112 protein-coding genes and 1 other RNA gene (1 of these 113 only partly in view) are annotated in these 115,343 nt (G+C 36.3%); 45 read left to right on the top strand and 68 right to left on the bottom strand.

The genetic code is table 11. The features are described from left to right. Nucleotides 1-213: 213 nt before the first annotated feature. Together GWK10_RS00795 and GWK10_RS00790 are read right to left on the bottom strand one after the other, a co-directional pair. Nucleotides 214-1,020: a PspA/IM30 family protein gene (locus GWK10_RS00795; protein WP_164028997.1), complete on the bottom strand. Its 807-nt coding sequence runs from the start codon at nucleotides 1,018-1,020 to the stop codon at nucleotides 214-216. A gap of 92 nt (nucleotides 1,021-1,112) precedes the next feature. Next, on the bottom strand, nucleotides 1,113-1,586 hold the full coding sequence (locus tag GWK10_RS00790; RefSeq protein ID WP_239540653.1) for a hypothetical protein: 474 nt from the start codon (nucleotides 1,584-1,586) through the stop codon (nucleotides 1,113-1,115). A gap of 225 nt (nucleotides 1,587-1,811) precedes the next feature. On the opposite strand from GWK10_RS00790, the gene trxB reads away from it, so the two are divergent. Next, nucleotides 1,812-2,774, top strand: a complete 963-nt coding sequence (gene trxB, locus GWK10_RS00785; protein WP_164028996.1) for a thioredoxin-disulfide reductase — start codon at nucleotides 1,812-1,814, stop codon at nucleotides 2,772-2,774. A 37-nt stretch (nucleotides 2,775-2,811) separates the two neighbouring features. Here trxB and GWK10_RS00780 read toward each other — a convergent pair whose 3' ends face one another. The 9 genes from GWK10_RS00780 to GWK10_RS00740 all read right to left on the bottom strand — a co-directional run bounded on the left by GWK10_RS00780 (nucleotide 2,812) and on the right by GWK10_RS00740 (nucleotide 10,909). Then, nucleotides 2,812-3,849, bottom strand: coding sequence for an aminotransferase class I/II-fold pyridoxal phosphate-dependent enzyme (locus GWK10_RS00780; protein ID WP_164028995.1), 1,038 nt, complete (start codon nucleotides 3,847-3,849; stop codon nucleotides 2,812-2,814). Beyond that, nucleotides 3,846-4,856, bottom strand: a complete 1,011-nt coding sequence (locus tag GWK10_RS00775; RefSeq protein ID WP_164028994.1) for a dipeptide epimerase — start codon at nucleotides 4,854-4,856, stop codon at nucleotides 3,846-3,848. Before GWK10_RS00775 ends, GWK10_RS00780 begins: the two co-directional genes overlap by 4 nt. 46 nt (nucleotides 4,857-4,902) lie before the next feature. Further along, on the bottom strand, nucleotides 4,903-6,003 hold the full coding sequence (locus tag GWK10_RS00770; RefSeq protein ID WP_239540651.1) for a hypothetical protein: 1,101 nt from the start codon (nucleotides 6,001-6,003) through the stop codon (nucleotides 4,903-4,905). A gap of 96 nt (nucleotides 6,004-6,099) precedes the next feature. Continuing rightward, nucleotides 6,100-6,639, bottom strand: coding sequence for a hypothetical protein (locus GWK10_RS00765; RefSeq protein ID WP_164028993.1), 540 nt, complete (start codon nucleotides 6,637-6,639; stop codon nucleotides 6,100-6,102). Between the two features lie 19 nt (nucleotides 6,640-6,658). Further along, a complete protein-coding gene (locus GWK10_RS00760) occupies nucleotides 6,659-7,384 on the bottom strand; it encodes a head GIN domain-containing protein (RefSeq protein WP_164028992.1) in 726 nt (241 codons plus the stop codon). 238 nt (nucleotides 7,385-7,622) lie between these two features. Beyond that, nucleotides 7,623-9,395 (bottom strand): PspC domain-containing protein, encoded by a 1,773-nt coding sequence (locus GWK10_RS00755; protein WP_164028991.1) that lies wholly within the window; start codon nucleotides 9,393-9,395, stop codon nucleotides 7,623-7,625. Further along, the gene (locus GWK10_RS00750; protein WP_164028990.1) at nucleotides 9,388-9,732 is read right to left on the bottom strand and encodes a PadR family transcriptional regulator; all 345 of its coding nucleotides are present in this window, start codon (nucleotides 9,730-9,732) and stop codon (nucleotides 9,388-9,390) included. Before GWK10_RS00750 ends, GWK10_RS00755 begins: the two co-directional genes overlap by 8 nt. 198 nt (nucleotides 9,733-9,930) lie before the next feature. Further along, entirely contained in the window at nucleotides 9,931-10,437 is a 507-nt protein-coding gene (locus GWK10_RS00745; protein WP_164028989.1) for a nuclear transport factor 2 family protein, read from the bottom strand. A gap of 7 nt (nucleotides 10,438-10,444) precedes the next feature. Next, entirely contained in the window at nucleotides 10,445-10,909 is a 465-nt protein-coding gene (locus GWK10_RS00740; protein ID WP_164028988.1) for a DUF4870 domain-containing protein, read from the bottom strand. A 194-nt stretch (nucleotides 10,910-11,103) separates the two neighbouring features. Between GWK10_RS00740 and GWK10_RS00735 the strand changes: the two genes are divergently transcribed. Beyond that, nucleotides 11,104-11,556, top strand: a complete 453-nt coding sequence (locus GWK10_RS00735) for a DUF4442 domain-containing protein (RefSeq protein WP_164028987.1) — start codon at nucleotides 11,104-11,106, stop codon at nucleotides 11,554-11,556. A 158-nt stretch (nucleotides 11,557-11,714) separates the two neighbouring features. On the opposite strand, the gene GWK10_RS00730 is transcribed toward GWK10_RS00735, so the two are convergent. Beyond that, on the bottom strand, nucleotides 11,715-12,209 hold the full coding sequence (locus tag GWK10_RS00730) for a hypothetical protein (protein ID WP_164028986.1): 495 nt from the start codon (nucleotides 12,207-12,209) through the stop codon (nucleotides 11,715-11,717). Nucleotides 12,210-12,362: 153 nt separating this feature from the next. On the opposite strand from GWK10_RS00730, the gene GWK10_RS00725 reads away from it, so the two are divergent. Together GWK10_RS00725 and GWK10_RS00720 are read left to right on the top strand one after the other, a co-directional pair. Further along, on the top strand, nucleotides 12,363-13,160 hold the full coding sequence (locus GWK10_RS00725; RefSeq protein ID WP_164029534.1) for a TIGR00266 family protein: 798 nt from the start codon (nucleotides 12,363-12,365) through the stop codon (nucleotides 13,158-13,160). A gap of 86 nt (nucleotides 13,161-13,246) precedes the next feature. Beyond that, nucleotides 13,247-14,443 (top strand): hypothetical protein, encoded by a 1,197-nt coding sequence (locus GWK10_RS00720; RefSeq protein WP_164028985.1) that lies wholly within the window; start codon nucleotides 13,247-13,249, stop codon nucleotides 14,441-14,443. A gap of 35 nt (nucleotides 14,444-14,478) precedes the next feature. Here GWK10_RS00720 and GWK10_RS00715 read toward each other — a convergent pair whose 3' ends face one another. The 4 genes from GWK10_RS00715 to GWK10_RS00700 are packed head-to-tail and all read right to left on the bottom strand — an operon-like array spanning nucleotide 14,479 to nucleotide 20,574. Continuing rightward, complete coding sequence (locus GWK10_RS00715; RefSeq protein ID WP_164028984.1) at nucleotides 14,479-15,714, bottom strand: acyloxyacyl hydrolase; 1,236 nt, start codon at nucleotides 15,712-15,714, stop codon at nucleotides 14,479-14,481. A gap of 29 nt (nucleotides 15,715-15,743) precedes the next feature. Continuing rightward, nucleotides 15,744-16,406 carry a hypothetical protein gene (locus GWK10_RS00710; RefSeq protein ID WP_164028983.1) on the bottom strand — a complete coding sequence of 221 codons (663 nt, stop codon included), beginning with the start codon at nucleotides 16,404-16,406 and terminating at the stop codon, nucleotides 15,744-15,746. A 2-nt stretch (nucleotides 16,407-16,408) separates the two neighbouring features. Next, nucleotides 16,409-18,862 carry a TonB-dependent receptor gene (locus GWK10_RS00705; RefSeq protein WP_164028982.1) on the bottom strand — a complete coding sequence of 818 codons (2,454 nt, stop codon included), beginning with the start codon at nucleotides 18,860-18,862 and terminating at the stop codon, nucleotides 16,409-16,411. Between the two features lie 8 nt (nucleotides 18,863-18,870). Continuing rightward, nucleotides 18,871-20,574 carry a M23 family metallopeptidase gene (locus tag GWK10_RS00700; RefSeq protein ID WP_164028981.1) on the bottom strand — a complete coding sequence of 568 codons (1,704 nt, stop codon included), beginning with the start codon at nucleotides 20,572-20,574 and terminating at the stop codon, nucleotides 18,871-18,873. 238 nt (nucleotides 20,575-20,812) lie between these two features. Here GWK10_RS00700 and GWK10_RS00695 point away from each other — a divergent pair, with 238 nt between their 5' ends. The 4 genes from GWK10_RS00695 (at nucleotide 20,813) to rny (ending at nucleotide 23,305) form a co-directional block, all read left to right on the top strand. Beyond that, nucleotides 20,813-21,103 (top strand): hypothetical protein, encoded by a 291-nt coding sequence (locus GWK10_RS00695; RefSeq protein ID WP_164028980.1) that lies wholly within the window; start codon nucleotides 20,813-20,815, stop codon nucleotides 21,101-21,103. Between the two features lie 9 nt (nucleotides 21,104-21,112). Further along, the gene (locus GWK10_RS00690; RefSeq protein ID WP_164028979.1) at nucleotides 21,113-21,403 is read left to right on the top strand and encodes a cell division protein ZapA; all 291 of its coding nucleotides are present in this window, start codon (nucleotides 21,113-21,115) and stop codon (nucleotides 21,401-21,403) included. A 58-nt stretch (nucleotides 21,404-21,461) separates the two neighbouring features. Beyond that, nucleotides 21,462-21,575, top strand: a non-coding RNA gene (gene ssrS / locus GWK10_RS00685) — 6S RNA. Nucleotides 21,576-21,736: 161 nt separating this feature from the next. Continuing rightward, on the top strand, nucleotides 21,737-23,305 hold the full coding sequence (rny, locus tag GWK10_RS00680; protein WP_164028978.1) for a ribonuclease Y: 1,569 nt from the start codon (nucleotides 21,737-21,739) through the stop codon (nucleotides 23,303-23,305). A gap of 114 nt (nucleotides 23,306-23,419) precedes the next feature. On the opposite strand, the gene GWK10_RS00675 is transcribed toward rny, so the two are convergent. From GWK10_RS00675 to xerD, 4 genes are all read right to left on the bottom strand, one after another. Beyond that, complete coding sequence (locus tag GWK10_RS00675; protein ID WP_164028977.1) at nucleotides 23,420-23,821, bottom strand: PAS domain-containing protein; 402 nt, start codon at nucleotides 23,819-23,821, stop codon at nucleotides 23,420-23,422. A 281-nt stretch (nucleotides 23,822-24,102) separates the two neighbouring features. After that, nucleotides 24,103-25,326, bottom strand: coding sequence for a DUF418 domain-containing protein (locus GWK10_RS00670; protein WP_164028976.1), 1,224 nt, complete (start codon nucleotides 25,324-25,326; stop codon nucleotides 24,103-24,105). Between the two features lie 2 nt (nucleotides 25,327-25,328). Beyond that, a complete protein-coding gene (locus GWK10_RS00665) occupies nucleotides 25,329-27,023 on the bottom strand; it encodes a glycoside hydrolase family 13 protein (protein ID WP_164028975.1) in 1,695 nt (564 codons plus the stop codon). An 86-nt stretch (nucleotides 27,024-27,109) separates the two neighbouring features. Then, nucleotides 27,110-28,024 (bottom strand): site-specific tyrosine recombinase XerD, encoded by a 915-nt coding sequence (gene xerD, locus GWK10_RS00660; protein ID WP_164028974.1) that lies wholly within the window; start codon nucleotides 28,022-28,024, stop codon nucleotides 27,110-27,112. 145 nt (nucleotides 28,025-28,169) lie between these two features. On the opposite strand from xerD, the gene GWK10_RS00655 reads away from it, so the two are divergent. The 6 genes from GWK10_RS00655 (at nucleotide 28,170) to GWK10_RS00630 (ending at nucleotide 32,356) form a co-directional block, all read left to right on the top strand. After that, entirely contained in the window at nucleotides 28,170-28,703 is a 534-nt protein-coding gene (locus GWK10_RS00655; protein ID WP_164028973.1) for a DUF3575 domain-containing protein, read from the top strand. A gap of 169 nt (nucleotides 28,704-28,872) precedes the next feature. Next, nucleotides 28,873-29,397: a hypothetical protein gene (locus GWK10_RS00650; RefSeq protein WP_164028972.1), complete on the top strand. Its 525-nt coding sequence runs from the start codon at nucleotides 28,873-28,875 to the stop codon at nucleotides 29,395-29,397. Nucleotides 29,398-29,520: 123 nt separating this feature from the next. After that, entirely contained in the window at nucleotides 29,521-30,045 is a 525-nt protein-coding gene (locus GWK10_RS00645) for an outer membrane beta-barrel protein (protein WP_164028971.1), read from the top strand. Between the two features lie 24 nt (nucleotides 30,046-30,069). Beyond that, nucleotides 30,070-30,603 carry a porin family protein gene (locus tag GWK10_RS00640; RefSeq protein WP_164028970.1) on the top strand — a complete coding sequence of 178 codons (534 nt, stop codon included), beginning with the start codon at nucleotides 30,070-30,072 and terminating at the stop codon, nucleotides 30,601-30,603. A gap of 92 nt (nucleotides 30,604-30,695) precedes the next feature. Further along, nucleotides 30,696-31,112 (top strand): type II 3-dehydroquinate dehydratase, encoded by a 417-nt coding sequence (gene aroQ, locus GWK10_RS00635; protein WP_164028969.1) that lies wholly within the window; start codon nucleotides 30,696-30,698, stop codon nucleotides 31,110-31,112. 59 nt (nucleotides 31,113-31,171) lie between these two features. Beyond that, complete coding sequence (locus GWK10_RS00630) at nucleotides 31,172-32,356, top strand: PQQ-dependent sugar dehydrogenase (protein WP_164028968.1); 1,185 nt, start codon at nucleotides 31,172-31,174, stop codon at nucleotides 32,354-32,356. A gap of 66 nt (nucleotides 32,357-32,422) precedes the next feature. On the opposite strand, the gene GWK10_RS00625 is transcribed toward GWK10_RS00630, so the two are convergent. From GWK10_RS00625 to GWK10_RS00615, 3 genes are all read right to left on the bottom strand, one after another. Further along, nucleotides 32,423-32,704, bottom strand: a complete 282-nt coding sequence (locus GWK10_RS00625; RefSeq protein WP_164028967.1) for a DUF3817 domain-containing protein — start codon at nucleotides 32,702-32,704, stop codon at nucleotides 32,423-32,425. 9 nt (nucleotides 32,705-32,713) lie between these two features. Further along, on the bottom strand, nucleotides 32,714-34,105 hold the full coding sequence (gene lpdA, locus GWK10_RS00620; protein ID WP_164028966.1) for a dihydrolipoyl dehydrogenase: 1,392 nt from the start codon (nucleotides 34,103-34,105) through the stop codon (nucleotides 32,714-32,716). A gap of 107 nt (nucleotides 34,106-34,212) precedes the next feature. Beyond that, on the bottom strand, nucleotides 34,213-35,403 hold the full coding sequence (locus tag GWK10_RS00615; protein ID WP_164028965.1) for an LETM1-related biofilm-associated protein: 1,191 nt from the start codon (nucleotides 35,401-35,403) through the stop codon (nucleotides 34,213-34,215). Nucleotides 35,404-35,577: 174 nt separating this feature from the next. Here GWK10_RS00615 and GWK10_RS00610 point away from each other — a divergent pair, with 174 nt between their 5' ends. Genes GWK10_RS00610 through GWK10_RS00600 form a run of 3 tightly spaced genes read left to right on the top strand, consistent with a single transcriptional unit; the run spans nucleotide 35,578 to nucleotide 38,170 of the window. Next, nucleotides 35,578-36,264: a DUF4331 family protein gene (locus GWK10_RS00610; RefSeq protein WP_164028964.1), complete on the top strand. Its 687-nt coding sequence runs from the start codon at nucleotides 35,578-35,580 to the stop codon at nucleotides 36,262-36,264. Between the two features lie 24 nt (nucleotides 36,265-36,288). After that, nucleotides 36,289-36,879 (top strand): DUF4331 family protein, encoded by a 591-nt coding sequence (locus GWK10_RS00605; RefSeq protein ID WP_164028963.1) that lies wholly within the window; start codon nucleotides 36,289-36,291, stop codon nucleotides 36,877-36,879. A 10-nt stretch (nucleotides 36,880-36,889) separates the two neighbouring features. Beyond that, nucleotides 36,890-38,170: a tetratricopeptide repeat protein gene (locus tag GWK10_RS00600; RefSeq protein ID WP_164028962.1), complete on the top strand. Its 1,281-nt coding sequence runs from the start codon at nucleotides 36,890-36,892 to the stop codon at nucleotides 38,168-38,170. Between the two features lie 80 nt (nucleotides 38,171-38,250). Here the strand turns inward: GWK10_RS00600 and GWK10_RS00595 are convergent, their stop codons facing one another. Further along, nucleotides 38,251-39,051 carry an anti-sigma factor gene (locus tag GWK10_RS00595; RefSeq protein ID WP_164028961.1) on the bottom strand — a complete coding sequence of 267 codons (801 nt, stop codon included), beginning with the start codon at nucleotides 39,049-39,051 and terminating at the stop codon, nucleotides 38,251-38,253. Beyond that, nucleotides 39,048-39,596: an RNA polymerase sigma factor gene (locus GWK10_RS00590; protein WP_317164658.1), complete on the bottom strand. Its 549-nt coding sequence runs from the start codon at nucleotides 39,594-39,596 to the stop codon at nucleotides 39,048-39,050. Before GWK10_RS00590 ends, GWK10_RS00595 begins: the two co-directional genes overlap by 4 nt. A gap of 79 nt (nucleotides 39,597-39,675) precedes the next feature. Here GWK10_RS00590 and GWK10_RS00585 point away from each other — a divergent pair, with 79 nt between their 5' ends. Next, entirely contained in the window at nucleotides 39,676-40,440 is a 765-nt protein-coding gene (locus GWK10_RS00585) for a hypothetical protein (RefSeq protein ID WP_164028960.1), read from the top strand. A gap of 61 nt (nucleotides 40,441-40,501) precedes the next feature. Here the strand turns inward: GWK10_RS00585 and GWK10_RS00580 are convergent, their stop codons facing one another. Together GWK10_RS00580 and GWK10_RS00575 are read right to left on the bottom strand one after the other, a co-directional pair. Further along, entirely contained in the window at nucleotides 40,502-41,086 is a 585-nt protein-coding gene (locus GWK10_RS00580) for a superoxide dismutase family protein (protein ID WP_164028959.1), read from the bottom strand. A 68-nt stretch (nucleotides 41,087-41,154) separates the two neighbouring features. Further along, nucleotides 41,155-41,652, bottom strand: coding sequence for a YdeI/OmpD-associated family protein (locus tag GWK10_RS00575; RefSeq protein WP_239540649.1), 498 nt, complete (start codon nucleotides 41,650-41,652; stop codon nucleotides 41,155-41,157). Between the two features lie 160 nt (nucleotides 41,653-41,812). Between GWK10_RS00575 and GWK10_RS00570 the strand changes: the two genes are divergently transcribed. The 5 genes from GWK10_RS00570 to GWK10_RS00550 all read left to right on the top strand — a co-directional run bounded on the left by GWK10_RS00570 (nucleotide 41,813) and on the right by GWK10_RS00550 (nucleotide 46,646). Further along, the gene (locus GWK10_RS00570) at nucleotides 41,813-42,097 is read left to right on the top strand and encodes a riboflavin synthase subunit beta (protein ID WP_164028958.1); all 285 of its coding nucleotides are present in this window, start codon (nucleotides 41,813-41,815) and stop codon (nucleotides 42,095-42,097) included. A gap of 8 nt (nucleotides 42,098-42,105) precedes the next feature. Further along, nucleotides 42,106-43,959, top strand: a complete 1,854-nt coding sequence (gene mutL / locus GWK10_RS00565; protein WP_164028957.1) for a DNA mismatch repair endonuclease MutL — start codon at nucleotides 42,106-42,108, stop codon at nucleotides 43,957-43,959. After that, nucleotides 43,960-44,703 carry a rhomboid family intramembrane serine protease gene (locus GWK10_RS00560; RefSeq protein ID WP_164028956.1) on the top strand — a complete coding sequence of 248 codons (744 nt, stop codon included), beginning with the start codon at nucleotides 43,960-43,962 and terminating at the stop codon, nucleotides 44,701-44,703. Next, nucleotides 44,703-45,578, top strand: coding sequence for a rhomboid family intramembrane serine protease (locus tag GWK10_RS00555; RefSeq protein ID WP_164028955.1), 876 nt, complete (start codon nucleotides 44,703-44,705; stop codon nucleotides 45,576-45,578). Before GWK10_RS00560 ends, GWK10_RS00555 begins: the two co-directional genes overlap by 1 nt. 120 nt (nucleotides 45,579-45,698) lie before the next feature. After that, on the top strand, nucleotides 45,699-46,646 hold the full coding sequence (locus GWK10_RS00550) for an endonuclease/exonuclease/phosphatase family protein (RefSeq protein ID WP_239540683.1): 948 nt from the start codon (nucleotides 45,699-45,701) through the stop codon (nucleotides 46,644-46,646). A gap of 118 nt (nucleotides 46,647-46,764) precedes the next feature. Here GWK10_RS00550 and GWK10_RS00545 read toward each other — a convergent pair whose 3' ends face one another. The 14 genes from GWK10_RS00545 to nagB form a co-directional block, all read right to left on the bottom strand. Then, a complete protein-coding gene (locus GWK10_RS00545) occupies nucleotides 46,765-47,073 on the bottom strand; it encodes a DUF6122 family protein (RefSeq protein WP_164028953.1) in 309 nt (102 codons plus the stop codon). After that, complete coding sequence (locus GWK10_RS00540) at nucleotides 47,070-47,690, bottom strand: WbqC family protein (RefSeq protein WP_164028952.1); 621 nt, start codon at nucleotides 47,688-47,690, stop codon at nucleotides 47,070-47,072. Before GWK10_RS00540 ends, GWK10_RS00545 begins: the two co-directional genes overlap by 4 nt. Before the next feature lie 40 nt (nucleotides 47,691-47,730). Then, nucleotides 47,731-49,275, bottom strand: coding sequence for a signal peptidase I (gene lepB / locus GWK10_RS00535; RefSeq protein WP_164028951.1), 1,545 nt, complete (start codon nucleotides 49,273-49,275; stop codon nucleotides 47,731-47,733). A gap of 56 nt (nucleotides 49,276-49,331) precedes the next feature. After that, nucleotides 49,332-50,033: a 4-hydroxy-tetrahydrodipicolinate reductase gene (gene dapB / locus GWK10_RS00530; RefSeq protein WP_164028950.1), complete on the bottom strand. Its 702-nt coding sequence runs from the start codon at nucleotides 50,031-50,033 to the stop codon at nucleotides 49,332-49,334. Between the two features lie 4 nt (nucleotides 50,034-50,037). Further along, nucleotides 50,038-50,550: a DUF5683 domain-containing protein gene (locus tag GWK10_RS00525; RefSeq protein WP_204263065.1), complete on the bottom strand. Its 513-nt coding sequence runs from the start codon at nucleotides 50,548-50,550 to the stop codon at nucleotides 50,038-50,040. A 79-nt stretch (nucleotides 50,551-50,629) separates the two neighbouring features. Beyond that, entirely contained in the window at nucleotides 50,630-51,532 is a 903-nt protein-coding gene (locus GWK10_RS00520) for a ParB/RepB/Spo0J family partition protein (protein ID WP_164028949.1), read from the bottom strand. A 4-nt stretch (nucleotides 51,533-51,536) separates the two neighbouring features. Continuing rightward, nucleotides 51,537-52,301 carry a ParA family protein gene (locus GWK10_RS00515; RefSeq protein ID WP_164028948.1) on the bottom strand — a complete coding sequence of 255 codons (765 nt, stop codon included), beginning with the start codon at nucleotides 52,299-52,301 and terminating at the stop codon, nucleotides 51,537-51,539. A gap of 134 nt (nucleotides 52,302-52,435) precedes the next feature. Further along, on the bottom strand, nucleotides 52,436-55,267 hold the full coding sequence (locus tag GWK10_RS00510; RefSeq protein ID WP_164028947.1) for a M16 family metallopeptidase: 2,832 nt from the start codon (nucleotides 55,265-55,267) through the stop codon (nucleotides 52,436-52,438). Nucleotides 55,268-55,518: 251 nt separating this feature from the next. Then, complete coding sequence (gene scpA / locus GWK10_RS00505) at nucleotides 55,519-57,639, bottom strand: methylmalonyl-CoA mutase (protein WP_164028946.1); 2,121 nt, start codon at nucleotides 57,637-57,639, stop codon at nucleotides 55,519-55,521. Nucleotide 57,640: 1 nt separating this feature from the next. Continuing rightward, nucleotides 57,641-59,023 (bottom strand): methylmalonyl-CoA mutase subunit beta, encoded by a 1,383-nt coding sequence (locus GWK10_RS00500; RefSeq protein WP_164028945.1) that lies wholly within the window; start codon nucleotides 59,021-59,023, stop codon nucleotides 57,641-57,643. 10 nt (nucleotides 59,024-59,033) lie between these two features. Next, complete coding sequence (locus GWK10_RS00495) at nucleotides 59,034-59,351, bottom strand: FtsB family cell division protein (protein WP_164028944.1); 318 nt, start codon at nucleotides 59,349-59,351, stop codon at nucleotides 59,034-59,036. Beyond that, nucleotides 59,348-59,956, bottom strand: a complete 609-nt coding sequence (udk, locus tag GWK10_RS00490) for a uridine kinase (protein WP_164028943.1) — start codon at nucleotides 59,954-59,956, stop codon at nucleotides 59,348-59,350. The genes GWK10_RS00495 and udk overlap by 4 nt, the downstream gene beginning before the upstream one ends. A 103-nt stretch (nucleotides 59,957-60,059) precedes the next feature. Beyond that, on the bottom strand, nucleotides 60,060-61,136 hold the full coding sequence (locus GWK10_RS00485; RefSeq protein WP_164028942.1) for an anhydro-N-acetylmuramic acid kinase: 1,077 nt from the start codon (nucleotides 61,134-61,136) through the stop codon (nucleotides 60,060-60,062). Between the two features lie 41 nt (nucleotides 61,137-61,177). Continuing rightward, nucleotides 61,178-63,124: a glucosamine-6-phosphate deaminase gene (gene nagB, locus GWK10_RS00480; RefSeq protein WP_164028941.1), complete on the bottom strand. Its 1,947-nt coding sequence runs from the start codon at nucleotides 63,122-63,124 to the stop codon at nucleotides 61,178-61,180. Nucleotides 63,125-63,292: 168 nt separating this feature from the next. Here nagB and GWK10_RS00475 point away from each other — a divergent pair, with 168 nt between their 5' ends. Beyond that, complete coding sequence (locus GWK10_RS00475) at nucleotides 63,293-64,042, top strand: DeoR/GlpR family DNA-binding transcription regulator (RefSeq protein ID WP_164028940.1); 750 nt, start codon at nucleotides 63,293-63,295, stop codon at nucleotides 64,040-64,042. Nucleotides 64,043-64,183: 141 nt separating this feature from the next. Here the strand turns inward: GWK10_RS00475 and GWK10_RS00470 are convergent, their stop codons facing one another. From GWK10_RS00470 to dnaA, 4 genes are all read right to left on the bottom strand, one after another. Next, the gene (locus GWK10_RS00470; protein WP_164028939.1) at nucleotides 64,184-65,338 is read right to left on the bottom strand and encodes a PQQ-dependent sugar dehydrogenase; all 1,155 of its coding nucleotides are present in this window, start codon (nucleotides 65,336-65,338) and stop codon (nucleotides 64,184-64,186) included. Nucleotides 65,339-65,448: 110 nt separating this feature from the next. Further along, nucleotides 65,449-66,156, bottom strand: coding sequence for an SAM-dependent methyltransferase (locus tag GWK10_RS00465; protein WP_164028938.1), 708 nt, complete (start codon nucleotides 66,154-66,156; stop codon nucleotides 65,449-65,451). Between the two features lie 2 nt (nucleotides 66,157-66,158). Beyond that, nucleotides 66,159-66,614 carry a low molecular weight protein-tyrosine-phosphatase gene (locus GWK10_RS00460; RefSeq protein WP_164028937.1) on the bottom strand — a complete coding sequence of 152 codons (456 nt, stop codon included), beginning with the start codon at nucleotides 66,612-66,614 and terminating at the stop codon, nucleotides 66,159-66,161. A gap of 92 nt (nucleotides 66,615-66,706) precedes the next feature. Further along, nucleotides 66,707-68,134: a chromosomal replication initiator protein DnaA gene (gene dnaA, locus GWK10_RS00455; protein WP_164028936.1), complete on the bottom strand. Its 1,428-nt coding sequence runs from the start codon at nucleotides 68,132-68,134 to the stop codon at nucleotides 66,707-66,709. A 202-nt stretch (nucleotides 68,135-68,336) separates the two neighbouring features. Between dnaA and GWK10_RS00450 the strand changes: the two genes are divergently transcribed. Further along, on the top strand, nucleotides 68,337-68,741 hold the full coding sequence (locus GWK10_RS00450; protein ID WP_164028935.1) for an acyl-CoA thioesterase: 405 nt from the start codon (nucleotides 68,337-68,339) through the stop codon (nucleotides 68,739-68,741). Here the strand turns inward: GWK10_RS00450 and GWK10_RS00445 are convergent. From GWK10_RS00445 to GWK10_RS00425, 5 genes are read right to left on the bottom strand one after another with little or no spacing between them, the layout of a single operon-like run. Next, complete coding sequence (locus GWK10_RS00445; protein ID WP_164028934.1) at nucleotides 68,734-69,342, bottom strand: IMPACT family protein; 609 nt, start codon at nucleotides 69,340-69,342, stop codon at nucleotides 68,734-68,736. The two genes, GWK10_RS00450 and GWK10_RS00445, sit on opposite strands and share 8 nt — an antisense overlap. Nucleotides 69,343-69,346: 4 nt before the next feature. Further along, the gene (locus GWK10_RS00440; protein WP_164028933.1) at nucleotides 69,347-70,210 is read right to left on the bottom strand and encodes an EamA family transporter; all 864 of its coding nucleotides are present in this window, start codon (nucleotides 70,208-70,210) and stop codon (nucleotides 69,347-69,349) included. Next, complete coding sequence (locus GWK10_RS00435) at nucleotides 70,207-70,821, bottom strand: HAD family hydrolase (RefSeq protein WP_164028932.1); 615 nt, start codon at nucleotides 70,819-70,821, stop codon at nucleotides 70,207-70,209. The genes GWK10_RS00440 and GWK10_RS00435 overlap by 4 nt, the downstream gene beginning before the upstream one ends. Continuing rightward, nucleotides 70,818-71,843 (bottom strand): bifunctional diaminohydroxyphosphoribosylaminopyrimidine deaminase/5-amino-6-(5-phosphoribosylamino)uracil reductase RibD, encoded by a 1,026-nt coding sequence (ribD, locus tag GWK10_RS00430; RefSeq protein ID WP_394351616.1) that lies wholly within the window; start codon nucleotides 71,841-71,843, stop codon nucleotides 70,818-70,820. Before ribD ends, GWK10_RS00435 begins: the two co-directional genes overlap by 4 nt. Before the next feature lie 13 nt (nucleotides 71,844-71,856). Beyond that, complete coding sequence (locus GWK10_RS00425) at nucleotides 71,857-72,321, bottom strand: hypothetical protein (protein WP_164028930.1); 465 nt, start codon at nucleotides 72,319-72,321, stop codon at nucleotides 71,857-71,859. Between the two features lie 44 nt (nucleotides 72,322-72,365). Here GWK10_RS00425 and GWK10_RS00420 point away from each other — a divergent pair, with 44 nt between their 5' ends. Further along, nucleotides 72,366-72,851 carry a GNAT family N-acetyltransferase gene (locus tag GWK10_RS00420; RefSeq protein WP_164028929.1) on the top strand — a complete coding sequence of 162 codons (486 nt, stop codon included), beginning with the start codon at nucleotides 72,366-72,368 and terminating at the stop codon, nucleotides 72,849-72,851. A gap of 37 nt (nucleotides 72,852-72,888) precedes the next feature. Here the strand turns inward: GWK10_RS00420 and GWK10_RS00415 are convergent, their stop codons facing one another. Further along, nucleotides 72,889-73,590, bottom strand: a complete 702-nt coding sequence (locus tag GWK10_RS00415; protein WP_164028928.1) for an RluA family pseudouridine synthase — start codon at nucleotides 73,588-73,590, stop codon at nucleotides 72,889-72,891. Next, nucleotides 73,587-74,405, bottom strand: coding sequence for a 3-methyl-2-oxobutanoate hydroxymethyltransferase (panB, locus tag GWK10_RS00410; protein ID WP_164028927.1), 819 nt, complete (start codon nucleotides 74,403-74,405; stop codon nucleotides 73,587-73,589). The genes GWK10_RS00415 and panB overlap by 4 nt, the downstream gene beginning before the upstream one ends. A gap of 187 nt (nucleotides 74,406-74,592) precedes the next feature. Between panB and GWK10_RS00405 the strand changes: the two genes are divergently transcribed. From GWK10_RS00405 to GWK10_RS00395, 3 genes are read left to right on the top strand one after another with little or no spacing between them, the layout of a single operon-like run. Continuing rightward, nucleotides 74,593-75,054, top strand: coding sequence for a nuclear transport factor 2 family protein (locus GWK10_RS00405; protein ID WP_164028926.1), 462 nt, complete (start codon nucleotides 74,593-74,595; stop codon nucleotides 75,052-75,054). Further along, nucleotides 75,055-75,501 carry a hypothetical protein gene (locus GWK10_RS00400; RefSeq protein ID WP_164028925.1) on the top strand — a complete coding sequence of 149 codons (447 nt, stop codon included), beginning with the start codon at nucleotides 75,055-75,057 and terminating at the stop codon, nucleotides 75,499-75,501. Between the two features lie 39 nt (nucleotides 75,502-75,540). Next, nucleotides 75,541-76,626, top strand: coding sequence for a 3-oxoacyl-ACP synthase III family protein (locus tag GWK10_RS00395; protein WP_164028924.1), 1,086 nt, complete (start codon nucleotides 75,541-75,543; stop codon nucleotides 76,624-76,626). A gap of 52 nt (nucleotides 76,627-76,678) precedes the next feature. On the opposite strand, the gene GWK10_RS00390 is transcribed toward GWK10_RS00395, so the two are convergent. Continuing rightward, nucleotides 76,679-78,103, bottom strand: a complete 1,425-nt coding sequence (locus tag GWK10_RS00390; RefSeq protein ID WP_164028923.1) for an L-serine ammonia-lyase — start codon at nucleotides 78,101-78,103, stop codon at nucleotides 76,679-76,681. A gap of 169 nt (nucleotides 78,104-78,272) precedes the next feature. Between GWK10_RS00390 and GWK10_RS00385 the strand changes: the two genes are divergently transcribed. Further along, the gene (locus tag GWK10_RS00385; protein WP_164028922.1) at nucleotides 78,273-78,839 is read left to right on the top strand and encodes a hypothetical protein; all 567 of its coding nucleotides are present in this window, start codon (nucleotides 78,273-78,275) and stop codon (nucleotides 78,837-78,839) included. Nucleotides 78,840-79,021: 182 nt separating this feature from the next. Next, complete coding sequence (gene dnaK / locus GWK10_RS00380; RefSeq protein ID WP_164028921.1) at nucleotides 79,022-80,923, top strand: molecular chaperone DnaK; 1,902 nt, start codon at nucleotides 79,022-79,024, stop codon at nucleotides 80,921-80,923. 129 nt (nucleotides 80,924-81,052) lie between these two features. On the opposite strand, the gene GWK10_RS00375 is transcribed toward dnaK, so the two are convergent. The 5 genes from GWK10_RS00375 to GWK10_RS00355 all read right to left on the bottom strand — a co-directional run bounded on the left by GWK10_RS00375 (nucleotide 81,053) and on the right by GWK10_RS00355 (nucleotide 87,959). Further along, nucleotides 81,053-83,071: a mucoidy inhibitor MuiA family protein gene (locus tag GWK10_RS00375; RefSeq protein WP_164028920.1), complete on the bottom strand. Its 2,019-nt coding sequence runs from the start codon at nucleotides 83,069-83,071 to the stop codon at nucleotides 81,053-81,055. 233 nt (nucleotides 83,072-83,304) lie between these two features. Then, nucleotides 83,305-83,721, bottom strand: a complete 417-nt coding sequence (locus GWK10_RS00370; RefSeq protein ID WP_164028919.1) for a thiol-disulfide oxidoreductase DCC family protein — start codon at nucleotides 83,719-83,721, stop codon at nucleotides 83,305-83,307. A gap of 124 nt (nucleotides 83,722-83,845) precedes the next feature. Beyond that, nucleotides 83,846-85,597: a tetratricopeptide repeat protein gene (locus GWK10_RS00365; protein ID WP_164028918.1), complete on the bottom strand. Its 1,752-nt coding sequence runs from the start codon at nucleotides 85,595-85,597 to the stop codon at nucleotides 83,846-83,848. A gap of 207 nt (nucleotides 85,598-85,804) precedes the next feature. After that, nucleotides 85,805-87,679 (bottom strand): tetratricopeptide repeat protein, encoded by a 1,875-nt coding sequence (locus tag GWK10_RS00360; RefSeq protein WP_164028917.1) that lies wholly within the window; start codon nucleotides 87,677-87,679, stop codon nucleotides 85,805-85,807. Between the two features lie 16 nt (nucleotides 87,680-87,695). Continuing rightward, nucleotides 87,696-87,959, bottom strand: coding sequence for a hypothetical protein (locus tag GWK10_RS00355; protein ID WP_164028916.1), 264 nt, complete (start codon nucleotides 87,957-87,959; stop codon nucleotides 87,696-87,698). Nucleotides 87,960-88,062: 103 nt separating this feature from the next. Here GWK10_RS00355 and GWK10_RS00350 point away from each other — a divergent pair, with 103 nt between their 5' ends. Then, complete coding sequence (locus GWK10_RS00350) at nucleotides 88,063-89,658, top strand: thiol-activated cytolysin family protein (RefSeq protein ID WP_164028915.1); 1,596 nt, start codon at nucleotides 88,063-88,065, stop codon at nucleotides 89,656-89,658. Nucleotides 89,659-89,706: 48 nt separating this feature from the next. On the opposite strand, the gene GWK10_RS00345 is transcribed toward GWK10_RS00350, so the two are convergent. Further along, complete coding sequence (locus GWK10_RS00345) at nucleotides 89,707-91,881, bottom strand: endonuclease MutS2 (RefSeq protein ID WP_164028914.1); 2,175 nt, start codon at nucleotides 91,879-91,881, stop codon at nucleotides 89,707-89,709. A 78-nt stretch (nucleotides 91,882-91,959) separates the two neighbouring features. Between GWK10_RS00345 and GWK10_RS00340 the strand changes: the two genes are divergently transcribed. Beyond that, nucleotides 91,960-92,625: a uracil-DNA glycosylase gene (locus GWK10_RS00340; protein ID WP_164028913.1), complete on the top strand. Its 666-nt coding sequence runs from the start codon at nucleotides 91,960-91,962 to the stop codon at nucleotides 92,623-92,625. A gap of 289 nt (nucleotides 92,626-92,914) precedes the next feature. Here GWK10_RS00340 and GWK10_RS00335 read toward each other — a convergent pair whose 3' ends face one another. From GWK10_RS00335 to GWK10_RS00315, 5 genes are all read right to left on the bottom strand, one after another. Beyond that, nucleotides 92,915-93,766 (bottom strand): substrate-binding domain-containing protein, encoded by an 852-nt coding sequence (locus GWK10_RS00335; protein ID WP_164028912.1) that lies wholly within the window; start codon nucleotides 93,764-93,766, stop codon nucleotides 92,915-92,917. Then, nucleotides 93,763-94,638: a nucleoside phosphorylase gene (locus GWK10_RS00330; RefSeq protein WP_164028911.1), complete on the bottom strand. Its 876-nt coding sequence runs from the start codon at nucleotides 94,636-94,638 to the stop codon at nucleotides 93,763-93,765. Before GWK10_RS00330 ends, GWK10_RS00335 begins: the two co-directional genes overlap by 4 nt. 1 nt (nucleotide 94,639) lies before the next feature. After that, nucleotides 94,640-95,494, bottom strand: coding sequence for a DUF1835 domain-containing protein (locus GWK10_RS00325; protein WP_164028910.1), 855 nt, complete (start codon nucleotides 95,492-95,494; stop codon nucleotides 94,640-94,642). Between the two features lie 118 nt (nucleotides 95,495-95,612). After that, nucleotides 95,613-95,939, bottom strand: coding sequence for a translation initiation factor (locus tag GWK10_RS00320; RefSeq protein WP_164028909.1), 327 nt, complete (start codon nucleotides 95,937-95,939; stop codon nucleotides 95,613-95,615). A 75-nt stretch (nucleotides 95,940-96,014) separates the two neighbouring features. After that, complete coding sequence (locus GWK10_RS00315; protein WP_164028908.1) at nucleotides 96,015-96,965, bottom strand: isopenicillin N synthase family dioxygenase; 951 nt, start codon at nucleotides 96,963-96,965, stop codon at nucleotides 96,015-96,017. 147 nt (nucleotides 96,966-97,112) lie between these two features. Here GWK10_RS00315 and GWK10_RS00310 point away from each other — a divergent pair, with 147 nt between their 5' ends. Next, nucleotides 97,113-99,119, top strand: a complete 2,007-nt coding sequence (locus tag GWK10_RS00310) for an alpha-ketoacid dehydrogenase subunit alpha/beta (RefSeq protein WP_164028907.1) — start codon at nucleotides 97,113-97,115, stop codon at nucleotides 99,117-99,119. Here the strand turns inward: GWK10_RS00310 and GWK10_RS00305 are convergent. Beyond that, entirely contained in the window at nucleotides 99,116-99,667 is a 552-nt protein-coding gene (locus GWK10_RS00305) for an ExbD/TolR family protein (protein WP_164028906.1), read from the bottom strand. The two genes, GWK10_RS00310 and GWK10_RS00305, sit on opposite strands and share 4 nt — an antisense overlap. Before the next feature lie 173 nt (nucleotides 99,668-99,840). Between GWK10_RS00305 and GWK10_RS00300 the strand changes: the two genes are divergently transcribed. From GWK10_RS00300 to GWK10_RS00250, 11 genes are all read left to right on the top strand, one after another. Continuing rightward, complete coding sequence (locus tag GWK10_RS00300) at nucleotides 99,841-100,308, top strand: lipocalin family protein (protein ID WP_164028905.1); 468 nt, start codon at nucleotides 99,841-99,843, stop codon at nucleotides 100,306-100,308. Nucleotides 100,309-100,314: 6 nt separating this feature from the next. Continuing rightward, nucleotides 100,315-101,007, top strand: a complete 693-nt coding sequence (locus GWK10_RS00295; protein WP_164028904.1) for an OmpA family protein — start codon at nucleotides 100,315-100,317, stop codon at nucleotides 101,005-101,007. Between the two features lie 125 nt (nucleotides 101,008-101,132). Further along, on the top strand, nucleotides 101,133-102,269 hold the full coding sequence (locus tag GWK10_RS00290; RefSeq protein ID WP_164028903.1) for an NAD(P)/FAD-dependent oxidoreductase: 1,137 nt from the start codon (nucleotides 101,133-101,135) through the stop codon (nucleotides 102,267-102,269). Then, nucleotides 102,266-102,988, top strand: coding sequence for a methyltransferase domain-containing protein (locus tag GWK10_RS00285; protein WP_164028902.1), 723 nt, complete (start codon nucleotides 102,266-102,268; stop codon nucleotides 102,986-102,988). Before GWK10_RS00290 ends, GWK10_RS00285 begins: the two co-directional genes overlap by 4 nt. Next, nucleotides 102,985-104,037: a type III polyketide synthase gene (locus GWK10_RS00280; RefSeq protein WP_164028901.1), complete on the top strand. Its 1,053-nt coding sequence runs from the start codon at nucleotides 102,985-102,987 to the stop codon at nucleotides 104,035-104,037. Before GWK10_RS00285 ends, GWK10_RS00280 begins: the two co-directional genes overlap by 4 nt. 185 nt (nucleotides 104,038-104,222) lie before the next feature. Further along, complete coding sequence (locus tag GWK10_RS00275) at nucleotides 104,223-105,020, top strand: enoyl-ACP reductase FabI (protein ID WP_164028900.1); 798 nt, start codon at nucleotides 104,223-104,225, stop codon at nucleotides 105,018-105,020. A gap of 1 nt (nucleotide 105,021) precedes the next feature. Beyond that, nucleotides 105,022-105,453, top strand: coding sequence for a 3-hydroxyacyl-ACP dehydratase FabZ family protein (locus GWK10_RS00270; protein WP_164028899.1), 432 nt, complete (start codon nucleotides 105,022-105,024; stop codon nucleotides 105,451-105,453). 2 nt (nucleotides 105,454-105,455) lie between these two features. Next, entirely contained in the window at nucleotides 105,456-106,730 is a 1,275-nt protein-coding gene (locus GWK10_RS00265; RefSeq protein ID WP_164028898.1) for a beta-ketoacyl-[acyl-carrier-protein] synthase family protein, read from the top strand. Beyond that, nucleotides 106,730-106,984, top strand: a complete 255-nt coding sequence (locus GWK10_RS00260; protein WP_164028897.1) for an acyl carrier protein — start codon at nucleotides 106,730-106,732, stop codon at nucleotides 106,982-106,984. Before GWK10_RS00265 ends, GWK10_RS00260 begins: the two co-directional genes overlap by 1 nt. Continuing rightward, complete coding sequence (locus GWK10_RS00255) at nucleotides 106,981-107,577, top strand: 4'-phosphopantetheinyl transferase family protein (protein ID WP_164028896.1); 597 nt, start codon at nucleotides 106,981-106,983, stop codon at nucleotides 107,575-107,577. The genes GWK10_RS00260 and GWK10_RS00255 overlap by 4 nt, the downstream gene beginning before the upstream one ends. A gap of 154 nt (nucleotides 107,578-107,731) precedes the next feature. After that, nucleotides 107,732-113,830 (top strand): endonuclease, encoded by a 6,099-nt coding sequence (locus GWK10_RS00250; RefSeq protein ID WP_164028895.1) that lies wholly within the window; start codon nucleotides 107,732-107,734, stop codon nucleotides 113,828-113,830. 152 nt (nucleotides 113,831-113,982) lie between these two features. On the opposite strand, the gene GWK10_RS00245 is transcribed toward GWK10_RS00250, so the two are convergent. The 3 genes from GWK10_RS00245 to GWK10_RS00235 all read right to left on the bottom strand — a co-directional run. Beyond that, nucleotides 113,983-114,345 (bottom strand): endonuclease domain-containing protein, encoded by a 363-nt coding sequence (locus tag GWK10_RS00245; RefSeq protein ID WP_164028894.1) that lies wholly within the window; start codon nucleotides 114,343-114,345, stop codon nucleotides 113,983-113,985. 134 nt (nucleotides 114,346-114,479) lie between these two features. Then, nucleotides 114,480-115,001: a YceI family protein gene (locus GWK10_RS00240; RefSeq protein ID WP_164028893.1), complete on the bottom strand. Its 522-nt coding sequence runs from the start codon at nucleotides 114,999-115,001 to the stop codon at nucleotides 114,480-114,482. Nucleotides 115,002-115,258: 257 nt separating this feature from the next. After that, on the bottom strand, nucleotides 115,259-115,343 hold the end of the coding sequence (locus GWK10_RS00235; protein WP_164028892.1) for a hypothetical protein. 260 nt of this gene lie beyond the right edge of the window; the window shows 85 of its 345 coding nt (coding positions 261-345); its start codon lies off the right edge, out of view; its stop codon occupies nucleotides 115,259-115,261.

Here is a 115,343-nt window from a genome sequence, read left to right as displayed (position 1 = left end):
TTTGCAGTGAGGTGCCAGCTGGTGCGCTGGATTCTCAAAGTCGCCAAGAGTAGCGTTTAACTCCTGAAATTTTCAGCGACAGGGCCAGCCGATGCGATGGCCTTTGAATCGCTATACTTATTAATTGATGAATAACTTTAATTTAAGAAGCTATCCGAGCTAATTTTTCGGCTGCAAATATAGGATTTAATATTTATTTGCCCTTTACAAATTTTAATTTTTTATAAAGGATTTTACTTCTTCATAAAATCTCCTGAGCGCAGGTTGTAAGGAAATCTTCGTAACCATCGGAGCATCAATATTCATACTTTCACTTTCGAAAGACTTTAGCCCAGAAACGGCTAACTTATTTTTATTTTCTAATCTATTTCCAAGATAAGAAGCTTTTCGAATGCTTTCCATCCAGTTCTTCCCTCTTGTTAATGAATCTGATACTTCTAACTGACTTTCTATTGAAATGTCAACATTATTTATTTCATTTTGAAGTACAACTGCAATGCTTTCGACAGTGCTATCTGCAGTTGGTTTAATACCTTTTTCATCAAAAAGAAAATCATTGTTAAAAGTGACAACCACATTCCCGTTTCCTGAAGTAACTGCAGCATTAGATCCTTGTACATTTTGTAGTGCCTTATTTAGCTTTGTTACCAAAACCAATACTACAGAGTCACGTGAATAAAGTGATTTATTAATAGCCTCTAACTGCATGTCTTTTTCTTTCATGCTCTCAAGAGACTGCTCTAAATTGGATGACTTCTGATTTGAAAGCGCAGTAAAACTTTCAATATTAGTTAGTAAAGTGGCATTGGTGTTTTTAAGGTCTTCAACTTGTGCCTTAAATGAATCCGCTTTTACCTCTGCCGTGCTTACTTTTCGCTTTACCGCGTAGAGTTCGTTGGTTACACTATCTAATTGCGCTTTTAGCTCCTCTTTTTGCCGTATCAACTCCTTTTTATTCTGAGCGAAGGAAACTGTAGTGATCAACAATAAAATGATACTTAATGTAAAAGTCTTTTTCATACGTATTTGCTATAAAATCGCTGCTAAATTAACCATCCAAATGAATAATTCAATAGCCACCTTTATTTAATGTGAACAAGACAATTAACAACTTACTCTAGTCGCCTATAATTTTCTGAGGAAATTCGGACTCCCTCTTCGCCCACAGTAATCTGGGTAAATGTATCTTTATCTATCTGCAGCTCAAAACTAAACACCCTCATAGTATCAATTATTTTTAGCATTGATGCTGAACCGTAGTCTAGAGTTTCGACCAACTCATCTTCGGAATTTGTGTAGGTACCATAGCCATACCATTCAATTGAATCCATAGGTACTTTACGAGACCACATTACTTTATTACCACTATAAATTTTGATCTGACGATAGCCTTGTGACATCGGTACTGTATCAGTAACATTCTCTCCGTCGTAGCTATAGTAGTTAACAAGTTCCCATGCACCTTCCATCGATGGGGTAGTACTTATGTTAACATCTGTTTCTGTCAAGGAGACTTTCTCTTCTTTTTTCTGGTTGCATGAAACCAATAGAAAAAGGAAAGTAGTGAAAATTGCAAGTGCTTTCATGGTTTAAGGCGTTTATGGGTTAATGATCTAAATAGTAGCCTTATACAAGATACAAAATAATTAACTAAGCCGTTCTAGGTCCTTATAGTGGAGAAGCTAATTTTGACTATATCCAATGTTTTTTAGTCTATAGTTAAACGAAATAATACAATTATGAATGTTGATAAATTGAATGTAAGTTTTTGATCAAAAAACCTACTTTTGTCTTATAAAGAAGAAACTATTATGTCTGATACAGTAGAAAGAATAAAATGCTTAATTATAGGAAGTGGTCCTGCAGGTTATACAGCCGCAATTTATGCTGCTCGTGCTGATATGAAACCGATCATGTATACTGGTATGGAGCCTGGTGGCCAATTGACCACCACAACTGAAGTCGATAATTTTCCGGGATATCCTGAAGGTATTGATGGACCTACTATGATGGTGCAGTTACAACAACAGGCTGAGCGTTTCGGAACTGAGGTTCGTATTGGCATGGTGACTGAGGTTGATTTTAGCGACGAAGAAGGCGGAATTCACAAAATTATCGTCGATGGTAATAAGCAAATAGAAGCAGAGACAGTTATTATTTCAACTGGTGCAACAGCTAAATATCTAGGATTAGAAAGTGAGCAACGTCTTCGTGGAGGTGGAGTATCAGCTTGTGCTGTTTGTGACGGATTCTTTTATAAAGGTCAAGATGTTGCCATAGTTGGTGGTGGTGATACAGCTGCAGAAGAAGCTACTTATTTATCTAAAATTTGTAATAAAGTAACCATGTTAGTTCGTAAAGATCACATGCGTGCTAGTAAAGCGATGCAACATCGTGTTACAGCAACCCCAAATATTGATTTACGATACAATACTGAAATCGATGAGGTTTTAGGTGAGCAAGTAGTAGAGGGCCTACGCATGGTTAATAATCAAACTGGAGCAAAAGAAGAAATCGAGATTACTGGATTATTTATCGCTATTGGTCACAAACCAAATACTGATATTTTTAAAGGCCAGTTAGATATGGATGATACCGGATATGTTATAACCGAAGGTAAGACCACAAAAACGAACAAACCGGGTGTATTTGCATCTGGCGATGTTCAAGATAAGGACTATCGTCAAGCGGTTACAGCTGCAGGAACAGGATGTATGGCGGCCTTAGATGCAGAACGCTACCTTTCTAAAGTAGAAAGTGCTGTAGAAGCTTAGATTTATTTTACAAAATATTACTGTTATTGACAGTTGACTAACCGTAATAATCATTGATTATTGCGGTTATTTTTTTGATATCATCTGAGCTATGGTATGCACTCATAACAATTCGATGTACTTCAGGAGAATGTTCGTTCGGATAAGGAAAATTAGTAATGATAATGTCGTTCCTAAAAAGATGATTGACTAGACGCTTGTCTTGGAAACTATAAGTAGGGTAGTGGGGCATATAGCGAAAATGGGATAAGTACTTTAATTCATTATTAAAAAGTTGAATAGTACTTTTTAATTTTTGAAGTCTTTCTTGATAAATATGTTGCGCATTGCTATAGGTCGCCATAAAAGCCGGACTCGCTGGACTAGACGCTGCGAACCAAGGCGATTTTTTGATTTGATTTATTGTTTTTTCTTTTCCTAATATCACACCAGCCTGTATTCCGAATCCTTTACCCATAGATGCGCAAACCAACAATTCTTTTACTTTTAAATGAGATAAATGATTGTAAATGCCTTCGCCATAGTTTCCTACAAGTCCAATTCCATGTGAATCATCTACAACTAGAATAATGTTGGCTAAATCGATGTTTTTTAGCCAGTTAAAGTCAGGGTAGTTCGCCCCGTAAAAATCGATGGCATCGCAAAAAATCACAACTTGTTTTTTGCTTTTAGAAACTTGATCTATCAATTCATCAAAAGATGTGCTTATTTTGGTATTACTGCCTAATAGTGCTTCATGTGTTTTAGGTGCAAAAAAACAGTCATAGGTGTCATCATCGAAATAATTGGAGACTAACTGTCCTGCTAAAAAACCAGAGCTTAGTGTAATTGCTTTTTCCGCTTTGCAGGTGTTTGCAAGTAGTTCCTCAGCGTCCTCATAAATACTGAATTGTAAATTGGCTTTTCGAGAGGCTCCGTGATTAGAGCCATATTGTTTAATGGACTCAATTAAAATGTCTTGAAATTCAGCGAGCGTCTGTAAGCCTAGATACGAAGTGCCTCCAAAATAAAGGAACTCTTTTCCTTTAATAGAAATGGTTCTATCAGGTGCGTTATCGACGTTAAAACTGCTCATAATAAGTGAATACCACTACCTCCAGTTTTAGGAAAAATTAAACTACCATCGGCATTAATTTGTATTCCGGAGGCAATATCTTCTTTTAGTAATAAAGCTCCGTCCATATCAACATAATCTAGTTGAGGTGTTAGCTGTGCTATGGCAGAAATGCCAACACTGGATTCCGTCATACAGCCGACCATTACTTTTAGATCCAATGATCTTGCTTCAGTGATCATTTTTCTTGCTGGTGTAAGTCCACCACACTTCGTTAGTTTGATGTTGATTCCCGTGAAATGGCCATGGCATTTTGAAACATCTTCAGGTAGAATACAGCTTTCATCTGCAATAATGGGTAATTGAGATGCATTGATGACCGATCGCATGCCTTCCCAATTAGAAGCCTTTAGCGGCTGCTCGATAAATTCAACTCCTAAGTCTTTTAAAGCGGAACTGTTTTGAATAGTTTCTTCTGCTGACCAAGCACAATTAGCATCAACGCGAAAAATAGCATCCGTATGTTTTCGAAGTTCGGTTACAAGCGCAACGTCATCTGCGGTACCCAGTTTAATTTTATAAATAGGCCAAGGTTGTTCTTTCATTTTTGCAACCATGGTATCTACATCAGCAATACCAATTGTAAAGTTGGTAATAGGGTACTTATAACTAGATGTTCCCCAAATTTTATAAAGAGGTTTACCTAATAACTTTCCGTAAAGGTCATTTGCAGCAAGATCTAAAGCGCACTTGGCAAAGTTGGTCAACTCTAATGAATTTAATAGCTCATAAAAATTATCGGGGTTGGTAAATTCATGTTTTTCAATCTCATTTCTAACTGTATTTATCTCATTTTCTAGCGAGCCTTGCGTAATATTATAGTATGGATTTGAAGTAGATTCACCATAACCAGTAACACTATCTTCAGAAAGACCAACCACTATCGAATCTTGAAAATCATGGGATTCGCGAGATATGGTAAATGTGTGTTTAAGTTGAAGTCTATACTTTTTTAGTTGAAGCTGCATGCATGATGATATTCTTTAATAAAAATACACCATTTTTTCATGAAAATTATTTGATAGTACTTTGATTCTCATACAGGAAACGAGCTGCTGCATCTCCCATTTTTCGATGATCATGGCCAGAATTTGGCACTACATTTATAGACCAGTTAAATGGAGTGTTCATGTTTTTAGAGAGTTCTTCGGCAAATTCATAGAAGTGTTTTCCTCTCGAAAGCCGCCCTAATCCTTGTTTATCGACAGTTGCAGAGCGTAACAATGTGCCTCCCGTTTCATTTTCATCATCTTGAGCGCCTAAATAAACAACGAGTTTGTTTTTAAATGAGACTTTCAAATTTTCTTCATTTAGATGAGTGTCTTTAATACCAAATGGCAATGCTGTAGATGTATCTGGCATCGTATAAAAACCCGAATTTGCAGCGATGATATGGTTGGCTTTGTTTTCTGGATAGAATAAAACGAAACGATGTAATATCTGCCCACCAGCTGAGTGCCCAAAAATATCATAGGTCGTTTGATTAGAATTTGTGGCTTCTACCACTAACTCAAATATTCGATCGAAATCATCAAAAAGCAATGTTTTCGCATCGGTATTGATTTCGAAGCTAAATTTATCTTCATCTAATGTGACATTGTTCGAGTTGTTTGCATAGGTGATACTTTCCCTCATATTGGGATTGCTAATCAATCCACCGAGATGATAGTCTTTAAAAGCGTAATAATTTTCGGGATACTTGGGCGAAATCACCAAAACCCCATACTTTTCTGATTCCTCTATCCAAGCATCTCGATAGCTATCACCATTTCTACCAGCCCCTGGAACTACAATTAAAATTTTAGATTCTGTAGTGAAGTTTTTTGGTTTATGATAAAAAATCTGGATTGCTCTTCGTTCTGCTTTTTTAGTATCTTCTATAGTAAAGCTACCCGAGCCCGTATTAAGCTCAATATTCTTAGTAATTAAATCATCGAAACTTGGGGTTTTACTTTTAGCGATTAAATCCATCTTACAATGAGGGCAGGATCCAGATTCTGTAAAAGTTAGGAGATCACATTCTTGATCACAAGGCTGACAAACGTATTCACCTTTTTTGGTATTGCAGCTGGCTATTAACAATAAAATTAGAACTAAGCTTAATCTGATTTTCATTTTTAAATTACTTAAAAATCCCCTTACCATCTTTTAGAAAAAGACCATAAGGGGAACACTAACTAACTACATTGGTTGGTTGTTATTGCTATTTTATTAAATTTTTTCAGGCTTTCGCACCAGCCAAGTCATACCTTTTCGGATGACTAGATAGCACAGCGCGAATAAAGCAGCATATACAATACCTATAATAATTGGTAATACTGCTCCGAAAGTGAAGACCATGCCAATTATAAAGCCGACTAAAAACTCTGACTTATACAAGGGTATAAAGAGAGAGGCTACTATTAGCGACAATGCGAAATAATGCAGATACGCCCAATCTTGATTAAACCCTATTGAAAAACTAACTGCCACTATTAACCCTAAAATGAAAAGTAACCTACTTTCATAAGGCACTAGCTGCCAGTTATTTTTATGTATTCTTTGGCGGCTCCTATAAATTAGGAAAAAGCTCACTAAAGGAACCGTAAGCAGTCCCCACCAGTTTGAAAAACTTGGTAAATTAGGATCGTGCAAAAGGTAGTGCCTTGGTATACCATCGTGATGGTAATCCCATGCTAGTTGACAGCTAAATAAAATAAGTACAACTAATGGTAGTATATACTGAAGCTTATCTAATGTTTTGGTTTTCATGATTAGTTACAGTATTGGTTTACTGCTTACTTACACTGCCAGAAGCCGACTTGTTTTTAGAAATGCTTTTTGGTTCACCTCTATAACGAATATCACCACCACTACTAGCATCGGCAATTAATTTACCACTAACACTTACTAAGATATCCGACCCACTACTAGCACTTGCATTGCAGTCCTCTACATTAAAATCAGATGCTTTAATATCACTACCACTACTGGCTTCAGCAATTAACTTTTTTGCTTCACCAGATAGTCTAATGTCTGCTCCGCTGCTAGAATCAGCATCTACTTCGTTAGCACTTACTTTTACGATTAAATCAGCACCACTACTACTCTTTAGTCTAATAGTTTCTGTTTTGATGATGTTTTTAGTAATTAAGTCTGCGCCGCTAGATGCTTCTAAGGCTTCGATAACAGGCAGGGTTACGTAAACTTTTTTAGTAGCACGGCCTATGTTTTTATCAGCGTGAATTCGCAATCTTCCGTTGTCTATATCTGTTCTGATAAGTTCCATGATATTCTCATCAGCTTCTACTTGAATGGAAGCTGTTTCTCCTTGAGTAACGTATACATCAAGTCCTTCTTGAGCACTTATTCGAGTGAATGATTCTGACGCATTTCGATCTTCAGAAATTACATTACCGTTGCCTCGTTCCCCTTCGCCTAGATTAATATCGAAAGCACAAGAGCTTACCAAAAGCGAAAGTATAATACCTAAAATGAATTTTGTTAATTGTGTCATGACTGTTGTTTTTTTGATTGATTATAATTGATGTTAGTGTTTTAAAATTATTCTTCAATGTCTGTTCGAGCGCAGTCGAGAACTATCTATTACTGCTTATATGTGAAAGGTTTCGACTGCGCTCAACCGGACATTGTTTTGATTTGATTATTTTGATTGATGTGTTAAAAGTATATATGGTTTAAACAATTAAATAGTAATATTGACTGAATTGTCATTTTATGCCGACCGATTGTAATTAAGAATCAGTTTTGATCTGAGCACCATCTTCATCGATTTTTAGTTTGGAATCTTTTGTTTCCATTCGAAGCCCGTCTTCATCGATTTCAAGGTCAAAATTGTCTTTTTTGATTTTTACTCCATCTTCATCGATCTTGATGCCTTCTTGGTCTTGATCCCAATCATTGTCTTTGTATTCCCAATCTTCATTTTTAATTTCTTCAGGACAATCCTGACAGTCGAAAGTATCTTTCTCAACTTTTAAAAGATAGTCGGCATAGTCGCGCTTGTACTCGATACCACGATAACTCTGACTAAAGCGATTAAACCTTCGGTCGAATGTTATATGAGTGCCTTCAGGCAAATACAATACAATATCGACTTCTTGATCTCTAAATTTCTCCTCATAAGCTGCGGTCAAATATGTATTTAAAATCAGTTTATTATTTTCAACTGCATAGCCATAGTTAATTACTTCGGCATGTGTTCTTGCATTTCGACGGCTACTTCCGTGTGCACTCTTGGTTATTCTAATGCTTGCATTTGGTTCGTCAGTTGATCTAACAACAACCCGCACATCATTAGAGTAAATTACTTTATTATCGTTATCATCATATTCGACGCTAAAGTCGTTATAATGATATTCACTATAAACGTCATTAAACTTTTGGTTCATTTGAACATAAAGCGTATCCCTTGCAGTAAAATTAAGCTCCTCTGTTTTTGAGATATCGCCTTGATACGCACGCTCAGTACCCTGGCGAACTCCTAATACCGCTAGAATAATAACTGCTACAAACCAAAGACCAAGTAAGATTAACTTTGCTGGAGTACCTATTGATTTCAAATTGCTTATTAGGAGTTTTAATCCTAGTAACAAGATGAAGAAAAATGGGATACCAACAGCAAAGATCGTTAGCAGGCTTACTACCCATAAAGGAGCACCGATGTTTGCTAGTTCTACATAGTCCATCCAAGGAGCATCCATAAATCTAAAAGTACCAACACCAAAGAAGGCGACAATTAAACTAATTAGCATGGCAGCACCTACGATAAGCAGAATAATACCTACAAACTTACCTACTACCTTAAATCCGAATTTAAAAATTGAAGCAAGGGCATCAAAAAATGTTTGGCTACTACTTTTCACCTTATTACCATATGATTGGTAATCGACACTTTTTACTTTTTCAGAAACATCATCAAAACCCTCTTTGATCTTTCGTTCTATATTTGAGATGTTAACTGGCTTTCCCCGCATACTCAGCTTCTCGCTGGTCGTCGCTGCTTCGGGCACAATTGCCCAAAATAAGATGTATATTAAGATAATTCCACCACCAGTGCTTGCGGCTAGTATGACCCATAAAATACGAACCCATATAGCATCAATACCTAAATAGTGTCCTAGTCCTGCAGATACACCACTTATATATTGCTTATCTGTATCTCGGTACAGTTTTTTTGATGGCCCAGATTCTGAACGATAGCTCGAAGATTTTTGCTGAGGTCCGTCTTCAAAAATATCATCATCAACCAGATAATCTTCTGGCTGGCCCATGATCTCGATCACATCATCGACATGCTTAGAACTAATTACCGTTTTATCGTTTTGCATTTTCTCAGTGAAAAGCTCGGCTATTCTAGCTTCGATATCACGAACGATCTCATCTCTACCTTGAGAATCTGTAAACGACCGTTTTATCGACTCTAAATATCTTGATAACCTTAAATAGGCGTCTTCGTCAATGTGGAAGAAGGTACCTGCAAGATTTATGTTGACTGTTTTATTCATTGCTTGTTGTTTTTTGGCTTGTTACGATAGTGACTGCATTGTGTAATTCTTGCCATGTGTGGTTTAACTCGGCCAGAAATTTTTGTCCGATCTCGGTTAATTGATAATACTTTCTTGGTGGCCCTGAAGTTGATTCTTCCCATCGGTAATTTAATAAACCAGCATTTTTAAGCCGGGTTAATAATGGGTAGATCGTTCCTTCAACCACCAGCATTTTTGCGTCCTTAAGTGTACCGAGTATTTCTGATGCGTACTTATCTTCATCTTGAATGATCGATAAGATGCAATACTCTAACACTCCTTTGCGCATTTGTGCTTTTGTGTTTTCTATTTTCATCTGTTCTTTTCTGTTTTATAAACTACCAATTACTTGATGAGGGTAATACTGGCTGTTTATGTAATTCGGTTTTAATACCGAATAGGTTAAACTGTTTTGCTCTTGCCTTGATCCCTTCTCCGAAAAAGGAGAAGGAAGCAAGAGGTCTTTTGATTGATTAAAGTTGTACCTTAAATATGGTTGATGAGGCCAGGTACTTTATTGTTGTAATTGATGATCATAACTTAATTCTCGTTTTAATTTCCATTTTTTGTTTTCTAATATCCAGACATGTGTGAATTTTGCAATGTCACCCGGTACGTAGACCCCATCATTATTTAGTGACGAAAAGCTGTGTTCTCCGTGTTGGATAGCGCCATACAGCACCCCGTTTTTCCTTAAAGGAAATACCTTTAAACTTCCTGGTATTAATATTCTTCTGGCTGGCTGAGGTTTATTCATATCGCGTTGTACACAACTTTCTTTTACCGGCTTCAAAAATGTATCTCTACCCTTTGTAATTCCACCTTTGTCGTGGTAAAACTCAAAGTCTTCTACAAAAAGATTTTCTAGATATGCAGTATCACAAGTACTAAAAGCCGCATTGAATAATAAACTGTCTTGCACACGCAAAGTTTTATATAAATCTGACTTTTCATGCATTTGCGCATTACCAAATCCGGTAATACTTAGCAGAAATATTAGTACGTACTGTTGCTTTTTCATGTTTTGTTTATTTAATAAAATTAATTGCAAAACGATAGTTATACACTTCTCCTTTGTTGGCTTTAATAGTGGCCATAACCGTTGAAAAAATATCTAAAAGAAATAACCCTAAACTAAAAAGTAAGATTACTAGTATTAGTAAAAAATTCCCTCTAACATCTCTCCAATTATCGATCTTGAATTCATGAGTATTGTGCTCAGCAAGATCAAAAACATTAAAAATGTCCATAGAGAAATGAAAAAATAGGGGTACGCTAATAATTCCAAGAGCAATACTATATAACAACAAACTAATTTGAAAGTTGATAGCATTTTTTCCATTTGCATCAACAAAAGCGGAATCCTTTTTATTAGACGACCATAATACCAAGGGTAAAATGAAATTGCCAAATGGGATAAAATACTTTGAAAAAGTACTTAAGTGAATGATTGCACTTAAATTTTGTTGATGTTGATTAACGGATGATTCCATGATTAACGGTTCGTTTTGTTTATTCGAATAATACTATTCGTTTTGATTGATGATGAGTGCTATATAGTACTCGCTTATGCAAATATATGTCTAAAAAAAGGTATTATGCAATACATAGTACTAAAAATTAAGAATAATTTAACATTTTAAACTATCTATATATTACCTATTTTAGACGCTTAAAACTCGGCTAAATGAAGATGACCCCTAGAAATATCAATATATTCAGCGCATTTAAATTACCATCAGGCTGGTTGTGTGGTGTGCGAGTAAAAAGTATTGATGCTAAAACCTGTGTTGTAAGTATTAAACACCGTTGGATTAATCAAAATCCGTTTAATAGCATGTTTTGGGCAGTGCAAGGTATGGCTGCGGAAATGGCAACGGGAGCGATGGTAACCGCAGCAATTAGAAATAGCGGACGCAAAATTTCCATGTTAGTACAAAATAATAATGCTAATTTTTCTAAAAAAGCTACTGGCCGAATAACCTTTACTTGTAATGATGGCCATTTAATTGATGAAGCTATTTCTAAAACTATCGAAACTGGAGAGGGACAAACTGTTTGGATGAAGTCGGTTGGCGTTAATCAAGATGGAATAGTGGTTTCTACCTTTAATTTTGAATGGACTGTTAAGTTGAAATAATCTTTTAAATAATCTACTGCGTATTCGAAAAAGGCAAATTGTAAAAAATAAGCCTGAAAGTTTGAGGAGATCAGCTAAAATGCTGGCATAACAAAAAAGGAGCGATACTTTTTTTAGTACCACTCCTTGCAATTTATAATAGTTAGGAATTATTAGATTTAGTTTCCTTCACTTAAGGAAAAACTACCATCTCCATTAAAGTTAGTCACTACTATAGTAACAGTCCATATTCCAGAAACTCCTTGACTTGTTACACCGCTAAAAGAATCAGGCTCAGCTCCTCCTTGGATTGTTCTATCTAAAACAATAGTTTCTTCAGCATCTCTTACAATCATCTGAAAATTTCCATCAGAAGTAGCTGTGATATCTGCATTGTAATCAGCGGTAACAAGGTTGTTGTTCCAGCTAAATACTCGTGTTGCAGAGCCTCCATTACCAGTAAAACTAGCATCGACGTCACCATTAAAATCTGAGGTGTCTCCAACTGTAAAATCAGATGGGCTTGCTGTTAACAATGTTCCGTTTACTGTAACATCTGCAAATACATTATCATCATCACTATTACAGCTTGTCATTAAAACCAATGCAAAAGCAATTGAAAACAATTGTATTGTTTTGGTAGTTATTGAAAAATTTAATTTAGAAAAATTCATGTTAAAATTTATTATGGGTTCTACATAAATAACAACTCAAACGAGAAAACTCCTACCATATTTTTAAAAATAATTGATAAATGCTGTAACAGAAAAAGCCAAATCAGCACCAATAGTTATCAATATCAACTATTTACAATATGTATTATGAGTATAAGAAGTCATGAAATCGATTACCATATTTATGGTGAAGAAATGCAATATGTAGAGATCGAACTCGATCCACAAGAAGCTGTAGTTGCCGAAGCTGGAAGTTTTATGATGATGGAAAGTGGGATAGAAATGGATACCATTTTCGGAGACGGCTCCAATCAAGAAAAAGGGATATTAGGAAAGATATTTTCGGCAGGAAAGAGAGTGCTAACTGGAGAAAGTCTGTTTATGACCGCTTATTTGAATCAAGATGGCGGTAAACGTAAAGTTAGTTTTGCATCGCCTTATCCTGGGAAAATCATCCCAATTGACTTAACTGAATTTGGCGGAAAGTTTATTTGCCAAAAAGATGCGTTTTTGTGTGCTGCTAAAGGCGTAAATGTCGGTATCGAGTTTTCGAAAAAGCTAGGAAGAGGTTTATTTGGTGGCGAAGGTTTTATAATGCAAAAGCTAGAAGGAGATGGTATGGCTTTTGTTCACGCCGGTGGTACCACTGCTAAAAAAGAACTGCTAGCTGGTGAGGTTTTAAAGATTGATACTGGCTGCCTTATTGGCTTTACTAAAGATGTAGACTACGATATAGAATACATTAAGGGTATAAAGAATAAGATTTTTGGAGGTGAAGGTGTTTTTTATGCTAGGCTCGAAGGGCCTGGTACAGCCTATATTCAATCATTACCGTTTAGCAGATTAGCAGGCCGTATTTTATCCTCATTACCTAAAGGAGGCAATAGTAAAGGCGAAGGCAGTATTCTTGGAGGATTGGGTGATTTACTGGATGGGGATAATAGATTCTAGTTCTGGTTTAGTGTTTTGATTTTCACGTTTTCAGTTCAATGAATTGAAAAGAAGTCATTCTTAATAATTAACGATGTTTAATGTCTATGAGAAAAAAGTTTTCTTACAGAATGCCATTTTCTATATCCAATATTGGGAAGAGACAATTTCGGATGGGGGTTTTTGCGGGTCTTATTGCTACTATCGCATTGGCTTTTGGGTTTTCTTACACGAGAGAGACATTAAGAGTTGTGATTACCTCAATGGGCGACTTGTTAATTGATGAACCTTTTGTAGAGAGGTTTTATGAGTATTTTTTTGCTTGTTTATCGATCTTACTCGGTTTTTTAATTGCTATATGGATATGGCTTTTAGATACTAACCAAAACCGATGCAATAGGCGAAGAAAGCGATATTTCAAAACGATCGGCTACTTTATTTTTTGGATGACTATATGGGGAGTTTTTAGAATGGGGACTAATGTTTTTATTTACTTTTCTTCGGGTCATGGATTTTTTCATGATAGCCTTAAGGTGGGCAATCACGGTCCGTTACTTTATTATCTAATCGTACTATTTCTTTTTCTTTTCAACTTTAGTCTTTTAAATTCAGTTTATAAATCGCGAAATTTCCTTTTAGTTTATATTCCTCTTTTGCTAATTGGTACGCCTTTATTGGCAAAAGCTATTCATATAGATAAATCGACTGTACATAGCATACATTATGCAGATAATAAAAGGAATTTTGATTTTATAAAATTGACACTAGACGAGGCAGAACAAGATCATAAAATAACATATAATCGTCTTACGGAACGGTTGCTACATCAAAAATACCATGATGGTTTGGTTCCTTTAATTGATGAGGTAATAGAATCTTTTAATAGTAAAAAGGAAGTTTCATTAGATACGATTATTCTGGCAAAAATAATTGTACATAATAGGTATAGACATCTAAGAGGTTCCGATTTTTTTAAGCATTACCAAACCAGATGGTGGTCGCCACATCCATACGCTGTCAGATATCAATTATATAATTATGGAGCATCGAGTAAAAAAAAGGAGGAATTATTCAAACTATTTTCTCAATTTATAACGGTTGCAAACGAGTGTAATGTTTATGTGAAAAATGAAGAGTTACTTTACTATAGAACAGAACCTTATAGAGCCTTTTGGATATCTGAGAATCAATACCAATTCATTACGGAAATAAGAGAAGAATTATTAAGCGAGGAAAAGTTTGAAGAATATCACTATTTGCTGCCTGAATTGAAGGAGTTAAAACTATACTCAAGACCGCATTAGAACTTATTCTATTGCTCTTCTGTTTTTTTGAAAGTTTAATCCAACCGCTTCACATATCCCAAGCTCAACTCGCTAAAATCGGCTTGTCCTAGGTTGGCATTTAAATGTGCTGATAAATAAACATTGTGTTTCGGATTCTTTTTTGTGTTGATTAAATAAGCCGTAAGCCCCATACGACTCATTACCGTTCTTTTAATTTCGTAATACCAATCTAATTCACCGAGTCGATGAAAAGAGCTTTGGTAGATTCCTTCACCTTCATTAATCAACCAATCTACCTGGTAAAAAGGTTTATGAATGTTTAATCCCAATTGAAGATCAGCTCCTATATGGCCTAAAAGTAAGCCAGCACCAGCAAAAAGACCATAATTTGAAGCATTTAAGCCTGGCTTTTCTTTGAAGAAGGCAAATCGTTCAGCAACTAGTTCATCATCACTTTTAATAAAGTCATGGTATTGTTTATAAAAGCGATAGTAAGCGCCAAACTCGAATTTAAACGTATTGTTTTTTACAAATCCATAACTCGCTGCAAATGCATATACCGGTTTTTGGTCATTGGCAACGAGCGTGCTAAATGTATTGATGCCCAACCCTGTTCTAACCGATATAAATTGATATTTTGAAGAGAGTGGAGTTGGTGTGTCTTGCTGAATATCTTGCTGCTTCGAATTTCCATAAAAATCGGATGTAACACTGACTAAAAATGAATTCAATCCTTGATTAGGAAGTCGCGTATGCCCATTAGAGTGATGAAAATATCCAATGGCAGTTTTTAGATGCATATTGTTGGTCCGATATAATTGGTAGGACAAGGATGTCCGGTATGCCCAATTGATATTGGTGGAGATTGCCTTATTGAAAAAATTAGTATCAGTATCAAATTTCTTATTGATATATGAAAATCCGAATCCGGCGTTTAGCCAAAGCTTTTTGTTTTCCCGCCCTTTGTTGAAAATCGGAATTTCGAAGTAAGGCATAAGTGCAAATGCACTTCCTATTAGCTCATTGTTGCCTAAATTTTGATATGAGAGGGAGAGCCCGCTAGAAGCACCACCAAGCCAATATGACCACTCAGCTCGATTTAGCCCTTGATAGGTGCCAATAGAAAGAGACCCGCCAATTTGAAGATTTCTATCAGGAAATCCTTCATTGGCCTCGGATGTAAAACCTGAGAAAAGCTCAACGGTAAATTTATTTTTAGTTGAATTATCCTGTTGTCCAAGTACTAGTTGAAATGAAAATAGAAATAGAACGACAAGTGTTTTTGACATAAAGTGCAGGTAACAGCGTATAAAGTGGTTTATTTGTTTCTTTTCCGAATACGCTCTTTGTCATAAGGAAACTTACGTGTTGCTTTGCGCATCATTTTTTCCATAATGGCAGTAGTGTTTTTTCCGCTTTTTCTGGTAATTGTTTGTTCGTAGCGCCATATGAGTCTTCCAGTATCTCCATCGCTCGTTTTGATGATGATTTTACCGAAATCAGATTTTCCTGATAAAAAGGCCAATAGGTCAAACGACTCATCAATACCTTCTGAAATGAGGGCGCTTAAAATAAGTCTGCCACTTACAATGCCATCGACATCTAATATTTTGCAAAGCTCTTTCGGGCTATAGATATCCAGATTCTTATAATCCACACCATTTTTTGATAGCGTTCTATTCGTCTCCTTCACATCTTGAAAGTCAACAACAAAGGCTTTACGTCTATTATTTCTACTTAAAAAGTAAGCTTCTAATGCATTTTGAGCTTCATAACCTTCTTGCTCTTCTAATTTTTCTAGTTGATCGGCATTAATATCTTCATCTAAATTCAATGAAGTCAAAAAAGGAATGATTGCAATTTTTTGATGATTTTCAGTAAGTTCATCAAAATCGGGGCTCTCATAAGAGTTTTTTCCCTGACCAACGCTAACCGAAGACCAAAGAATAAAACAACAAACCATGCTTAAAAGTCTATTCATAACTAAAATTGCATTCCGATTTTGACATTAAAGACACGTTGGGTCATAAAATTTGGTATTGCAAATTGCTGACGTGTAAACGAATTTCGAACCCAAGTGTTGGTAATTGAATTTGTTACATCAAAAATATTGAATATTTCGAAGCCAACATTCAATTCTTTAAAGGCATGTAGCCAATGTCCTTTATTAAACTGTTTATTTGCATCGGCCAATACATAGCTTACCCCTAAATCTGCACGTTTATAATCACGCAGACGATTCTGAAATAAGTACGGGTCGGCATAACTGGGGCTCCCACCCGGTAATCCCGTATTATATACCATATTCAAATACATTTTTAAGTCGGGTAATCGCGGTACGTAATCCTGAAAAAGCACGGCAAACTTTAAACGCTGATCAGTCGGTCGCGAAATGAATCCGCGATCATCGATGTTTTCTTCTGTTTTAAGATACCCAAAACTAACCCAGCTTTCGGTACCAGGAACGAATTCACCATTTAACCGCAAATCAAGTCCGTAAGCAAATGCCTCTGCATTATTCCTCGCGCGATAACGAATGCGCACATTTTCTAAAGTGTACGGATTCACATCGGTTAAATGTTTGTAGTATGCTTCTGAAGTCAATTTAAAATTGCGATCCCAGATTTTAAAACTATAATCGTTTCCTAGTACAAGATGAATAGATTGTTGTGCTTTCACATCTGGTTGAACGGCACCCAGCGAATCTCTAAGTTCTCGATAAAAAGGCGGTTGATGGTAGACGCCAGCCGCAAAACGAAACAACATATCTTTTTCCCAATTTGGCTTGATGGCGATCTGCCCGCGTGGACTAACAACTTGTTGAGAAGTACTTTCGATACCATCTCCTGAAATGTTCCAGAAATGTGTACGTACACCTACATTCCACCACAGGTCATTTTTGCCTAGCGTTGTTTGTCTACTGAATTGAGTATAAGCTGAAAATCGATTTGTACGAACATTGTTACGTGCCTGTACATTCTGAAATGGCTCAAGAGGTCCTGTAAAGGGTGTATAAGGCTCATCATTACCAAAACCCGGTAGGGGAGGACGGATAGAAAAGCCAGCAGAGTCGATAACTTCCCATTCAATAACATTATCTCGAATATCTTCTAAGGTGTGTTTTACGCCCCAATCCAGTCGATTTTTTCCTTTTTCCCAACTGCCTTTGTGCTCTGTATTAATTATTAAAGCATCGAGATCGTTTCGGGCATGATTTAACTGTGAACCGATTGCTTCAGCACCAGTTATATCACCAAAATCTTCCGATCCGATATCGGTATTAGGCTGACCTACACTATAACGTGCAAAAATGTCAAAATACTCTTGTTCTGTTGTATGATAAACTGAACTGATAAGCTTTAAAGTAATCTCATCGTTTAAAAAGTAGTTGGCTTTAATTGCGCCAAATGCTGTTTGATAGCGGTCTTGTTCATTGCCTTGATAATTAACTCTTACGGCGATGGGTTCATTAATGGTTCCGAAATTAACACGTCGAGTTAAAGGTTCATAGTTATAATCATTAATGGAAATGTTCCCCAAGAAATTTAAATGAAACTTATTGGTAAACTTATAAGTGAAATAGCCTTGAAAATCAGCAAAAGCCGGTTTAAAATTACTTTCGGTCTGTGTACTATTTACTAAAAGACTATTATCTCGATATCGAATTCCGGCAATAGCAGCGAACCGATTGTTTGGAGATACTGTTTGAATAGCCGCACTACCACCTAGCAAACTCGCATTAATTCTAGCAGAAAAGTCAACCGGCACTTGATAGGTAATGTCTAAAACCGAAGACAATTTATCGCCGTATTTTGACTGAAATCCCCCTGCGGAGAAATTGACGTTTTGCACCAAATCACTATTGACAAAACTGAGCCCTTCCTGTTGACCCGATCGAATCAAGAATGGTCGATATACTTCAATTTCATTTACATAGACTAGGTTCTCATCGTAGTTGCCACCTCGAACCGAGAATTGTGTGCTGAGTTCGTTATTGGAATTAACCCCTGGTAAGGATTTTAATATATTTTCAACTCCAGGATTAGCTCCTGGTATTTTTCTAATTTCTTTAGGACTTATAGTGGTTATCCCACTTATATTATCTCGAGTCTTAGCAGTAATGACGACCTCGCTTATCTGTTCCACTTTAGTAAGCATAACAATATTTAGCTCGATTTCTTCACCTGTTTTTAGGTTGATGATGGTCTCTACATCCTTTTGACCAATATGGGTAAAACGAACAACTATATCTTTATTAGATGGGATTTTAAAAGTATAAAAACCATTTTCATTAGTTGTTTCACCGCCAGATTCAAAACTAATATTGACATTAGCTAAAGGGGCGTTTTCTTCATTTAAGACTAGACCGCGAACGGTGGCTGTTTGCGCAGAAGCAACACAGCAGAAAAGAAAAAGAAACAGCCGGAATAAATGCAATGTAGGATTTATTTTTTACGATAAAACGTGCTCTCAAATGTAGTGTTATTTCCGACATTGTCTGTTACTACGATCTTTAATTTGTGTTTTGCTTTTTTGGTAGTAGCTAATGTTATATCATTAAAGTTAAAACTTAGCATTGACTTTTTTGGTTCGTACTCAAACAACACCCATTGTCCGTCGATGGTACCTTTGTAACTTTTAATACCACTAACATCATCGCCTATTTTTACTTTTAAGTATTTAAAATTGGTTAGCCATTGCTCATCTTTAAAATTATCGGCCAAAATGGTCGGTGGTACAGTATCTTTTGCCAAAAAGTACTTACCAAGTGTTTTTGTGCGTGTTCTAAAGGTATTTTCTTCTTTTACAGTGCCGTGATAAATAGGAATTCCACTTTTACTTAAGCTCGCAATAAAAAGTTGTTCTCTTTCTTCCTTTGGAATATCTTTTACATCAAATAATACACTGAAATTTTTGTGTACAGCCTCTATTGGCGTATGTAAAGTAGTGGTGTCATTTTCCGATTTAAAATCAAGATAGAAATCCTTATAAAAGGTGTTTTTAGAAAAATTGATTGTTACCGAACTATCCTTAAAAATATTTCGCTCGTTAGCTTTAATTCGATACGGTGTTTTTCGAATGGTATCTGCAATTAAAATCGGCTGTTTTCTTCCGGTAACAGGAATGTAAATGGTAGTGGTATTGTCTTTAATATCCTTGATCTTGATTTTAATATTGTAGGTAGAACTATCTTTTACATTAATGATACCATTGTCGATGGCTTTGTTATAAATACTCAATTCATTTGCCGGAGTTTTAAACAAGCGTTGAATACGTTCTTTATGCAATTTATAGCGCGTATAATCTATCAGGGTGTTAATAAATCGAGTTTCGCCAAATGAAAATGTTTCAAAATCGTAATTAAAATAAGGGATCCCGTTTACTAAGGTTTCAACTTTGTAGATTCCATTATTGTTATATGCTAGATTTTGTCGATCGACCGTATTTACACCAAATCCAATTTTACCATGGGCAAAAATGCGTTCTGCTACAAAAGTCCCCTCGCTACTTTCTCTTAAATTAAGTTGAATGGGTTTATTTGACTGATTTACTTGAGAAGTCTCATTTAACGAATAGGCAAATACACTTTTAACAACAGGACGTTTATCATCTTCAACATCAATCCCAAAGAATAATGGATTAATAGGATTAGAATTTCCTGTTTTCCTTATTTCAAAATGAAGATGAGGGCCTGAACTACCACCCGTATTTCCGCTATATGCTATAATATCACCTTTTTTCAAGTTCAATGCTCCTTTTTCAGGATATGTCTGGATAGTGTAGCTTTTTTTAGCGTATTGTTTCTTTTTAATATAAGCTTCGATTTCAGGAGAGAACTTTTGAAGATGTGCATAGACAGAGGTATAACCATTAGGATGTGTCACATACAATGCCTTACCAAACCCCCAATGCGATATTTTAATTCGCGAAATATAACCCGGCCCAATAGATTTTACAGCTAGACCTTCGCGCTGCTGAGTTTTAATATCGACTCCGGAATGGAAATGATCCGAACGTAATTCGCCAAAGGTTCCTGCGAGTACGGTAGGAATATCAAGAGGAGCTCTAAAAACATCCTTAGGATATTTTTTTTGACCAAAAGCCGCAGCAGAAAATAAAAGTATGAGCAAGTATAATGTAAATCGCATATAAATAAGTTGGCCAAATGGCTTTAAAATATTCGTACTATTTAAAGGTTAGGTTGGAGTTAGGCTAAAATATCATTTTGAATGCGGTTGGTAAAGTTTTTGAAATCAAAAACTAAGCCACTTTTTAACCAAGAAATTAACAATGAATATTAAAGACGTCAAACTTTTTCACCAAAACAGTTGGTCGTATTCGCCTAGTATGTTAACTTTGTTTAAGTAGCATAGACTATTATAGCCAATGAATGACATATCGCAAATTGTTGATTCTTTAGAAAATAGAATTAGTAAACTACTTCATAAATATGAGGTTTTAAAGAAGGCTAATGCTAAGTTGACAAAGGATTTAATCGTTTCGGAAAATAAAACATCTGAATTGCAATTGGCGATTGATGATTGGGAAGAGAAGTACCAATCTTTGAAAATGGCAAATTCTATGCTCGGCGGTGAGACCGAAAAAAGAGAAGCTAAGCTGAAAATAAATACGCTAATTCGGGAAATTGACGAATGCATTGTTCAACTTTCTGAATAATTAAAATTAATGAGCAATAAGCTTAAGATCAAATTGTCAATTGCTGATAGGGTATATCCTTTAACGATAGATCCCAACCAAGAAGAGGGCTTGCGTAAAGCGGCCAAAAGCATTGAAGCAATGATCAAACGCTTTGAAGAAAGCTATGCAGTTCGCGATAAGCAGGATGTATTGGCCATGGCGGCCTTACAATTTGCATCGCAAGTAGAGCAAAAATCAATTACCACTGAAACTGAGAATACAGAGGTAAATGAACGTTTAAAAGCTCTCAATACATTATTGCAACAGCATCTTAGCTAGATACGTTCTTTACATATGATATTAGGTTACCGCCTACACTGATACTATTTTTTGGTAAACTCAACGTTATAACTTTTGAAAAGGGTGAGTTTAAGTTGTAAAAGCGCGCCGTTCCCTAGGGATTACGGATTCTTGAGCAACTTGTTAGCCCTAAACTTGTTTTTAGGAGTTTATTCAAAACGCATGTCAGTGTAGGCTTTTTTGTACCCTTTTTTTGGGTATGTATAAAAGTTTTAAGTCGGCTTATAGTCGATAGGTGAGTGTTGATACACATAGGTGTAGCACAAATTAAATAGCGATCGTAAAGGGTTGCTTGATAAATATAATGTGGATATGGATAATACGATATTACTTGCAATAGTTGCCGCAGTAGTTGGGTTAATAATAGGGTTTGTAATTGCAAAAAGCCTTGAAAAAGGAAAGGGATCAAAAATGATCAGCAATGCAAAAAAAGAAGCGTCGACTATCTTAAAGGCTGCTAAAGTCGAAGGAGATGGAATTAAAAAAGACAAAATACTTCAAGCCAAAGAAAAGTTTATTGAGTTAAAGGCCGAGCATGAAAAGGTTATTGTTTCTCGTGATAAGAAAATGGCCGAAGCTGAAAAACGCATTCGTGATAAGGAATCTCAAATTTCAAATGAGCTTTCAAAAGGGAAAAAATTAAATTCTTCCTTAGAAGAAAAGAAGAAAGACTACGACTATCGAATAGATTATCTTCAAAAGAAGCAATCAGAGGTTGATAAGCTTCATAAAAGTCAGGTAAATCAGCTTGAAGTTATTTCTAGCCTGTCTGCTGAAGAGGCAAAGGAGCAATTAATTGAGGCAGTAAAAGCGGAGGCCAAAAGTGATGCGATGGCGTACATTCAAGATCGACTCGAAGAGGCAAAGCTTACTGCGCAACAAGAAGCTAAGAAAGTAATTATAAACAGTATTCAACGAATTGGAACAGAAGAAGCAATTGAGAATTGTGTATCTGTTTTTAATTTGGAATCTGATGAGGTAAAAGGTCGAATTATCGGTCGAGAAGGTCGAAATATTCGTGCTATCGAAAGCGCCACTGGTGTGGAAATAATTGTTGACGATACACCTGAAGCGATTATTCTTTCATGCTTTGATTCGGTTAGAAGAGAAATTGCACGTTTGTCATTGCATAAATTAGTGACCGACGGTAGAATTCATCCGGCACGTGTAGAAGAAGTTGTTCGTAAGACTACCAAGCAAATTGAGGAAGAAATTATTGAAGTAGGTAAGCGTACAGTTATCGATCTTGGTATTCATGGTTTGCACCCTGAATTAATTAAAGCAGTAGGTCGAATGAAATATCGTTCGTCTTACGGTCAAAACTTATTACAACACTCGCGTGAGGTTGCTAAATTATCTGGTGTGATGGCAGCGGAGTTAGGATTGAACCCTAAGTTGGCAAAAAGAGCTGGACTATTACATGATATAGGGAAGGTACCAGAAACGGAAACAGAATTACCACATGCAATTTTAGGGATGCAGTTGGCAGAGAAACACGGCGAAAAACCAGATGTGTGTAATGCAATTGGTGCTCACCATGATGAAATAGAAATGACTAGCTTGATATCACCTATTGTACAGGTCTGTGATGCTATTTCAGGCGCACGTCCCGGTGCAAGACGTCAGGTATTAGACAGCTACATTCAACGTCTTAAAGACTTAGAGGATGTCGCTTTCGGTTTTACAGGTGTTAAAAAAGCCTATGCTATTCAAGCGGGTAGAGAACTTCGTGTTATTGTTGAAAGTGAAAAAGTTAATGACGATCAGGCTTCCGAATTATCGTTCAATATATCTCAAAAAATACAGACCGATATGACCTATCCTGGTCAGGTAAAAGTTACGGTAATTCGCGAAACAAGAGCTGTAAACATTGCGAAATAATCAGAGATAAAAATAAAATAGAAAGTCCGCATTTTGCGGACTTTCTTCGTTTTAGGGGGAGCTGTTACTAATAGGGCAGTAACAATCGATTAATATTGTTTAGTTGTCTTGCAGCTAACTAAAATTGTATTTTTCTATTTCGTTGGTTAGATCACTCATGTAGCCGAACCAAATTCCACAATTAGGATTATATGATTCCGGAATGGCACTGATTTTTAGCCAAATTGTTTTTTTAGTTGTTGAGCTTACCACTCGAAAAGTGTGTGTAAATGTTTTTCCGCTTTTATAACAATCAAATACATTATACATTAAGGCCTGATAATCTTCAGGATGAATTCTGGATAGTGCCAAGCTAGCATTTTCTTTGAAGTTATCTGCTGGTACTTCGAATATGTCATCAAAACCCTTACTAACAAATGGGAACCTTGTTATTCCGGAGTTACATATTTCAAATTGGAATACCACTCCAGGAATTTTCTCAACGATTTTTTCTAAAGAAATCTTTTCATCAATCATAGGACATTTTTTTAAATTTTTGACAATTCAGTGATTGTACTCATGTTAAAAAATGCCCCTTTTGAATCTGAAATACCGTTTAAATACTTAAATACACGACAAAGGTACTATAATATTATGCGTGCACAATAATTGAAGTGCTTTGTACTATTTTTTTGAAGAATAATACCGAGATAGCACATTTTTGGCTAAATCTTGTAGGAAATTTATGCATTTAATAGCCTGTTTTTCAGTATGCTGAATGTGACTCCTGATTAGTAGAGATAGTTATATATGCTTAACTACGACTTTTTAAAAGGGACTTTTTTGAAATAGGTAAGACTTCTCCATAACCATTCTAACGGTCCGTATTGAAAATGCTTTAGCCAGAAATTGCTAAATGCTATTTGGATTGCGATAATCCCCAGTCCAATCAAAAAGGTATATATATTTCTCAATTCGCCGAGATAGCCAAGACCCCATCCGTATAAAATGAAGGTGCCTATAACACTTTGAAGAAAGTAATTAGATAGTGCCATCCGTCCATAGGATGTGAAGATTGAAAAGAATCGTTGCCCCTTGGTCTTTAGGAAAAGTAAGCAGAAGGCAGACAGCAGAATTAAAGTAAGTAGGATATTAAAAATATCGAATACCGTTAAGCCAGCCATAGCTGCCCAAGATTCCATATCCGGCTGTTGTTGCTGTTCGCTTGGTGAGGAGTAAAATACCACCACAATTACGGCAACTATTGCGATTATTGATACCAGCCCAATACTAAGTCTTATTAAAAATCGTCTTAATTGTTTTTTAAATGCTGCCAGATCATTAAATAAGCCAATTTTACCAGCTAATAAGCCAAGAAGGAAAAACCCAAAAGTTAGATAACCTCGCCCGAAAATCCCGAGTTGAAAATCCATTTTCATTAATTGACCTTCGGTTGCATTAGATTTAAAGACATCTAATATGCTGCCATTTTTTAAGGTTTGAAAGTAAGTGGCTGCAGCAGGATTATCAGGACTTAAGTCAAAATCGCTAAAAAGACTGTCAGAGCCAAAAAGACCATATATGATAAATCTAAAAAAACCTGCAAATATGATTAGTGAAATAATCAAAATCCACTTATTAGCTAATTTGTAAAATGGTATAAGTAAAACTCCAAACAGTGCATAAATAGTAAGAATATCGCCGCGATAAAAAAGGTGATGAGCGTATCCTATTATAAATAAAACGACTAGTCGCCATAAAAAGCGACCGCTAAAACTGCTATTCTTTTTAGCAGCATTATCCATTTGTATGAAAAAACTAAGCCCAAATAGAAATGAGAACAGAGCAAAGAACTTTCCTATGAAAAAGAAACCTAAAATACCGGATACTACCTGATCAATAGCACCTTGATTTGTTCCTTCCATACTTTCAGGAGGTACTAATCCACCGACATAGTTTTCTACCATATGAACCAAAACAATTCCTGCAAGAGCAAAGCCTCTTAATGCATCTATCGATTGTATTCTTTTGGTAGTGGTCATATTTACAGCAATTTATAAACTATTGCTTGATATGGCAATAATAAAAACTCTTTGTAGGTCTTATCATCTTTAATCCGATCATTTGAGACAATTAATTTTGCAGCGTTGTAGTTAATGTCCGATGGTAGTGTATAAATTACACTGTCAGTAGAAAAATTCAAGAGTATTAAAAAGCAATCATCTTCTAATGAGCGGGTGTACGCATATACTTGCTCGTTTGTTTCATCAATAAGTTTGTATTCGCCATAAATAAGAGCTTCGTTTGATTTTCTTATCGCGCACATTTTTCTAAAATAATTCAGCACAGAATACTTATCATCTTCTTGTGCTTTGACCGTAACCCCACTTTTGTAATTTTGATTAACGCTTATCCATGGTTTGGTAGTCGAAAAGCCTGCAAACGTAGATTCATCCCATTGCATTGGTGTACGAGCATTATCTCGTGCGGCATCCTTTTCATTTTCTATAAAGGCATCAAAATCCTTTCCTTGATTTTGTAGTTGTTTATATTTATTAATAGTATTTATATCACGATATTCTTCAATACTATTAAAGCGAATGTTCGTCATTCCTATTTCGTCACCATAATAAAAATATGGGGTGCCTCGCATGGTTAAAAGAAAAGTCTGGAGTAGCGTAGCGCTATTTCTCCAAAATTCCGGATCGTCATTCCCCCAGCGACTTACACTTCTAGGAAAATCGTGATTGCTTAAGAACATGCTTCCCCAGCCTTTATTAGCAAATGCTTTATCCCATTTTGTATGAATTTTTTTGAATTCGGATAACTTCCAGCCATCCTTATTCATAGTAAATAATTCGTCTGGATCACGATCTAAGGTCATTAGGTCGAAATGAAAGAACATATTAAGCTCTTTCCTATCTTCATCAACGAAATCTAGAGCGTGATCAACTGCAATTCCAGGTGCTTCACCAACAGTCATTACATCATATTGTGATAGTACCCTATCGTTCATTTCCCTTAAATAGTTATGCAACTTAGGACCGTTTGCATAAAATGCAACGAAATCTTCCGGTTGGGCATCGGCTGGCAATTCTGGATAGCTCGTGTCTTTTGATATAAATGGAATAACATCCATTCTAAAACCGTCAATACCCTTTTCAAACCAAAAAGCCATCATTTTATAAATCTCACTTCTGAGTTTAGGGTTTTCCCATTTTAGATCGGGTTGTTTTTGTGAAAAGTAATGTAAATAGTAAGAATCGGTTTGTTCATCATATTTCCAGGCATCACTGTTTACATCAAAATAACTCCATCGTTTAGGTGGTGTTCCTTTTTCAGCAGGCCACCAATGATAATAATCTCGGTACTCATTGTCTCGAGACGACTTTGATTGTTGGAACCACTCGTGCTCATCACTACTATGGTTTACAACAAGGTCCATAATCAGTTTTAAACCACGATTATGCATACCATAAAGCAGTTCATCAAAATCGGCCATTGTACCAAATTCGGACATGATATTTTGATAATCGCTTATATCATAACCATTATCATCATTAGGTGATTTGTATATGGGGTTTAACCAAATAATATCAACCCCTATACTTTTTATATAGTCTAGTTTTTCAATAATACCGCGTAAATCGCCAATGCCATTTCCACTGGTGTCGTTAAAACTTCTGGGGTATATTTGATAAACGATCCCTTCTTTCCACCATTTTTTTTCGGCAGCCATACGTTAATGCAATGATTTGTATTAAAAATACAATAAGCTTTAGTATAGATTATTTGGAAGCTTAAAAAACGATAGTATTTAAGTACTTAAACGTTTTCGTTCCGGTTATTTCTAGGATGATATTGCGCTATAACCTTAGTAAGATGACTCCGGTCTACATGCATGTAGATTTCGGTTGTGGTAATACTTTCGTGACCAAGCATTAATTGTATGGCTCTTAGGTCTGCGCCACCTTCCAGTAAATGGGTAGCAAATGAATGGCGAAGGGTATGAGGGCTTATATTTTTTGTAATCCCGCTTTTTACGGCGAGCTGTTTTATGATGGTGAAAATCATGGCACGCGTTAGTTGAGCGCCGCGACGATTAAGAAACAAGAAATCTTCATGCCCGGGTTTAATAGCCAGATGATTACGGACTTCGTTTTTATAAATATCGATATACTTTTGAGTATACGTGGCAATAGGAACGAAGCGCTGTTTATCTCCTTTCCCAGTGACCTTAATAAAACCCTCTTCAAAAAACAAATCAGATAGTTTTAGGTTAATTAACTCTGATACACGTAGTCCACAACCATATAATGCTTCTATAATTGCATAATTCCGTGTTCCTTCAGGTTTACTCAGGTCTATTGCATCAACTAGGGAGTTCACTTCTTCTTTTGCGAGAGTATCTGGAAGTTTTCTTCCTGTTTTTGGGCTCTCAATTAATTCTAAAGGGTTGTCATTTCTATAATCTTCAAAAATGAGATAGTTAAAAAAACTTTTAAGTCCAGATATAATGCGCGCTTGACTTTTTGGTTGCACTACTTTCGCAACTTCGTAAACAAATTGTTGAACAGTAGTTTCATCAATGGTTAATGGAGTGGTTTTAATCCCATGAACTTCTAGATAGTTGATCAACTTTTTTATATCCAGTTCATAATTAGTAATGGAATTATCGGAAAGCCCTCGTTCTATTTTTAAGTAAGATACGTAGTCTTTTAGGGCTTGGTTCCATTTCATTTGATAAAAATAATAAATCACATGTGTTTAGTTACTGATACTATGGATTTTATAATTTATAATCTATATAAATAGATTATTTGTAAAATAAAGTCTACTAAATAGCGTTTTTTTCCATTGAAACTAAATCTTTAAACAAATTAAAATGAGAAAAAATTTATTATTGGTATTAATTGCCTTACTGGGATGCTTTAGCGCATCAGGTCAGCAAAATGTGGTAAAAGTAAATCCACTTGGTTTAGCGTTTGGCGCGGCTCAATTCAGTTATGAACGAGCTATATCGGATAAAGGAGCTTTTGAAGTTTCTTTAGCCTACACGCGCATAAATGCATCTTTTGGAGTGGATGAAGCAAAAGCTACAGGTTTTGGAGCGGAAGGAAAATATAAGTTTTACTTTTCTTCTTCTAAAGAGGCTCCAAGAGGTTGGTATGCGGCACCTGTAGTAAGCTATTCAAGTGCATCTGCCGAATCTGGTAGTAGTAGTGGCGATGTTTCTGCCTTTAGCGGAGGTGCAGTAGCTGGTTACCAATGGGTTTTTGGCGGAGGAAGCACTGGTTTTGCTCTCGATTTAAACCTAGGTGCTCAATACGTTTCTGCTTCTACTAGCGGAGATGTAAGTGGTGTTGATATCGATGGGATTTTACCACGTTTAGGTGTATCTATTGGTTATGCCTGGTAGTAATACAAATGATATAGTAAAATTAGAGAGGCTTCGGCCTCTTTTTTATTGAAAAAATGAATTAATAGATTGGTAGTTAGTGTGTTAAATGAGTTAATGTTATCTTAAATAGTTGTTTACAACAAATATTACAATGATTTTCGAGTAACTAAATTTTAAACATTATATCATGAAAAAATTATTTTTATCAATTATTGCTGTAGTAGGGTTATCTGCTTATGCGACAGCTCAAGACGATGCTAGCGGTCAAACAGCAAAAGGTAAATGGGTAGTCGAAGCCAATACTGGTTTTGGGGCAGGAAATTCTGCGAACACTAGTTTTAGCTTTAGTTCACAAGATAATCTAACACAATGGGCCATAGGGGGTGAAGCAGGACATTTTATAGCTGATGATTTGGCTATTAAATTAGGACTAGGTTATTTTGATCGCGACGTATTTGGAAGCGGTTTTACCTATAAAGTTGGTGCTAAGTACTATGTTAATAGTATAATTCCTATTCAAGTGGATTTTACAGGTGCAAGTATCAAGGATGCAGATGATAATCCATCATGGGTTGGGATTCAAGGTGGCTACGCTATTTTCTTAGGAGATATGGTAAGTATAGAACCGGGATTACGTTATAACCTGACGCTTGATGATGCAATAGCGGATAGTGTTTTGCAAATTAACGTTGGATTTGCTCTCCATTTTTAAAATTCAACTATTTATTATTTTAAAAAGAGGCTTCGGCCTCTTTTTTATGACTTTATCTTAGTTTTGTACTAAATACATTAATCAATCGTTATCCAAACCAATAACTCAAACCAAATCTTAAAAATGAAAAAACTACTTATTCTAGTCTGTTTGTGCCTAGGATTTAATGCAACTGCTCAAAAGGCTCTTAAAAAAATCCAATTCGGAATTAGCTCTGGTGTGTTGAATGTGAATACAAAAACAGATGGGATTTTTGGTCCCGATATCACGTCCTCAGATAACTTCACGGGTTTCTATTTAGGGCCAATGGTGCAATTATCGCTAACCAAAAAAGTTGGATTACAAGGGGAAGTACTATATGGTAATGCAAATAGTGAGGGATACATAATAGTCCCTCTACAAGCTAAGATCGGAATTTTACCTAAACTTTCTCTTTTATTGGGACCTCAAGCTAATTATGCTGTTGATAGTGATTTTGGAAACACATCTGCACTTGCTTTGGATGGTGTAGCTGGTGTGGCATTGAACATTACGAGAAAGTTTGCTATTCAAGCTCGTTATGCCATACAAATAAATGAACGAGCTCAAATAGAAGATAGATCAGTAAAAAGCAATACCCTTAATATAGGTATTGGATATAATTTCTAATCCAAATCAAAAACACTTTATATTATGAAAAAACTATTTCTAGTTGCAGTAGCATTAATAGGATTTAATGCGGCAACCCATGCACAAGGTGCTCATTTAGGTTTTAAAGCAGGATTGAATTTTGCGGACTTCAATGGCGGAGATTTAAATGCAGACAGTCGAACAGGTTTTCATGTTGGTTTAGTTGCAGAATTGAGATTGTCTGACAATTTTGCAATCCAACCAGAAGCCATATATTCATCGCAGGGAGTTGAGTTAACCTCTGATGATTTAAAGATCGATTATTTAAATATTCCAGTGTTAGCGGATATTAAACTTTTCAAAGCTGTTAGCTTACAGGCAGGGCCTCAATTTGGATTCAAGGTAAATGAGGATCAAGTTCAAAACATCGGCGATGTAAAAGACCTTGACGTAGGTGGAGCTGTTGGTTTAGAAGTTAAAATTCTTAAGTTTTTTGCCCAGGCAAGATATAACTTCGGACTTACAGATGTTTTAGAATCGGCAAATTCTCCAAAAAATGCGGTATTTCAATTGTCGGCTGGATTTAACTTCTTTTAAAAAAATATAAGAATATATAGATATAATAGATATAAAGGTGGAGGCATTGCTTTCACCTTTTTTAGTACTTTCGTTTTAAACTTTTTATTTCGATGAAAATCTGCATTATTAACGGACCAAATTTGAATCTTTTAGGAAAACGTGAACCTGAGATTTATGGTAGTCAAACGTTCAAGGATTATCTGAAAAAACTTCAAGGAAAATATGCCAATATTGAAGTATCCTACTTTCAATCGAATATAGAAGGTGAATTGATAGATAGGTTACACGAAGTCGGATTTTCATACGACGGTATTATTTTAAATGCGGGTGCTTATACGCACACATCAATTGGTCTGGGTGATGCCGTTAAGGGAATTAAAACGCCAGTGGTAGAAGTGCATGTATCGAATATTATGGCACGCGAGGATTTTAGACATATATCCTATATTTCACCCAACGCCAAAGGCTGTATTTTCGGCTTTGGCTTGGAGGGTTACGATCTAGCCATAGAAAGTTTATTGAAGTAATTGACTTTCTGATAATCTGACTAGAACAAAAACTTCGTACATATTGAAAACCAAAAGCTATGAAGATATTACGATTTTTATTGGTAATTACTCTATTTACTGCTGCTTGTGCCTCGGATGATACTCCGCCAGTAATTGATGGCGATGAGATGGGAGAAGACGGAGATAACTCTGATGTAAATTTTGAACTATTCAACGCTTTTCCTGAACTGACGTTCGATCAACCAGTGGATCTACAATCACCCAATGATGGTACAAATCGTATTTTTGTAGTTGAAAAAACTGGAAGAATTCAAGTATTTAACAATAATGTAGCTTCTTTCAGAAAAACTACATTCTTAGATTTAACATCTAGAATTTCGACCACAAGCGAACAAGGACTTTTGGGTTTGGCATTCCATCCAGATTTTACCACCAATGGCTTTTTCTATGTGAATTATAATCCAACCGCTACACAGACTGTAATAGCACGTTTTAAAGTATCTGATGCCGATGCAGATGTTGCGGATGCGTCCAGCGAAACGGTATTAATGACAATTCCGCAACCCTTTACTAATCACAATGGAGGGCAAGTTGCTTTTGGCCCGGATGGGCTTTTATATATTGCTTCTGGTGATGGAGGTAGTGGAGGAGATCCTGATAATAATGGTCAAGATCGATCGACTTGGCTAGGCAATATCCTTAGGATTGATGTAAATAATCAAGCTGCTGGGTTAAATTATGCGATTCCAGCTGATAATCCCTTCGTAGGTGAAGAGCGTGTAAAAGAAGAAATCTATGCCTATGGCTTACGAAATCCTTGGCGTATGAGTTTTGATACGATGACCGGAGAGTTGTGGACAGGAGATGTAGGTCAAGGCGAATTAGAAGAGATTGACAAAATTATTTCTGGAGGTAACTATGGTTGGAAATTATTTGAAGGCACATCTTGTTTTTCAGGAAATTGTGACAGCTCAAATCTAATAGCTCCTGTTCATGTTTACGGAAGATCGCAGGGTGACAGATCGATAACGGGTGGTTATGTGTATAGAGGTGCTACAAATACCGAATTGTTAGGTAAATATGTGTATGGCGATTTCGCAAGCGGACGTATTTGGGCAATTGGTAATGATGGAACAGACAATAACCTATTAATAGAATCCGGCCTACCAATAGCTTCTTTCGGCACAGATAGTGCCCAAGAATTATATGTATGTGCTTTTAGTGGTACGATTTACGGAATACGAAAATCGGCTTCCAATTAATAACGAGATGTCAGTTCGAGCGATTCCGATAGCCATCGAGATTGTATCGAGGAATATTGGTGATTTTTAAACTTCTTTCCTTAAATACTTCTTATCAATATAGAATGTGCCAAATGGTAATAATGCAGCGATAAAAAAGATGATAAATCTCTTCAATCCCCATTTTCGTTCATAGCATACTATTGCCGCAAGTGCTACAAATACCATAAACAAAAATCCATGAATATATCCTACTATAATATTGGGTTCAGGCATAGTTGCTAGATACTTTAAGGGCATTGTAATTCCAAAAAGTAATAGATAGGAGATCCCTTCTAAAATGGCTGTAATTCGAAATGTTTTAAGCAAGAAATGAGTTTATAGGTGAATTACTTCATCATAAGCATCAGCAACAGCTTCCATTACGGCTTCACTCATCGTTGGGTGCGGATGAATTGCTTTCAATACTTCATGACCGGTAGTTTCTAGCTTACGACCTAAAACCGCTTCCGCAATCATATCGGTTACACCAGCGCCAATCATATGACAGCCAAGCCACTCACCGTATTTTGCATCGAATATCACTTTTACAAACCCATCAGGAGTACCGGCAGCTTTTGCTTTACCAGATGCCGAAAACGGGAATTTTCCCACTTTCAACTCATATCCTTTTTCTCTAGCTGCTTTTTCAGTCATACCCACACTTGCAATTTCTGGAGTCGAATACGTACAACCAGGAATGTTTCCGTAATCAATAGGTTCAACATCCATACCCGCTATTTTTTCAACACAAGTAATTCCTTCTGCTGAAGCGACATGGGCTAAAGCTGGACCTGGAGTGACATCACCTATGGCGTAATATCCAGGAATATTTGTTTGGTAAAAATCATTTACAATAATTCGATCTCTATCAACGGTTATTCCAAGGTCTTCTAATCCGATACTTTCAATATTTGTTTTAATACCTACAGCTGACAATAAGATATCTGCTTCGAGTACCTGTTCACCTTTTTTAGTTTTTACAGTAGCCTTTACACCTTTTCCTGAAGTGTCAACCGACAAGACTTCAGAATTAGTCATTACTTTAATGCCAGCTTTCTTGAAAGAACGCTCAAATTGTTTCGACACGTCTTCATCTTCTACGGGAACTAAGTGTGGTAAGTACTCTACAATAGTCACTTCGGTACCCATTGCATTATAAAAATGTCCAAATTCAACACCAATTGCACCAGAACCTACAATGATCATTTTCTTTGGTTGTTTTTCCAAAGACATTGCTTTGCGATACTCAATTACTTTTTTACCATCTATAGGTAAACTAGGAAGTTCTCGAGCTCTTGCTCCAGTGGCAATAATAATATGGTCAGCGCTATAGTCAGTTTTATCTCCCTTATCATCGGTCACTTCAACCTTTTTCCCAACCTTTACTTTACCAAAACCTGAGATAACGTCAATTTTGTTCTTCTTCATTAAAAACTGAACGCCCTTACTCATACCATCGGCAACACCTCGACTACGATTAACGACTGCATTAAAGTCTTTATCGGCATCTTTTACGGTAAGACCATAATCTTCAGCATGCTTTAAATAATCAAACACCTGAGCACTTTTTAATAAAGCTTTAGTTGGGATACAACCCCAATTAAGGCAGATACCACCGAGGCTTTCTTTTTCAACAACAGCGGTTTTAAATCCTAGTTGAGAGGCTCTAATAGCAGTTACATATCCTCCCGGACCACTACCTAAAACAATAATATCGTATTTGCTCATAATGCAGATTCTTTGATCAGATTTTTAAAACAACGAAATTACGAAATAGAATAGGAATTATAAACTGAAAATTCACCGATATAACCACTAAAAAGTGATATACTTCACTATCGTTCTACTCGGTTTTCGTCGAACGCACTTGGCAATAGCTTGGGAATAAACTTGATAAGAATCGGAAGCAATACCGCACCGCCGGGAAGTGCAAAAATCGCTAGTGATGGAATCGTTTTACAGATATCGAGTAGCTGTTCTTTTACTTTTTGTTTTTCTTCTTCAGTCAGCGTTTTTCCAGCAGATTTACCTAGTAATGCAAGCAGCTCTTGGCTTTGTTTTAATTCCTTAACCAGTCGACGTCTATTTCGCAAAATTAGGACACTTACAGTTTTAGAAGACTGATCATAAAAGTGCTTAACCGGATTAGAATGATTGAAAAAAGAGATTTTATCCTTATTATTTTCAATAAATTGAATGGCACTGGTCACTGCTATAGCAGCTTCTCCTTCTGATAAACTCAGCTCGTCACGAAGTTTCCAAATGTAATGTTCTTCCTTAGCGTCTAACTTTTTATCATCCCAAACTGCCATACAGGCAAGGTCAAAAATATAGGTTCGTTCGCATAAGGTAGTATATCCTTTAAGCAAGTGTACGTAGTTGGTATTTGAAGTATCAGTTGCTCGCTCATGAAACCGAAGTGACGATTCAACAAGTTTTACTAGTAATTCATCATAATCAGTTTTTTGATCCTTAGAGTTTAATGCGTCTAAAACCACATTGGTTATTACTTGCTCTAAGCGCTCGGCATATAATGAGACGTCTAAATGACCATCTAAATACTGTTTATAGGTCAACACATCTATAAACAATAATGCGTTGGTTATGATATTGCTAAAGTTTTTGGTGAAAATATTTTTATTCGCCTGAATACGATTATGCAATATTTTTTCAAGTTGAGAACTAGGTTGTTTGCCAACAAGTACCTTATCTAAAAATGAGAATTTTCGCGCACCGAGCGTGTCAAAGTAATTGAGAATAGAACGAATACCATCTTCCTTATTGCCTTTGTCTATCGATTGAAAATACTGATATAGTAAAGCAAGTAGCAAGTTGATCTTGGTGATCTCTTCTTCGGTATGATCAATGTCACTTTCAAATTGAAAAACATCAGAAGCATTTGTTCCATAAATAAACCCAGAAGTTCTGAGCGCACCATAGTAGTCCTGTTCAGAGGTATTTGCAAACTCGTCAAGATTGATTAGTTGCAGTAGTTTATCGATCCAACCGGAGGCTGAAGGGTTCATTAGTTTTTTGATTGGTTGTTGCTAAAATACAATTTAATGGAGCAATCCAAAAAGCTTATAAAAAAATCATTTGAATATGACTTTAACATCTTTTAACATATTAAAATAAAACCCTCTTTAAGCATCTTCCGTAAGTGTTGGAAAATCAGAAATATTAAATAAAATCAATTATTCATGAAAAATTTTAAGTTTAAATTATTAACAGCAGGTATCGCTCTAAGTGGACTTGTTGTATTGATCGCTGCAGATCATTTGGAAGCTCCAGCCGTTGGCGCTACCACTGCGGACATTACGGACCTTTATGCATTTGAAGGAGCAAATCCTGATAATACCGTATTTGTAGTAAGTGTACAGAGCTCTTTGGCGCCAGCGGGTAACAACATCAGTTTTGATGAAGATGTCATGATCGAAATTAACATCGACAATGATGGTGACCTAATAGAGGATCGCGTTATTCAGGCAGTACCAAGAGGTGATAATATGTATTTTTTTGGTCCAGGTACTCCAAGCAATACTGGATTAAACAGTACTGTTTTAGATCCTGACTCAAGAACATCTGTTCAGATTAGCGGAATAGGTGACGAATTCACTACAACTGATAATAGTGGTATATCCTACTTCGCAGGACTAAGAGACGATCCATTCTTTTTTGACTTTAGCCAATTCAATCAGGTTGTTCAAGGCCCGACGGTGGCTCCTAATGGATTTAATAACCCAGGAACCAACGATTTTGCGAATCAAAATGTACTGTCTGTGGTTGTTGAAGTGCCGAATTCATTATTAGGCGGCACGTTTGCGCATCCAGCTGGTACTGGGGTACAGGTATTTAATGTATGGGCTGAAGCAAAGAGAAAACAATAAAAATTCAACTTTAAAAATTAGAAAATGAAATCAACAAGTATAAAAATGATAGCGCTTGCAATGGGATTATTCCTTTTACAAAGCTGTAATAAAGATGATGATAACAATCCTTTGCCACCACAACCTGAACAATTAGATTTTTCAGGAACTTTCGTACAACAAGATCAAATGGGTAGGCCAGGTATTGCTACAGTGTTTCCAACGACTGCAGAAGAAGAAAATATGTTTAATGTGACGATACCATCCGAAATGGGTGCTAATTTTCAGTCGCTTTTTGAGGCGAAACTAAATGGATTACATGCCGCTTTTGGTGTAGAGTATGAAAACAACCTTCTAGGGCTAGATGCTGCTACACTAACTACTGTTTTGGCTTCGGACGTATTACAGGTAGCACCTGATGGACCAACAATTTATTATGGAGGACCAGATGCGATTTTAACGGGTAGAGGTTTGACCGATGATGTTATAGATATATCGCTAATTCTGCTTTTTGGTGGTGCCGACGGTGCACGATTTAATGGCGAAAATGGCACTCCGGAATTAGTTAGTGACAATGTGGATGCTAGTGGCGAAAACCCACAGACTAATTTTCCTTATGTAGAAAGACCAAATTAAACAAGACATTATGAGATCATTATTAGTTATGATTGTTATGGTGATTTTTACCGCTTGCTCAAATAAAGAGCAAGTGGTTGTTTCACCATCCGATTATGAACAGTTTCTTACTGAAACAGTATCAGATAAAGAATCTAAGCTTAGAGAGACCGTTGATTTTTGGAACACAAAAATTAAAAGCGATAGTATTCAACTAACAGCATTATCTAGTGCTGCTCAAGTATACAGTCAGATTTTTAAACATACTAACAACATTAAGTATTTAAAGAATGCTGAAAAATGTTTGCTAAAAGCCTTTGATGTTTCTGCGATTAAAAAAGAGTCTTTTGCGATGGCTTTAGCTCAAAATTATATCACGCAACACCGATTTAAAGAAGCGAAAAAAGTCCTATTGCCATATGAAACTATGACCTCAGTAAATGCACTTCAGTATATACTGTTTGACATAAATATGGAGTTGGGAAATTATGTAGAAGCCGAAATGAATTTGAATAATTTTAAGAATCCATCTGATTTTAATTACCTCATTCGCGTTGCGAAATACAGTGATTACAAAGGCAATTTAGCCGCTACTATCCGATATATGGAGAAGGCGCTTAAAAAGGCAGAATCTGCAAATAATCAATCACTTTTGGTTTGGGCTTACACCAATTTGGGCGATTACTACGGTCATGATGGTCGTATTAAGGATTCGTACGATTCTTATGTGAAAACATTAGAAATAGCTCCAGATAATGTATACGCAAAAAAAGGAGTTGCATGGATATTATATTCGTATGAAAAGAAGCCTGCTGAAGCCTTAGCTCTCTTAGAAAGTGCTACTAACGGACGCAGAGCACCAGATCATTATTTGTTGATGGGTGAAATTGCAAAAAGCTTGCATGATGATGAGCAATCCAAGAAGTATATGACAGCATATGAGAACTTGATTGCTAATACTGATTACGGTGTTATGTATGACCATCACAATGCATTCGTATTAATAGATGATTACAATAATCCCAAAATAGGTAAAGAACTGGCTGAAAAAGAAGTGATCAACAGGCCAACTCCAGGATCCTATGCGCTTTTAGCATACGCCACATTAAAAGCTGGGGATGAAGAAAAAGCACTCGAAATAGTTAATGAATTTGTAGTTGATAAAACCTACGAACCTGCTGCACAGTTAATTGCGGCCAAAATATACAAGGCTAATTACTTAAATGAAAAAGCCAGCACACTAAAAAAGGAATTAATTGACGCGACCTTTGAATTAGGCCCCAGCTATGAAAAAGAAATACAAAAGTTGTAGCGTTTAGTTTTTTGAGTTTTGGTTGGTTAGAAAACCCTGGTTGTAATGACTAGGGTTTTTGTTTGTTCTAAATGAAGTAGTTATGGGCTTACTGCTCCTAGTACATATAACTGCTCTAAATTAGGACTTTCGCTGCCCCCTTCTGGTTCGAGGGTAATACCAAATGCTTCAGAATTATTGGCATTCGCTAACTCAAATACTTGATCTTCATTACGATCAAAATCATCCAGTAAACCGATGCTTGTTGGAGTCAATGGATCGAGTTTTAAAGACCATACCTGATATACTTTTCCAGGTGGTGGCTCTGGTAAGCCCATGGCATCAATGTACACAATAAGTTCATCTTTTTTCCAGTATGCTTTGGCATAGGAATCTGGATCTGCGACCTGGCCAGCTAAAGTCACCTGAGAGACACTTGGGTCTCTTGTCAATTCTAACAATAACTGCATTGATTCAATGTCCGCAATTCGGTCATTCAATTGATTTTCTTGAACTTGTTTTTCTTTAGAGACTGTTTCGAAGTCTGTTTCTAGCTGCTGCTTTTGTATATATGTATAACCTAATCCGGCAGCTAATATAACCGAAGCTGCCCATCCACTAATTGCTAACCAATTGGTCTTTTTCGATTCTTTTGGTAATGGTATTACAGCTGGTTCTTTTGGTTGAATTGCCGTTTTGAGTTTATCTAAAACTGTATCAGAAAGGGGAGGAGCACTATATTTGGTTAATGCCAAAATCCCATTTTCTATCCGTTCAATTTCTTGAATTAATTCGGGATGTTCCTCCATAGCCTCATGCAGTTGGTTCACTTCATCTTGTGAGAGTGCACCGGCTACATATAGCTCTAGTTTTCCTGACGATATGTATTCTTCTACCTTCATTCTTTTACCAATTCACGTAAATCGCTCAAACATTTACGAAGTCGTGTTTTTACAGTTCCCACCGGTATCTCAATTACTTCTGCGGCTTCTTTTTGTGTGTAGCCTTTAAAGTAAAGAAGGTCGATGAGCTTGATACATTTCTTTTTAAGTTTATGTACAAACTTTTCGATACCTATGGCATCTGTTTTTCTGTTAAGGTCTTCGTTGGAAATTATAATATCTACGAAATTATCGGCACTAAGGTTTTGTTTCTTGTTATTATATGACTTCGATCTATATGCATCAATGGCTGTATTTCTAGCAATGTTCAATATCCATGTAAAAAAGCGTCCCTTTTTAGAGGTATAAGTATTCGCGTTATTCCAAATTTTTAAGAAGGTGTCTTGCAAGAGTTCTTCGGCCAAAACACCATCTTTAACAATGGTATAAATGACCCCATATAGACTTTGTGAGTACATTTCGTACAACTCCTCAAAAGCGGAAGAGTCTTGATCTTTCAATTTCTTAATTAAATGGTCTGGTTGCATCATTCTTCTTACCCTCAAAAATACGATTTAAGTTTAAGTACTACCAATGCATATTTTAGTTACATTATATTTCAAATCTTTAAAAGTTTTAGTGATTATGAGAGTAAGATTAGGCCGGTATAGTATTAAAAGGAAGACTTATTCATACACAGATCTTGGCCTAAACGAGGCATATAAAAATATGTTATTCAAGTTTTATGTGCAGGTTTTTCATCTGTGGTATATTCCTATTTTACCGGTTGGTAAATTCTGGGTAGTTGTTGATAGAGATACTAAAAAAGAAGTTGTTCTCAATCCCGAAGTGAGAACAATATTAAACTTAAAGGAGCTTAAAAGTCGATACCCTTTTTGGAGTTATATCGGCGCTTTCATTATCTCATTGCCTGTACTATTTTTAATAGGATTGCTAGTATTGCAAATAATAAATTATAGTGATAAGCAATTGGACAAGCAGTTAACGGTTAGTAATAGAATTGAACAAGTTGAAGAGGGGCTTGAAAATATTGAATTAGATGATGAATTATCTTTTAAAACATTTGAATTAAAAATCATTAAAGATAAGTATGGGGCGGTGCTAAGAAAAGAAAAACAGTATTACACCCCAACCTATAAATATGTTGTCACAATGATAACAAATGATAGTATTCAAATTGAACGAAAATTTAGAAGTAGCAGGCCATATCGGTATACGATATATAAGAAGAAAACATTATCTAAGCAACAGCTTCAAGGAATGATATCTAAAACTTTTGCTTCTGGTCAAAATCAATTGCGAAAAGATGTCGAAAACGAGAAGGACTTTATGGTGTTATTCAGTTTATATGAGATCAATAAACCAAATACTGATAATTCTATAAATTAAAAAACGAGTTGAAAAAAGTAGTTTTTCAACTCGTTTTATAAGGGTTTTCTGTATTCTATGACTATTCAATAATGCCTCCGCAACTTACTCTTGCTCCAGCAGCGCCACTTGGTTGAGAAGTGAAATCGTCTACTCCCTGATGAACAATAACCGCTTTACCAACAATATTTTTAGTGTCATCGTCGCAGCCAATACACCACTCGTCGGTTTCGAAAGTAACCACAGCAGTACCATCTTCTTTCGCTGTGAAGTTTCCTATATCACCTTTATGATATCCTTCTGCCATGCCCCACTTACCATGTTGTGTATGAGTTGGATTCCAGTGCCCACCAGAAGATTTCCCGTCATCGGAAGTACAATCTGCTTTTTCATGAATATGGATAGCATGCTCACCAGGCGTTAATCCGGATAAAACAGCTCGCATCATTACGGTACCATCTTCTTGAGCAAATTCTACCTCGCCAGTAGCAGTACTTTCACTTTTAGAATTCATGGCGAATTTGATAGTTTCTACCTTGATTTCTTCTTTCATTTCGGAAGTAGTTTCCTCGACTTCCTCAACAACTTTTTCTGCTTCTTTTTTAGCGTTTTTACAACTAAAAATAAACGCAGGTATTAACAACAATACAAGGATTTGTTTTTTCATTTTCTTGAAGTATTTTGTTCGGTTTGAAACGAAGTTACACAGATTATATAGCAATTACAACCTATTTGTTAAAATGGTTTGAGTAACTCACGTAGGTCGCGAATACCTCTTTTTAAGTTTTCAGTAAGTAATAGGGCTTTATCTATTTTTATTTGGCTGGTTTTAAATCTTAGAATCATATAAATAATACTCCGCTTTTTGCCCATTGTCAACGATTCAAAAATTTGAAAGGCATCATAGTCACTTAACAATACCGCTTCAAGTTCTTCTGGCATTTCAACTCCGTATTTAGAACTGTCTTCAATCAATTGTATTTTAAAGGAATCCTGCTTCTCGATCCCAAGTTCTTTCTGGTTCTTTTTACCAAACATGACAAAAAATTGAGATTGTCTTTTATTAAGCGCTGCATGAATTTTTAACTCGTTTTGATTATGTTGAGCGACGAGTTGAATTCGTTTATGTCCACCTTCATAAAATGGCATTGCAATCGCTGCGGGGATTTCAATTAGATAACCACGATGCAATTGAACAATAAAAAAATCAGTAGATAATGTAGCCTTAGACATGTATTGTTTTTCTCTTAAAATTTGCAAATAGAAGGCTATGCACGCCTGTGTTTAGCTAATAATTATTAAAAGTAACGTAATTGTTGATTGAATTAACAAATTTTCAGAAACTAGACTCGGCATTGTTTTTGTTTTTGGTTAATTTTGAAATACGAACATTATGGGAAGATTTAACAACCTTAGAAAGAACAAAAAGTACAACTACGAACCACGTTATTACGAAAATGATAGTGAGGATCGCCCTTTTAAAATGGATGGTCGTCTTACTAAGTATAGTAAGTTATACAACACTAAAGATCATTCGTTAAAAGCAAAAATTGGCCGAGCAGTTCATGATTTAAATCAATCAGATCCGTCTGTAAATAGAAGGCTCTTGATTATTATTGCAATTCTACTTTTGATCTTCCTGTATATTATTGATTTCGATTTATCTATTTTCAGTTAACCTAACTAATGGCAGATATCATTCAGCTTTTACCCGATCATGTTGCTAACCAAATAGCAGCAGGAGAGGTAGTACAACGTCCCGCATCTGTGGTAAAGGAGTTGATGGAAAATGCCATTGATGCCGAAGCGACTTTAGTAAAATTGATTATTAAAGAAGCTGGTAAAACACTTATTCAAGTAGTTGATAACGGTGTTGGCATGAGTGAGACTGATGCTCGATTAAGTTTTGAACGTCATGCGACTTCTAAAATCAGGCAGGCAGAAGATCTTTTTAGTTTGAATACCAAAGGTTTTCGTGGCGAGGCATTGGCTTCTATTGCGGCGATTGCTCATGTAGAAATGACCACAAGACCAGAAAACAGAGATGTAGCTACTCAAATTAAGATAGAAGGAAGTAAAGTTAATTCTCAAGAAATAGTAGCAGCGCCTAAAGGGACAGCCATTGCTGTTAAAAACCTCTTTTATAATATTCCGGCGCGCAGAAATTTTTTAAAATCGAATCAGGTAGAACTTCGCCATATAATTGACGAGTTTCAAAGAGTGGCTTTAGCACACCCCAATATCGCATTCAATATGTATCATAATGGGGCGGAGTTGTTCAACTTACCTGTATCAAATCATCGGCAGCGTATAGTTGGGATATTCGGACCCAAGACCAATGAAAAATTAGTTCCTGTAGACGAGGAAACCGATTTGGTAACGATCACGGGTTTCGTAGGAAAACCTGATTTTGCCAAAAAGAGTAGAGGAGAGCAGTTTTTCTTTGTAAACGATCGTTTTATAAAAAGTCCGTATCTCAATCACGCTATTAATAATGCGTTTGACGGATTGCTAAAAGATAAAGTACACCCTAGTTACTTTTTGTATTTGTCGGTGAATCCTAAGAGCATTGATATCAATATTCATCCTACCAAAACAGAAATTAAGTTTGATGATGAACATGCTTTGTATGCCATTTTGAGATCGGCCGTAAAACATAGTCTCGGGCAATTTAATGTAGCACCTGTGCTCGATTTTGATCGGGATGCTACCATGGATACTCCATATTCGTATCAAGAAAAAAAACCGAGTAACCCTAGTATTTCAGTCGATGCTAATTTTAATCCCTTTGCTGAGACTGTGGAGAAGAATCCATCTGTAAAAAAGCATACTTACAGAAAGGCGGATACTGCTTCATGGGAAAGTCTGTATGTTGGCGTAGAATCTAAATCTGTTGGAATACCAATTGATTTTAACGAGATCGAGTTAGAATCGGATGAAGTTACCGGATCTTTATTCGAGCAAAAAACGAAAGAAGACCAAAGTACTACCTATCAATTACACAATAAATATCTGGTAAGTAAGATAAAATCAGGAATGCTTATTATTGATCAGAATAGAGCGCACCAGCGTGTTTTGTATGAGAAACTACTAGAACAAATGACATTAAAAGGAGGTATTAGTCAGCAACTACTCTTTCCTTTATCTTTAGATTTCTCTACCGCTGATGTAGCCTTGATTGCATCGGTAAAAGAAAACTTAGAAAATACGGGATTTATCTTTTCTAAGATGGAAGGTGATACCGTTGAAATTACGGGAATCCCTTTTAATATAACAGAAAGCCAGGTGCGTTTGATTATTGATCAACTGCTATCTGATTTTCAAAATGAAGTACCGGATGCTATTTTTAGTCAAGTTGATTTAATGGCGAAATCAATAGCGAAGAGTACAGCGATTAAAACAGGAATGAGTTTAAGTGTGACAGAACAAGAGTCATTAGTAAATGACCTTTTTGCCTGTAAAGAGCCTACATTGGCTCCGGACAATAGGCCCGCTTTTATAACGATTAGTATGGACGAATTAGAAAGAAAGTTTTTGTAGATGTTTAGAATTACTGACACCGTAAAACATTTATTGATCATTAATGTGATTGTGTTTATTGCATTGCAAACACCATTACTTAATAGTCAGATTTATGACTCGTTGGTGCTACATTTTCCATTAAACGAACGCTTTCGAGCATGGCAAATTTTCACTCATATGTTCATGCATCTTGATCTTAATCATTTGTTCTTTAATATGTTAATACTATTTTTTGTAGGTTCGAGTGTTGAACAAGTTCTTGGAAGAAGGCAATTTATTTTCTTATACATATCAGCTGGCTTGGGATCAGCTTTGTTATCTGTCTTGACGTTATATGTTTCTTACATAATAGGAGTAAATAATTTGACTGAGTTTGGTATGGATCAAGAATCTCTCTCAATTTTTCTAAACGAAGGACGGTATAATTCAATTTTGTATAATGAATTTAGCCAGGCAGAGCTGGGAAGGATTTTTCAGAATTATAATTCAAGTTCTTTGGGAGCTTCGGGTGCTTTATTTGGCATTTTGGTTGCCTTTGCTATTATGTTTCCGAATGCAGAGTTTTTTCCCATTCCTATCAAAGCAAAGTATATGATACCATCTTTGGTTATTGCCGATTTCTTATCAGGATTGATTTCGGAGATTTCCTTTGTTTCAATGGGGAATACAGGGTATTTTGGGCACGTGGGAGGTGCTATAACAGGATTAATTATGATGTGGTATTGGAAAAAAAATCAATTCAATAAAAACCGTTGGAATTAATGAGTTTGATGCAAGACATACGTTATAAAATGACTCGGTTAAATTTTGCCGAGAAGTTGATAGTTGTTAATGTAATAATTTTTGTTGCCCCATTATTATTGAGAAGTATTTTGTTTCTTTTCAAAATAGCTCTACCGGATTATTTTTCATGGTTTGAGGTTGATTCTAATCTCAAAGAGTTCATTACTAAACCTTGGACCCTGGTAACCTATAGTTTTTTCCATCTTACATTTGGGCATATTTTTTGGAATATGGTTATTCTTTATTTGTTTACGAACTCCTTTTTTAACTTATTTGACTCACGACGTTTTATTAATGTTTTTTTTCTAGGAGTAATAGCAGGTGGGCTTCTATTTATTAGCTTTTATAATATTTTTCCTGTTTTTGAAAATCATGCTGAAATGATTGGCGCATCGGCAGGGGTGAATGCCGTATGCATATTTATGTGTACATATTCGCCAAATAGTGAGTTCCGATTTTTTAGTTTTCGAATTAAATTCTGGTGGATTGGTGTGTTTGTTCTTTTGAAAGACTTTATTGGGATTGCTGGTGATAACTCTGGTGGCGCTATAGCTCACCTCGGCGGTGCCGCAATCGGATTTTTTCTAGCCAGAGGTTTACTCAACGGAAAAGATTATGGCGAATGGTTCTCTAAATTGATAGATGGCTTTAGTTCTATGTTTCAACCTGAAAAACGATCGCCATTAAAAACAGTACATAAACAGAAAACAAAGAAAACGACAGCGAAGAAGCAGACAAAAACTGTCGATCAGCAAAAAATAGATACAATTTTAGATAAGATTAGTAAGTCCGGCTATGAAAGCTTGACCAAGCAGGAAAAGGATTTTCTCTTTCAGGCTGGAAAAGATAATTAGTCAGCTTATTCGTCGTTTTAATCAATCAAATACGTTATTGCAGTAAGCAATTTGAAAAACCTAGGGCTATTACATAAATTATTGTTTATCATCAACTCAATCTGCGCATTGTTGTTGCTAATGTCCTATGCGCTGCCATATGTGTTTCCCAAATCGTTTCCATCCATTGCCGTTTTAAGTCTTACGGTGCCAATTCTAATTGTTGTTAACCTCCTCTTTCTTATTTACTGGACGTTTCGATTAAGAAAACAACTCATAGTATCCTTATTGGTTTTGGTACTCGGATTTACCCATGTGACCTCCTTATATCGCTTTGGTGGCAATGCTAATTTTGCAGAAAGTGACTTCACTGTAATGAGTTACAATGTTCGATTGTTCAATAATTTCGAGCAAATTAAGTCAGATAGCATAGGGGATAAGTTAGTGCAATTCATTGCGGATAATGACCCTAGTGTCCTGTGTATGCAGGAGTTTCACAAACGGAAGGATGTTATAGGCTATCGGTATAAATACAAAAAATTAAAAAGCAACAAACGATCTTCGGGCCTGGCTATTTACTCTAAATTTCCAATTATAGATGCTGGCTCGGTCAATTTTCCAGATACGCATAATAATGCCATTTTTGTCGATGTGGTTAGGCAACAGGATACCATACGAATTTACAATGTACACTTACAATCGCTTAAAGTAATTCCTGAACTCGAAAAAATAGCCGAAGAAGATTCTAAAAAACTATACGGACGCATTGGCAACACCTTTGCAATGCAACAAACACAAATTGAGTTATTTAATAAACATCGAAAGAAATCCCCTTATAAAACGATAATTTGTACCGATTTGAATAACACTCAATATTCTAACGTTTATAATCAATTATCAGAAGGCGTAAACGATTCTTTTATCGAACAAGGTTCTGGGTTTGGACGTACCTTTAACTTTCGATTTTTCCCAGTGCGTATTGACTTCATCATGGCAGACGCCAATTTCGAGATCAATGCATTTAATAGTTTTAGCGTTCCTTTCTCTGATCATTATCCCGTAATGGCCGGATTTTCTATTAAAGAATAACTTCAAGATTAGAAATGTCAGTTCGAGTGATCCCGATAGCTATCGGAATTGTAGCGAGAACGCTTTGGAAGCAAGAGCAAACAACAAAGATTAAGAGCGCATAAAGGAATTACTTCCTTTACATCATCTGACAGTCAATAAAATCCACCGCCAAATGCCATAGCAAAGCCAATGCTATGATACGTGTTTTTTTGAAAATAAGTAGAGCAACATAAACGGCCAAAGCCCAGTAGGAGTGGAGTGGGTGAAAACCAATACTACAACGACTCGGGTCAAATACAGGGGTTGCTAAAAGATGATCTAAATCGATAAGCATGGCCAGTAGAAAGATAAAATATACCTTCCAGAATTGCTTTGGAAAAAAGATATAAGCAAGTAAGAACGGAAAGACTAAGTGAAGCGAATAATGAACTAAAAGCTGTATCATTCGCTCTTTATTTGGCAATTCTCGAGGTACGAAACGGCATTAGGACCTTCATTAAAAAGCAGATCTAAAACCGATAAATTCGGAATAAAACCATGTTTGTTAGCAAATACTTGAGTATAGATAGGCTGATTAGGAGTAAAGTCTTTTTTTGCACTCACTAGATGACGATAGTCTTCTTCGTTTTGATCTATTTCGAAATGATCACTTTCTAAAGCAGTAGTTTCTAGTGGTAAATTATCAACTAAAAATTGATGGCACTTTAAGTTGAAGTTCAATAATTTTTCTTCTTTTACCTCATACAATAGCTGTAGTTCATCTTCATAAAACTCAAAGAAAGGCGAAGTGCGGTAGGCTGATTCTAAGGATTTCCAATGTTCTTTTTGCCAATTTTCAGCATAAGAAATTAAAACATCAGCGTATTTTACTTTAATACCACTTTGGTGTTGTATAGGAATATTTAACAGTTGTTTTCCGTTGGCACCATAAATGTACATCCGGTTTCGATAAGTCTGCTTTTGATAATTGTCATGAATTTCGAAAGTAATTTTTTCATACTGACTCACTATCGCATATTGCGAAACGGAACCAAAATAGCATGGATGAATTAGTGGAATCACATCTTTTAATTCTGAATTCAGAATTCTGAATTGTTAGTAATTATCCGTTCTTTTTTTTCTTTCGGAAAAAATCAATACCAAACCACAATGCTAGTGCAATCAGGAAATACTTCAAATACGAAACACGCTCACCGTTACCGCCAACGGTCGTAAAGAAACGATCCCAGCGAGGTGAAACACCTTCGACAGTATCATAGCTCATCCAAATGAATACAGGTTTTCCTAAAACGTGGTCAAACGGAACATACCCCCAACTTCTTGCATCCAGTGAGTTATTTCGATTATCACCCATCATCCAGTAATAATCTTGACCAAAGGTATAATTTGTCGAAACCTCACCATCAATAGTTATCTGATTTCCATTTACGGCCAAAGTATGACCTTCATATTCCGTAATAATTCGTTTGTAAAGAGGAAGCACTTCTACATTCAGGTCAATTGTTTTTCCTTTTTCTGGAATATATATAGGACCGAAAAAGTCTGTATTCCATGAGTAGTTTCCTTCTTCAGGAAAAACTTGAGCTTCAGATTGCCCTTTTGGTGTAGTTGCACGTTCTACGCTTACAACATTTGGGTGGTTTTTTAATTGATTAGCGACATCAACAGTTAATGAGGTAAATACATATTGATTTGCTGAAATCTGTCCATAGTAATCGGGATCAAGATCGTAACGCTGATGCATATACGATGGATTAAACTGTCCGCCTTTTGTCGTTACGAGATATTTGAACTGAGGTTCAGCTCTATCAGGCAATTCATTCTTTTTGCCATTGATATAGACCCAACCTTCTCTTACTTCAAGTGAATCGCCTGGGATACCAACACAACGTTTTACATAGTTTGATTTTTTGTCAATTGGCTTTGTCATAAAACCTTTTTCAGGTTTACCATATTCAACCCAATTATCCGTTGGCCAACTAAACACAACAATATCATTGCGTTTAATTTTTTGGAATGCAGGAAGACGTAAATAAGGAAGTTGTAGCTTATCTGTATAAGATCTCATTCCTGTAAACGGAATTGCATCATGAATCATTGGCAAAGCGATCGGAGTCATTGGAACACGAACCCCGTAATGAAATTTACTTACCAACAAGAATTCTCCGACTCGTAATGTTTTATCTAATGAAGGTGTTGGTATCACATATGGTTGCATAAAATAGGTATGCACCATCGTCGCCGCAACTACTGCGAATAGAACAGCACTTGTCCAAGTAGAAACATTTTTGATGATTACTTCGTCATCCCGACCTACGTATTTTGTGTCTGCTTTATAATTAATATAAATGAGATAGATATAGCATGTAATAACAGATAAAAGGGTGTAGCGTTTTTTTCTATACCCAAAAACATGCAGCCATTCATAAATAATAACAATAAGAATAATATTGCCAATAACCGGAAGGATGATTAAAAAGATCCACCACCACGGGCGTTCAATAATTTTAAGCTGTACTATAATATTATAGAAGGGTATAAATGCTTCCCAAGCTTTTCTACCGGCTTTAACGAAGCCTTTCCAGTAAACTACACCATTTAAAAGCCCAAAGAAAAGGGTGGCATATATAAAAAGGTCTAATGACATACAGTTGTTTTAGTTTTGTGCAAGAAACAAAAATTTATTTATTGGTTTGAAGCCCGTTAGGCAATATTTAACACGTCTTTCATACTAAATACACCCTTTTTCCCAATAATCCATTCAGCAGCAATAATAGCGCCCAAAGCAAACCCCTGTCGGTTATGGGCTGTGTGCTTTATATCAATAGTATCAACATGCGAAGTATAACTCACGGTGTGCGTGCCTGGAACATCAGGAGTTCGAACTGCCTTAATTGGAATTTTTTCATCTTCTTCTGCATCTAAAACCCAATCAGTATAATTACTATTTTCAATGATACCTTCCGCTAAACTTATGGCGGTGCCGCTGGGCGCATCCAGTTTTTGGGTGTGATGAATTTCTTCCATACTCACATTATACTGCGAAAGTTGCTTCATCATTTTTGCTAACTGCGTATTTAATTCAAAGAAAATATTAACGCCCAGGCTAAAGTTTGAAGCATAAATAAAAGCACCATCTTTTTGATTACACAAATCAACCATCTCATCATAATGTTCTAGCCAGCCTGTCGTCCCAGATATAACAGGAACATTATTTCTTAAACAAGTGATAATATTGTTTACTGCGGCATCAGGAATGCTAAAATCAATCGCAACATCCGCTTTGCTAATATCAAAGTCGTTTTGACCTTTGTCAACGGTTAATATGATCTGATGACCTCGTTCTATAGCAAGTTTTTCGATGGTTTTACCCATTTTTCCATATCCTAAAAGGGCGATTTGCATAAACTTAAAAATTATAGGTAATCGAAAGTGTCACGCTCGTACTAAAATTAAGCGGATCTTGAAATATTTTGGGAGTAAATGTTAATTGCTCGTTTACGTTGTATTGCTGTAAATGTGCATCGACATTTGCATCGATGATGTTTAATGCGTACAATCCTACCGATATTAATAATGCCAAGTCGCGATTACGCTGAAATAGTTCTTGAGCTTCTATTAAGGCTTGATTGGTCAAATTGCTAAACTCACCAGTTTCTGGAGGTCCGTCGAGTCCCAAATCAAGACGGCGCTTAAATTCATCTCTAAATCTATTGTACTCATTGTTATTATTAATGTACAAGTACATACTAGTACCGAGTGCTCCATAAACAATAGGAATTTTCCAATATTTGCTGTTGTAGGCTTGGCCTAGTCCAGGAAGTACCGCTGAATAGAATGCGGCTTTCGCGGGCGCATTTGGGTCGAGATTTACTCTTCGAGCTTTCTTGAATTTTGCTTTAACTGTATCAACTTTAACCAATAGGCTGTCATTATCCGATTTTTTTTGAGACCAGAGATCATTCGAAAAAAAGCATAAAAAAAAGAAGAGGAATATTAACCTAATCGTCACCCTTAATTAATTTTTTAAGACGTGTAAATTCTTGTTCAGAGCCAAAAGGAATCATTATTTTTCCCTTGCCGCTCTTAGCAAATTTAACGTCGACAGCAGTCATAAAGTAGTCAGAAAAGTCTTTTAACCCTTTTTTAATATATTTTGGGACTTCGTTAGTAGCAGCGTGGGTATTTATTTCTTTGTCACTATGGTAATTACGAACTAGACGCTCGGTATCACGTACGCTTAGATTTTTCGTGATTACTTCTTCATAAATATCTAATTGATCGCCTTTGTTTTCAATATTAATTAAAGCACGACCGTGACCCATACTTAAAAAACCGTCACGAATTCCCGTTTGTATAATTGGGTCTAATTTCAGAAGACGTAGATAGTTCGCAATAGTAGATCGCTTTTTACCAACACGTTCACTCATTTCTTCTTGAGTAAGCTTTACATCGTCGATTAAACGTTGATAGGATAGTGCTATTTCAATAGGATCTAGATCTTGACGTTGAATATTTTCAACTAAAGCCATTTCTAACGACTCTTGGTCGTTCGCAATGCGAATGTATGCGGGAATGGTTTCAAGACCTAATAGTTTCGAGGCTCTAAAACGTCGCTCACCTGATATTAGCTGATATTTATTAAAACCTAATTTTCTTACTGTTATTGGTTGAATGACACCAAGTTCGCGGATTGAAGAAGCAAGTTCTCTAAGGACATCTTCATTGAAATTGGTTCTTGGTTGATGCGGATTTACATCGATACTAGAAAGATCTAATTCAACAATATTGCCTACAACCTTATCTGCATTTTTGTCCGATGCAGATTGTATGTCATTCTCTGGATCTTTTAATAATGCTGATAATCCTCTTCCTAACGCTTGTTTTTTAGTAGCCTTTGCCATACTATTATGCGTTTTTATTGATCACTTCGTGGGCCAAATTTAGGTAATTTGCGGCACCCTTACTACCCGCATCGTAGTTTATAATGCTTTCTCCATAACTAGGAGCTTCACTTAAACGAACATTTCGTTGAATGATGGTTTTAAAAACCATGTCGCTAAAATGCTTTTGTACTTCTTCTACTACTTGGTTAGATAATCGAAGTCGACTATCGTACATTGTTAATAACAAGCCTTCAATATCTAAATTACTGTTATGTATTTTTTGAACACTTTTAATAGTGTTTAATAATTTCCCTAATCCTTCTAATGCGAAATATTCGCATTGTATCGGAATAATAACCGAGTCTGCCGCAGTTAATGCATTTAAAGTTAACAAGCCCAAAGAAGGTGCACAGTCAATCAAAATATAGTCGTATTTAGACTTTAAATGATCAATTGCTTTTTTTAGCATATACTCACGTTCTTCTTTATCAACCAATTCAATTTCGATCGCTACAAGGTCAATATGCGCAGGAATAAGATCAACATTTGGGGAATCGCAAGACACAATAGCATCTTCGGGTTTTTTGGTGTGTTCTAGCAACTGGTAGGTGCCTATGTCAACACCTTCAACATCAATACCAAGACCAGAAGTCGCATTTGCTTGGGGGTCAGCATCAATAAGAAGAACTTTTTTTTCTAAAACTCCTAATGAAGCTGCAAGATTTACGGAAGTAGTGGTTTTACCAACTCCGCCTTTTTGGTTAGCAATAGCAATGATTTTGCCCATGAAAAATGTAAGATTGTTAGTGGTAAAAATACGATTATTTGCGAGTATTAAAAATGAATTTTGTTAACAGTATTTAAATGGAAAAGGCTGCAATTTGCAGCCTTTTCTTAATCATGGTTTTATCCAAAAATATCTTATTGATCTTCTGGCATTAAGAGTGCCAAGAAGTAATTTTCGTCTAGATATTTATTCGCTACTTTTTGAATGTCTTTTTGAGTCATTGCTTTTACATTCTTTTCGTAGTCATTCATTTTATTAATATCGCGACCTTCTTGATCTGCACGAACTAAATTGGACATCCAGAACCGGTTTTGTTTTAGACTTTCTTTTCTGTTCAATAAGTATGTTTCTTTTACCTTATTCAAGTCTTTTTCGGTCGGTCCTTCTTTCTTTATTTTTTCAACTTCTGCTAAAGCTGCTGCAACCAATTTGTCTACATTTTCAGGCCCGCAAGGGAAAGAAATGCTAAAAGTAACATTGCTAAATGAGATTTTACTCATGCTGCCTCTTGCCCCAACACCGTATACTCCGCCTTCTTCTTCACGAAGCTTTTCTACTAATTTAATTGTGAGCACTTCACCCAATGCGGCAATGTAACTAGCTTCATCACCATCGTATTTCACATCAGCTTCTTCCCAAGTAATTTGTACTCGACTCTTAGGATCTTTTCCTCTTTTTATAACTTCTTTATGATAAGCATCTTTTCTTCTGAACTTCGTGGCAACGTATTTCTCATTGCTACCCTTACCTGGAAGGGAAGCTAGGTACTTTGTACTCAATTCTTTAATCTTGGCTTCGTCTACATTACCAACAAAATAGAAATGGAAATCTCCGGCATCGGCAAAACGCTCCTGATACTTTTTGTAAGCTAAATCATAATCAGCTTTCTCCATGGCCTCTGGAGTTGGGAAGCCAACATAACGGCTATTGCCTTTGTTTCTAACTTTTCCTATCTCATTGGAGAAGAAGAATTGAGGATTGGCCATTAAGTTTCCTAAGAAACTTTTTTGCTTGGTGATATATGATTGAAACGCCTCGTCATTTTTATTCAATGAAGTGAAATACAAGTGCACCATTTCAAATAGAGTCTGAATATCCTTCGGTGCAGCACTTCCTCTAAAATTCTCACTAAAACCACCTATAGATGGATTAACGCGCACAATTTTACCACTCATATACTTATTCATATCATTAAGTGATAAACCAGCGATTCCAGCTTGAGATAATCCACCATTAGCGAAGGTGGTTGCCTTAAACTCTTCATCGGAATATAAACTTGTTCCTCCTGGACTATATGCTTGGAATAAGATCTCATCATTTTTAAAATCAGTTTTCTTATATGTTACCGTAGCACCATTGCTTAATGTTAGTTTGGTAAATCCAAGTTTGGCATTAGTTTCCTCATTAGTGATAGTTCCCGCAGCTGGAAGTGTTTCAATTAAAGCACTTGCAACCTCTTCGTCTTCGTAGGGCTGAATATTCGCAGCTTCAACTTCCTTAATTAAATCAAGAACTTCTTTTTCTGTAACCTTTTTAAGCCCTTCCTTTTCAGGTCCAGTAATTACAATAACACGGTTATCATCGTGAATAAACCCTTTAATTAGATCATTTATCTCTGCCAATTCAATAGTTGGCATTACTTTCTTGTTGAAGTCATAAGACCACTCAATGCCGGGAATTGGAGACTCCTCTAAGTAGTTATACACATATTGATTTACAATACGACCACTTTCTTGTTTGTCACGATCTTTGAAAGACTTTTCTAAACGAGCTAAAATCTCTTTTTTAGCACGCTCAAATTCACCCGTATTAAATCCGTGTCTGCGAACACGCTCATTTTCAGTTAGCATCGCACGAAGTCCGTTTAACTGACCTTCCGGACTCGTTGTTGCTGACGATTGATATGCATTTTTATTTCTAGCAAATGTTCCACCATAATAAGAAAAACCGAATACAAAAGGAGGGTTCGGACTATTGCGCAGTTCATTCAATCGATTATTCAACATTGTTGAAAACAAACCTCTTACTATTTGAGTTCTGTAGTCTAGAACTGTTTTTGTTGGAGTTGAATTCTCACGATCCTTGTACATTACTTGTACTCTTGAAAAGGCTGCTTCTTTATCACTGGCAATCGCAACAAAAGTTTCTTCGTGATTAGGAAGATCAAATACTTCGCGCTTACGTGGATTTTTTACTTTTTTGATCTTTCCAAAGTGCTCTTTGATCATTTTTTCAGTAGTCGCAGGATCCAAATCACCAACAGCAACTACTGCCATTAGGTCTGGGCGGTACCAATCCTTGAAGTAATTTCTAACAGATTTGTATTTGAAATTTTCTAATACGTCTTTTTTACCAATAGGAAGACGCTCGGCATATTTAGATCCGTACATCATTTTAGGAAGATATTCCTGCATCATTCGCTTATCGGGACCAAGTCCTAAACGATATTCTTCTAAAACCACTCCGCGTTCACCATCGATCGCTTCATCAGTCAAAGTAGCACCGTGTGCCCAATCTTCAAGAATTTGGAATCCCTTTTCTAATTTTTCAGGATCATCACTAGGTATTGGAAGAATGTAAACAGTTTCGTCAAAGCTCGTATAGGCATTCAAATCGGCACCAAATTGCACGCCTATGCTTTGAAGATAATCAACTAATTCATTCTTTTTAAAATTCTTAGTGCCATTAAAGTTCATATGCTCCATAAAATGAGCAAGGCCTAGTTGATCTTTGTCTTCTAGAATAGAACCCGCGTTAATAGCTAAACGAAGTTCCAATTTATCTTCTGGCTTTCCATTATTACGAATGTAATACGTTAGACCATTATCTAATTTTCCAATTTTGACATTAGGATCAGTTGGAATAGCACTCGAAGGTTCGAGTGATTTTTTCATTCCTTCTTGGGCATTTCCTATTTGAAACGCTAGAAAGAACGACAATAATGTAGTTAGTGTTAATTTTTGCATGGGTGATTATTTTGTTCGTAAACGAATGTAAGGTTATTCTACTATTGTAGAAAATAAATTCTAAAATTTTAACTAAATTTTTAGTTGATAAATGAGGCGTTCTGAAGACACCAGCGTTTAATCAAGAGAGTGGGATAGTTATTGAACATGATTCTCGATAATTTTGATTGCACTATCGTTTAGTCAAAACATTAGAGTAGATTTTAGTTTCGCCCTTGGAATTGGGATTCTAAAATTCAATTTTAGAATTATTAATCATCCAACAAAATCTCTAAAATCTCAATGGCAGCTTCGCTAATTTTTGTGCCGGGCCCGAAGATAGCTGTAGCACCAGCATCAAATAAAAATTTATAGTCCTGATGAGGGATTACGCCACCAACAATAACCATGATATCATCACGACCGTATTTTTCTAATTCTGCAATCACTTGCGGGACCAAGGTTTTATGTCCAGCAGCCAACGAAGAAACCCCTAGAATATGAACATCATTTTCCACGGCTTGCTTTGCTGCTTCCGCTGGAGTTTGAAATAATGGGCCTATATCAACATCAAAACCAACGTCAGCATAGCCTGTTGCGACAACTTTCGCACCTCGGTCATGACCATCTTGTCCCATTTTTGCAATCATAATCCGGGGACGACGCCCTTCTTGTTCTGCAACCTTATCAGCTAATTTTTTTGCTTTTTCAAAGCTCTCGTCGTTTCTAATTTCTTTACTATACACTCCGCTAAATGATTTTATTTGGGCCTTGTATCTGCCATAAATTTTCTCAAGAGCATCTGATATTTCGCCTAATGTTGCCCGTTCTCTTGCTGCATCTTTGGCTAAAGCTAGTAAATTATCCGTTTTGTTCTTGGCAGCATCTGTCAATTTTGCAAGCGCTGCTTCAACTTTTATGGCATTGCGTTCTCTTTTAATCTTGTCTAGAGCAGCAATTTGTTGGCGACGCACTGTTTGATTATCAACTTCTAAAATATGAAGTGGGTCTTCTTGATCCAATCGATATTTGTTTACCCCGACAATGACATCCTGGCCACTATCAATACGCGCCTGCTTTCTAGCTGCAGCTTCTTCAATTCTCATTTTAGGAATACCGGCTTCAATGGCTTTCGTCATTCCACCGAGCTCTTCAACTTCCTGAATTAGCTTCCACGCTTTTTCAGCAATATCATTAGTAAGAGATTCTACGTAGTAGCTTCCCGCCCAAGGATCGACTGTTTTGGTGATATGTGTTTCTTGTTGTAGGTATAATTGTGTATTTCGTGCTATTCTTGCTGAAAAATCAGTGGGTAGTGCGATTGCTTCATCCAATGCATTGGTATGCAAACTTTGAGTACCTCCAAATGCAGCTGCAGCGGCTTCGATACAGGTTCGTGCAACATTATTAAAAGGATCCTGTTCTGTCAAACTCCAACCACTTGTTTGGCAATGAGTTCGTAAAGCAAGGGATTTTGGGTTTTTCGGATTGAATTGTTTGACCAATTTAGCCCAAAGCATTCTAGCGGCGCGCATTTTTGCGATCTCCATAAAATGGTTCATCCCAATTGCCCAAAAGAAAGATAGACGTGGTGCGAAGGTGTCAATTTCCATTCCGGCATCTAATCCTTTCCGTATATATTCTAATCCGTCAGCAAGCGTATATGCTAATTCAATATCACAAGTTGCACCGGCTTCTTGCATGTGGTAACCCGATATGCTTATTGAGTTGAACTTAGGCATATTTTTCGATGTATATTCAAAAATATCGGAGATGATTTTCATGGAAGGTGTAGGAGGGTAGATGTAGGTATTACGTACCATAAACTCCTTTAGAATATCATTCTGAATTGTGCCTGAAAGTAATTCAGCTTTTACACCTTGTTCTTCTGCCGCAACAATATAAAATGCCATAATGGGTAAAACAGCTCCATTCATGGTCATAGAAACCGACATTTGATCAAGAGGAATTTGATCAAAAAGCACTTTCATGTCTTCAACACTATCAATGGCAACACCTGCTTTACCTACATCTCCAACTACACGTTCATGATCGCTATCATAACCACGATGTGTTGGTAGATCGAAAGCAACAGAAAGTCCTTTTTGTCCAGCTTCAAGATTCCGTCTGTAGAATGCATTACTTTCCTCAGCCGTCGAAAAACCAGCATATTGTCTAATCGTCCATGGGCGTCTAACGTACATGGTGGAATACGGACCGCGTAAATTTGGCGCGATTCCAGCAACAAAATTTAAATGCTCGAATGTATCAATGTCTTTTGGTTTGTAATTCGATTTTACAGGAATGTTTTCAGCAGTCATAAATGAATCTGCTGACTTTGATTCTGTCTTTTTATCGAAGTCTAAACTTAAATGTTGAAGGTTCTTCCGCATTTTACTGTTCGTTAGCTAAGCGTTCTTGTTCTATCTTTTCGGCCAACCGTCTTTCAATAATTGGCTCGATTACTGTTTTACGAGGCTTGTTTTTTACGAATGGATGTAGTTCCAAATCGTTTTTCATACGATCCTCTTTGTTAGGATATGTATTAGTGCCAATCAAAACCTCTTTTTCTGTATCAAACAGCTCCTGTTGTTTTGTTGCGGACTCTCTTATTTTTCGCTGAATAACACCTTCTTGTAGCTGTTGTAAAAAACCGCCTGCACTTTCAATTTTCTTGAAAACATCCAATGCTTTCTCTGCTAGTTGTTGTGAGATTGATTCAATAAAATAAGCTCCATCAGCCGGATTTTCAACCTTATCAAAATAGCTTTCACTTTTTAGAATAAGCAATTGATTTCTTGCAATACGGTCGCCAAACTCGTTATTTTTATGATATAGTGTATCGTATGGAAGGTTAGAAACTGCATCTGCACCACCTAAAACGGCACTCATACATTCTGTTGTAGTACGCAACATATTCACATTGTAGTCGTACAAAGTTTTATTGCGTTTTCCTGGTGTACTTATTATATGACAAGATATATCTATGTCATATGCACCAGAAAGTTGATCGAATAAAAACCGCAATGCTCTTAGTTTTGCCAGCTCAAAAAAGTAGTTATTCCCAATAGCGGTATTAATGGTAACGCAAAGATTTTTTAGACTAGCTCGGCTATGCTGTTCCAAATAATTGAAATACTCATTTAAATGAGCCAATGTATATGCTAATTGCCGTACGATGGACGCACCAGCATTATGGTATAAATCAGAATTTATCGCAAGGACACTTTTGAGATTTCCATGCGATTCGATACAACTAGTAAGTTTTTCTAAATCTACAGTTGAATTTTCAAACCATTTACCTCCTTTTGCCACGTTTCCTATGGGGTCGATTTGAAGATATATTTTAGAGGTTGGGCTGGCAAGTTGATTGATTGATTTTATAACATCAGTATCAATGAATTGAAGCTTAAAATAGATAGTAGTATTACTAGTGTCGATACCCTTTAGTAAAGCAGAAAAATCTATTTTGGATTGCGTTAATTCAAAAATGATTGCTTCTGCACCGCGCTCAATAACATCTACAGCGTTTTTATTAGAGCGCTTTTCGTTTACAACAAAAATATGTTGAGTAACATTCCAACCTTTTGTTGTTTTAAGATTAGGAATTGTTTTGGTCAATTCATCCTTATGATATACCGGTTTTACATCAATACCTTCAGTAGTATTCCAAATTAGGGTGTCGTTATAGTCTAAACCTTTAAGGTCAAATTGTATTTTCTGTTTCCATTGTTTTAAAGAAACTTCATCAAATTCTTTAAATAAAAAATCGCTCATATGCTGCTTTCTATTCTTCGATCTCTACCAAATAAATATCTTCATTCTTCTTTTTCATCCAATACTCCTCTCTAGCAAATTTTTCCATTTTTCGAGGGTCTTTTAAATCCTCAACCATTTTTTTATCGGCGGAAATTTCCTTTTGATAATATTCTTTGTTCTGATTTAATTCGCGCATTTCACGGTTAATCTTTCTGTGGGTAAGGAGCGAATTGGCATCCAAAAAAAGCATCCAGACGCTGAAAAGAATAAGTACTAATATATATCGATTACTAAAAAACTTAAAGTATTTGTTTCGTTTTAGTTGATTGATTTTTTCACCTATCATGACAATCGTTCATTTATAATAGTTCGTACAATATCAACCGCTACGGTGTTGTATTTATTGTTAGGTATAATAATGTCAGCAAATTCTTTGGTCGGTTCAATAAACTGCTGATGCATTGGTTTTAAGGTGCTTTGATATCGATCTAGTACTTCATCAATATCGCGACCGCGCTCTGCAATATCTCTTTTTACACGTCTTATCAAGCGTTCATCACTATCGGCATGAACGAATATTTTAATGTCAAACATATCGCGTAGATCAGGATTTGTTAAGATCAAAATTCCCTCAACAATCATCACTTTTCTTGGGTGGGTTAGTTGTGTGTCCTTTGTTCGGTTATGCTCTACAAAAGAGTAGACGGGTTGATCTATGGTATTTCCTCCTCTAAGGTCTTTTAAATGTGATATCAACAAATCAAAATCTATTGCTCTAGGGTGATCAAAATTAATCTTTACACGTTCGTCATAAGCCATATGAGATGTGTCCTTATAATAAGAGTCTTGAGAGATAACTCCAACCTCTTCAGGAGGAAGTTGATTTATTATTTGTCTAACTACAGTGGTTTTGCCGCAACCAGTGCCACCGCCAATTCCTATTATGAGCATTTATCAATCTGTTTATACAAAAATAAGCTATGAATTGCATCGTCAACAACGCAGTTTAGGTAGTTATTAACAAGGATTTCCAATTATTAGTGAATGAAGTCAACTAATTTGGATTGAATATAATACCACCCGAAACATTTGCCTTGGCTCCTGTCACACTTGCAAGGCAGTTTGGCTGATTTTCTAAGCGAAGAGCGCCCATTAAAGCAAAGACTAAAGCTTCTTTGAACTCAATAAGTTGCTTGTTGGAAATCTCAATTTGGAAACTGTTCCCCAAATTTTCTGAAAGTATTTGCATTAAAAACCCATTAAAAGCGCCACCTCCTGTAATTAAAATAGTATTATCTGGTTTGTTGGAAAGTTCTTTAATGTCATGGGAAACAGTTTGAGTAATATGATGAACGGCAGTACAAAGTAAGTTCGCTGTGCTGTCGTTTGACCTATTTAGAATGGGAATTACATCTGATAAAAACCACTCATATCCGGTAGATTTTGGTTTAGATTGTTTGTAATAATCTAAGTTATTCAGCGAATCTAAAAGTTGTCGATTTATAACCCCTGATGATGCAACAGATCCATTATCATCATATTGCTTTCCCGTTTTTTGAATGATATAATTCAATATCATGTTTGCAATGCCAATGTCATATGCCAGCCTTTTTCCATCTTTTTTATAGGAGACGTTGCTAATACCTCCAAGATTCAAACAAAAATCATATTCGCCAAAAAAAAGCTCGTCACCTATTGGAACTAGGGGAGCACCTTGACCATTTGCTGCGATATCAGCCGATCTAAAATCTGAAATTGTTCTAATACCGCAAGCGCTGGCTAGATCTTGTCCGTACCCAATTTGAAAGGTAAACTTATTATGAGGTTGATGATGAATCGTATGACCATGACTTGCTACATAATCGGGTTTGATTTTATTTTCTTTGGCAAAAACATCGACTTGTTCTCCTAACCACTTTCCATATTTATGATGCAGTTTTAAAAGATCAGTTGCTGAAAAGTTTATAGCATTTTTTAGCTGCTTTCTGCGGGAGTCGTCATATGAAATGCTTTTAGTGTGATGTATGACATAATTCCATTTAGACTTGTTTTCAGTCAAGGTGCAATGCACAATATCCAGTCCATCTAAAGAGGTGCCTGACATTAAACCGATAGCTGAATACGTTTTCATTTTGTTAAAACTAAGACAAAATATTAAATAAACTTACGCATTTATTCCTTCTTAAAATGATATCGCACGAAGCCTTCTATCGCTTCATATTCTGGCAAGCCTAACTGATCGTATTTGGTGGCTGTTTCTTTATTTCGTTGTTCGGCACGTTGCCAAAATTCGCGTGCGTCGCTGCCTGGAAACATCGCACTGTCTTTTTGTGATTGGTGTTTAAAAATGGCATTTCTTTTTCTATCAAGATCTTTTGGTCCGATAGGTACAGCCATTTCCATATCGGCAATATCCCATTCTTGCCAAGCTCCGCGATACAGCCATAGATAACAATCCTTAACCCAGCTTTGATCTCTTAATCGTTTCAGCGAATCAAATATTAGCTGTAAACAAACACGATGCGTACCATGAGGGTCAGAAAGGTCACCAGCGGCAAAAATTTGATGGGGTTGTATTTTGTTGAGAAGATCGCAGGTGATTTGTATATCTCTCTCGGTAGGGAGTTTCTTTTTTACAGTGCCCGTTTCGTAGAAGGGGAGGTTCAAAAAATGAGCATTTTCTTCTTTAACACCGCAGTAGCGACAGGCAGAAAGCGCTTCTCCTTTTCTGATAAGGCCTTTAAATTTTTGTATTTCTGGTGTGTCAACATCGCCAGGATGCTTTTGTTTTAAGAAGGTTCGTACTTCTTGCATTAATTGCGAAAGCTCGTTTGTTGCCTCTGGGCCATGAACGGTATCCTGCGCAAAGTCTAAAAACCGAATTACTTCATCATCAAAAACTGCAATATTCCCTGAGGTTTGATAGGCTATATGTACCTCATGTCCTTGGTCTACCAATCGTAGTAAAGTGCCACCCATTGATATGACATCGTCATCAGGGTGAGGGCTAAATATTAGGGAACGTTTCGGAAAAGGATCCGCGCGTTCTGGTCGTTCGGAATCATCAAAATTGGGCTTCCCTCCAGGCCAACCCGTTATTGTACGTTGGAGTTGATTAAATACTTTGAGATTAATGTCTTCAGCGGTGCCAATTTCAGCCACTAAATTTCCCATTCCGTATTCATTGTAATCCTCATTGGTAATCTTTAAAATGGCCTTATTTACTTTTGCTGAAAGCCAGATAACTGCTTTTTTAATGAGGTTGTCTGTCCAATTACAATCTTCGACTAGCCACGGAGTTTTTATTCTTGTCAATTCTGATGCGGCAGCTGTATCTAAAACAAAAGTACAGTTATCATGATGTTGAAGGAATGTGGCTGGAATTGATTCCAGGATTGGACCCTCTAAGGCCTCTTTTACAATAGGGGCTTTCCCTTCCCCCCAAGCCATTAAGAATATTTTGTCGGCAGCTAGAATGCTTCCAACTCCCATTGTAATAGCTCTATCCGGAACATTTTCTTCACCGAAAAAGTCACTTGCCGCATCTAATCTGGTAATCTTATCTAACCTAATGAGTCTTGTTAGACTGTTTACAGAAGATCCTGGTTCATTAAAGCCAACGTGACCAGTTCTACCAATCCCTAGTAATTGCAAATCTATACCACCACTTTTCTTGATGTTTTTTTCATAATCAGCGCAGTATTGTGAAAGATCTTTTTCTTCAATTGTTCCATCTGGAATATGAATATTCTCCTTTTTGATATCGATATGATCAAATAAATGCTCATTCATAAAACGCACGTAGCTTTGAATGGCATCTGGGCGCTGTGGGTAGTATTCATCTAAATTAAAGGTGATTACGTTTTTAAAACTTAAGCCTTCATTTTGATGAAATTGAATTAGGTACTCGTAAACTTTAGTGGGACTTGATCCTGTTGCTAGGCCTAAAACAACATTTTTTCCTTTTGCAGCTTTTTGTTTTATCAAGTCGGCTATTTCTCGAGCGACAAAAAGCGATGCGTCTTTAGAGTTTTTGTAGACTACAGAATTTGCTTTTTCAAATTTCTTAATGGGAATATTTGGTGTAGCGTTAGGGTAAGTAATTGTTGTGCTGGTCATTTTAAATGATTTTATATGAAATAATCTAGGTGTAAAATCTTATTTAAAAGAGCTGTAAAGATACTCAATTTTTATAATATTGCAATATTATGCTGTTTTTTTAGTATTATTTTACTATAATTTTCTTATTATTGAATAATAAATGCAGTATTATGCTGTTTTTATATTATGTTAAAAGAAGAACGACAACAATTTATTTTAAATGAAACCAGAATTCACAACAAGGTTTTATTAGGTGATCTTGCGGAGCAATTAAATGTTTCAATAGACACCGTACGAAGAGATGTAAAAGAACTGGATCAGCTTAAAAAGTTAAAGAAGGTACATGGAGGGGCCATCTCTAACGGATTTAATATTTACACCTATACTGAGACGGACATTTTTTCACATGAAGAGAAAGCCTTTATTGCGAAGAAGTCGGTTTCATTAATTCCGAATAATGGGATTGTTTTAATTAGTGGTGGTACTACTAATTTGGAAATTGCTAGACATCTGCCGGTAAATTTGAAAGCTACTTTTTTCACTCCAAGCCTACCAGTAGCGATGCAATTAATGACACATGAACATATAGAAGTACTATTCATCGGAGGGCGTTTGCTGAAAGATTCTCAACTTGCAGTTGGCCCTAGTACTATTCGTTTTATTCAGGAGATTAGGGCTGATGTATGTTTTATGACTACCAACTCCATTGATGAGGCTAACGGAATGACCGATTCGGATTGGGATATTGTACAAATGAAAAAGGCAATGCTCAAGTCTTCAAAAAAGATAGTAGCTCCCGTGATATCAGAAAAGCTGGGTTCTAGTCAGCGTTATCAGACATGTACTATTAATGAAGTAGATGTACTTGTCACTGAGCTTGATCCATTTTCCTCAAAACTAGAAGGGTATCGCCGTCAGAATATAGAGATTATTTAGTGTCGTTGTACTTAAATCCGCTAACGATAATCTAATTAGAAACGTCAAATTCGACGGCATAAATATCTTTTTCAATATCACCAAAACTGCATGATAAAGTGGACATATTTGCGATAAGTAGCCCTTTATTAATGATTAAGTTTAGCTTGATTTTGGGGCAATTTTTAGAATACCTTTTCCTTCAACAGCGACATAGATAAATCCGTCAGGTCCTTGCCTTACATTGCGCACACGTCCAATATTTTCAAGCAATTTTTCACGCCTTGATACTTTTCCTTTATCAAATTCAACTAGTTCTAAATATTGAAATACTAGAGAGCCGACAAGTAGGTCTCCTCTCCAATCTGGATAATTGCTACTAGTGACAAAAGTCATTCCACTAGGAGCAATCGAAGGTATCCAATAGTATAGGGGTTGCTCCATTCCAGGTAATGATTTGTTTTTGGTTATTGTTGTACCGCTATAGTTTATTCCGTAAGTAATTTTTGGCCAGCCGAAGTTCGCACCTTTTTTTACAATGTTGATCTCATCGCCACCACGAGGACCATGTTCATGAACCCATATTTCTCCGGTTAAGGGGTGTTTCACCATTCCTTGCGGATTTCGATGACCATAAGAAAAAATCGCTTTTTTAGCGCCGGTCTTGTTTACAAAAGGATTGTCTTCGGGAATTGAGCCATCATCTTTTAAACGATATATTTTGCCGCCATCTCTATTGACATCCTGGGGATTTACGTTTCGGTTTCCTCTGTCACCAATTGAGAAATATAGAAAACCTTGATTGTCAAACTCAATTCGAGAACCGAAATGCTGCCCTTTTCTGGTATTAGGCCCAGCTTTATATAATGTTTCAATATTTGTAAGGCTGTTATTTGATAATTTAGCTCTAATGAGTTTAGTATTGGCTCCTGATTCTTCACCTTCACTTGAGGAGTAGGTTAGATAAATCCAACCGTTTTTTTCATAATTTGGGTGGAGTTCAATATCCAATAGTCCGCCTTGCCCTTGTACTTTCAGGTCGGATGGGACGCCAGAAATCATTGTCTTCTTACCTTTTTTTGAATGGATTAATTTGCCCGACTTATCGGTAATAAGCATGCTTCCATCGGGTAGAAATACCATTCCCCATGGGATGTCAATATCTGCTACAACCACTTGGGTAGTATAATTAATATCTTCTGGAGTTGGAATTTGAATGGTCTTGTCTTTTGTTTGCGCTTGAATGCTAATTAGTCCAAACGAGGACAGTATAAGAAATTGAAGGGTATGTTGAAGTGATCGACTTACTATTTTCATTAAAGTAACTATTTCAGTTTGAAAGCTAAAGATACTAAGAAACGCACAATCATTTTTTAGGATCGTTGTGATATAGCCTATAAAAAAATGTTAAATAGATTTTGATGCGACTAAGCTTGGATAATAAAAATTGTAGGACGTTTGTGAAGGTCGATTTGCTCCTGTTTCCATTTCGATACTGGGTAGGTTTTGATATATTCAGTTGGTAGTGTAATATCGGTAGCCACACATAATTTAGTATGCGGACTCAGTGCGTTTAGAAGTGCGCTAAATAACTTTGTATTTCTATATGGAGTTTCGATAAAAGCCTGGGATTGTTTAAAGTCTTTTGATCGCCTTTCTAGCTGTTTTATTGCTTGATGTCTTTCTGCCTTATCAATTGGTAAATAGCCATTAAAGGCAAAACTTTGCCCATTCATACCAGACGACATTAGTGCCATTAGAATAGAGGAGGGGCCCACCAGTGGAATCACCCTAATATGTTGTTCATGCGCAATAGCAACAATATCCGCGCCTGGGTCAGCAATAGCCGGAGCTCCAGCTTCTGATAGCAGTCCAATATCAATTCCTTGGTGTGCTGGAGCTAGAAAACCATGTAAGTCCTCTGGATTTGTGAACTTGTTTAATATGCTGATTTTTAAAGCTGCTTGGGACTTTGATGGACTTACTTTTTTAATAAACCTTCTTGCGGTTTTTTCATTTTCTACAATATAATAATCAACCTGTTCAAGAATACGCTTAATAGACATGGGTAATACCTCTAAAGGCGGATTGTCTCCCAAGCGAGTGGGAATTAAATAAAGATTTCCTTTTTTCATACTCAGAGTTTTTCTGCTATAAAATTACAGGCATTATCTAATAAGTTATATACGTGATCGAAGCCATTAACACCACCGTAGTATGGATCGGGAACCTCCTTGTTCTTTCCAGGAAAACTTTCATTTAAAATTAATTGCACCTTTTTTATATCACCTTCGTTACGGGCTAATTTGATAATATTATCATAGTTACTTTGATCCATTACATATATATAGGTAAAAGCATCAAAATCATCTATATTGAATTTTCGACATCGCTGATGGGTAATATCTAGCCCATTTTTAAGAGCTACATCTATTGATCTTTGATCTGGAAGATGCCCTACATGATATCCTCCGGTACCTGCACTATCAACAAAAACTTTGGCAGGATCTACTTTAGATTGTAAGATTCCTTCTGCTAATGGAGAACGACAAATATTGCCAAGACAGACCATTAAAACTTTTATTCTAGACATAGGGCACTTCTGTAAAAACGCTGGCTTCTAGTGCTAAAAATACTATAAAAGTGTTGATTTACAATGTTGAAATCGGTATTGATACTGATTTCTTAAAGCGATAACTTCTTGCTTAAGTCTTCGACATATTTTCTGAATTGCTTATCAGTCGCTGTTAAATTATCCACAGTCTTACAAGCATGTAATACGGTAGCATGATCCCGTTTTCCTATTTGAGAACCAATACTTGCTAAAGAGGCCTTTGTAAACTTTTTAGCAAAAAACATGGCCAATTGTCTTGCTTGAACGATATGTCTTTTTCTGGTTTTGGACTGCAGTGTTGCAACATCCATTTGGAAATAATCTGAAACCACTTTTTGAATGTAGTCGATAGAAACTTCTCTTTTGGTGTTTTTTACAAACTTCTCAACGATTTGTTTAGCAAGATCAAGTGTTACCTCTTTTTTATTGAAGGAAGATTGTGCAATTAAAGAAATGATAGCACCTTCTAGCTCACGAACATTTGTTTTGATGTTCTTTGCAACATAATCTACAATATCATCAGGCATCTCAACACCATCACGATATAGCATATTGCGTAAGATAGAAACACGAGTCTCGAAATCTGGCTTTTGTAATTCTGCTGATAGTCCCCACTTAAAACGAGAAAGTAGGCGCTGCTCTATATCCTGCATATCTACAGGAGCTTTGTCAGAAGTTAAAATAACTTGCTTTCCGTTTTGGTGTAAATGATTGAATATATGGAAGAATACATCTTGAGTCCCAGTCTTGCCAGATAAAAACTGAACGTCGTCAATAATTAAGACGTCAACTATTTGATAAAAATGAATGAAATCATTTCTATTATTCTTTTTAACCGACTCTATATATTGTTGAGTGAATTTTTCAGCTGATATATAAAGGACAGTCTTTTCTGGGTACTTATCTTTAATTTCAACACCAATAGCATGTGCAAGATGTGTTTTTCCTAAACCGACACCACCAAAAATCAATAGTGGGTTAAATGAAGTGCCTCCTGGTTTATTTGCAACAGCTAATCCGGCTGAACGTGCTAAACGGTTTGCATCACCCTCTAAAAAGTTCTCGAAATTATAACTTGGATTGAGCTGAGATTCGATCTTTACATTTCGAATTCCAGGAATGACAAAAGGGTTTTTAAGTTCCGGGCTTTTGTTTTTTAAAGGGACATCGACTTCTTGAGCTTTTACATTTCCACGATTAGAACTTGGTATTTTCTCAGTAAATGGCTGCTTATTACCATAAGTGTTTTCCATTTTAATAATGTACACTAATCTGGCATTTTCACCTAATTCTTTAGTAAGGGCAACCTTAAGTACCTTTACATAATGTTCTTCAAGCCACTCGTAAAAAAATTTACTAGGTACTTGAATGCTTAATGCGTTATCAGTAAGTTTTACAGCTTTGATTGGTTCAAACCATGTTTTGTACGCTTGAGGCTGAATATTGTCCTGAATAAAAGACAGGCAATCGCTCCAAACTGATTCCGCAGTTTTTGTCATTATTAATACTAGTTAAATAGTTAGGTTTATCAAAATCAGGAGATTATTTTAGCCCTAAATGACCTCCTTGATAAGGTGAACAAATATGTGAACAAATTATCTAAAAAAAAAATGAAATTGGGGTTGAATTTCTAGAATTTTTTGTGCATGTTTCGTTCCGATAAATTTACATTAAATTAACGCGTAAAAATAATTTATTTTAGTGAAATTCGATGAAATACAAATAAAGGTGAGGTATGGCGAAACCGATAAAATGGGAGTCGTATATCATGGAAATTACGCACAATACCTAGAGTTGGGGCGCATTGAGTGGTTAGATAAGCTCGGTTTTTCCTATAAAGAAATGGAGGATAGTGGTGTAATGCTACCTGTTTTTTCTTTGGAGTTAAATTATAAAAAATCTGCCCGTTTTGGAGATGTGTTAACGTTAAAAACCATCTTGAAAAAAACACCTACAGTAAAGATAGAATTCGACTACGAAATCTATAATCAGTATGGAGAATTACTAACTTTGGCGAACACGGTTTTAGCATTTTTAGACATGGAAACTAACAAACCGATACGCGCACCAGAATATTTAATAAAAAAGTTAAACAGCTTTATGTAAGTAGGTTAGTTATTTTTACCTCAAAGATAGCTTCAAAGAGGTTTTTTATCATTTCTGATTCACTTTTTCTTACAGAAATTATCAATTGACAATTTATTTCAAGTTGTTGCGAAATGATATTTACATTTTTTTCTTTGACTATTCGCATTACCTTATTCATGTTTTTATAATCAAAAACTAGCTTAAATTGAGAATCAATTGTCTTTTCTACAATCGTACTTTCCTCTAGTGAAAGTTTCGCTGCAGTTCGATATGCATTGATCAATCCACCAACTCCTAATTTAACCCCACCAAAATATCGTACAACAACAATCAATATATTGGTTACATCAAAGGATTGAATTTGTCCATAAATGGGTTGTCCTGCAGAATTGGCAGGCTCTCCATCATCATTTACTCTATACTTTAGAGTATCGGCACCTAATTGATATGCATAGCACCAATGTCTTGCTGCATGATGTTTCTTTTTTAATAATGTGATTTGCTGTTTTACATCTTCTTCGGTAGAAACCGGAAAGGCAAAACCAAAAAACTTACTGTTTCTGTCTTTAAACAAAGTTTCTTTAGAAGGTTTTGTAATGGTTTTGTAAGTATCCTTCATCTTGTTAAGCAAAACTGATAATTATGATAGAAACGATTGCTAGTACAATGCCATACCAATTTTTTGGAATAAGTTTTTCCTTAAAAAGTAACAAGCCACACAAAGTAGTGAGCATAACGATGCCTACATTATTAATAGTAAATAAGGTGGAACTTTCTAGTCCTTCAGTATTCAAAGCCTTCAATAAAAAGTAAATAGAGTAATAATTAGGTATACCTAAACAAATGCCAGCAACAACATTTTTAAGATTGATTTGTAGTTTGCCTCGTATACCTTTAATTGTAAGAATACTTATTCCAATTATTGCGGCAAATGCGAATATAGTTGCGGAGAAAATAGGAATGCCACCTTCCGGTAGATATTTCGTTTCAAAGTATTTAATAGCAGTGTCTATGACGCCGGAACCAATAAATAATAGAAAAGGGAACAATAGGCTATTTTTATTCTTCTGAATACTTTTTTTCTTTATTGCGGTAAGATAAACTGCGAATAACGCAAGCACTATTCCTGTTATTTTGAGAAAATGTACAGACTCCTTATACGCCCAAATCCCAAAAATAATGGGAATTACAACCGACATTTTTCCGGCAACTGAAGCGACTGATAATCCGTTTTGTTGCGATGTTAATGCCATTAAATTAAAAACTGAGATAAATAAAAGCCCGAGAAACACCGTCCCCCAAAACCATGAAGTTTGCGGTATTTCGGCAATACTAATATTCCCATCATACACTAAAAAACCGGTTGTTGCGGCCGCGATATAGTTAACAACAATGGCTTGCATCGTATTCACCTTGTAAACCTCAAAAAGCTTGAAGATTACAAAAAGTAAACTGGATATTAATACACTAACTATTAGATAAATCATGCGCTAAAAATGGGATTTTTAAAAAGATCAACAACATCATCGACTCCTGGTTCTAAATTCCATGTCTGAATATTTAGTGCGGAAGCTGCTATTATATTTTCCGGAGTGTCATCTATAAACAATGTTTCTTCTGCCTTTAAATTATTCTCTTTTAAAACGTATTTGTAAATTTCATGATCCGGTTTACGCATCCCAATTTCATGAGAAAGATAGAATTTTTGAAAACACTTCTTAAAGCGATCATATCTGGCATTATTCATATTTTCTTTTACCTTTTTAATATGAAGTTCGTTGGTATTACTTAAAAGGAATAAGTTGAATTCTTCTTTTGAAGTCAGTTCTTCGATAAATGATAAACGATATTCAGGAAAATCTAGGATAATGTCGTTCCATGCACCTTCCAAGTCTTTTTCACTTGCACGTGGGAATAGCGATTTGTAAAAAGCTATAAATTCAATACTACTGATTTCGCCTTTTTCATACTGATTGTTGATTTCATTCATTTCTGGGGTTACTTGATGAAGTCCAAATTGCTTCATTGTATTTAATGTTGCGGACTTATCTAGATTGATAAAGATGTCGCCAAAATCGAATAGTAAGTTCTTAATCATGTGTTTGTATAGATACTTAATAGATCTTGATCAATGTTCAAGGACTCAGAAGATGAAGTACTTATCAATGGCGCCTTTATCCCGTTTTTGAAAGTGATTTTTCCTTTAAAAACCCGTGCCTCATCCCATAAGTTAGCATCGATAAATGTTTGTATAGTTTTGCTTCCTCCTTCAATTATAACTGATAGAATTTGATGCTTTACAAGTACCTCACATAATTGTTTAGAGATTTCTTTTGAAAAATCAATAGGCTCAAAAGTTAAATACTCGAGGTTATCAGTGGAATTATTTTCACAAACTACAATGGTTTTAGTATCTCCTTTAAAAACAGCAGCATCTTTAGTAATTTTATTTGATCGATCGATGACAATTCGGATAGGAGATTTTCCTGACCAATCTCTGGTTGTTAAACTAGGGTTGTCTTTTAGTACTGTTTTGGTTCCAACTAAAATTGCTTGTTCTTCACTACGCCATTTATGAACCAACTGCCTGCTTTTGGTATTGGTAATCCAAACAGGTTCTTTTTTTTCTCTAGTTGAATCTTCAGGCGCAATAAAACCATCCGCGCTTTCGGCCCATTTTAAAATAATGTACGGTCGTTTTTTATTGTGATAGGTTAAAAAACGTTTATGATGTTCTTTACATTCATCTTCAAGACAACCAACCTGAACATTACATCCAGCCTCACGAAGTTTTTCAACCCCTTTGCCTGAGACTTTTTGATTTAAATCAATCGTGCCAATAACTACCTGATAAATTTCATGTCTAATAATGAGGTCAGCACATGGCGGGGTTTTGCCAAAATGAGAACAAGGTTCTAGGGTAACATAAAGTGTGGCTTTTTTTAAAAGTGATTTATCATGTACATTTTCTATTGCGTTTACTTCGGCATGAGGTCCGCCATATTCGCTTGTAAAGCCTTCGCCAATTATTTTATTATCATATACAACAACACATCCCACTGAAGGATTTGGATAGGTGTTTCCAATTCCCTTTTTTGCCAGCTCTAAGCACCGACGCATAAAGTGTTCGTGACTATTCAATGTTTACCTCCTCAGTAATATCAATAGGATAATCGTATGAAAGGCCAAGAGCTTTGTAGGCTATCGCTCCTTTGTACTGTACCTTAATTTTCTTGGTTAAAAGCGTAGTTAGCAAACCACCTATAAGATTATCCTTATTCTTTTTAAAAACATCATTAGTTGCAACTTTGGCAACTAGCGGAATCGCAAACTGGCGTTTTCCGGGAACATCAAAAGCTTCCGTTTGCACAGTGGCAACATTGACATTGGCAATTATTACATCAATACCGTCGGTCTTTAAGGTTCCTCCTAAATCATTAGGATTGTTGAAATAAGCATCGGCCTTTATGGTTAAAGTGTCCGATGAAACGCTGACTACTTCAATGTTATCCACTGCAATAAATTCTGGTTTTTCATTGACAGTGCAGCCTATAAAAATTACTAATACTAATAAGAGTGTTGTTAATTTAGTTTTCATTTTTCCGAAGATGTATCTTTACAAAAGTAACATTTATCAGTCCGATGGAGAATATCATAATAAGAGAAATTAAAAAGAGCGATAATGCTGCGATAGAACACATCATAAAACAGGTTTTAGAGGAAATGGGAGTGCCTAAAACAGGATCAACGTACGAAGATGAATCTTTAAAGCTTATGTTTGAAACCTATCAAGATAAAAATGCGACTTATTACGTTATTGAAAAATCGGGTCGGATTCTCGGGGGAGGAGGTTTTTCTCAACTGGCAAATGCAGACCCTTCGGTATGTGAAATACAAAAAATGTATTTAATTAAAGAAACAAGAGGACTCGGTTTAGGTAAAAAGTTACTTGCAAAATGTATTGATGGTGCTCGAAAATCGGGCTATAAAACCTGCTATTTGGAAACAATGCCTTCCATGAAAGCGGCGCAACATCTATATCAACTAAACGGATTTAATTATATAGATAAACCTAAAGGTGATACCGGACATACTGCTTGTCAAGTGTGGATGGTGAAGGAGTTTTAGTCTAGGAAAATCAATTTTACAAATTCCAAACTCTAAACTATTGTGATTCGCAGGCCCTCCAAATGGGATCATACGATGGAGTAGGAGCAACGATTTCGAGAGACTCTTTTTTGACCGGGTGCTCTAAAACGAGCTTTCTAGCATGAAGATGAATGCTCGCGTCTTTATTACTTCTGTTAAAACCATATTTAAGATCACCCTTTATGGGGCTGCCTATTTTTGATAACTGTGATCGTATTTGATGATGTCGACCCGTTTTCAGGTCAATTTCCAGCAAGCAATAGGAGTCTAATTTTTTAACGATTTTATAAGACAGAATAGCCTTTTTACTATCGGGAACTTCATTGTCATTGGCATAACTTTTATTCTGTTTTTCATTTCTTTTTAGCCAATGCACCAATTCCATTTCATTTTTATGAGGCTTTTCTTTGACTACGGCCCAATAAGTTTTTTGAGTTTTTTTCTCCGCAAACATCTTGTTAAGACGGGTTAATGCCTTGCTAGTTCTAGCAAAAATAACAATACCACTAGTGGGCCTGTCCAACCGATGTACAACGCCTAGATATACATTGCCAGGTTTCTCGTATTTGTCCTTAATATATGCTTTGACAACTTCGCTTAGTGGAATGTCCTTTGTTTTGTCACCTTGAACAATATCGCCTGGTCGTTTGTTGATAGCTATTATATGATTATCCTCATATAATACTTGAAGATTCTCTTTATTAGAATAGGTTTTCAATACTGTTCGTCTTCATTAGGGAAGTCACCTGATTTAACATCAGTCTTGTATTGCTTAAAGGCATCTGTCATGGCCGAGTACATATCTAGATAACGTCTTAGAAAGCGAGGATTGAATTCATGTGTCATTCCTAACATATCATGCGTAACGAGTACTTGTCCATCGGCACCATTACCTGCACCAATTCCTATAACTGGAATTCGAATACTTTCGGCTACGCTTTTTGCTAAGTGTGCCGGCACTTTTTCAAGTACTACTCCAAAACAACCTAATTTTTCTAGCAATTTGGCGTCTTCCTTTAGTTGCGCTGCTTCCTCCTCCTCCTTAGCTCGTACGGTGTATGTGCCAAACTTATAAATGCTCTGTGGAGTCAATCCCAGATGTCCCATAACAGGGATACCCGCAGCTAAAATGCGTTTAACCGATTCTTTAATCTCTTTACCACCCTCCATTTTCACAGCATGAGCACCCGATTCTTTCATAATTCGGATAGCAGATCGCAATGCCTCTTTTGGGTCAGACTGGTAACTTCCGAAAGGAATATCAACAACTACCAAAGCGCGTTCAATAGCTCGAACCACTGAAGATGCATGATAAATCATTTGATCTAGAGTTATCGGTAGTGTTGTTTCGTGCCCCGCCATTACATTACTTGCAGAATCTCCTACAAGAATCACGTCTATACCAGCACCATCAATAATTTTTGCCATTGTATAATCGTATGCTGTAAGCATCGAAATTTTCTCGCCATTGGCTTTCATTTCAACAAGGCTATTGGTGGTAACTCTTTTGTATTGCTTTTTAGCTACAGACATATAGAATAGGATTAAAAGTGCGTAAAATTAGGTAAAAATGAAATGGGAATTAAAAATAATTTTTTGATGGAATGCGCAATTTTCAAGGGAATAAAATATCAAATTAGCTGTTTGGGCATCATATTTTATAATTATATTGAATTAATTTATTATGCATACATACTAATTTCGTTTAAACCCTAACAAAATGAAACGTTTTTTATTTCTAATAGCATTGTTTTGTGCTTTTTTAGCTCATTCGCAATCGACTGAAGAGGTTGTGAAAAATGCCATCATTGACTTTTTTGACGGTTTTCATAAGGGCGATTCCCTAAAGTTGACATCCGTATTAATGAAGGATACCAAATTGCAATCTGCCGTTAAGACAAAAGAAGGACAAGATAAGTTAATGAGTACCCCAATAGATAAGTTTATCGCATCGCTTATCAAGCCGAGAAAGGACATATACGAAGAACGTTTGTTATCCTACAAAGTCTTGGTCGATGGTAATATGGCTCATGTTTGGACGCCCTATGAGTTTTATGTAAATAGTCAACTATCACATTGTGGCGTGAATTCTTTTCAGTTGTTTAATGACAATGGGCAATGGAAAATCACCTATATACTTGATACACGGCGAAGAACTGGTTGTGAAACTAAATCGGAATAGTTGAAAAAGGAGTTTTCATTAATTAGTACATATATAGAACAGGGTGATACATTAAATAAAAAGGTGTCTAAGAGTCCTGTTATATGGCATTTGGCTCATAGCGTAAAAGTTATAAACTCAATAAGTAAGGCTTTAAAAACGTCTAACCCTGATGACTATAAACCTCGATTTAATCTTGTTGGGACAATAGTATTAACAGCAGGTAGTATTCCGAGAGGTAGAGGCAAAGCCCCAAAAAAGTCTCAACCAGGGGATACTATTGATGTGGAGGAACTCAAGAAGTATATTGAGATTGCCAAGCAAGAATTTTCAAACCTTAAGAAGTTAGATCCAAAATCCCATTTCAGTCACCCTTACTTTGGCCAGTTGAATCTTAAAAAAGCGAAGAAATTTATTAAAATACATACTCGACATCACCTTAAGATAATTAAAGATATAATACAGTAAACCCCGAAAGTAAACCTATTCAATTTTTAGAATATTTATATGACGACAGAACGATTTTACAGCGTAATTAAAGGAACAGGAAGTTATATTCCTAGTAAGCGCGTAATGAATGAAGATTTTTTAGAGCATGAATTTTATGATAGCTCAGGAGAAAAATTGAATAAGCCTAATCAAGAGATTATTGAGAAGTTTGAGGCTATTACAACGATACAAGAACGCCGTTATGTAAATGATGATCAATCGACTTCCGATATTGCATATTTGGCATCAGAAAAGGCGATTGAAGATGCAGACATTGACAAAGAAACACTCGATTACATTATAGTAGGACACAATTTCGCAGAGTCTAAAATAGGGAATAACCGAATGGAGCAGATTCCCACCCTGGCTGCACGTGTTAAACAAAAACTCGGAATTGAAAACCCAGCAACTGTAGCCTACGATTTACCATTTGGCTGCCCAGGATGGGTACAAGGTATGATTCAAGCTGATTATTATATACGTTCTGGTGATGCAAAAAGAGTTTTGGTTATTGGTGCTGACGTGCTTTCTAGAGTCTGCGATCCACACGATAGAGATAGTATGATTTATGCAGATGGTGCAGGGGCTACTATTTTAGAATCTTACAATGGTTCTGAACCTAAAGGAATTTTAGCGCATGGAACTAGATCGGACACCATTGAACATGCTAATATGCTTTTCATGGGACCGTCATATAATAAAGATACCAGTGAGCCCGATAACATTTATTTAAAAATGTTTGGTAGAAAGCTATATCAATATGCTTTGGAAAATGTTCCTACGGCAATACAAGCTTGCTTGGAGAAAAGCGGAACTCATCTGTCTGAGATCAAAAAAATACTTATCCATCAGGCCAATGGTAAAATGGACGAAGCCATTTTAAAAAGATTGTATAAACTATACGATATACCGGTTGTCGCAACAGAGATTATGCCGATGACCATCGAAAAATTTGGAAATTCATCTACGGCAACTGTACCAACTTTATTGGACCTTATTTTAAGAGGTCAGGTTGATGGACATTCTATTGAAAAGGGAGATAAAGTTGTTCTAGCTTCGGTTGGTGCTGGTATGAATATTAATGCGATTGTATATCAGATGTAGCTTTTAATGTTTGATTTACAGAAGGTAGTCGCTGAATACTGTTTGCTGAACTCTAGCAATCGCTTAAGCTAACCTTTACAGCAAGTCCGCCTTCACTCGTCTCCTTATACTTGGTATTCATATCCTTTGCGGTTTCCCACATGGTTTCGATTACTCTATCTAAAGGAACTTTTGCATTAGCGGCATCGGTGTCTAATGCCATTTCGCAGGCATTTATGGCTTTAATTGCTCCCATAGCGTTTCGTTCAATACATGGTATTTGTACTAGGCCACCAATCGGGTCACAGGTTAAACCTAGATGATGTTCCATGGCAATTTCACTTGAGATCATTACCTGCTCAGGAGTACCACCCATGAGTTCTGTTAATGCTCCAGCAGCCATAGCTGATGATACACCAATCTCGGCTTGACAACCGCCCATCGCAGCTGATATGGTAGCCCCTTTTTTAAATAAACTTCCAATCTCACCAGCAACCAGCATAAATTGTTTGATGTCGTCAAAATTAGCATCGTGATTTTCAATGACCATATAATACATCATAACCGCGGGAATTACTCCAGCACTGCCGTTTGTTGGAGCGGTTACAACTCTACCTAAGGATGCATTTACCTCATTTACTGCTAATGCAAAACAGGACACCCATTTTAGTATTTGGCGGAATTTTACTTCGGTATCTCGTATAGAAGTAATCCATTCTGTCGGATTGCTATAAACGGAATCGCCAATAAGTTTTTTATGTGTATCGAATGCACGACGCCTTACATTTAGCCCACCAGGGAGCGTACCTTCAGTATGGCAACCTGTGTACATGCTTTCGAGCATAACGTTCCATATCTTTGAAATGCGCTCATCAATTTCAGCATCGCTTCTTAGCGACTTCTCGTTTTCTAAAACAATCTCCGATATTTTCTTTTGTTCCTTCTTACAGTAGTTAAGAAGGTCGATAGCCTTTTGTATCGGTTTTGGAAATTCTTTAAAATTCGCCAACTTTTTTTCTTTGCGTCGCCTTTCTTCCTTCACGACAAAACCACCGCCAATAGAGTAGAAGGTAGAAGCGATTTTTTTACCAGTATCCGTAACGGCTCGAAACGTTAAACCATTTGGGTGAAACTCCTTGAAATCTCTATTGAAAATTATTTGAGAGGTAGGATCAAAAGAGACCGTTTTAATCTGGTCTAATTCGATCTGGTTAGATGATTTGATGGTTTCGACAATCTCTGAAATTTTAGATACGTCGATAAGTTGAGGGTCATATCCGCATAACCCCAATAACACGGCAATGTCAGTTGCGTGACCTTTTCCTGTCAATGATAATGATCCGTATAGATCAATGGAAACAGAAACAATTGAATTAAATTCATTGTTCTTTTTCAATTCTGCTAACCATCTTCGACCAGCCCTCCATGGCCCCAGTGTATGCGAGCTTGATGGTCCAACACCGATTTTTAACATATCAAAAATGCTAATGCATTCCATCTAACAAACGGATTAAAATTGTGGTACAAATATAATTTTTGAATACTATTTCTAATGATTTTTGAATACTGATTTATTGAATAATAAATTCCAGTTGTATCAATATGGCCTGAAGTTCCGGGTATTAATAATTTTCATAAATTAGAAAAACCAACCAAAAACCAATATTATGAGTACTTCAAAGAAAATTATTTCCGTAATTCTTGGCGCCCTTATTTTGTTTATCTGGAGCATGGTATCATGGATGGCACTGCCATTTCATGGGAACACTTTGACCCAAATTCCTGAAGGAACAGTTGACTTACAAAAGATGCAAAATGATATGCCAGAAGACGGGGTGTATCATTATCCGGGTATGCCAGCTGATGATTCACCGGAAACTATGGCGGCTATGGAAGAAAAATTAAACAAAGGTCCGAGAATAGCCTTAATGGTCTATAAAAGTGGAGCAACTAAATTAATGGACCCCATGCAATTTGTCTTGGGCTTCGTAATTAATCTTTTAACCGTGATAGGTTTGTTTTACATAGTTTCCAAACTAGCAGATAAATCTATTAAGTCAATCTTAACGACTGTAATTGTTATCGGCTTAATAGTTGGCTTTGCAAGTGATTTTGCAATGTTGAACTGGTGGATGTTCCCGATGGATTTTACTATCACAAATGTGTTCGATTACTTAGTTTCATTTTCATTAGTGGGATTATTGTTTGGGAGCTATTCATTTAAGAATGCCTAATCTGCATTAGTACTTTGATAAGTAATATGAAATGAACTATTTCTAATGGTATTGTCATAAATATAAAAGAGCAACTGTCTTCTGCTACAAACTAAAACTGTCATCATGGCAGTTTTTTTTATTGGCATAAAGATTGACATTGGTAAAGAAAACATGTCAATTAAGAAAATAAAAATCATACAATGAGTAAAATAATTGGAATCGATTTAGGAACAACCAACTCTTGTGTCTCTGTAATGGAGGGTAACGAGCCTGTTGTAATTCCTAATGCTGAGGGAAAAAGAACAACTCCATCGGTGATCGCTTTTGTAGAAGGTGGCGAGATTAAGGTTGGTGACCCTGCAAAACGTCAGGCAGTTACGAATCCAACGAAGACCATTTCTTCGATCAAACGTTTTATGGGTAATAAGTATTCTGAGTCTAAAAAAGAAGCAGAACGCGCAGCTTATAAAGTGGTAAAAGGCGATAACGATACACCACGTGTAGATATTGATGGTCGTTTATACACTCCGCAAGAATTGTCAGCAATGACACTTCAAAAAATGAAAAAAACAGCCGAGGATTACCTTGGTCAAGATGTAACGGAAGCGGTAATTACTGTACCAGCTTATTTTAATGATGCACAACGCCAGGCGACTAAAGAAGCAGGTGAGATTGCAGGATTAAAAGTACGTCGTATTATAAACGAACCTACAGCTGCAGCATTGGCTTACGGTTTAGATAAAAAAGGTCAAGATCAAAAGATCGTAGTATTTGATTTTGGTGGTGGTACACATGACGTTTCTATCCTTGAATTAGGTGATGGCGTTTTTGAAGTACTTGCAACTGATGGAGATACACACTTAGGTGGTGATGATGTTGATCAAAAAATTATCAACTGGTTAGCTGAAGAGTTCAAGGCTGAAGAGTCTATGGATCTTCGTGAAGACCCAATGGCGTTACAACGTTTAAAAGAAGCTGCAGAAAAGGCGAAGATTGAACTATCATCTTCACCACAGACAGAAATTAACTTGCCATATGTAACGGCTACTGCAACAGGACCAAAACACTTGGTACGTTCATTAAGTAAAGCTAAGTTTGAGCAGTTAATAGATGATTTAGTAAAAAGAACAATTCAGCCATGTGAGGCGGCAATGAAAGCTGCCGGCTTGAGTACTGGAGATATCGATGAGGTAATTCTTGTTGGTGGATCGACTCGTATTCCTGCCGTACAAGAAGCTGTTGAAAAATTCTTCGGTAAGAAACCGTCAAAAGGAGTAAATCCTGATGAAGTTGTTGCAGTTGGTGCAGCTATTCAAGGTGGTGTATTGACTGGAGATGTGAAAGATGTATTGTTACTAGATGTAACACCACTTTCATTAGGTATCGAAACAATGGGTAATGTAATGACAAAGCTTATTGATGCGAATACTACCATTCCGACAAAGAAATCACAAGTCTTCTCTACAGCAGCTGATAATCAACCTTCGGTTGAGATTCACGTACTGCAAGGAGAACGCCCAATGGCGGGAGATAATAAGACAATCGGTCGTTTTCATTTGGCTGATATTCCACCTGCACCAAGGGGAACACCTCAAATTGAAGTGACTTTTGATATTGATGCAAATGGTATTATCAACGTTTCAGCTGCTGATAAAGCGACCGGTAAATCACAAAACATTCGTATCGAAGCATCTTCTGGTTTGACTGATGAAGAGATTCAAAAAATGAAGCAGGAAGCTGAAGCCAATGCAGAAGCTGATAAGAAAGCGAAAGAGCAAGCAGATAAGTTGAATGAGGCTGATGGAATGATCTTTCAAACAGAAAAGCAATTAAAAGAGTTTGGCGATAAATTATCTGATGATAAGAAAAAGCCAATCGAAGATGCTTTAACTGAATTGAAAGCTGCTTACGAAACTAAGAATCTTGATGTAATTGCTCCGGCATTAGATAAGATCAATGAAGCTTGGAAAGTAGCCAGCGAAGAAATGTACAAAGCACAAGCTGAAGCTCAAGGCGGTGCACCAGGTCCTGATGCAGGTCAAGGTGAGCCAGCTGATGCAGCTGATGATGTGCAGGATGTTGACTTCGAAGAAGTGAAATAGTACTGAGTACTTAATATTAAGTATATAGATATTAGAAAGCGCGACCATTGGGACGCGCTTTTTTAATATTATGATATTGTGGTTATGTCTCCTCGAGCATAGTCGACCGGTTTTAACCGTTATTTGTAGCTACAAATTAACCCGCTTATACCTAGGATACTTTAACTGATACGAAAAAGTCTCCTTTTTCTGATCTCCACTTTTTAGGTCTAAGTTCCAGGTTAGCAACCCTTTTTTCTTATCGTATTCTGCAGTGTAGGTCTCGATATCATCAACTTTAATTTCTTTGTTTGAAGATTTCGGAATACGGTCCATTAGCTTGACTGTTATAGCGGTAGACTTATTATTCTTAATCTCTAAGTCATAGATTCGATCTAAAATGCGGTTGCTACCGGTAAACGATTTGCTTTTGAAATTGCGTCTTAGTTTTCTAGATACGATTACATTAGGGTCAATACCTAAAGAGACAACTAATTTTCTTGAAATTGCATATGGATCTATTGTAGTCTTTCCAGCATAGCTGCCTTCAAAGTAAATATTGGCTTCGCCTGGTAATAGCTGTAACTTTTCCCATTCTTTAATCTGTGCTGTTAAAAACACGTTCTCATTTAAAACAGGAGCAGTAAAGTATTCGTAATCTGCATTTAATTCATGATCGTCTATTCTAATAACCGTAATATCAGCGTCAGATTTTATGGAATATCTTTTTTTGATAATGAATTTGGTGTTGATTTTGCCTTCGTCGATTAGGCTAGGTTTGGTGGTTATAATTATTACGCCGGCTGATGCCCGAATTCCATATAAAGATGTGGCCGCGGTACCTTTCAAAACTTCCATCGATTTTATCTCACTTTCCGGAAGATCCCCTTCTGAATAATTAGAAACAGGAACTCCATCAATTATATATAAGGGTAGTTGTGGCTTATAGGACGAAGCGCCTCTGATTCTTATGTTAGATGAGTTACCTGATGCCCCAGATGCATAACCTGTAACAACAACTTCTTGTAGCATTTGCACATCTTCCTCTAAACCAATATTCATTATTGATGAATAAATAGGTTGTTCTATATTTTTAAATCCAACATAAGAGAATACCAAAACTTGGCCTGATGTGACATCAATGGTGTAGTTACCGTCAAAGTCAGTTTGCGTTCCGTTGGATGTTCCTTTTACTACAACACTACATCCAGGTAATGGTTGCCCAGTTTGATCAGTCACCGTTCCCGATATTCTTTTCACAGATGGATTATAGTAGTACTTTTGTTTTTTAGTAGTACTTCGAGCCTTATAATTATGCCCCACAAAGTTGAGGTATTTTGTATCTAAATTCGGTTTCGCTACATTAATATTCGGATTTCCTGTTGAAAGTATCAGCTTCGCATTTTCCCAATCCTCACCAGTTTTTTGATATACATGCGCTTTATAAGACAGTTTTAAAGGCGCATCTAGTTTTTCTGATTTGATATCGTAATTAGGAATCCAACCAGCATCATCTACTTTATACTTTACAGTCAAATTTAGCTTGGTATCGATAGGCGAATCAAACTTTATGCTGATTTCACCTTGTTCCTGTTGCGGTTTGTTATTGATTTCGGCTAGCTGTTTTCTGATCGCTGAACTATCCGATTTTAGATCGTTTATTTTTTGATTCGTATCAAAAATCTCATTTTTTATCGCTGTCATCCGCTCGCGATAATAGGTGCTCACCTTTTTAAGCTTTTCTAAATCAAGCGTCTCTTCATTTCCAGTGACAAGTCGGTTTAGTTGAATCACATTTTCTTCTTCATTAAGACCATTGATTACGTTTTTAAGTTTTGAGATCGCCAATGAATTCAGTTCAATCCTATCTTCCAGCGCTTTAATCTCAGGAGTACTTTCTGGTTTTTCTAAGTAGTTGATGTCATAAGCAATGGATAGAATGGAAACGTTTCCCAGTCCGGATAGTTGAATACTACTCTCATCAATTTTTGTTGAAAGACCTTCTAGAACAAGTTCTGAAGTTCCAGCATCCAAATAAATAGAAGCATTTCGGGTAATTTGAGCGCCGTTTAAATAAACTGTTACTTCTTTAATGGTAGAAGGGACCTTTTTGTCATTTGCAAAACTGACAGTTGTGCAAAATACTAGGAGTAAAAGCAGTGATCTCATGATGGTAGTTTTAAAGTTTAGGTGAAGGTATAATCAGCTTATAACTTTAAAAATGATGAATTAGGGAAGTGGTCTAAATGGAAAGGGAACAGCTTATTTAGATTAGCAAGCTTACTTAACCTGCGAGGTCTTCAAGACCTTGTAGGTTTCTTATAACATCTAGATAACTTTGATCAGTTCAAACCTACAAGGGGGTCTTTGCTCGTTCCTTGCGGCAGACGACACCTTGCAGGTTAGCCTAGGAACTTCGCCTGCAACTCAGGAGTAGGTAACCAGCAACTTTCTTGCTTTCCCCACCATTTATATCGGTTTCGAGCAATAAAGTCATAAAAGGGATCACGAAGAAATTTAGGGAGAATCAAGAAAACGGAAAGAAGGGTATAAGCACCTTTCATGTCCTTCGCAATGCGAATTGCAGCACAAGACTTGGTCCAATAATCATAAGTCTCATCAACTAGTATGATAGAATCAATTTTAGAGGTGTCAACACCAATTTCTTTGGCAAGCTGCATTCCAAAATCGGATTGTAAAGAGGCATAGCGGAACACGTCATTTTTATCGTGTTCAATTACGGTTTGTACGGCATTATTGCACAAATTGCAAACACCGTCAAATAAAATCACCTTTTTACCTTTTGGAAATATATTCATTACCACAAAGATACATCAGTTTAAAGTTTACGGTTTACAGTTTAAGGTTTTTTTAGCGAATGGGTTGGTATCAAATGAATCTCAATTTTGAAATTTCAACTCATAACTCATAACTCTAAACTAACTATAGCCCACTCAAATACCCATATAAATCTGTTTCCTTATCAAGATTCAACTTCTTTTTAAGACGATATTTTGATTTTAGCACACTATCCGGTAATACATTCAACATATCAGCTATTTCTTTAGTGGAGAGATTCATTTTTAAGAACGATGCCAAGCGGATTTCCTTTTCTGAAATATCGGCATAAACTGACTTTAGTTTATTGTCAAAATTGTCGTGTACCTCAGCGAAGTAACTTTTAAATACTTCCCAGTCTTTGTCGCCTGAACTTTCTTTTTTAAGCAGCATTACGAGACGCTTGAACTCCATTTTAAATTTATCGGGAGACCTTTTGAGGTTTTCTAGATTTTCCTTTAGCTCCGTCAAGAAGGAGTTCTTCTGAACCAAATGCAGTGTCTGACTTGCCAGCTCTTTCTTTTTAAATTCAATTTCCTGTTTGTAGATTTCTTCTTGTTTTTCGCGTTCAATTTTGTTTTTCTTCATTCGTTGGCGAAAACCGAAGAATAATAATCCAGATAATACGATTCCGCCTATCGTGCCACCTGCATATAGCGTTTTATTGAGCTTGTCAACTTTTGCTTTTTCGTTAAGGGTTTTTATTTCTTCCTCCTGTAACGCAAGGGCAGCCTCTTTTTTTTCGGTTTGGTACTTAATTTCGAGTTCATTTAATTTTTCCGTATTCTTTACATTAAGTAAGGAGTCACTTAATTGTTGATGCTTTAACCGATATTCATATGCATTGAGATAATCACCAGAGGCAGCGTATGCATTAGAAACGTTTCTGTAATCAGCAACTAGAATAGCAGTTGATTTTGATTGTATCGAATGTTTCATGCCAATTTTGTATAATTCTAACGCTTTATTAGGATTGTTTTGCCTCATATAAATTCTTCCTAAGTTTCTTGAATTGTAGGCCATTCCCTGTAAGTCTCCCATTTTTTTGGTGAGCTTAAGTGATCTTTCTATATAAAATTTTGATTTTCCAATACTATCCATTTCATAATAAAGGGTTCCCAAGCTATTGTATGTAAAAGCTAATTTGATCTTGTTGTTCATTTTTTTGTAATAAGCAATATTACTTTTGAAGTAAGGAATACCCTCAGGATACCTTTTTAACCAATTCATATTTTCCCCGAGATTGTGCCTTACTTTTACTAGTTGAGAAGTATCCTTTTCTTCCATAGCAATTTGTTCAGCTTTTCTGTAATACTCCAATGACTTTTCATATTTTTCAAGTACAGATTCTATATTACCAACTGTCATATAATTTCCTATGAGCTTTGTACGAGGCGCCTCAAATTTTTCATTAATTCGTAATGACTCAAGTGCTGCTTCCAAGCCCATTTCATATTTGCCTTGATACATAAGAGTTTTTACCATGTTCTTTAATACATTGCCAGCAAGAAGAGTATCTCCATTTTTTAGGAATAGCTCTTTAATCTCTAGATACTCATGCTCAGCATTTTCAAATTCTGCTGTAAGCGTATAATAATCAGCTATCTCAAGCTTTGCTTTAGCAATTAGACTAATATCATTAATCTTATTTGCCAAATTGATTTTTTTATCTAAAACAATTTTCGCCTTTTTTAGGTCAGTTTTTAAAAGATGCTTTACCAATTCACTATAAGTCTCTAACTTAAGCGAATCTGGCTGTTGTCTAAGTGCGGATTCAAGACTATCTATTTTGGATTGTTGCTGCCCAGAGATTGAATAAAATGAAAATACAGAAATAAATAAAATAAGAATTCTCATAAATGCGAGGTTAATTAGATGTTTTCAAAATAACATATTTGTTAATAAACCATTATGGTTATAATAGCTTGGGTCGCAATAGTGCTGCTACCGTGAGCTGTCAGTTTTACTGCTTATTCTTCAAAATTGAACTCTGCACTTCTAAATAAATCTCCATCCATCGTAAGATCCAATGATGCGCGTGCTCTATATAAACAATAAACTTACTTATAAAGAGCTTAAGTACTGATACAAATCCGTTTCCTTATCAAGATTCAACTTCTTTTTAAGTCGATATTTTGATTTTAGCACACTATCGGGTAGCACATTTAGCATATCGGCTATTTCTTTAGTGGAGAGATTCATTTTTAGGAATGATGCCAAGCGGATTTCCTTTTCTGAAATATCAGCATAAACCGATTTTAGCTTGTTATCAAAATTGTCATGTACCTCGGCAAAGTAACTTTTAAATACTTCCCAGTCTTTATCACCTGAACTTTCTTTTTTAAGAAGCATTACGAGACGTTTGAACTCCATTTTAAATTTATCAGGGGAGTTTTTTAAGTTCTCAAGATTTTCCTTTAGCTCCGTCAAGAAGGAGTTCTTCTGGACCAGATGTAGGGTCTGACTTGCTAATTCTTTCTTTTTGAATTCAATTTCCTGTTTGTAGATCTCCTCTTGTTTTTCGCGTTCAATCTTGTTTTTCTTCATTCGTTGACGGAAACCAAAGAATAGTAATCCTGATAGTAAAACACCACCAACTGCTCCACCGGCGTAAAGTGTTTTATTTAGCCTATCTACCTTAGCTTTTTCGTTAAGGGTTTTTATTTCTTCCTTCTGTAACGCAAGGGCAGCCTCTTTTTTTTCGGTTTGGTATTTAATTTTTAGATCTTCAATCTCTTGATTTTTATATGCCTTTTGAATACTATCTCGTAATTTAATGTATAATTTACTTTCCTTTAAAGCCATTTTATAATTACCCATTTCTTCATATGTGAACGATCTCGAACGATAAATATCTCTTTCTAGCCGTTTGTTACTTGATACTAAAGCCATTTGTAAAGCTTCATTAAAATATTTTAAAGATTTTGAATAATTGTTAACTGAAGACTCCAACCTGGCGAGATGAATTAACTTAAATGTTGAAGGACCATTTCTTTTTAATCGATTATCGAATTCGATTCCCGCCTTAAGGTATTCTCTTGCTTTTTCGTAACTATTCTTATGAAGGTGACTAACACCAAGATAAGCCAAAGCTCTCGAATAGTTGTTTTTTAATTTGAATTTTTTCGCTAGTTGTAATCCCTTTTCAAGATTTATTATCGCTTCGTCATATTGCTTTTCGTTAAAATATGTAAACCCAATTTCAACATAGGCATTACTTTGATATACAAAATCATCTGTTTTTAAATATATCTCTAAGGCATCTTCATAATATTTAATAGCTTCCTTTCTATTATTTCTCTTTTCTTCAATTTTAGCTAACTGAACGTTAATGTCCGCTTTTCTGTAGGGTTCACTGTCAATTGTATCTAGTATTCTTAATGCCTCTAATGACTGCCGGTATGCTTCCGTATGATCCCCCATGTTGTTTATTAATTGAGCCTTGGCACCAATATTAATGGCATAGTTGAGATAGTTTTTTAATTCTAAATAAATTTGTCCAGCTGAATCTCGCATTTTAATAGCTTTATTTTGATCCCTTTCCATTAAAGCTAAAGAGGAAATAGATTTTGCAATCATTGCAAGATCATTATTTTTTTCTGCAAGTCTTAGTGCCTTTTGGTAGTAATATTTGGATGAATCTTGTTCTTGAACAATAAAATAGTAATTTCCAATTGCATATATGGCTTGATTATATGAGTTTTCTTTACCAATTTTTTTTGCAATATTCATCGCCTGAGTTGCATGTTTTTTTGCATTTGTTGGATTACTGTAAATTTCTTCAGAAAATAACTTTTCAAAAATCTTTAATCTTATGGAATCCTGAGTAGCATTTTTCAACTCGATGGTAAGACTATCAATTTTCTTGTCGTTTTGGCTAAAGGAAACGTGAGTCAATAGGAAAAGTATAAGCACAAATAATAATCGAAAGCACTTCATATTTAGGTTGTTTAGTTTAAACTAAGATACTTATTATTAGCCTACTATAATCACCCCCGTCTAGGGTTAAAAAACTACTTGTCCATTGATTGTCTATAAAATTAATCAACAATAAGAGATTTAAAATATTGATTTTCAGAATTTTGAATGTCATTTGCTTTTTTGGTGTCTGACCAAAATCTGTAGGAAAAATTCCTGTCTGTCCATACTTTGTCCATGCCACTTTTTTTATTTCCAGTGATTTAGCACCTAGGTTTGCCATGTCATTAGATAATGGCATCACCGTTTTGTGGAACCTTACCCGATCGTGTACTGCAGACTAAAGTCGGGTAGGTCCCAAAAACGAATTGTTAATCATGTTAAACCACAAAACAATTTGGATTATGAAAACTGTATTTTTAAATCGATTCCTCCAAATCCTTTTTATTAGTAGCTTCATTATTACTTTTTCCTGTTCTAAAGATGAAGATGGACCTGAAAATCCACCAATTTCACAAGAAGATGCAACTGAATTCAACGCTGCTATGGCGCAATTAGGTGAATTTACTCAGCCTACAGAAGAACCACAACAAGAGGTAGGGGACCCAGAACTTGAACGCGATCAAGAAAATCAAACATTAGAGTGTGCTACACAGCTCTACAAATTATCGCCAGGTTTTGATGAAATGCTTACACTAGATCCCTCTACAGATGTTATTTATCCTGGTGCTATGCTAAAAGGAGAAACGATTCCTACTGGCGAGTATGTAGGGATTAATTTAGATCGAACGCCAATTACTTTATCAGCTTCGTTAACAAACATTTCTGGTAGTCCTGTAGTTACAATAGAAAATCCGACACTTTCAACGGTTCGTGAAGGTATTAAGCAAATACTTGATCAAGAAGTTACAGGGGCAACAGCGGCCAAAATTAATTATGAAATTACACAGGTGTATAATGAAAAACATATTGATGTAGCTATTGGAGTTAATTATCGTGGAGCCGGTAAAAAAGTGTCGGCGAATGTTGATTTCAGTTCATCACAATACAAAAATACCTTCGTATTGAAGTTTTTACAGCAATATTATACTATTGATATGGATCCTCCTGGACGCAATCCGAGTGATTTATTTACCAATTTACCCAATGTTGATGCTTTAGGTTCAACGAGCCCAGTGTACGTTGCATCAGTGGCCTACGGTCGAATGGTTATTTACACCATCGAAACTAATTCGAGTTTGACTGAAGTTAATGCAGCTTTCGACGCTTCAGTAGGATCTACTGATGGCAGTATCGATGCCTCGTATGCCGAAACGATTAATTCTTCTAAAATTCAAGCACTTATTATCGGTGGATCAGGTAGTGGAGCTGCTCAAACTATCAACGGACCCGCTGATGTATTTAAGTTTATTTCAGAAGGAGGTAATTATTCTAAAGAATCCCCAGGTGCGCCATTGTCTTACAAGTTGAGATACATCAGAAAAGATTTTCCAATCGCAAGACAAGTATTAACTACTGAATATCCAATAAGAACTTGTTATGAAGCATACCAAAAATATCGTATTGAACTAGGCGGTATAGAAATGATAGATCATGCGGGCGAAAACGGCGATTTATCGCTTCATGGTTACCTAAATATTAAATTATTTCAAGGAGGCGTGTTAAAAGCAAGTGAATCGTATACGCGAACTCGAAACAATTATATAAGTGTTCGTGAAGGTGTATTTTGGCCTATTCCTGGCGATGAAACAAGTGAGGTTGAACTATATAAGCCTAGTCTGGAAAATGACTATGTGATTATTGAGGCTGAATTTACAGAAGATGATGTTTTTAGCTCTAATGAATACTTAGGTAAAAGCAGTAGAAAAATCTTTTTAAAAGATATAAAATCAGAATTTGATGACGCTGGTGACCTTGTACCCCAACCAGAAATATTGGAGCTAACTGAAGATTCAGGTAGTGATTTTGATGTTACGTTTTATGTATCAAGAAGATATTGATTTCGATGTGGAGGACTGATAAGTAGAATATATAACTACTTCTTTTTATTATTTCTTAGCTTCAACCAACTCTAATAAATCCACAGAAACATTGGTTGTAAACAGGCCGTAGTTCACTACGGCTTTGTTTTTTTCAAGTTTATCAATACTTCCTATAGCCTTGCCATCAAACATACGAACGCGATCACCAACTTTTAAAGTTGGTTTTGACTTTGGTTTGGCGGCCTGTTTCTTGGCTTGTTGTTTTTCTTTCTGCTTTTCTTTTCTAACAACCGCAATTTCTTTAGAAACTTCTTTGACTACTGCAGCTTTTTTTTGCTTCTCAGCTTTTGCCTGCTTTGCAGATGTCTTTTTTCGCTTGCTATTCTCAGTTTCAACTAGTCGAAGTAATTCAGCAATAAGTGGTTTTTTCCTTTTGTCTATAAAATACTTTTCTGCAATATCGTTAAGCTTATTACCTAGATAAATCATACGCTGGTTACTATCATATAATTCCTGATAATTGCGCAATTTGGTCTTCATTTTATCATTCAGTATTTCTAAACGATCATGTTCTTCACGCGCTTTACTTTCTTCATCTTTTAGTTGTTGTGATGTTTTTTCAACAGCCCGACGTTGCTTTTGAAGCTTGGCAATAGTCGCATCGAAACGAACTTTACCGCGCTCAATTTTCTTCTTAGCCCGATTTATTAGGCTATATGGAATCCCATTTTTTTGAGCGACTTCGAATGTAAATGAACTTCCGGCTTCACCAACCACTAATTTAAAAACCGGCTCTAAGGTTCGATTATCAAATTGCATATTGGCATTGCTCATAAACGGTTGCTCATTAGCTAACAATTTCAAATTGGCATAGTGGGTGGTGATAATACCAAAGGCTTCTCGATTATAAAATTCTTCTAAAAATGCTTCGGCCAATGCACCACCTAGTTCGGGATCAGATCCAGTCCCAAATTCATCAATTAAAAACAAGGTGTTCTTGTTTACCTTTTTCAAGAAATAGTTCATGTTCTTAAGACGATAGCTATATGTGCTTAAGTGGTTTTCGATTGACTGATTATCGCCAATATCGGTCAGTATGCGGTCAAACAAACAAGTCTTACTGCGTTCATGTACAGGAATTAGAATACCGCTTTGTAACATAAGTTGTAATAACCCAATTGTTTTTAAAGTGATACTTTTTCCGCCGGCATTTGGACCAGAAATGACAATAATTCTGTTTTCCTTAGACAATTCGATAGTCTGAGGATACGTCTTTTCATTTTTTGCTTTATTAGACAAATAGAGTAGTGGGTGATAAGCGTCTCTAAAATAAAGAGATGTATCATCGACTATTTCAGGTAAAATAGCATTCAAACTTCTAGCGTGTTTTGCCTTGGCAGCGGTGACATCAATAAAGCTTAAAAAGTGTTGGTAGGCTTCCAGCTGTGGTAATGCAGGTCTTATAAATTCAGTTAGCTTGCGCAATATTTTTTCGATCTCTTCTGCTTCTTCAAAAAGAAGATTTCCCAGTTCTCTCGAAAATTGAAGTGTGACCTCTGGTTCTATGAAAACAATACTTCCTGTTTTAGAACTGCCCATGATTGCACCTTTCACTTTACGTCTGTGCATCGATTTTACGGCAAGTACCCTTTTATTTTCAACAACAGACTCTCGTATATCATCCAAATATTCGGCATTATGATAACGGGTCAGGGCAGAGGCAAAACTTTGATTAATTTTTCCTCGCACCACATTAATACGTTTTCTAACGGCAAGCAAGGTCTCCGACGCATTGTCCTTAATTTCTCCAAATCTGTCAACTACAAGATCTATTTGTTCAATAATAAATGTATTGATCTCAATGGTAGAGGCCGTTTGATTTAATATGGGATAATACTCCTTGAATTTTCTAAAGAAAACTGCCAGTTTATTTGTGGTATCCGTGATATCACTAATTTTTTTTAGAGCCTGCACTTCTAAAAATGTGTTTTCAATACGAAGTAGCTTTAGCTCCGAGTTGATTGCGCTAAATTCATGATTGGGTATGCGATTGTCATTTTCGAAAGAAGACAGGTATTCAGAGGTTTGAACCAATATACGTTCGAGCCTTTCCTTTTCTTGAAATGGCTTTATCTCTAAAGCCATTTTCTCGCCAGGATCGGTATTACAATTGGCAGCAATTTGCTCAAGAATGGTATTGAATTCTAAATCTTGAAGTGTCTTTTCAGAAATGTTAATCATGTACTGTTGATAATTTCAAAGCAAAAATAAGTATTAACTAACCCAAAGTTTAGAACTTTGATAAAGTAATAATACTGCATGAATGTAAATATTGAAACAAGCTGGAAAGAACATTTAAATGATGAGTTTGAAAAACCTTATTTTTTTGATCTTATCAATTTTGTAAAATCGGAATATAAAACCCAAAAATGTTATCCTCCGGGAAAACAGATTTTCTCCGCTTTCGATCGTTGTGCTTTTAATGATGTAAAGGTTGTTATAATTGGTCAAGATCCATACCATGGTCCAGGACAAGCCAACGGGCTTTGTTTTTCAGTTGCTGATGGCATTCCGCATCCACCATCATTAATCAATATTTTTAAAGAGATCGAGGCTGATCTTGGAACTCCGTATCCTAAGTCTGGTAATTTAGAGCGCTGGGCAGATCAGGGTGTATTATTGCTTAATGCAACCTTAACTGTTAGAGCACATATCGCAGGCTCACATCAAAAAAGAGGATGGGAACAATTTACCGATGCTGTTATTAAGACCATTTCCGAAAAGCAGGAAAAAGTAGTTTTCTTATTATGGGGCGGATTTGCTAAGAAAAAAGGGAAACAGGTTGATACTACAAAACACAGAGTTTTAACCACAGGACATCCATCTCCATTAAGTGCAAATAGAGGATACTGGTTCGGAAATAAACATTTTAGCCAAACTAACTCGCTTTTGAAAGCGATGGGGCAGTCTCCGATTGAGTGGTAGTTTTGATTACCTTGGGGTTTTTCTTTGGTTTCTTATCTACTGTGTTACTGCTAAAAATAAGTAGTACAACATTGATAAAAGTTAGAATGCCCAAAACTGTAAAAAGTGTAAGCATAACAGGTTTTTGTATAATTATTTAAGTTCGGTTGTGTTAGGGTGATGCAAATATAACGCATTGGTTGCGTATTTTGTTACAAAAATCTTAATGAAAGCCTACTTTTATGTTAAGAGGAAAATAAATACGATAAACTTCACAATATGTAGAAAATATTTTTTGTTTTTCATCAAATTAGTAAAGAAAATCAATTTCTGTTAGCGATTTAGAGGTTTGAATTAAACTGAGTTCATTCAATTTTCCAAGGATTTTTTGCAATTCGCTTTCTTTTAACTGATAGGCACTCCAGTGCGTTCGAGATAACCATTCTTGAATGTCTTCAAGTTTTTGTTCATATCTATTTGCTAAAGTTATGTCAATACTTGGAATGTTTTTGAAATCCTGAGTGCAATTATTAAGCGTTTCGATCATGTTGGAAACTGCATTTTCCTTAGTATCAAGTATTTCGTTTCTAATGGCAAGTACAAAACAAGGCCACGGTGTATTTTTAACTCCTACGCGTCTAAAAACACCTTCATCAACCAATGGTTTTGTAGTAAATTGTTCCCATAAAAAGTAATCTGCTTGACCATTAGTAAGATCATTTACAGCACCACTCAGGTTATTTACAAGTTGGAATTTAAGATCATTTGTAGGCCATTTTTTTCCTTGAGCATGCACATACGCCATTAAATGAGATCCGCTTCCATAGCGGCTAATAGCAATGGTTTGTCCCTTAAGGTCTTCTTCGTTTTTAAAGCTAGATTTGGCACCCACATGAATGCCCCACGACAAGGGACTACCAACATATACTTGTGCTATTTTTGAAGGATTACCTTCAGCAATATCTTTTACAATACCCTCGGTCAAAACAACCGCAGCGTCGATTTCACCAGCTCGAAGTGCTTTGCACATTGCGCCCGTACCACCGGGAAAGGTTTCCCACTCTACTTGAACACCATTGCGTTCAAAACTTCCATCTTCAATGCACAAGTGCCAAGGCAGGTTAAAATGTTCAGGAACACCTCCTACTTTTATTGTTGTCATTTACTATCTGCTGTAATTTTATTCAGGGTATATTCAATTAGATTTTTTACCACCGCATAGGGATCAGGGCTAAAATCACCAATCGCTCGGTTGGCTATAATGGCATTCATTGAAACTGTTTTATGACCTAGTAAAAATGCTAAACCATAATTAGCTGCTGTCTCCATTTCAAGATTGGTAATTTGCTTACCATTATAGTTGAAAGAAGCCAATTTATCATTCATCTTAGGATCGGTTGGTTGCAATCGTAATTGTCGACCTTGGGGCCCATAAAAGCCAGCATTAGTTACCGTAATGCCGTTCACAATTTCATCAGAGGATAATTGGTTTACTAATTCAGGATCTGCTTTATAGGTGTAGGGAACAGTCATATGAGTATCCCACTGCAAATGATCTTTTAGTGCTTTAGAAAATTCCAATTCTTGATGTTTTTTATCATAAAAATGCATCAGTCCATCAAAACCAATGCCATATTCGGAAATTAAAAATGAACCCACTGGAATGCTCGCTTGAATAGATCCAGAGGTTCCGATTCTAATTATCTGCAAGGATGTTTTCTTTTCTTTGATCGTTCTAGTCTCAAAATCTATATTGACTAATGCATCCAACTCATTAAATACAATATCAATATTATCAGTCCCTATTCCAGTCGAAATTACGGTTATCCGCTTGCCTTTAAAGCTACCAGTTGTCGTTTTAAATTCTCTCTTTTGTACTGTAAACTCAATACTATCAAACAAGTCAGTCACCTTAGCAACTCGATCTGGATCACCAACCGTGATAATGGTTTCTGCTAATTGTTCTGGCTTTAAATTAAGATGATAGATACTACCATCGGGATTTATGATCAATTCTGATTCCGCTATCCACATGTTATACTTTTTCTATTGTTCTTGAATTGATGTCATATACAAATCGGTACTTAGAAATACCTCCAAAAATGGTATCATCTTTTAACTTGTCATAAAAATTAGCTTCTTTGGCAAGTGCTTTTTCCCCATCCTCATTTAATACTAAAAAATCATCTTCAGCTTCAAAAAATGAATCCATTTTATCAATGATTTTTTCCAATTGAGAATCTCCATAACCATAGTAGCCCTGATATTGCAACAAATACCCTAATAAATGATGTTTAGATTTTATTTGGTGTTGGGTAATTAAATTGAGTAGATGAACTTCGATTAAATTGAGTCCACTATGCTTAGAAGGAAAACGCTTTAAATGCGCGCTCAAACAATTAGAAAGATATTTAAATGACGAAGGCTGGGTGACATATTTATGAAATTGATGATGCATGTCAGAACAGTAAATTTGCCATAGTGAATCGGCTAATTTTATGTCACTGTCTTTTAGTAAGATCTTGTTCTCAAAATGATCTAGTAATTGACCTTTCGAAAGTTCGGACAATCCTTTTAAATGATCTTCACCTGCAACCCGACCACTACAAATACTGTAAATAGGGAGATCATTACCCATTTGATGAAGCAAGCTAATAGCCGCAATCATATTAATATGGCAAAATAGGTCATACTCAAACCAAATGTTGATTTCATCATAGCCGGAAAGATCCTTTAGCATCTCAAATTGATTGCTAAACTTCTCTTCATAATACCCGACAGGTATGTCATATTGCAATTGCAAAAAACAGCTACGCAAATCAATAAACTTTGATGAATCGATTTTGTAAGTGCTAGGGCCATCACATAAGATTTCACGCCAGGTGAACATATGTTTATCAAAACCAAGATCAATTAGTCTATTGGTGAGACTATCGCCGTTTGTGATATGAAATATTTTTTTTTCCAGAATGTAGTATATGGTTGTTATTTATTTGTTGAAGTTGTAGTTACCCTCCAACTCGCTTCACCTTAAATCCCTTTTCTTTTAGTATATCCATTATTCTATCACGGTAATCACCCTGAATAATAATCTGATCATTTTTAAAGCTACCGCCTACGCTCAATTTTGTTTTGAGTTCTTTTGCTAATTGTTTAAAATCTTCATCTGCGCCAGTATATCCTTCGATAATGGTAATAGGCTTCCCCTTTCTTTTTTCATATTTACAGATTAAGGGATCGTCTTGCATCCAAATTGCATCTGATGATTGGTCAATATGCGTTTCTTCCTCTTTATGATCAGGAAAAAGATTTTTAAGTTGATCTTTTAGATCCATTTTAGTAGTTGAGAGTTTAGAGTGGTGAGTTCAGAGTTAGGCTTCAAAAGTCAATCAAGTCTTTAATCTATCCTCTTATTTCTTAATTAATCCAATTTCAACAAGACGCTGATGTAAAAAGTCTCCCGCGGTAATGTCATCGTACGCTTTTGGATTACCTGAATCAACACATTCCTCTAAACAATTTAACTTCATGTCACTTCGTGGGTGCATAAAAAATGGGATAGAATAACGCGGTTTTCCCCATTGCTCTTTTGGTGGATTGATCACGCGGTGAATGGTAGATCGAAGTTTATTATTCGTATGGCGTTCTAGCATATCACCTACATTAATAACCAGCTCGTCTTCATTTGGGATGGCGTCAATCCATTCTCCGTCCTTCCTGAGTACCTGCAGCCCTCCGGTTGAAGCACCCATTAGCAAGGTGATTAAATTAATGTCACCATGGGCACCAGCCCTAACAGCACCTTTTGGTTCTTCCGTTATTGGTGGATAATGAATTGGACGTAAAATGCTATTACCGTTACTTGCCCAATGATCAAAATAATGTTCATCTAAGCCAATATATAGGGCTAGTGCTCTCAGAACATAGATTCCAGTTTTTTCTAGCATTCGGTAGGCTTCCATGCCTACTTCATTGAAATCTTCCAGTTCATCGACCTTAATGTTGTCGGGATATTCTTCAATTAGATTTGCATCGTCGTCAGGCTCTTGTCCAAAATGCCAAAACTCTTTTAAATCTCCTTCTTTTTTTCCTTTCGCATGCTCTTTCCCGAAAGAAACATAACCGCGTTGTCCAGCTAATTCTTCACGCTCATACTTCTTTTTTGTTTCTACAGGAAGTGCAAAAAAGGACTTGACTTCTTTATAAAGGTTGTCAACCAATTTATCAGAAAGGAAATGGTTTTTAAGTGAAACAAAGCCAATATCTTCATAGGCTTTACCAATAGAATCAACAAATTGTTGCTTTCGTACAGGGTCGCCAGAGGTAAAATCAGCTAAATCTACACTGGGTATATTATTCATGTTTATGGTTTTATTGGTATGATGTCTAACAAAGGTAGCAATTAAAAGGCTTTTTAAATAGCCCGGTAATTCAGATCTTTTAAAACAATAAAACAAATAGGGTGCGGATTGTTATTTTTTTACATTTGATATATCGAAAACGTACTAATGGATAAATCAGTAACTAGCTCAAAAGTCATAAAATTCGAGCCTAAATCTTGTGATAAAGAGACGAAGCTACAGTTGTACAGGCGTATGCTTAAGCCACGAATGATTGAGGAAAAGATGTTGCTTTTACTTCGACAAGGGAAGATTTCTAAATGGTTTAGCGGTATTGGTCAAGAAGCAATTGCGGCAGGGGTTACTGCAGCTTTGAATAAAGACGAATACATACTACCAATGCACAGAAACTTGGGTGTTTTTACAGGTAGAGACATCCCTTTGCATAGACTATTTAGTCAATGGCAAGGTAAAGCAAGCGGATTTACAAAAGGTCGAGATCGTTCATTTCATTTCGGTACACAAGAGTTTAATATTATAGGAATGATATCGCATCTAGGTCCTCAAATGGGTGTTGCTGATGGAATTGCGCTTGGTAATCTATTAAAGAAAAACAATAAGGTTACGGCAGTTTTTACTGGAGAAGGGGGGACAAGTGAAGGAGATTTTCACGAAGCCTTAAACGTAGCTTCGGTATGGAACTTACCAGTTGTTTTTTGTATTGAAAACAACGGTTATGGTCTATCTACACCAACAAGCGAGCAATTTAAGTGTGGTGATCTTGCCTCACGAGGCAAAGGTTATGGTATGGAATCTCATATTATTGACGGGAATAATATTATTGAAGTATACGAGAAGGTAAGTGCGATTGCAAATGAGATAAGAGAAAACCCAAAACCTGTTTTAATTGAATTCAAGACCTTTAGACGAAGAGGTCATGAAGAGGCTAGTGGAACGAAATACGTACCTCAAGATTTAATGGATTACTGGGAGGAACGGGATCCTTTGACCAATTACCAAGGGTATCTTTTAGAAGAAGAGTTACTTTCAGAAAGCTGCATTAATGATCTCAAAAATGAGATAAAAAAAGAGATCGACGCGCATTTAAAAATAGCATTTGAAGAAGATGTGGTTACCGCCGATTTACAAAAAGAACTTTCGGATGTTTATAAATCGCATGATTTTGAAGAAGTAAATCCTTCATCTACTAAAAAAGAAATGCGCTTGATTGATGCAATTTCTCAATCACTTCGTCAGTCGATGGAGAAGCATGATGATTTGGTAATCATGGGGCAGGATATTGCGGAGTATGGAGGCGTTTTTAAAATAACGGAAGGGTTTGTAGAAACTTTTGGTAAAGAACGTGTTCGTAATACACCTATCTGCGAATCGGCTATTGTTTCTGCTGCAATGGGCCTGTCAATAAATGGCATAAAATCAGTTATGGAAATGCAATTTGCTGATTTTGTTTCTTCAGGATTTAATCCGATTGTAAATTTACTAGCGAAATCGCACTATCGTTGGGGCCAAACTGCCGATGTTGTGGTTAGAATGCCCTGTGGAGCTGGAGTAGGAGCGGGACCTTTTCATAGTCAAACCAATGAAGCTTGGTTTACTAAAACACCAGGCTTAAAGGTTGTATATCCGGCATTTCCTTCAGATGCAGCGGGTTTATTGGCAGCTGCTATTAACGATCCGAATCCGGTTTTGTTCTTTGAACATAAAGCCTTGTACCGTAGTATTCGTGAAGAAGTATCAGAAGATTACTTCACTTTGCCAATCGGGAAAGCGAAGCTTTTACGCGGAGGAAATGATGTTACTATAATCACATTTGGCGCATCGGTACATTGGGCGTTAGATACTTTAAGTGAGATGAGCGAGGTTAATGCGGACCTTATTGATTTAAGAAGTTTAAATCCGTTAGATACCAAAACTATTTTTGAATCTGTCAAGAAAACGGGAAAAGCTATTATTTTGCAAGAAGATTCTATGTTCGGCGGTGTTGCTTCGGATATTTCTGCATTAATAATGGAAAATTGTTTTGAATATCTGGATGCCGCTGTTAAAAGAACAGCTAGTTTAGAATCTCCAATTCCGTTTGCTGGAGTTTTAGAAGATCAATATTTACCAAAAAGTAGGTTCAAGGAAGATTTGGAGCAGTTGTTAGCTTATTAATTAGAGGCTAACGGAATTTCCGAAAGTTTTCGGGGATACTTTTTCTTGATCTCCTTTTGTTCAGTACTCGAAAGCTCATTAAAAGAACGGCCTAGTGATTGTATAGCTTCTTCATTGCGAAGTTCGTTGTACGCCTTGATCAATTCATTTTGCACCGTAACATAAAACTTGTAATCGGTAGTACGCATATGTTGAAGTGAAACTATAGCTTGATCAGGATTATCTGATGAAGTAGCAAGTTGCTTTCCATCACAATAGTCACAGCTGCCATCGCCATTGTTGTCAATAAAAGCCTTTGCGAGCTCAGTAAGTTCTTCGACTTCTGCAACTCCATCTTCAACAAATACTTCATTCTTGTCATTCAAACTTACTTGCAAAATGTTTCGCTTGTTAATGTCAATTATTGGTGTTTCCTGATTTGAAGCTAATCGGGTGTTAATTCCTTCATCTGCTTCAATCTTGGTGACTACCAAGAAAAAAATTAGCATTAAAAATGCAATGTCGGCCATTGATCCGGCATTTAAACCTGGTTCTTTTTTGAATCTCATAATCTATAAAGTTTAGTGTTAACGTATATAGATAGATCAATAGTTATACCATACTTAGTGATTTTATCGGAATAAATGACTTTTGGTCGAACTTTAATAACTAATGTTCTAGATGTTTGGATTAACTTTTCAGAATGAAAAAATTGTAACTTAATTAACCTAAAACTGATTTTATGAAATATCTTATTCTCTTACTTACTTTGATAACGTTTAGTGCGTGCTCATTGTCAAAACAAAATCGTTCATATCGTTCCATGATCAATGGTCAATGGACTTTACAAAGTGTTACACACCCAAATAACCCTGGAGAGTTTAATGCTGATCTATTTAATACAGCGAATGCCTTTTGTTATAATGAAAGTACTTGGAATTTCATTTCTAACAATAGTACAGGATCTTATAGCTTTAGCAATGGAAATTGCGGCCAGGAGTCAAACCTGATACGCTGGTCAATTTTTGAGCCTGGTGACGGAAGCTATCAATTTCAATTTAAGCCAATTGATGAAAAGAAAAAAAGCACTAATAACAATGCTGGTTTTCGTTTGAATATTGATGCTTTAAACGAAACCAGTATGACTTTATCAACTACTGTAAATGTTGATGGGACACCATTTTTAATTAACCTAAATTTTATAAAATAACGGACTATGAAAACAAGATATAAAGCAATTAACTACGCATTAAGTCTAATACTAATATTAAGTGTTAGTATGAGTTGTAAAACAGCAAACAACACTCAAAAAGGTGCTGTAATTGGTACTGCTGGTGGTGCTGTCCTTGGCGGAGTAATCGGTAATAATGTTGGAAAAGGAAATACAGTTTTAGGTGCCATTATCGGTGGTGTCGTTGGCGGTGCAGCGGGTGCTTACATTGGTAACAGAATGGACAGACAGGCTGAGCGTATTGAAGCAGAGATCCCGGGTGCAGAAGTCGAACGTGTTGGTGAAGGAATCAGTATCACTTTTGATGAAAGAAGTGGGGTATATTTCGATACCAATAAGTCGAATATTAACTCAAAATCTGCCGCTACTTTGCAAAAACTTGCGGGTATTTTTAAAGAATATCCTAATTCCAATATTCTAATAGAAGGCCATACTGATAACACAGGATCTGACGATTACAATATGACACTTTCGAAAAAGAGAGCACTTTCGGTATCAGATTATCTTGCAGGAAAAGGAGTAAGCTCGAACCGCTTTACTACGAAGTGGTATGGTGAAGAGCAACCGCAGCATGATAATTCCACTGCCGATGGTAGATCAAAAAATAGACGAGTTGCTCTTGCAGTAGTTGCTAATGAGCAATTAAAGCAAGAAGCAATGAAAAAGACCAAAGGATAATATCCTGCCTACCTTTTGCATGTAACCAATTAAATGATCAAATTAAATTGGTGAAGCCCACAGTTTGAAAAGAAGCTGTGGGCTTTTTTGTGTTTACGTTTATCCTAACTATCTTCACTATGCAAATGAAAAAGAAGTTTCAGGTAGTAATTATTGGCGGTGGTTTAGGTGGATTGACGACTGCTCTTCATCTCAGCAAATCAAATATAGAATGTCTGATAATTGAAAAGAGCGCCTATCCATCGCATAAGGTATGCGGCGAGTATGTTTCAAATGAAGTACTGCCATATTTACAATATTTAGGTGTTGACCCTATATTGGCAAATGCCAAGAATATTTCAAAATATTTAATATCTACAAAAAAGGGCAAAACGGTTCATGGAAAGTTAGATCTCGGAGGTTTTGGTATAAGCCGTTACTGTTTAGATAATTTAATGTTTAAGCAGCTTCAAGAAGCTGGAGGTATACTTTATCAAGATCAAGTAGTTGCTGTTCAATTTAATAATGATGAATTTCAAATAAAAACGGCAAATAGAACTGAATTTGTCGCTCAATTTGTAGTAGGCGCCTTTGGCAAGCGATCTAATTTAGATAAGTATTTAGATCGTGATTTTATTCAGAAAAAATCTCATTGGTTAGCTATCAAGGCCCATTATCAAGCAAATTTTGATGATAGCCTAGTAGCCTTACATAATTTTGATGGCGGTTATTGTGGTTTATCAAAAGTTGAAAATGATATGGTAAATGTCTGCTATTTGGTAACATATAATTCATTTAAAAAAGAAAAAGATGTAGAAGCATTTCAGAAAAATGTGATGACAACAAACCCACATTTAAAAAAGTTCTTTCAAGATGCTATACCAGATTTTGACCAACCACTTAGCATTAGCCAAGTGTCATTTGAGAAAAAAGAACCTATTGAAAAACATCTATTAATGGTTGGCGATACAGCTGGATTAATTCATCCACTCTGTGGAAATGGGATGGCAATGGCAATACATGCAGCCAAAATATGTTCAGAAGCTCTTATTCAATTTTTTAGTGGTGACCTACCTTCAAGAAATGAAGTAGAGAAGGTTTACAAAAATGACTGGAAACTGAATTTTAGCAAGCGTCTAAAAACTGGGCGATTACTATCTAAGGTATTTTTAAACAATCGATTATCAAATATAATGATGAATAGCAGTCAGGTTTTTCCTGAATTAGTACCGCAAATCATTAATAAAACACATGGCGACATCTTAACTTTAGAAAGCCCATGATGATATCAGTTAAAAACCGAATTGATGCTGAAGAAGAGCTGGATAATTTTGAGTTGTTTGGCGAGGAATTAGAACAGACTCTAGAGGAAATAGCTGTTGTAAATCAGATGCTAGGCGGTAATCGCATTTCTATAAAAGCGGTTAAAACAATTTTAGGATCAATCTCGACTAACAAGCATGTTACAATAGTTGATGTAGGTTGCGGTAATGGTGATATGCTCCGTTCTTTAGCGAAAATGGCAAAAAAACAGAACTTGAATGTTGAGTTACTAGGCATTGATGCCAATCCGTATGCTATAGATATTGCTAAAGAATTGTCAAGCAACTTTGACAATCTTAACTATAATGTCATTAATGTTTTTGATGAGGAGTTCGGAAAATTGAAGTATGACATTGCCCTATGTACTTTGACACTCCATCATTTTAAGGATGATGAGATATCTGACCTAATGAGAGTAATGTGTCAAAATGCATCGATATCGGTTATTGTAAATGATTTACAGAGAAGCGGAATTGCCTATCATTTATTTAAACTATACAGCTGGGTTTTTAAGTTAGGGCCAATTTCTAAAGCAGACGGATTAACCTCTATTTTAAGAGGATTCAAAAAAGAGGAGTTACAGTCAATTTCAAGAAAACTCAAATTAAAAACATATTCAATTCAGTGGAAATGGGCTTTTCGTTACCTATGGATTATAAAAACAGGAAACACTAAATGAGTGTAAAAATTAAAGCAGTAGCTACCCAGGTACCAGAAAATACAAGGCCTACTCAAGATATTATTGAATTGATGGAGGGCTGGCTAGAGGGTCAGGACGATCGATTTAAACGAAAGGTGAAAAAGATTTTTGAGAATGCTGCGGTCGACAGAAGATACTCGATCATGAAACCTGAGGAAGTCGTTACTAAAACTTCATTTCAAGACAAAAATGAGGTATATCGTAAAGAAGTAATCAAGCTAGGTAAATCTTGTCTTGAAAAAAGCCTTAGCAAAGCCAATTGGAAGCCAACAGATATTGATTTTTTAATCACGGTAAGCTGTACAGGTATTATGATCCCATCACTTGATGCCTTTCTAATAAACGATCTAAAGATGCGGCAAGATGTAGTGCGTTTACCGGTTACTGAAATGGGCTGCGTTGCTGGAATCTCAGGAATGATATATGCAAAGAATTTCTTGAAAGCAAATCCAGGAAAACGAGCTGCTGTAGTCGCCGTTGAAGCACCAACAGCTACTTTCCAACTTGATGATTATTCGATGGCTAATGTGGTCAGCGCTGCCATTTTTGGCGATGGAGCAGCCTGTGTTTTAATGAGCTCGCATGATGATGATAAAGGTCCCGAAGTAATTGCTGAAAGTATGTATCACTTTTACGATGCACAACATTATATGGGTTTTGATCTGGTAAATTCGGGTTTGAAAATGGTGTTGGACAAAGAGGTGCCTGAACATATCGCTGCTCATTTTGATGATATTATTCACCCATTTTTGAAAGAGAATAATTTGGATATAGAAGCAGTCAATCATTTAATATTCCATCCTGGTGGTAAGAAGATCGTTAAAACTGTAGAGGGGTTGTTTACTGATATGGGAAAGAATATTGATGATACAAAAGACGTTCTTAGGCAATTTGGCAATATGTCAAGTGCTACGGTTTTATATGTGTTAGAACGATTTTTAGAAAGAGACTTGAATAAAAATGATATTGGACTTATGTTGAGTTTCGGGCCTGGTTTCACAGCACAGCGTATTTTGCTAAAATGGTAGACGAAATGTCAATTCGAGTGTTTTAATCGAACGATAGTAAGATTAAAAAGTACCGAGAATCCATTGACTAAAAATTTTATAGAAATCAATCTAACTGCCAGCATAAATCAATAGTGTATTTAACACGCTATCAATCATTAAAATAACTGGATACTCACTATCTTAGAAATAAATTAATACACACCTTGAAATCATCTGAATTCAATTCTGAAAACACGAACAACTGGGCTGTAATACTTGGGGGCAGTACAGGTCTTGGTTATGCAACTGCATTAAAACTTGCTCAACACGGCCTACAGGTTTGTATTGTTCATAGAAATGCGCGCACCCAAATGACGGAAATTGAAAACAATTTCCAGAAGATAAAAGAAGAAGGAGTTGAGCTTTTAAGTTTTAATATTGATGCTACAAATGTTGAAAAGCGACAAGAAGTTATTCAACAGTTTGTAGACAAAAATATTAGTGTTAAAGTACTTATTCATAGCATCGCAAAGGGAAATTTAAAGCCAATGCTTTCAGATGAGACCACGACCTTGGCTAATGATGATTTTAAAATCACTATTGATGCAATGGCAATTAGTTTATATGATTGGGTAAAATCAATTAGTGATAATGAATTGTTCTCACAAGATGCGCGTGTAGTTAGTTTTACAAGTGAAGGCAGTCAAAAAGCCTGGAAGAATTATGCAGCAGTATCAGCAGCAAAGTCAGCTTTAGAAGCGATCACCAGAAATATCGCATTAGAATTCGCATCAAAAGGAATACGAGCCAACTGTATTCAAGCTGGAGTAACTGATACAACTTCATTAAGAATGATTTCAGGATCAGAGGAGTTAATTGAACATACGAAAAAACGTAATCCTTTTAATCGCTTGACAAGACCAGAAGATGTGGCAAATGGGGCTTATTTATTGTGTAAGAAAGAAGCAGCGTGGATTAATGGTACCATTATAAAAGTCGACGGAGGCGAACATATATCTTAAAATGAGCGCACAAGAAATTATCTCAAAATTACCGTATAGTGATCCTTTTCTTTTTGTTGACGAATTGAGTTCAATATCAGAAAATGAAATTACAGGCTCCTATCTTTTTAAAAGAAATATGCCTTTTTATGATGGGCATTTCAAAGGAAATCCGATTACTCCTGGGGTAATTTTGACAGAGTGTATGGCTCAAATTGGCGTCGTCTGTTTGGGTATTTTTTTAATGGGCGATAAGCTTGGTGAGAATCCTAAAATTGCAATGACAAGCACTGATATTCATTTTTTAAACCCGGTCTTACCAGACGAAAAAGTGATAGTAACATCAACAAAGGAATATTTTAGATTTGGAAAATTAAAATGCCACGTTACTATGACTAATGAAGAAGGAGAAGAGGTGTGTAACGGTTTTATATCAGGTATGATTTTCCAATAAAAATGAGAAAAAGAGTTGTAATAACTGGTCTTGGCGTCGTTTCTCCAAATGGAGTTGGTTTAGACGCATTCACGAATGCTCTGAAAAATGGGAGTTCTGGAATTAGGCATTCTAAGGTATTAGAAGAACTACAGTTTTCTTGTCAAGTTGCTGGCGAACCTATTATTTCTGATCTAATGAAGGAGGAGTACCTTACTCGGTTGCAATTGCGAGGTTTCAATAGCACGGGAATTTTGTATGGCGTAATAGCTGGTATTGATGCCTTTAAGGACGCTGGTCTCAAGATAAATGCTGATGAAGTAGATTGGGATATGAGTATCATTTTTGGTGCTGGGACTTCGGGAATTGACAAGTTTAGGGAAGCTATTTATAAGGTAGATGAAAAGAACGTACGTCGATTAGGAAGCAGTGTAGCCATTCAGGTAATGAATAGTGGAGTAAGCGCATATTTATCAGGAATTTTAGGTGCAGGCGGTCAGGTAACCACTAATTCGTCGGCCTGTACAACGGGAGCTGAAAGTATTTTAATGGGTTATGACCTGATTCAATCGGGTCGAGCTACTAAAGTTTTAACGGGAAGTACTTCAGATAGCGGTCCATATATCTGGGGAGGCTTCGATGCAATGAAAGTATGTGCATATAAGTTTAATGATCAACCAGAAAAAGCTTCAAGACCTATGAGTGAATCCGCCAACGGATTTGTACCCGGAAGTGGAGCAGGAGCTTTAATGCTAGAAACACTGGATAGTGCTTTAGAAAGAGGTGCTACTATTTATGCCGAATTGTTAGGCGGCCATGTTAATTGTGGCGCTCAGCGCAACGGAGGGTCATTAACCGCACCGAATAATGAAGCAGTGCAACGTTGTATTAAAACTGCGGTAAAAAATGCAGGCATTAATGCTCAAGATATTTCAACAATAAATGGTCATTTAACCGCTACTAAAAAAGATTCTATTGAAGTACAAAACTGGAAAGAAGCACTTGAATTTACTAAAGATAATTTCCCACCGATTAATTCTTTAAAGAGCTTGGTAGGTCATGGTTTAAGCGCATCCGGAGCTTTAGAAAGCGTAGCTTCTGTTCTTCAAATAAAAGAACAATTCGTTTTTCCGAATGCGAATTGTGAAGATATACATCCAGATATTGAAGCTATGATTAATTCAACTTCTGTGCCAACCAAAATGAAAGAATTAGATGTCGACATAGTTGCAAAAGCAAGTTTTGGTTTTGGTGATGTAAATGGTTGTCTTATTTTTAAAAGATATAATCATAGCTAATGAGCGACACCAATTTATTAGAAAAGTTAAAAACTATTGTTGAGCCTTATGTTCAAAACAAAGAAGCTTTTTCGACTATATCAGAAGAAACTGATTTCATAAATGACCTTAAGATCAATTCAGCTAACTTGATTGACGTGGCATTAGATGTGGAGGATGAGTTTGATATAATGATCGAAAATGATGATATGGACAAAATGCTAACGGTAAAATCGTCTTTAGAGGTTATTGAACAGAAATTGGCGGAAAAATGATTGGTAATGATGTGGTCGATTTTCAACAAGCTCAATTGGACGGTAGCTACAATAGACCGCGTTTTATGGATAAAACCTTCAATCTGCATGAGAAGGAATATATACTTGCAAATGAATATCCTCATAAAATGGCATGTATTTACTGGAGCGTCAAGGAAGCAGCCTACAAAGCATATGTTCGTGAAACCAGAAACCGGTTTTTAAACCCTAAAAGAATTCACCTTCAATTAAAGGATGGTGTAAAAGAACCAATTGATTTATTGGTATCAATTGATTCATTTAGCTATATGGTTGAAATTGAAGTAAACGAATGTAGAGTAGTTTCAGTAGCTAAAAGCATGAATCAATTTTCAAAGAAACTATTTAGTCATACGATTCAACTACCTAGCAACCAATACTCCATACAAAACGTATATACAAAGACGGCAGTTTTAGATTTTATCTCAAAACATCTAAACAAACCAAAACACTGTCTGTCAATTGGGAAAAATGAATTAGGAATTCCTTTTTTATTTATGGATGGTTCAAAGAAAGAACATCAAATTTCTTTAACTCATCATGGAGAGTATGCGGCTTACGCAGTGGCATTTTAAAATGATATTTGGACTCCTAATTTAATCGATATAATGCCTTATTAATAGGCATATAGCAATAGTTTTTATTGTTAATATTTTGGTAATAACTCCTTGATGTTAAAACGCTAAAATGTCCTTACATTGCCGGACTATTAATTTTTTAAGCACACAAATGAAAACAAAATTACCCAACAAGTTGTTAACGTTGAGCATGCTATTTCTTAGCGGATTTCTGTTCGCTCAAGTGCCAGCATATTACAACGGAACAAACATTAATCAAAGCGGAGAGGCCCTTAAGACGGCACTCGCAAATTTGATTACGACTACTCAAGCGGTAGAGCTTTCATACACCCCTGGTGTTTGGAACACATTGCAACAGAGCGATCTTGACCCAGCAAACAACAACAATGTTTTGCTTATTTACGGATCGAATGACAATGATGGTAACTTAATGACGGACCGAAGCCGCGATGCCAATAATAATGGCGGCAGCACTGGTCAATGGAATCGTGAACACACCTATCCACGTTCCTTAGGTCAACCAAATCTTGGTTCAGAAGGACCAGGTTCTGACGCACATCATTTAAGACCATCCGATATTGGCCAAAACTCTTCAAGAAGCAATTTAGCCTTTACTGCAGGAAGTGGAATAGCCGCTAGAGTAAATGGAGGTTGGTATCCTGGTGATGAATGGAGAGGTGATGTAGCGCGTATGATGATGTTTATGTATACACGATGGGGAGAACGTTGCGCCGCTATAAGAGTAGCAAACGGATCGACTACTTTTAGCCCGGAGATGCCGGATATTCTTTTACAATGGAATGTTGAAGATCCAGTTTCTGCTTTCGAAATTCAAAGAAATAATGTGGTTGCAGGAATTCAGGGAAATAGAAATCCTTTTATTGATAATCCAGCTTTTGCAACTAGTATTTGGGGAGGACCACAAGCCGAAGATCGTTTTGGAAATGGCGGATCAACAGATGTTGAAGCACCAAGTGCGCCAGCAAACCTTGTAGCCTCCAATGTGACTCAAACGACGGTTGACTTAACGTGGGATGCAGCAACGGATAATGTAGGTGTAACTTCATATCAAATTTTCAACGGTACAACTTTGGTTGATACATCAACTACTACTAGCTATACAGTAAGTAATTTAACTGCTAATACAGCCTATACATTTACCGTAAAAGCTGTTGATGCTGCTTTTAATGCTTCTGCGGAAAGCAATGTGGCTAATGTAACTACTTTAGAAGATACTACACCTCCGGTAACAGGAGACGCTGGTTTAATTATTACGGGTGTTTTTGATGGACCACTAACTGGTGGAACACCAAAGCTTATTGAATTATATGCCACGGCAGATATTGCTGATTTAAGTGCTTATGGTTTTGGTTCTGCTAACAATGGAGGCGGAACTGATGGACAAGAGTTCGCATTTACAGGAACTGCAACCAAAGGTGATTTTATTTATATCGCGACAGAAGTTCCTGGTGTAAATACTTTTTTCGGAATTACACCAAACTTTACATCCGGTGCGGCTGGAATTAATGGAGATGATGCAGTTGAATTATTTTTCAATGGAAATGTAGTTGATATATTCGGAGATATTGCTGTTGACGGTTCTGGTCAAGCTTGGGAGTATACAGACGGTTGGGCATATAGAACTGCTGGTTCAGGTCCGGATGGGGCTAATTTCACAATAGGAAATTGGACATTTAGTGGAAGAGATGCAATGGACGGTCAAGTGGATAATGCCACGGCTACAACACCATTCCCTATCGGAACATATACACCACCAGCAGTTGCTTCAGATTTGAAGATTACTGGGGTTGTCGATGCTACTTTAACCGGAGGTACGCCAAAGGCAATTGAAATTTTTGTAATAAATGACGTAGCAGATTTAAGTATCTACGGTTTTGGTTCAGCTAATAACGGCGGCGGAACTGACGGACAGGAATTTGCATTTACAGGATCAGCTACGGCTGGTGACTATATTTATATAGCTACAGAAACAGTCAACTTTAATATCTTTTTCGGATTTGAGCCGAACTTTACAACAAACGCTGCTGCTATAAATGGAGATGATGCTATCGAATTGTTTAAAGATGGTGAAGTAGTTGATGTATTTGGAGATATTAGTGTTGATGGTTCAGGTCAAGCATGGGAATATACCGATGGTTGGGCCAAGAGAAAAGACAACACAGGACCAGATGCTAATGCATTTAACATTGATAATTGGACTTTTAGTGGTCGCGATGCCTTAGATGGTCAAACTGATAATGCGACTGCGACGAATCCTTTTCCTATTGCCGTGACTCCTGTTGCGGGACCAGCATTAAGAATTAATGGTGTTTTTGACGGTCCACTTACTGGTGGAACTCCAAAAGCCATTGAGCTAGAAGTATTAGCTGATATAGCTGACTTAAGTATCTACGGTTTTGGTTCTGCTAACAATGGAGGCGGAACTGACGGACAAGAATTTGCATTTACAGGATCGGCTGTTGCTGGTGATAAATTATATATCGCTACCGAAGAGCCTGGTTTTGTTTCATTCTTCGGGTTCACACCAAACTTTATTTCTGGTGCTGCTGCCATAAATGGTGATGATGCAGTTGAATTATTTCAAGATGGTGAAGTAATCGATGTCTTTGGTGATATTGCCGTTGACGGTTCAGGTCAAGCTTGGGAGTATACTGACGGTTGGGCCTATCGCGTTGCTGATACAGGTCCTGATGGCTCAAACTTCACAATAGTAAACTGGACATTTAGTGGTCCTAATGCATTAGATGGTGAAACAACAAATGCGACTGCAGCCAATCCTTTCCCAATTGAAATGGATCCAGTTGAAGCACCAGCATTAAGAATTAATGGTGTTTTTGATGGGCCTCTTACAGGTGGAACTCCAAAAGCAATCGAATTAGAAGTACTAGCTGATATTGCTGACCTAAGTATTTATGGCTTTGGTTCTGCAAACAACGGTGGCGGAACTGACGGGCAAGAATTTGCCTTTACAGGATCGGCTACTACAGGTGATAAATTATACATTGCTACTGAAGAAACTGGTTTTACAACTTTCTTCGGATTTGCACCAAACTTTATTTCAGGTGCTGCAGCTATTAACGGTGACGATGCAGTGGAGCTATTTAAAGATGGTGAAGTAATCGATGTCTTTGGTGATATCGCTGTGGATGGCTCAGGTCAAGCATGGGAATATACAGATGGCTGGGCATTTAGAAAAGAAAATACGGGCCCTGATGGATCAACATTCATCTTAGATAATTGGATATATAGTGGACGCGATGCATTAGATGGTGCTACCGATAATGCTACAGCAACCAATCCGTATCCAGGAGTTGTGCCAATCGTACCAGCAGCCTTAATAATTACGGGTGTTGTTGATGGTCCTCTTTCAGGAGGAACACCAAAAGTGATCGAGTTATTGGCAACAGCTGATATCGCAGATTTAAGTATCTATGGTTTTGGTTCTGCCAATAATGGTGGCGGAACTGACGGTCAGGAATTCACTTTTACAGGAACAGCGACTGCAGGCGAGTTTATCTATATAGCTACTGAAACTACCGGCTTTACTTCTTTCTTTGGTTTTGAACCAAACTTCACAACAGGAGTAGCGGGAATTAACGGAGATGATGCGATTGAATTATTCAAGGACGGAGAAGTAATCGATGTCTTTGGTGAGATTGCAGTAGATGGTACAGGTCAGCCTTGGGAATATCTTGATGGCTGGGCAAAGCGCAAAGAAGGAACTGGCGCTGACGGATCAACATTCGTTTTAGATAATTGGACCTTTAGTGGACCGAATGCGTTAGATGGTCAAACGTCAAATGCAACGGCTCCAAATCCATTCCCGATTGATGGAGGTGGTGTAATTGTAGATCCAGAATTATCGACGATAGCAGAAGTAAGAGCTACTACTGATGGAACTGCGGTAAAAGTAACTGGAGTACTTACAGTATCAGATAATTTTGGCGGTTCAGCCTTTATTCAAGACAATACTGGCGGTATTGCTGTATTTGATGCAAAAGTACATGGTGACGGATTGTTTGCAGTGGGTGATTCTATTACCATTGTTGGAACAAGAAGCACATTTAGAGAGCAAATTCAAATTAGCCCAGTACTGACTGTTGAATCAAATGGTACTGCTACAAATCCGATTGAACCAGTAACAATTACACTAGCCGAGCTTTCACAATACTCGGGTCAACTTGTTCGTGTAGAAAATCCTGTTTTCCCACGTCCTAATGATGTATTGTTTGGTAGTACTAATTATAATATTACTGATGCAAGTGGTGCAGGTCAACTGCGTTTAGATAATAATGTAGATAGTTTAATCGGCTTGGCACAACCTGAAAGCTGTGGTGAAGTGGTAGGCGTTGTCGGACGCTTCAATGAGATTTTCCAATTACTACCTAGAAGCAACGAAGATCTTACTTGTGCGGGTGAATATGTGAATCCAGCAGATGCGATCACCGTAAGCAAAGACAAGACTTTTGATGTTGTAACATGGAATATTGAGTGGTTTGGAGATGAAGAGAATTCTCCTGCAGCTGGTAATCCGATGTCGGATCAAATTCAAAAGGATAGTGTGAAAGCAGTTATCCAGCGATTAGATGTAGATATTATAGCAGTTCAGGAAATTGCTGATGATGTATTATTTGGGCAAATGATCGATGAGCTTCCTGAATACAGTTATGTTTTATCAGATGCCGTATCAAGACCAAATGATCCTGGAGTAAAGCAAAAAGTTGGATTTATTTATAAGAATGCAACTGTTGAAAATGTTGCTACTAAGGTGTTGTTAGAATCTATTCATCCTTTGTACAATGGAGGTGATGATAGTGCATTGGTAAATTACCCAAGTACAACAGATCGTTTTTATGCAAGTGGCCGTTTACCATTTATGATGACTGCCAATGTAACGATTGAAGGCGAAAGCAAGGAATTCAATATCATCGACCTGCATGCACGTGCTAATAGCAGTAATGGTGCTCAAAACCGTTACGATATGCGTAAATATGATGTAGAAGTGCTTAAGGACTCACTAGATGCATTCTACCCGAACGCTAATATTATACTATTAGGTGATTATAATGACGATGTAGATGTCACAGTGGCCGATATTACATCCACTGTAACATCTTATGAAGAGTATGTTGCAGATGGTATAAACTATGAGATTGTCACTTCAATCTTAAGTGAAAATGGCTTCAGATCGTTTGTAGCGAGAGAAAACCTGATCGATCATATTTCGGTTTCCGATGAATTAGCGAATAATGATATTACTGGATCGACAACAGTACATTATGAATTTTTCGATGGCGATTATTCGCGTACTACTTCAGATCACTTCCCTGTATCTACAAGATTTCAGTTAAATGAGCTAAGTCTAGGAGCAACTACTTCAACCGATGTAAGTTGTAATGGAGAAGGAGATGGTTCAGCGTCAATTACTGCAACTGGTGGAATCACACCATATACTTATTTATGGAGCGATGGTCAAGAAACAGCAACAGCGACTAATTTAAGCGCGGGTGATTATAGTGTAATTGTGGTTGACGCCCTTGGAAATGAGTTGATGTCTAGCACAATCACAATTAGCGAACCAGCTGCAATCAATTTGACACTTATAGAAGATCAAACGGTTTACTTTGGCTATGGTCCTGAAGAGTCTGCATTGTTAACATTCGATACCTTAGATGGTGGAGATGGTAACTTTACGTATGAGTGGAGTACTGGTGAAACAACCGATGTTATTGAAGTTTCTCCTGAGGAGACAACGCAATATACCTTAACTGTAACTGACGGTACTGGTTGTTCAGTAACCGGAACGGTAAATGTAGAGGTAGTTGATGTACGCTGTGGTAACAATACAATTCGTCCTAGAGTAGAACTTTGCTTTAGAGGTAGAACACGCTGTGTGTCAACACGTGCTGTACCATCGTTCCTTAGAAGAGGTGCTACCTTGGGAAGTTGTGATTCTAGTCAGGAACTCGTAATTACGAATTTAAAAGCATTCCCTAACGCGTTTAGAAGCCAAATTAGTATTTGGGTGCGTAGTACTCAAAATACTAATGTTGATTTGGTACTATACGATTTTACTGGAAACGTTGTCAAGCAATCTGCTGGTAAAGTATATCCTGGTTTCTGTAAATTTAGAATGACCGGATTAGGTAAACTACCTGGAGGTGTTTATTTCTTGAAGGCCATTGTAGATGGTAAAGAGCAAATTTCTAAGAAGATGGTTAAGTTTTAAAACTTAATCATTTCCATCAAATAAAGCCCTGCTAGTTTTACACTTGCAGGGTTTTTGTTTTCTAATAAAAAGAAACATAAAGCTCCCCTCTTTAGTAAAGAGGGGAATGAATTCAGCTTTGCTGAAGAAAGGGGAGATGTGTCCACTTTTTCTTATATGAATGCTACTTTAATTTCATTTAAAACCCCATCCAAATCATCAAAAACTCTTTTATTCTCAAACCGAATTACTTTGAAGTCAAGAGAATTAAAATATGCCGTTCTTTTAGCATCGTATTCTTCACTTTGAGGGTTATTATGTACTTCTCCGTCTAATTCAATAATTAACTTATCGGAAGCTAAATAGAAATCAACTATATAGTTTCCAATACTATGCTGTTTTGCAAATTTTTTACCATCAAGCTGCTTAGCCTTTAAGAATTTCCACAAATAAGCTTCAGAAGGAGTGAGCTTTTTTCTTAGGTCCTTTCTAAATGCCTCGAGGTCCTTTTTATTATGAATTTTATTAGTTCGCATTTTATGGTGTACCTATTTTGTTAGCTTTTGGGCTTAAGTTTATTTTGTGCGAGTATCCATCCCTCCGTCCAACAAAGTTGGACACCTCCCTTTACTAAAGGGAGGAGCTTTAATTGTTGATTATTGAGAAGATACTATTTCATAGGAAAATCAAAATAGACTTTAACCTCGTTATCATCGCGATTCTTGTCGATTTTGACACCAAAATCATAGCAATTGATAGTCGTTTCTCCTTTTAGAGAATCTCCATTTTTTTCAAATTCGATCTCAACAGTTTTCGATGTTTCTTTTAAGGTAAGAATGCCGGTTACAATTAATTTTCCATTTTCTTCAGAAACAGCAGTGCTTTCAAACTCAATTTTTGGAAAAGCTTTTTCATAAAAGTACTTTTTCCACATAAGATGACCATCTCTTAAAAAATTACCTGTTTTAATAGTGGTTACTCCCACAGAGCCTTTCATATAGGAATTTGAAACGACTGATTCATCAATCTTGATATCTGTTTTCAGATCATTGATAGTCCCTTCAACATCTTTTGAAACGAATAAGAAAGTAATGCTTGCTTTCTCGTCGTCAACTTGAGCATTTATAGGGTTTGAAATAGAACTTAGTATTACAAAAGCAAGAATGCCGAATATTGAAGCTATATTTTTCATTTGATTAACTTTTAAAACTACAAAGTTAATCGAAATACACTAGATTGAGAGTAATATTAGGTACTGTGCATGTTAGTAAGTGTAACATCGAGTGTTTTTGTTTTATCCCGAGAATTCGGAAGAGAATAAAAATGTATCGAGATGTCATTACGACGAATGGTTCTCGATATGTTTTTTACTTTTCACTGCCGTTCAAATCAAAAAAAACTCGAACTGACACCTGAAAATTATTTAGTTAAATCAATTAAAGAAGTATTTCAAAAACTGCTCTTCAATACCGTTGCAATACTATCGCAATTTTGAATGAGAAGTGAATGCTCACCTTTTTCATAGTAGCCATCA

It is taken from the genome of Spongiivirga citrea (assembly GCF_010671565.1).
GTDB classification, from domain to species: Bacteria; Bacteroidota; Bacteroidia; order Flavobacteriales; family Flavobacteriaceae; genus Spongiivirga; species Spongiivirga citrea.
Note: the sequence above shows the minus strand (reverse complement) of the source record. Positions and strands in the feature narration are given on the sequence as shown.

Bases quoted from the DNA above. Each gene is read 5' to 3' on its own strand.
- GWK10_RS00510 (WP_164028947.1), bottom strand. From the start codon at position 55,267: ATGCAAAAATTAACACTAACTACATTATTGTCGTTCTTTCTAGCGTTT.
- GWK10_RS00670 (WP_164028976.1), bottom strand. From the start codon at position 25,326: ATGACCACTACCAAAAGAATACAATCGATAGATGCATTAAGAGGCTTT.
- GWK10_RS00350 (WP_164028915.1), top strand. From the start codon at position 88,063: ATGAAAACTGTATTTTTAAATCGATTCCTCCAAATCCTTTTTATTAGT.
- GWK10_RS00435 (WP_164028932.1), bottom strand. From the start codon at position 70,821: ATGATTAAGAACTTACTATTCGATTTTGGCGACATCTTTATCAATCTA.
- dnaA (WP_164028936.1), bottom strand. From the start codon at position 68,134: ATGACAAAAACTGCGGAATCAGTTTGGAGCGATTGCCTGTCTTTTATT.
- GWK10_RS00675 (WP_164028977.1), bottom strand. From the start codon at position 23,821: ATGATTGATGAAAAGATTTCTTTAGAAAAAATCGTTGAGAAAATTCCT.
- GWK10_RS00775 (WP_164028994.1), bottom strand. From the start codon at position 4,856: ATGCAGCTTCAACTAAAAAAGTATAGACTTCAACTTAAACACACATTT.
- panB (WP_164028927.1), bottom strand. From the start codon at position 74,405: ATGTCTGTAGCTAAAAAGCAATACAAAAGAGTTACCACCAATAGCCTT.
- GWK10_RS00560 (WP_164028956.1), top strand. From the start codon at position 43,960: ATGTTTAGAATTACTGACACCGTAAAACATTTATTGATCATTAATGTG.
- mutL (WP_164028957.1), top strand. From the start codon at position 42,106: ATGGCAGATATCATTCAGCTTTTACCCGATCATGTTGCTAACCAAATA.
- GWK10_RS00405 (WP_164028926.1), top strand. From the start codon at position 74,593: ATGAAACGTTTTTTATTTCTAATAGCATTGTTTTGTGCTTTTTTAGCT.
- GWK10_RS00335 (WP_164028912.1), bottom strand. From the start codon at position 93,766: ATGACAACAATAAAAGTAGGAGGTGTTCCTGAACATTTTAACCTGCCT.
- GWK10_RS00395 (WP_164028924.1), top strand. From the start codon at position 75,541: ATGACGACAGAACGATTTTACAGCGTAATTAAAGGAACAGGAAGTTAT.
- GWK10_RS00740 (WP_164028988.1), bottom strand. From the start codon at position 10,909: ATGGAATCATCCGTTAATCAACATCAACAAAATTTAAGTGCAATCATT.
- GWK10_RS00630 (WP_164028968.1), top strand. From the start codon at position 31,172: ATGAAGATATTACGATTTTTATTGGTAATTACTCTATTTACTGCTGCT.
- GWK10_RS00420 (WP_164028929.1), top strand. From the start codon at position 72,366: ATGGAGAATATCATAATAAGAGAAATTAAAAAGAGCGATAATGCTGCG.
- dnaK (WP_164028921.1), top strand. From the start codon at position 79,022: ATGAGTAAAATAATTGGAATCGATTTAGGAACAACCAACTCTTGTGTC.
- GWK10_RS00780 (WP_164028995.1), bottom strand. From the start codon at position 3,849: ATGAGCAGTTTTAACGTCGATAACGCACCTGATAGAACCATTTCTATT.
- GWK10_RS00245 (WP_164028894.1), bottom strand. From the start codon at position 114,345: ATGCGAACTAATAAAATTCATAATAAAAAGGACCTCGAGGCATTTAGA.
- GWK10_RS00345 (WP_164028914.1), bottom strand. From the start codon at position 91,881: ATGATTAACATTTCTGAAAAGACACTTCAAGATTTAGAATTCAATACC.
- aroQ (WP_164028969.1), top strand. From the start codon at position 30,696: ATGAAAATCTGCATTATTAACGGACCAAATTTGAATCTTTTAGGAAAA.
- GWK10_RS00445 (WP_164028934.1), bottom strand. From the start codon at position 69,342: ATGAAGGATACTTACAAAACCATTACAAAACCTTCTAAAGAAACTTTG.
- GWK10_RS00465 (WP_164028938.1), bottom strand. From the start codon at position 66,156: ATGAAAAAAGGAAATCTTTATTTAATTCCCACTCGCTTGGGAGACAAT.
- GWK10_RS00320 (WP_164028909.1), bottom strand. From the start codon at position 95,939: ATGGATCTAAAAGATCAACTTAAAAATCTTTTTCCTGATCATAAAGAG.
- GWK10_RS00650 (WP_164028972.1), top strand. From the start codon at position 28,873: ATGAAAAAATTATTTTTATCAATTATTGCTGTAGTAGGGTTATCTGCT.
- trxB (WP_164028996.1), top strand. From the start codon at position 1,812: ATGTCTGATACAGTAGAAAGAATAAAATGCTTAATTATAGGAAGTGGT.
- GWK10_RS00795 (WP_164028997.1), bottom strand. From the start codon at position 1,020: ATGAAAAAGACTTTTACATTAAGTATCATTTTATTGTTGATCACTACA.
- GWK10_RS00260 (WP_164028897.1), top strand. From the start codon at position 106,730: ATGAGCGACACCAATTTATTAGAAAAGTTAAAAACTATTGTTGAGCCT.
- GWK10_RS00655 (WP_164028973.1), top strand. From the start codon at position 28,170: ATGAGAAAAAATTTATTATTGGTATTAATTGCCTTACTGGGATGCTTT.
- GWK10_RS00470 (WP_164028939.1), bottom strand. From the start codon at position 65,338: ATGAAAATAGTAAGTCGATCACTTCAACATACCCTTCAATTTCTTATA.
- GWK10_RS00710 (WP_164028983.1), bottom strand. From the start codon at position 16,406: ATGAATAGACTTTTAAGCATGGTTTGTTGTTTTATTCTTTGGTCTTCG.
- GWK10_RS00545 (WP_164028953.1), bottom strand. From the start codon at position 47,073: ATGATACAGCTTTTAGTTCATTATTCGCTTCACTTAGTCTTTCCGTTC.
- GWK10_RS00255 (WP_164028896.1), top strand. From the start codon at position 106,981: ATGATTGGTAATGATGTGGTCGATTTTCAACAAGCTCAATTGGACGGT.
- rny (WP_164028978.1), top strand. From the start codon at position 21,737: ATGGATAATACGATATTACTTGCAATAGTTGCCGCAGTAGTTGGGTTA.
- GWK10_RS00290 (WP_164028903.1), top strand. From the start codon at position 101,133: ATGAAAAAGAAGTTTCAGGTAGTAATTATTGGCGGTGGTTTAGGTGGA.
- GWK10_RS00730 (WP_164028986.1), bottom strand. From the start codon at position 12,209: ATGAATTTTTCTAAATTAAATTTTTCAATAACTACCAAAACAATACAA.
- GWK10_RS00295 (WP_164028904.1), top strand. From the start codon at position 100,315: ATGAAAACAAGATATAAAGCAATTAACTACGCATTAAGTCTAATACTA.
- GWK10_RS00615 (WP_164028965.1), bottom strand. From the start codon at position 35,403: ATGAACCCTTCAGCCTCCGGTTGGATCGATAAACTACTGCAACTAATC.
- GWK10_RS00520 (WP_164028949.1), bottom strand. From the start codon at position 51,532: ATGGCAAAGGCTACTAAAAAACAAGCGTTAGGAAGAGGATTATCAGCA.
- nagB (WP_164028941.1), bottom strand. From the start codon at position 63,124: ATGACCAGCACAACAATTACTTACCCTAACGCTACACCAAATATTCCC.
- GWK10_RS00310 (WP_164028907.1), top strand. From the start codon at position 97,113: ATGGATAAATCAGTAACTAGCTCAAAAGTCATAAAATTCGAGCCTAAA.
- lpdA (WP_164028966.1), bottom strand. From the start codon at position 34,105: ATGAGCAAATACGATATTATTGTTTTAGGTAGTGGTCCGGGAGGATAT.
- GWK10_RS00610 (WP_164028964.1), top strand. From the start codon at position 35,578: ATGAAAAATTTTAAGTTTAAATTATTAACAGCAGGTATCGCTCTAAGT.
- GWK10_RS00500 (WP_164028945.1), bottom strand. From the start codon at position 59,023: ATGAGCGATTTTTTATTTAAAGAATTTGATGAAGTTTCTTTAAAACAA.
- GWK10_RS00390 (WP_164028923.1), bottom strand. From the start codon at position 78,103: ATGGAATGCATTAGCATTTTTGATATGTTAAAAATCGGTGTTGGACCA.
- GWK10_RS00790 (WP_239540653.1), bottom strand. From the start codon at position 1,586: ATGAAAGCACTTGCAATTTTCACTACTTTCCTTTTTCTATTGGTTTCA.
- GWK10_RS00580 (WP_164028959.1), bottom strand. From the start codon at position 41,086: ATGAAAAAACAAATCCTTGTATTGTTGTTAATACCTGCGTTTATTTTT.
- dapB (WP_164028950.1), bottom strand. From the start codon at position 50,033: ATGCAAATCGCCCTTTTAGGATATGGAAAAATGGGTAAAACCATCGAA.
- GWK10_RS00600 (WP_164028962.1), top strand. From the start codon at position 36,890: ATGAGATCATTATTAGTTATGATTGTTATGGTGATTTTTACCGCTTGC.
- GWK10_RS00325 (WP_164028910.1), bottom strand. From the start codon at position 95,494: ATGTTCACCTGGCGTGAAATCTTATGTGATGGCCCTAGCACTTACAAA.
- GWK10_RS00765 (WP_164028993.1), bottom strand. From the start codon at position 6,639: ATGAAAACCAAAACATTAGATAAGCTTCAGTATATACTACCATTAGTT.
- GWK10_RS00695 (WP_164028980.1), top strand. From the start codon at position 20,813: ATGAATGACATATCGCAAATTGTTGATTCTTTAGAAAATAGAATTAGT.
- GWK10_RS00585 (WP_164028960.1), top strand. From the start codon at position 39,676: ATGAGAGTAAGATTAGGCCGGTATAGTATTAAAAGGAAGACTTATTCA.
- xerD (WP_164028974.1), bottom strand. From the start codon at position 28,024: ATGAAATGGAACCAAGCCCTAAAAGACTACGTATCTTACTTAAAAATA.
- GWK10_RS00735 (WP_164028987.1), top strand. From the start codon at position 11,104: ATGAAGATGACCCCTAGAAATATCAATATATTCAGCGCATTTAAATTA.
- GWK10_RS00440 (WP_164028933.1), bottom strand. From the start codon at position 70,210: ATGATTTATCTAATAGTTAGTGTATTAATATCCAGTTTACTTTTTGTA.
- GWK10_RS00285 (WP_164028902.1), top strand. From the start codon at position 102,266: ATGATGATATCAGTTAAAAACCGAATTGATGCTGAAGAAGAGCTGGAT.
- GWK10_RS00515 (WP_164028948.1), bottom strand. From the start codon at position 52,301: ATGGGCAAAATCATTGCTATTGCTAACCAAAAAGGCGGAGTTGGTAAA.
- GWK10_RS00575 (WP_239540649.1), bottom strand. From the start codon at position 41,652: ATGTCTAAGGCTACATTATCTACTGATTTTTTTATTGTTCAATTGCAT.
- scpA (WP_164028946.1), bottom strand. From the start codon at position 57,639: ATGCGGAAGAACCTTCAACATTTAAGTTTAGACTTCGATAAAAAGACA.
- GWK10_RS00265 (WP_164028898.1), top strand. From the start codon at position 105,456: ATGAGAAAAAGAGTTGTAATAACTGGTCTTGGCGTCGTTTCTCCAAAT.
- GWK10_RS00750 (WP_164028990.1), bottom strand. From the start codon at position 9,732: ATGAAAATAGAAAACACAAAAGCACAAATGCGCAAAGGAGTGTTAGAG.
- GWK10_RS00270 (WP_164028899.1), top strand. From the start codon at position 105,022: ATGAGCGCACAAGAAATTATCTCAAAATTACCGTATAGTGATCCTTTT.
- GWK10_RS00355 (WP_164028916.1), bottom strand. From the start codon at position 87,959: ATGCCATTATCTAATGACATGGCAAACCTAGGTGCTAAATCACTGGAA.
- GWK10_RS00715 (WP_164028984.1), bottom strand. From the start codon at position 15,714: ATGTCAAAAACACTTGTCGTTCTATTTCTATTTTCATTTCAACTAGTA.
- GWK10_RS00330 (WP_164028911.1), bottom strand. From the start codon at position 94,638: ATGTGGATAGCGGAATCAGAATTGATCATAAATCCCGATGGTAGTATC.
- GWK10_RS00645 (WP_164028971.1), top strand. From the start codon at position 29,521: ATGAAAAAACTACTTATTCTAGTCTGTTTGTGCCTAGGATTTAATGCA.
- GWK10_RS00385 (WP_164028922.1), top strand. From the start codon at position 78,273: ATGAGTACTTCAAAGAAAATTATTTCCGTAATTCTTGGCGCCCTTATT.
- GWK10_RS00485 (WP_164028942.1), bottom strand. From the start codon at position 61,136: ATGAAAACGTATTCAGCTATCGGTTTAATGTCAGGCACCTCTTTAGAT.
- GWK10_RS00570 (WP_164028958.1), top strand. From the start codon at position 41,813: ATGGGAAGATTTAACAACCTTAGAAAGAACAAAAAGTACAACTACGAA.
- GWK10_RS00720 (WP_164028985.1), top strand. From the start codon at position 13,247: ATGAGAAAAAAGTTTTCTTACAGAATGCCATTTTCTATATCCAATATT.
- GWK10_RS00745 (WP_164028989.1), bottom strand. From the start codon at position 10,437: ATGAAAAAGCAACAGTACGTACTAATATTTCTGCTAAGTATTACCGGA.
- GWK10_RS00340 (WP_164028913.1), top strand. From the start codon at position 91,960: ATGAATGTAAATATTGAAACAAGCTGGAAAGAACATTTAAATGATGAG.
- GWK10_RS00460 (WP_164028937.1), bottom strand. From the start codon at position 66,614: ATGTCTAGAATAAAAGTTTTAATGGTCTGTCTTGGCAATATTTGTCGT.
- lepB (WP_164028951.1), bottom strand. From the start codon at position 49,275: ATGTCATTAGACCTTTTTATATATGCCACCCTTTTCTTTGGGCTTTTA.
- GWK10_RS00700 (WP_164028981.1), bottom strand. From the start codon at position 20,574: ATGCGATTTACATTATACTTGCTCATACTTTTATTTTCTGCTGCGGCT.
- ribD (WP_394351616.1), bottom strand. From the start codon at position 71,843: ATGCGTCGGTGCTTAGAGCTGGCAAAAAAGGGAATTGGAAACACCTAT.
- GWK10_RS00240 (WP_164028893.1), bottom strand. From the start codon at position 115,001: ATGAAAAATATAGCTTCAATATTCGGCATTCTTGCTTTTGTAATACTA.
- GWK10_RS00365 (WP_164028918.1), bottom strand. From the start codon at position 85,597: ATGAGAATTCTTATTTTATTTATTTCTGTATTTTCATTTTATTCAATC.
- GWK10_RS00300 (WP_164028905.1), top strand. From the start codon at position 99,841: ATGAAATATCTTATTCTCTTACTTACTTTGATAACGTTTAGTGCGTGC.
- GWK10_RS00475 (WP_164028940.1), top strand. From the start codon at position 63,293: ATGTTAAAAGAAGAACGACAACAATTTATTTTAAATGAAACCAGAATT.
- GWK10_RS00250 (WP_164028895.1), top strand. From the start codon at position 107,732: ATGAAAACAAAATTACCCAACAAGTTGTTAACGTTGAGCATGCTATTT.
- GWK10_RS00305 (WP_164028906.1), bottom strand. From the start codon at position 99,667: ATGAGATTCAAAAAAGAACCAGGTTTAAATGCCGGATCAATGGCCGAC.
- GWK10_RS00755 (WP_164028991.1), bottom strand. From the start codon at position 9,395: ATGAATAAAACAGTCAACATAAATCTTGCAGGTACCTTCTTCCACATT.
- GWK10_RS00770 (WP_239540651.1), bottom strand. From the start codon at position 6,003: ATGAAAATCAGATTAAGCTTAGTTCTAATTTTATTGTTAATAGCCAGC.
- GWK10_RS00595 (WP_164028961.1), bottom strand. From the start codon at position 39,051: ATGAAGGTAGAAGAATACATATCGTCAGGAAAACTAGAGCTATATGTA.
- GWK10_RS00360 (WP_164028917.1), bottom strand. From the start codon at position 87,679: ATGAAGTGCTTTCGATTATTATTTGTGCTTATACTTTTCCTATTGACT.
- GWK10_RS00425 (WP_164028930.1), bottom strand. From the start codon at position 72,321: ATGAAAACTAAATTAACAACACTCTTATTAGTATTAGTAATTTTTATA.
- GWK10_RS00280 (WP_164028901.1), top strand. From the start codon at position 102,985: ATGAGTGTAAAAATTAAAGCAGTAGCTACCCAGGTACCAGAAAATACA.
- GWK10_RS00370 (WP_164028919.1), bottom strand. From the start codon at position 83,721: ATGAATATATTTCCAAAAGGTAAAAAGGTGATTTTATTTGACGGTGTT.
- GWK10_RS00760 (WP_164028992.1), bottom strand. From the start codon at position 7,384: ATGACACAATTAACAAAATTCATTTTAGGTATTATACTTTCGCTTTTG.
- GWK10_RS00315 (WP_164028908.1), bottom strand. From the start codon at position 96,965: ATGAATAATATACCCAGTGTAGATTTAGCTGATTTTACCTCTGGCGAC.
- GWK10_RS00375 (WP_164028920.1), bottom strand. From the start codon at position 83,071: ATGAGATCACTGCTTTTACTCCTAGTATTTTGCACAACTGTCAGTTTT.
- GWK10_RS00555 (WP_164028955.1), top strand. From the start codon at position 44,703: ATGAGTTTGATGCAAGACATACGTTATAAAATGACTCGGTTAAATTTT.
- GWK10_RS00495 (WP_164028944.1), bottom strand. From the start codon at position 59,351: ATGATAGGTGAAAAAATCAATCAACTAAAACGAAACAAATACTTTAAG.
- GWK10_RS00665 (WP_164028975.1), bottom strand. From the start codon at position 27,023: ATGGCTGCCGAAAAAAAATGGTGGAAAGAAGGGATCGTTTATCAAATA.
- GWK10_RS00690 (WP_164028979.1), top strand. From the start codon at position 21,113: ATGAGCAATAAGCTTAAGATCAAATTGTCAATTGCTGATAGGGTATAT.
- udk (WP_164028943.1), bottom strand. From the start codon at position 59,956: ATGCTCATAATAGGAATTGGCGGTGGCACTGGTTGCGGCAAAACCACT.
- GWK10_RS00550 (WP_239540683.1), top strand. From the start codon at position 45,699: ATGTCCTATGCGCTGCCATATGTGTTTCCCAAATCGTTTCCATCCATT.
- GWK10_RS00605 (WP_164028963.1), top strand. From the start codon at position 36,289: ATGAAATCAACAAGTATAAAAATGATAGCGCTTGCAATGGGATTATTC.
- GWK10_RS00640 (WP_164028970.1), top strand. From the start codon at position 30,070: ATGAAAAAACTATTTCTAGTTGCAGTAGCATTAATAGGATTTAATGCG.